Source organism: Bradyrhizobium sp. LjRoot220, assembly GCF_964252915.1.
In the GTDB taxonomy this organism is placed as follows: Bacteria; Pseudomonadota; Alphaproteobacteria; order Rhizobiales; family Xanthobacteraceae; genus Bradyrhizobium.
This window is the reverse complement of sequence record NZ_CAXUPS020000005.1, coordinates 1-112,813: the sequence shown is the minus strand read 5'-3', so window position 1 is coordinate 112,813 and position 112,813 is coordinate 1. Positions and strand designations below refer to the sequence as shown.

Here is a 112,813-nt window from a genome sequence, read left to right as displayed (position 1 = left end):
ATCACAAGCTGGCGGCCACCGAGCGCGCCATCCTCACCGCGGGCGACGATCCCGAATTGCGCAAGCGCTACGACGGCGAATTCCACCAGGCCTTGATCTCGAACTGCGGCTCGCGCGAACTGATGCAGACCCATGCCGTCGTGTTCGACAAGTACTTCCGCTACGCCCTGCAATACCGCGGCAGCGCCACGATCGCGCAGCATCAGGCCTTGCTGGATTGCGCGCTGAAGCGCGATGCCGAGGGCGCGAAATCGATCCTGACCGAGCATATCAACAGCTGCGTGGCGCATGCGCTGGCGATCGGGACGTTGAAATGAGCTATTTGGCCTGAGTGTCGTGACCGGCCGCCAGACAGAGAACCGCCGCTGGGATGCCGAGACCGATCTGCTGGTGATCGGCGCCGGTGCGGCGGGCATGACGGCGGCTCTGGTCGGCGCGCTCGAGGGCCTCAAGGTTATCATCTGCGAAAAGTCCGACATGGTCGGCGGCACCACCGCGACCTCGGCCGGCACGGTGTGGATTCCCGGCAGCCGGCAGAGTGCGGCGGCCGGCGTGCCCGACTGCGTCGAGGCTGCCAAGACCTATCTTGGGGCGATATTGGGCGACGACGCCGCCAATGATGTACGGCTCGCCGCTTTTCTCGCGACCGGGCCAACGGTGCTCGACTATCTCCAGCAGAGAACCAGTGTGGCCTTTGCGCCGCCGCCGGTTCATCCCGATTACCACGCCCAGCCGGGTGCCGCGCTTGGCGGCAGGGCGCTGGGTGTTTTGCCATTCGACGGACGAAAGCTCGGCGAGGACTTCGCGCGGGTGCGGCCGCCGCGCCGGGAATTCATGGTGCTCGGCGGCATGATGGTCGGCAAGACGGACATTCCGTCGTTGCTGCACCCGTTTCGCTCCGCGCAGAATTTTGCCAACGCGACGCGCCTGCTGGCGCGGCAGGCGCTGGATCGTATCAGGCATCCGCGCGGAACGCGCCTGATCATGGGCAACGCGCTGGTCGCGCGGCTGCTCTACAGTTTGAAGCAGCACGCCGTCGCGATTCGCTACCAGACCCAACTCAGCGAATTGATCGAAGACGATGGGAGAATCATCGGCGCGGTCTTCACGACAAACGATAGCGAGGTCAACATTCGCGCGCGGCGCGGCGTTGTGCTGGCGGCCGGCGGCATCGGCTGGAGTATCGAGCTGCGCAGCCGGCTGTTTCCGGAAGCGACTCAGCGCTATTCGCTTTCGCCCGACAGCAACACCGGTGACGGCATTCTCGCCGGCGAACGCGCGCATGGCGAACTCGCGCAAGACATCCGGAGCCCGGCGCTGTGGATGCCGAGTTCGGTGATGCCGCAAGACGACGGCCAGCTCTCGGTATTCCCGCACATCATGCTCGATCGCGCCAAGCCCGGGCTGATCGCGGTCAACAGATCAGGCGTCCGCTTCGTCAACGAGGCCAATTCGTATCATGACTTCGTCGAAGGCATGCTGCGGTCGCATCGTACGACTGCGAGCATCCCGGCGTTCCTGATCTGCGACCGCAGCTTTATCCGCGACTATGGCCTCGGCCTGATCCATCCGGGGACGCGCGATCTCACGCGCTTCAGCAAGTCGGGCTATCTGTTCCAGGGCGACAGCATCGCTGCACTGGCGCAGGCCATCGGCGTCGATGGCGACGCGCTGGCCCGCACCATCGAACGGCACAATCGATTTGCCGAGAGCGGCACCGACGAGGATTTCGGCCGGGGGATGAGCGAACTCAACCGCTTCAACGGCGATCCCACCAACAAGCCGAACCCGTGCCTGCGCAGGATCGGTCCCGCACCCTATTTCGCGGTGGCGGTCTGGCCTTCCGACCTAGCGAGCAGCGCAGGCTTGCGCACCGACGCCAACGGCCGCGTGCTGACATCCGGCGGAGCACCAATCCCCGGCCTCTATGCCGCCGGTGCCGACGCCGCCTCGATTTTCCGCGGCACCTATCCCGGGCCCGGAACCATGATCGGCCCCGCCATGGTGTTTGCCTGGCGCGCGGCGATGGACATCGCCGGCAAGTCGAACGAGCTGGGCCCTACTTGATCGGCGGGCGCGGCAGCACGGCCTCGCCGGCTTCCATCCGGTAGACGTAGTCGAGCGAATACCAGGGCGAGCCGACGTCATTGGCAGTCGGATGCGCCTCGTCATGCCGTATGAATTCGCCGATCAGCGCTTTTGTGACGCCGAACTGCACGTCGCTGTCGATATGCGGATCGGCGGGATCATAGACCTGCGAAATCAGAACCTTGAAGCCGGGCTTGAAGATCAGCGCATGCAGATGCGCCGGCCGATAGGGATGGCGGCTCTGCGCCTTCAATAGCCGCCCGACCACGCCATCCGTCGGAATCGGATATCCGACCATCATCAAGGAGCGAAACGCGAAGCGCCCGTCCGCATCGGTGGTGAATTTGCCGCGCAGGTTCATCTCGGCTTGTTCAGGATCCTGATTCTCGTAAAGCCCGACCGGCGAGGCGTGCCAGATGTCCACCTCGGCGCCCGCGATCGGATGGCCGGCATGGTCGACGACGCGCGCGGCCACGAACAGCGCCGCGCCCGGCGTATCGGACCGGACGATCGAGCCGCCGTTTTCAACGCGCGGCGAATTCAGCCGCCAGAACGGCCCGAGCAGTGATTGCGCCGTCTCGGTGTTGCCCTGATCGCCATTGTTGAGAAGGCACACCAGCGAGGACACGCCGAGCGAGCCCGCTATCAGCACAACTTCATTGTGGGTGTCGGTCGATTGCTTGCCCAGTTCGGCGAGGATGGCCGTGGCTTCGCGGAATTCAGCCTCGGTCAGCCTGACGTCGCGGACAAAGCCGTGTAGATGCTTGACCAGCGACACCATGATCTCGCGCAGCCGCGGATCGGACGTTCGCTCCATCACGGCAGACGCGGCAACCGTGACATCCTGCTCGCGCCCGATGATCATGCCACGCTCCCTCAACTCGCACTCTTTCCGTCATCCTGAGGTGCGAGCGCAGCGAGCCTCGAAGGATGAGTACGGCCCGTGGCCCATCCTTCGAGGCTCGCCAGCGGTGCAAGTGCACCGCAGGCTCGCACCTCAGGATGACGTCTGCGTGCTTGCCTAGACGTCGAAGAACACCGTCTCGTTGTCGCCCTGCAAATGGATATCCAGACGATAGACCGCCTTGCCGGGCTGGCGCGTCGCGATCAGCGTGGCGCGGCGATCGGCCGGTACCAGCGCCAGCACCGGATCATCAGCGTTGGCAGCCTCACCGTCGAAATAGATCCGCGTGTAGAGATGCAGCAGCATGCCGCGCGCGAACAGCGCGAGCACGATATGCGGCGCCTGCGGCTTGCCGTCGGGATCGGGCACGATGCCCGGCTTGATGGTGTCGAAAGCATAGCCGCCGCCGGCATCGGTGCCGCAGCGGCCAAAACCCTTGAAGGATGAATTGGGCAGCGCGCGCTTGTCCTGCGGATCGGAGAATCGGCCCTGCGCGTCGGCCTGCCAGATCTCCAGCATGCAATCCGGCATCGGCTGGCCGTCACCGTCGAACACCCGGCCCTCGACGCGGATGCGCTCGCCCGAGGTATCTGATGTCACCAAATTATTGGAGAACGCGTCGTTCCAGTCGTATTTGCCGTTCGAGGTCAGGCCATAGGCGAAATATGGGCCGACGGTTTGAGACGGGGTAACGCCTTCCGGCTTGCTCTGGGCCTTGGACACTTACTTGGTCTCCATCGGCGTGGCGTTGCGCCCGCGCAGCACAATGTTGAAGCGATAGCACAGCGCCCAATCCGGCTTGGTGTTTTCGAGGTCGAAATCGGACACCATCCGCATCCGCGCCTTCTCGTCCGTCACCGAATTGAAGATCGGATCGAACGGGAACAGCGGGTCGCCGGGGAAATACATCTGCGTGACCAGCCGCGAGACGAAGGAGTGGCCGAACACCGAGAAGTGGATATGGGCCGGGCGCCAGGCGTTGTGGTGGTTGCCCCAGGGATAGGCGCCCGGCTTGATGGTGATAAAGCGGTAATAGCCTTCGCCGTCCGACTGCGTGCGGCCCGCACCGGTGAAGTTCGGATCGAGCGGCGCCGGATGCTGATCGACGACGTGGATATAGCGGCCGCAGGCGTTGGCCTGCCACAATTCGACCAGCGCGTTGGGCACGCCGCGGCCGTCTTCATCGAGTACATGGCCGTGCACGATGATGCGCTCGCCGAGCGGCTCGCCCTTGCCCTGCAGCGTGAGGTCGTGATCGTTTTCGCGCACCGTCTCGTGGCCGTACACCGGCCCGGTCAGCTCCGACAGCGTATGCCGCATCGGGATCAGCGGCTTGGTGGGCGAACGCTTCACCGTGCTCTTGTAGCCGGGCGACAGCCGCGGCGGATGCGCAGTGAGGCTTTGCAGCGGATACGATAATGTCATGACGAATTCCTCCCTGGCCTGACCGGTGAGCCCCGCCGTCTGGATCATTATATGATATAACTAATCCGGAAAAGCGGTCTTTTGCGGTTGATAGCCGACATTCTCCCCTCATCCTGAGGAGGCCGCAGCGCGGCCGTCTCGAAGGATGTGGCCGCGCTCGGGCCTCATGGTTCGAGACGCGCGAAGACGCGCTCCTCACCATGAGGAGTAGCAGTTCAATTCAACTTCTCGATCGCCATCGCAACGCCCTGGCCGACGCCGACGCACATGGTGGCGAGTGCGCGTTTCCCGCCGCGCTTCTCCATGCCGTGCACCGCCGTCATCGCCAGCCGCGCGCCGCTCATGCCGAGGGGATGGCCGAGGGCGATGGCGCCGCCATGCGGATTGACGAAATCGGCATCGTCCTGGACGCCCAATTGCCTGAGCACAGCAATACCCTGCGAGGCAAAAGCTTCATTGAGCTCGATCAAATCGAAATCGCTGATCTTCAGCCCGAGCCGCTCCATCAGCTTGCGGGTCGCCGGCACCGGGCCGATGCCCATGATGCGCGGCGGCACCGCGGCCGAGGCGAGGCCGAGGATGCGCGCCCGCGGCGTCAGCCCGTGCTTCTTCACGGCCGCTTCGGAAGCGAGGATCATCGCGGCGGCGCCGTCATTGACACCGGACGCGTTACCCGCCGTCACCGTGCCGGGATTGCGCACGATCGGCTTCAGTTTGGTCAGGCCTTCCAGCGTGGTCTCGGGGCGCGGATGCTCGTCCTTGTCGACGGTGATCGGACCGGCCTTGCCGCCGGGCACCGAGACGGGGGTGATTTCTTCCGCAAAGTAGCCGGAGGCGATCGCGGCGCCCGCGCGCTGCTGCGAGCGGATCGCGAATGCATCCTGATCGGCACGCGACACCTGGAATTCCTCGGCGACGTTCTCGCCGGTCTCCGGCATCGCATCGACGCCATATTGCGCCTTCATCAACGGATTGATGAAGCGCCAGCCGATCGTGGTGTCATAGATATCCGCCGAGCGCGAAAACGCTTCCGGCGCCTTGCCCATCACGAACGGCGCCCGCGTCATCGATTCGACGCCGCCGGCGATGGCAAAATCGATCTCGCCGGCGCGGATCGCGCGGCCGCCGGCACCGACGGCATCGAGGCCCGACGCACAAAGACGATTGAGGGTCTGGCCGGGAACCGAATCGGGCATGCCCGCCAGCAACAACGCCATACGCGCGACGTTGCGGTTGTCCTCGCCGGCCTGGTTGGCGCAGCCGAAAAACACCTCGTCGACCTGGGTCCAGTCCAGATTGGGATGCTTCGCCATCAGGGCCTTGATCGGGATGGCGGCCAGATCGTCGGCGCGCACCTTGGCGAGCGAACCGCCAAACCGGCCGATCGGGGTCCGTACGGCATCGCAAATGAACACATCACGCATTGAATCTCTCCCTGAACGCCGCGTTTGGGCCGTTGACCCCACTGAATTGATGGCGAGTTTTAGGAGCGGCGTCGCGGCAGGTCAATTGACGTTGACAGCAACGCAGATGGTCTGTTCCCTCCCCCTGCCGGCCGGGTTCTCGCAACGCGTCGTCCCGGCCTTGAGCCGGGACCCATACTCCGCAGCAGCAGTTGTTAGCATGGTATCTGCCACCATTGGCTTACCGAGGGGCCGCGGCGTATGGATCCCCCGATGCGCAATTGCGCATCTGAGATCGCGTCCGCTGCGCTCACTTGTCCGGGACGACGGGGGAAAACGTGGATTCTCAGGGCAAAGCAATAGGACCGAGGGACAAAATTTTGTAGTTTGCGCCCCGCAATGACGATCCAGCAATCCATCTCCGCGCCCATGCCACCTGAAACCACGCCGGCCACCGAGCCGACGGCTGCCGACGCGACAGCGCGCGTCACGCCGATGATGGAACAATACCTCGAGATCAAGGCCGGCCATCCCGGGCTGCTGCTGTTCTACCGGATGGGCGATTTCTACGAGCTGTTCTTCGAGGACGCCGAGATCGCCTCCAAAACGCTCGGCATCGTGCTGACAAAACGCGGCAAGCATCAGGGCATGGATATACCGATGTGCGGCGTGCCGGTGGAGCGCTCCGAGGATTATCTGCATCGGCTGATCAATGCCGGCCACCGGGTCGCGGTGTGCGAGCAGACCGAGAATCCCGCAGCCGCCCGCGCGCGCGGCAACAAGAGCGTGGTGAGCCGCGGCGTGGTGCGCCTGGTGACGCCGGGCACGCTGACCGAAGACACCCTGCTCGATGCCAAGACCAATAATTACCTGCTGGCGATCGCGCGGGCGCGGGGATCTGCCGGCGGCGACCGCATTGGCCTGGCCTGGATCGATATCTCGACTTCCGAATTCATGGTCACGGAATGCTCGACCGCCGAACTTGCGGCGACGCTGGCGCGGATCAACCCCAACGAAGTCATCGTCACCGACGCGCTCTATGGCGATGCTGATCTCGGCCCAAGCTTGCGCGAACTGCCGGCGGTGACGCCGCTGACCCGTGACGTGTTCGACGGCGCCACCGCCGAACGGCGGCTGTGCGATTATTTTGCGGTGGCCACCATGGACGGCCTGTCCGCCATGTCGCGGCTGGAAGCAACGGCCGCGGCCGCCGCCGTCACCTATATCGATCGCACGCAGGTTGGAAAGCGCCCGCCGCTGTCGCCGCCGTCGCGCGAGGCCGCCGGCACCACGATGGCGATCGATCCGGCGACCCGCGCCAATCTCGAATTGACGCGCACCTTGGCGGGCGAGCGGCGCGGCTCGCTGCTCGACGCGATCGATTGCACCGTGACCGCGGCCGGATCGCGGCTATTGGCGCAACGTCTCGCGGCGCCGCTCACCGACAGCGCCGCGATCGCGCGGCGGCTGGATGCCATCGCCACCTTCGTCGCCGACAGCTTTGCGCGTGAGGATATCCGCGCCACCCTGCGCGCCGCGCCCGACATGTCGCGCGCCTTGGCGCGATTGTCCGTCAGCCGCGGCGGGCCGCGGGATCTTGCGGGCCTGCGCGACGGCATCCTGGCCGCCGATTCTGCGCTGGCGCGGCTCGCGCAGCTTAATGCGCCGCCAGCGGAGATCGCAGCCGTGATGGAGGCGCTGCGCCGCCCCTCGCGCGGTCTGGCGCGCGAGTTCGAACGGGCGCTGGCTGAGCAATTGCCGCTGATCAAGCGCGACGGCGGTTTTGTTCGCGAAGGCTATGAGCCCGCGCTCGATGAGAGCCGCAATCTGCGCGACGCCTCGCGCCTCGTTGTCGCCGCGATGCAGGCGCGCTATGCCGATGATACCGGCATCAAGGGTCTTAAAATCCGCCACAACAATGTGCTGGGTTATTTTGTCGAGGTGACGGCCCAGCACGGCGATAAATTGATGGCGCCGCCGCTGAACGCGACCTTCATCCATCGCCAGACCCTGGCCGGACAGGTCCGCTTCACGACGTCAGAACTCGGCGAGATCGAAGCCAAGATCGCCAATGCCGGCGACCGTGCGCTCGGGCTCGAACTGGAAATCTTCGAACGGCTGTCGGCGTTGGCACTTAACGCCAGCGACGATCTGCGCGCCGCAGCGCACGCCTTTGCGCTGCTCGATGTCGCAACCGCGCTGGCAAAACTCGCAGTCGACGACAATTATGTGCGGCCCGAAGTGGACGGCTCGCTCGGCTTTGCCGTCGAAGGCGGCCGCCATCCCGTGGTCGAGGCGGCGCTGAAGCGCGACGGCCAGCCGTTCATCGCCAACGCCTGCGATCTTTCGCCGGGACCTGCGCAAACTTCCGGCCAGATCTGGCTGATCACCGGCCCGAACATGGCGGGTAAATCGACCTTCCTGCGGCAGAACGCGCTGATCGCGCTGCTGGCACAGATCGGCAGTTACGTGCCGGCGTCACGGGCGCGGATCGGCGTCGTCGACCGGCTGTTCTCGCGCGTCGGCGCTGCCGACGATCTGGCGCGGGGACGTTCGACCTTCATGGTGGAAATGGTCGAGACCGCGGTGATCCTCAACCAGGCCAGCGAGCGCTCGCTGGTCATCCTGGATGAGATCGGCCGCGGCACCGCGACCTTCGACGGGCTGTCGATCGCCTGGGCCGCGATCGAGCATCTGCACGAGAGCAACCGCTGCCGCGCGCTGTTCGCGACGCACTATCATGAACTGACCGCGCTCTCGGCCAAGCTGCCGCGGATGTTCAACGCCACCGTGCGCGTCAAGGAATGGCAGGGCGACGTCGTATTCCTGCACGAGGTGCTGCCGGGTTCGGCCGATCGCTCCTACGGCATCCAGGTCGCCAAACTCGCCGGCCTGCCGCCGGCCGTGATCGCACGCGCCAAATCGGTGCTGGCAAAGCTCGAAGCCCAGGACCGCGGCCAGACCGCCCGCGCCTTGGCTGATGACCTGCCGCTGTTCGCGGTGCCGTCGCGCGCCGCGGCTGAAGCTGCGCCGCCGAGCGAGGCGGAGCAGTTGCTCGACGCGGTGAAAGCGCTGCATCCGGACGAGATGTCGCCGCGCGAGGCGCTGGAGGCGCTTTACGCGCTGAAAACACTGGCAAAAGAACGCAAGATTTGAAGCGCGCCGCGAAGCTGCTCGCGTGGACCGCGCTGGTGTACGGCGCGCCGCCCATGCTGCTGCTGATCTCGGGGCTGTTTGAAGGCGGCTGGCGCATCTTCGTGCTTCTCGGACTGATCGCGCTGCCGCTGCTGCCGCTGATCCTGATGCAGGATTCAAGCAGCTGGCGAACGCCCGCAGCGATCGTGCCACTGGCGGTAGCCGTGCTCTCGCTGGTGGCTTCAACGCTGCTGTATTTGCTCCTGTTCGGCTACATTCAATGGAGAGTACCGTAGGCCGTCATTCCGCACGTGCCGCCTTCCTCCGTCCGTTCCACCACAGCGCCAGATTCCAGCCGACGCAGGTCGCAAGCGCGAGGCTCAGCCCGATCGTCGAGCCGAACCGCAACGCGGCGACGTGCAACACCGCAATGGCGAGGCCCAGCCCGATCAGGCCCCAGGCGCTGTTGGCGAGCACGGCCGCGGTCGGCGGCCCGCCGATGCGCGGATGCAGGATCAGCATCATGGAAGTGAACACCACCGGAAACAGCGCGAGGATGCCGCTCACCTTGGGGCCGACCCAGCCCGACAGCGTCACAACGGTTGCCACCAGCGTTGCGACCAGGGATGCCCGCAGGGGGATGTCGTACCAGCGCCGCACGACCGGCGGCATCTTGACGTGGCGATAACGCGCGAGCAGCGGTACGCAGATCGCATAGGCGATGGCGTTGACGGTCAGGCCGCCAGTCAGCGTCCAGTGTACCGAGCGAATAATCGAGGCGAGCGCGATCCACACCGCGACCGCGGCGAGGCAACTGATGACCGCGTTGTGGCGTTGCGCCAGCACCACGTATGTGAGCCCCAGAAAGATCGTCGCGGCGTTGATCGGCAGGCTCGCCAGCGCCCCCTCGGCGATGAACGCGGCGTCATGATCGAGCGCGAGGAACAGATAAGACGGCCCCGCCGAAATCGGCAGCGTCGCGATCAGCGCGCCGATCACCGGACCTGAGCGCTCGGTGATGATGGACGCCGTCACCACGAACGCCGCGGTGATGACCATGCGCAGGACGAGCGTCAGGAGGAAGGCGTTTTCGGGGGACATTATTTGTCGTCCCTGCGGACGCAGGGACCCATAACCACATCTGTTCGTGTGGCGCGAAAGGCGTTGAACGGCGGTTGTTGAAACGAGGGGCCGCGGCGTATGGGTCCCTGCGTTCGCAGGGACGACATCTCATTTGCAGCGCTCACACCCGCTTCATCGACACCGCGACCTTCGGGCCGCTCTTGATGGTCTGATAGACCACGCAATAGCGTTCGGTGAGTTTCAGCAAGAGATCGAGCTTGTCCTGCGGCGCGTCGGTTTCAACATCGAAGCGCAGGCGGATCTCGGCGAAACCGACCGGGGCTTCCTTGTCGACGCCGAGCGTGCCGCGGAAATCCAGATCGCCCTCGGCGATGACGTGGCCGGACTTGAGCGGCACTTCGACCGCGGTCGCGACCGATTTCAGCGTCACGCCGGCGCAGGCGACCAGCGCTTCCAGCAGCATGTCGCCGGAACACAGTTCGAGTCCGGAACCGCCGGTGGCGGGGTGCAGGCCGGCCATCGCGATCGCCCGGCCGGTTTCGACCTTGCAGGCGATGCCTTCATGGTCGATCGAGCCCTTGGCTTTCAGGGTAATGACGGCGGCGGAGGGATCGGACTTGTAGCGCTCCTTGATCGGGGCCTGCATCGCTCGGAGTTCGGCGGCGTCCATTTTCTTCTCCCGGCTATTCTTTTGTAGGTCCGGATTTAAAGCGTTATCGGGCCGATGTCACCCAGTAAGGTATCGGCGTTGAAAAAATCTTGTGATAGTTCAATGTGTTATATCCGCATATCAGCTGGATTCCCGGCATGAATGTGCCGCCACTGCACAATCATCCGTGACAGCGTCGGCGCCGTCCGATATCGGGTTAGATCATGGATAGCGTTGTGACCGAGGACCGCCCTCAAGCAGATGACCGTTTCGATACCGCGCGGATCACCGCCGCGATCGACGCGCTCGCCGAGAAAAATGCCGGCCGCGAGGACGTGTTCCGCTCGGCGATGGCGCAACTGCTCAAGGCCGAGATGATCGCGGCGCGCAAGGTTGCGCAGGCGGTGCTGCTGAAGGACCGGCACGGCCGCCGCTGCGCGGAGCGATTGTGCTTCGTGCAGGACGAAATCATCCGCATCCTCTATTCCGCCGCCACGCGGCATCTCTATCGCTCGCATGTCCGATCGGGCGAAGAGCGGATGTCGGTGGTCGCCACCGGTGGCTATGGCCGCGGCCTGATGGCGCCGGAATCCGACATCGACCTGTTGTTCATCCTGCCCTACAAGCAGACCGCCTGGGGCGAGCAGGTCGCCGAGGCGATCCTCTATTGCCTGTGGGACATGGGGCTGAAGGTCGGCCACGCCACGCGTTCGGTCGATGAATCGGTCCGGCAGGCGCGCGGCGACATGACGATCCGCACCGCCATCCTCGAGACACGCTTTTTGACCGGCGACCAGCCGCTCTACGACGAATTGGTCGCGCGTTTCGACAAGAACGTCGTGCAGGGCACGGCGGCGGAATTCGTCACCGCCAAACTCGCCGAGCGCGAGGAACGCCACCGCCGCGGCGGCCAGTCGCGCTATCTGGTCGAACCCAACGTCAAGGACGGCAAGGGCGGCCTGCGCGACCTGCACACGCTGTTCTGGATCGCGAAATACGTCTATCGGGTACGCGAGACCGACGAGCTGGTTGAGCGCGGCGTGTTCGACGCGCAGGAATACCGCACCTTCCGCCGCTGCGCCGACTTCCTGTGGTCGGTGCGCTGCAACCTGCATTTCGTCTCCGGCCGCGCCGAAGAGCGGCTGTCTTTCGACATGCAGCGCGAGATCGCGGTCCGTCTCGGCTATACCTCGCATCCCGGCATGCAGGATGTCGAACGCTTCATGAAGCACTACTTCCTGGTCGCCAAGGACGTCGGCGACCTCACCGCGATCCTGTGCGCCAAGCTGGAAGACGAGCAGGCCAAGCCGGCGCCGGTGCTGAGCCGCGTGGTGGCGCGGTTCCGGCCCGGCGGCGCCAAGCGCCGGCGCGTGCCCGACAGCGACGATTTCATCATCGACAACAACCGCATCAACCTCGCCGCACCCGACATCTTCAAGCACGATCCGGTCAATCTGATCCGGATCTTCCGGCTCGCGCAGAAGAACAACCTCGCCTTCCATCCCGACGCGATGCGTACGGTGACGCGCTCGCTCAAGCTGATCAACACCGGCTTACGCGAAAATCCGGAAGCCAACCGCCTGTTCATGGAGATCCTGACGTCCGACAACGCCGAGACCGTGCTGCGGCGCATGAACGAGACCGGCGTGCTCGGCCACTTCATCCGTGCCTTCGGCAAGATCGTGTCGATGATGCAGTTCAACATGTACCACCACTACACGGTGGACGAGCATCTGATCCGCTGCGTCGGCTTCCTGCAGGATATCGAGCGCGGCGGCAATGACGAGTTCACCGTCGCCAGCGACCTGATGCGAAAAATTCGCCCCGAACACCGCGCGGTGATCTACATCACCACGCTGCTGCACGACATCGCCAAGGGCCGGCCCGAGGACCATTCGATCGCCGGCGCGAAGGTGGCGCGGCGGCTGTGTCCGCGGCTCGGCTTCAACGCCGCCGACACCGAGACGGTGGCGTGGCTGATCGAACAGCATCTGACCATGTCGACGGTGGCGCAGTCGCGCGACCTGTCGGACCGCAAGACCATCGAGAATTTCGCCGCCGTGGTGCAATCGGTCGAGCAGATGAAGCTGCTGACGATCCTGACCACCGCCGATATCCGCGGCGTCGGCCCCGGCGTCTGGAACGGCTGGAAGGCGCAGTTGCTGCGCACGCTGTATTACGAAACCGAGCCGGTGCTGACCGGCGGCTTCTCGGAAGTGAACCGCGCGCAGCGCATCGCGGTGGCGCAGTCGGAATTCCGCGCCGCCTTCACTGAGTGGCCGGAGCAGGAACTCAACGCCTATGTCGCGCGGCATTATCCGGCGTACTGGCTCAAGGTCGAGTTGCCGCGAAAGATCCGCCACGCGCGGTTTCTGCGGGCCAGCGAACAGGCCGGCCACAAGCTTGCGATCAATGTCGGCTTCGACGAAGCGCGCGGCGTCACCGAACTGACGATCCTGGCGACCGACCATCCCTGGCTGCTGTCGATCATCGCCGGCGCCTGCGCGTCCGCGGGCGCCAACATCGTCGACGCGCAGATCTACACCACCACCGACGGCCGCGCGCTCGACACCATCGCGATCTCGCGGGAATACGACCGCGACGAGGACGAGGGCCGCCGCGCCACGCGGATCGGCGAGATGATCGAGCAGGTGCTGGAAGGCAGGTTGCGGCTGCCCGAAGTGGTGGCGCGCAAGGCCGCCGCGCGCGGCAAGGCACGGCCGTTCGTGGTCGAGCCTGAAGTGACCATCAACAATCAATGGTCGGACCGCTACACCGTGATCGAGGTTTCGGGCCTCGACCGACCGGGCCTGCTGTACCAGCTGACGACGGCGATCTCGAAGCTCAACCTCAACATCGCCTCCGCCCACGTCGCGACCTTCGGCGAGCGCGCCCGCGACGTGTTCTACGTCACCGACCTGCTCGGCGCCCAGATCACCGCGCCGACGCGGCAGGCCGCGATCAAGAGCGCACTGCTGCATCTGCTCGCCAGCGAGGACGACGCCGCCAAGCCGGCGGCATAACCACCAATTCAGCCGCGCTCGCCTCTGCCGCCTGGGCGGCGCGTTCGCTCTGGTGAACAGATCGCAACTTCCCGCATGGCAATTTGATCGACTGACCGCGTTGTGGCGCTGCAAGCCCCGCGCCGCCGCAAATCGAGGCCATCGCCTTGGGGCCCAACCTCCCCGGCGGCGCAAGCATTGGTTGACCTTTGGGCCCTATATTTGGCCTGACAACCGGAACCAGCAGATGACATCCTTGGAACTGCCGACTGTGGCGCCACCGACAACGGCGTCCCTCACGTCCCGCGTTCGCTTGCTGTGCGTCCTGTTCTTCTTCTCGGGCTTTCCCGCGCTGATCTATCAGCTGACCTGGCAACGCAGCCTGTTCCGGATTTTCGGGGTCAACACCGAATCCGTGACCATCGTGGTCACGGCCTTCATGCTGGGCCTCGGATTGGGAAGCCTTGCCGGCGGCTGGATATCGAAACGGCGCAACGTCAGGGCGCTGCTGCTGCTTGGCATCATCGAGCTCCTGACCGCCGCCTTCGGCCTGGTCTCGCTGGCGATCTTCGAACAGGTCGGCCATCTCGTCGCCGATCTGCCGCTGGCCGCGCTGGCCGCGATCAACCTGCTGCTCGTGTTGATTCCCACGCTGCTGATGGGCGCGACCCTGCCGATCCTCGTCTCATACCTCGCCAGAACCTCCGGCCAGATCGGCAGCGCCGTCGGCACCCTCTATTTCGTCAATACGCTCGGCGCCGGTGCCGCCTGCCTCGCCTGCGCCACGGTCATCTTTCCCTTGTTCGGAATGCATGCGGCGGTCTGGATCGCCGCCGGCATCAATCTCGCCGTCGGCATCGGCGCGATCTCGGTGCATTACGCGCGCCCTGATGTGACGGAGACCTCGCCAGCCAATCACGCCAGATCGCCGGCACGACCGCTGCTGGCGATGCCCTTCGTGACGGTCGTCGCCATGCTCGGCGGCTTCATTTCGCTGTCTTACGAGATATTCCTGTTCCGCACGATCTCTTTTGCGACCGGATCAAGTTCGCTCGCCTTTGCCTTGACGCTCGGCGCCTTTCTCATCGGCATTGCCGTTGGCGCACGAAATGCGGCACAGGCCTGTGACGAACTCGTGCCCCGAGCGGCAATGCGAAAGGCTGCGACGGATCTGATCTGGGCCAATATTTTCGGCGCGGCCTTCCTGCCGCTGATGGCGCAGCTGGCATGGATCGGCCCCGGCGTGATCGGCATCGGCATTGTCGTCATCTATCTGATCGCGCGGCAATGGGGCGCGCTCCTGCCATACCTGTCGCAACTCGGCATTTCCGCCGACAGCCGGGCGGGCATGCAAACCGCCATTCTGTATTTCGCCAACATCCTCGGCTGCGCCAGCGGGGCGGTACTGACCGGCTTCGTTCTGAGCAACTGGCTCGGCCTGAAGGCGATGGCCGTGTTCCTGCTGGCCGGCGGCACCTCGTGCGCCGTGCTGCTGATCGCGGCCCTGCCCGCGCCCGCAACGGAACGCATGCGCCGTGGCGCTATTGCCGCGGCTATCCTGATCATTGGCGCCATCGCCAATCCCGTGATCGCGTCCCGCGTGCTGGAGAACCTCCAGAGCAAGGGCGTCTCCGACCATGGTTTCGCGCAAATCGTCGAAAATCGCAGCGGCATCATCACCGTCGATACCGACGGCACGGTCTACGGCAACGGCATGTATGACGGGCGCTTCAATACCGATCTGAAGACCGACCTCAACGGAATCATTCGTCCCTACGCCTTGAGCCTGTTCCACCCGGCGCCGCGCGACGTCCTGATGATCGGGCTGTCGTCCGGATCGTGGGCCCAGGTCATCGCCAGCAACCCGGCGGTGGCGTCGCTGACCATCGTCGAGATCAATCGCGGCTATCTCGAACTCATCAAGGCGCAGCCCGACGTGCAATCGATCCTGCGCAATCCGAAAGTCCGGATCATCGAGGATGACGGCCGCCGCTGGCTCGGCCATCACCCCGAGATGCGCTTCGATGCCATCGTCTCCAACACGACCTGGCATTTCCGCGCCAACATCACCAACCTGCTCTCGCTGGAATTTCTCGAACTCGTCAAGCAACACCTCAATCCCGGCGGCGTGTTCTTCTACAACACGACCGATTCGCGGCGCGCGCAGCGGACGGCTTGCACCGCCTTTTCGCACGGTGCCCGTTTCACCAACCACATGGTGGTTTCGCAGACGCCGATCGCGTGGGATTTTTCGCGCTGGCGGACGGTGCTGGAGAACTACAGGATCGACGGCAAGGCCGAATTCGATCTGAACGACGCCGCGGACCGTTCCTGGATCGAATCCATCATGACCAGGTACGGCCGCGGCAGCGCCAGAATTGAGGAATGTCCGGAACTGCTGGCTGCGACAACCGACCGGACACTCATCACCGACGACAATATGGGCACCGAGTGGCGTTATTATCTGAACCTCGAACCCCGTTCGTAGCCCAGGCGGCCTGCCAAAAAATCCCGCCCGGGCCGAACGTCCGTGGCGTGATCCCGCTCAGAACTGGGTGATCGGCTCCAGCTTCTCGCCCTTGCGGAAGGCGCGCAGCGGCGCGGTGTCGGTATAGACCCGCTCCTCGATGATCTTGCCGTTTTGGATGCGAAACTTGTCGACGCCGCGCCAGTCGAACCTGGCGCCGTTGACGTTGCGCGTGGTCTGCCATTCGATGATGACGACGTCGCCGCGCGAGGTCCAGTCCAGCAATTGCCAGACGAAATCCGGCGCCGCCGCGGTCTGCACTTCCATCAGGCGGTCGAGTTCATTCCCCGCCACCCGCCGGCCCACCAGCGGCGTATGCAGCGAGCCCTCGGGATGCCAGAGCTCGAGAAAGGCTTTTCCGTCCCGCGCCGCCCACGCGGCGGCAAATCGCGTCACGAATTCCTGAATTTCTGCGTCTGTCATTGGTCGTCTCCGTGGTTGGGATGTGGGGAGACGCTAGGGGTGTCGCGTGAAGCTGTCTGGCGATTTACGGACGTGACATGTGAAGGCGATCGTAGGGTGGGCAAAGCGAAGCGTGCCCACCAATCAAGACGACGAAACAAGATGGTGGGCACGGCGCAAGAGCGCCTTTGCCCACCCCACATTCTCGCAATGACGGCAGAGATCAAACGACGCGTGCTGATGCCTTCAGCACCACCCCCTCATGCTCCAGCAGCCACCGCTTCCGCTCCAGCCCACCACCGTACTTGACCAGCGCGCCGTTGGCGCCGATCAGGCGGTGGCAGGGCACGACGACGCTGATCGGGTTGGAGCCGTTGGCATGACCGACGGCGCGCATGGCTTTTGGCGCGTGCAACCTCGCTGCCAGCGCGCCGTAGCTCATCGTTGTGCCCGCGGGAATCTTCGGCAATGCGGACCAGACCTTTTGCTGGAACGGCGTACCCGCGACGCGCCACTTGATCGTGTTGAGGCGATCGAGGTCACCTCTGAAGTACGCTGTCAGCGCTGACGTCACGCCTTTCGGTGACCGCCCGGCTTCCAATACGACCGCACCATATTGCAGCCGCAGCAACGCCTTCAGGCGTGGCTCATGCTCTTCCCAATCCAGCGCGCGCAGCACGCCGCCGGAATCGGTCACCAGCAGCGCAGTTCCGATCGGCGTTTGCAGCCGGTCGAGATTGAAAGTGTCAGGCGGCTTCGCGCTCATCGATTTTCCCCGATAGCACTGGAGGCCGCACGCCCGCCGCCCACAGATGCAACGCCGCATAGGCACGCCACGGCCGCCAGCGCTCGCTACGCGTCAGCAACTCGGATGGCGATGGTCGTCGGCCTTCAACATCGGCCATCGCGCGCAGCAATCCAATGTCGGCGGCCGGGAACGCATCGGGCTCGCGCAGCTCGCGCATGGCAATGTATTGCGCAGTCCATTCGCCGATGCCCGGCAGCGCCCTCAGTTTCAGAATCGCATCTTCGAGGCTGGCGCCGCGACTGAAGATGGCGGGATCGGCGGCGATGGCCTTTGCCAGCGAGGTCACCGCCATCGCCCGCGCGCCGGGCATGCCGAGCGTGGTCAGGTCGGAGGCCGCGATCCTGGTAACGTCGGGAAACAGGTGGCTGAGGCCCTCGCTCTCTGCCATCGCCGCCGGCAGCGGCTCGCCAAAGGTTTGCACCAGTTTGCCGAGCAGTTTGGTCGCGGCAGGAACCGTGATCTGCTGGCCGAAGATCGCGCGCACCGCGAGTTCGAACCCGTCCCACGCGCCGGGCACGCGCAAACCTGGCCGCGCCGCGACCAACGGGGCCAGCACCGGGTCGAGCGCAAGGTGCGCTCCGATCGTATCGGGATCGGCGGCGAGATCGAATACCCGGCGGACCCGCGCGATGATCTGCGGCAAGACCGCCATGTCGGGGAAGCGAACGGCGACGTCGATCCGGTTCTTGTCCGCCGGCATAACGCTGATCACGCCGCGGTTTGCGCCGATTGCAATGGTGCGGCGATAGCTGTCGCCGGCGACGACCTCGACACCGGGAATGGCGCGGGCGGCGAGAAACGACAGCATCGCGTCCCAGTCATACGGCGGCCGATAGGGAAGACGAACCGACAGCGCGCCGGCTTCACGCCGGGTCTTTTCGCGGGAACGCCGCAATGCGGCCGGCGGACGCCCGAACAATTCCAAAAAGGTTTCGTTGAAGCGGCGGACGCTGTTGAAGCCGGACGCCAAGGCGACCTCGGCCATCGGCAGCGAGGTTTCGTGGATCAATTGCTTGGCAAGCAGCACCCGTCGCGTTTGCGCCACCGCAATCGGCGAAGCGCCGACATGCTGCCGGAACAGCCGCCGCAATTGCCGCCCGCCGACGCCGAGCCGACTGGCCAGACCTTCGACATCGTCCTCATCGAGCCCGCCGGATTCGATCAGCGCCAGCGCGCGCGAGACCGTGTTGGAGCTGCCGCGCCAGAACGCGAGGTCAGGCGACACTTCCGGCCGGCAGCGCAGGCAGGGACGGAAGCCGGCCTCCTGGGCCGCGGCCGCCGATGCATAGAACGACACGTTCTCGAATTTCGGGGTGCGCGCCGGACAGATCGGCCGGCAGTAGATGCCGGTGGTCTTGACGCCGACAAACAGCCGCCCGTCGAACCTGATATCCCGGGTCGAGATCGCGCGATAGCAAGCGGTACGGTCCATATCCATCAGAAAATCATCCACCGTCGTGCAAGGCATGTCCGGCGCGTTGCGCGCCGGGATGCTCAGCTCTCGAAAAATCAGGCAGGTCGTGATGCCCTGGGCGAGCGGGCGCCTTTCCCCTTGATTTCTCGCGCTGCCGTTCGATCGAAAGCATCCGATATCGCGCCCGGCATGTCTCGCGGTTTTCGGACACGGTCATTTTCGTCAGAGTTTCCCATGCCGTCGCACTTTTCACGCCGGACATGCTAGCGTCCACCCGAATTCCGCTGTCGGTTTTGGGGGCCGCCATATGATGCTGATCGCCAATTGCCTGGTCGCGGTGGTCGCCGCGCTGCATATGTATTTTCTGGCGCTGGAGATGTTTCTTTGGGAAAAGCCGCTCGGCCTGAAGACTTTCCGCAATACGCCCGAGAAGGCGAAAGAGACGGCGGTGCTGGCCGCCAATCAGGGACTCTATAATGGCTTCCTCGCGGCCGGCCTCGCCTGGGGCCTGATCCACAGCAACCCGGGCTTCGCGTTCCAAATCAAAACCTTCTTCCTGCTCTGCGTGATCGTGGCCGGCGCGTATGGCGCCGCGACCGTCAGCCGCCGGATATTGTATGTGCAGGCGGCGCCCGCGGCGCTCGCATTGATTCTGCTCTGGCTGGCGTAACGGCGCCGCTACGGCTCCATTCGTCTTCGGCATCCGTTGCGGGTTCCAATGCCCGGCGTGTCATTCCGAAATGGCAATCGTACGCGTGGATGCTTTTTGTGCAGCCGCATTAGCTGCCTGCCATTTAATCGCATTCGTGCGGAAGCCCGATCGCGCAACCTCGCCTTGCAATGCAGCATCCATTCCGCCACTATTGTCGATAGCGATGGCGTCCGTTGGCCCAAGAGGGTCCGGAACAAGACCGTCGGCTCAATCAACACATGAGGAAATGAGCAGTATGAGGAATGGTATTTTCCATTTGATCACCGGCACCGCGCTCGCGCTCGCGCTGTCGGCTTCGTCGGCCTACGCGCAGAAGAAATACGATACCGGCGCCAGCGATACCGAGATCAAGCTCGGCCAGACCAATCCATTTTCAGGACCTGCCTCGTCCTATGCCACCATCGGCAAGACCCAGGCTGCCTATATGAAGATGATCAACGACAAGGGCGGCGTGAACGGCCGCAAGATCAACCTGATCCAGTATGACGATGCCTACAGCCCGCCGAAGGCGGTCGAGCAGGTGCGCAAGCTGGTCGAGAGCGACGAAGTGCTGCTCATGTTCCAGCTGCTCGGCACGCCCTCGAACGCCGCGGTGCAGAAATATCTCAATGCCAAGAAGGTGCCGCAGCTGTTTTCCGCCACCGGCGCGTCGAGGTTCACCGACCCGAAGAACTTCCCCTGGACGATGGGCTTCAACCCGAACTACTTCGTCGAGGGCCGCATCTACGGCCAGTACATCATCAAGGAATATCCGAACGCCAAGATCGGAATCCTCTATCAGAACGATGATCTCGGCAAAGACTATTTGAACGGCATCAAGGCCGGCCTCGGCGACAAGGCGGCAAAGATGATCGTGGCGGAAGCTTCCTATGAGGTTGCCGACCCGACCGTCGATTCGCAGATCATCAAGATCAAAGACGCCGGCGCGGACCTGTTCTTCTCGGCGACGACGCCGAAGCAGGCCGCGCAGGCCATCAAGAAGATCCACGAACTCAACTGGAAACCGGTGCACATCCTCGACATCAACGCCACCTCGGTCGGCGCCGTGATGAAGCCGGCGGGACTCGAAGCCTCCAAGGGAGTCATCAGCGTCAATTACGGCAAGGATCCGCTCGATCCGACCTGGAAGGACGACGCCGGCATGAAGAAGTATTTCGAGTTCATGGCGAAGTACTATCCGGACGGCGACAAGGACTCCAGCTTCAACGCCTACGGCTACTCGACCGCGCAGCTGATGATCCACGTGCTCGAGAAGTGCGGCGACAACCTCACCCGCGAGAACGTCATGAAGCAGGCGACCAGCCTGAAGAACGTGCAGCTCGATCTGTCGCTGCCGGGCATCGTCGCCAACACCACGCCGGACGACTATCGCGTCAACAAGCAGTTGCAGATGATGCGGTTCAACGGCGAGCGCTGGGAACTGTTCGGCCCGATCCTCGAGGACGCCGGCCCGGCGGGCTAGCAGCAACCTCCATCGATACGAACGATCGGCGGCCTCTCGGGGCCGCCGATTTGTTTGAGACTCTTAGTGACCTTCGTAGGGTGGGCAAAGCGAAGCGTGCCCACCATTTACGATCATGCTCCGGATGGATGGTAGGCACGGCGCAAGTGCGCCCTTTGCCCTACGATTCCGGAATTTCCCCAAAGGTCTTTCCGACCGGCAACACCGCGTGCCGGATCAGGCGCGAATCCTCGACCGCGGCCTGGCGGTGCTTCACCGCCTCGCGATAGACGGGATCGCGGATCATCTGGGCGAAAGCGGCGACGCTATGTGCAGGCCGCGCCCGCTGCCCTCGCATTGATTCTGCTCTGGGGCGGCGTGAACGGCAGCAAGATCAATTTGATCCAGTATGGCGGCGCCTATTCGCGGTCGAGCAGTTCGGCAAGCCGGTCGAGCGCGACGAAGTGCTCCGGGTGCTTCAAGACGATGCCTGCCGCGGGCTTCTCAGCCGTCCCACGACGCCGGCCGGAAAGAAGTAGACGCTGGCGATGAACAACAGACCCAGCCACAGCAGCCAGCGGTCCGGATGCAGCAATCCCGGCAGCAGCGGCAGTCCGGCGTCGGCCGCGGCGTTGGAGGCGGCCCCCATCAGGGCCTGCAGATAATTTTGCGCCAGAATGAAGATTGCTGCCCCGACGATCGCGCCGTAGATCGTGCCCATGCCGCCGATCACCACCATCAGTAGGATGTCCAGCATGATGGAAAAACTCAGCGACGTGTCCGGTCCGGCATAGCGCAGCCACAGCGCGTTCAGCATGCCAGCGCTGGCGGCGACCAGGGCGGCGAGACAATTGGCGTAGGTCAGATGAAACACCGTGCGGAAGCCGAGCGCTTCGGCGCGGAATCGGTTCTCGCGGATCGCCTGCAGCACCCGGCCGAACGGCGAATTCACCACCCTCAGCAGCGCCAGGATCATCGCCGCGCAGCCCACAAAGATCAGGTAATAGGTGAGCACGCGGCCGTTGACGGCGAAGCCGAACCAGTCCTTCGGGATCAAGACCGTGCCTGGCCGCAACAATTCCGGCAGTTGAAAGCTACGGCCGTCCTCGCCGCCGGTCAGCCACGACAATTGCGAGGCCAGCACGAGAAAGGCTGACGCCACCGCCAGCGTAATCATGGCGAAGAAGATCGCCTCGACCCGCAGCGAGAACAGGCCGATGGCTAGCGCCAGCAGCATCGCCAGCGGCAGGCCCGTCACGACGCCGATTCCGACCGCGGCCCAGCTTGGTCCCAAGGAGTAAAGTGCAATCGCCACCGAATAGCTGCCGATGCCGTAAAACATGGTGTGGGCGAACGACACCGAGCCGGTATAGCCGAGCAGCAGGTCGTAGGACGCCACCAGCGCGGCAAAAATGCAGATCTTGGTGGCAACGTTCATCGCCTTGGCGCCGGGAAACACGAACGGCGCTACTGCCAGTGCCGCGATGATCACGACCAACAGGATGGAAAGCACGCGACTGCGCGGCGGATCGCCTGACAGGATCATCATCGGCTCGTCACCGCATAAAGCCCGCGCGGCCGCCACATCAGGATCGCGACCATCAGCAGGATGTTGGAGACCAGTGCCAGTTTCGGGACCAGGAAGCCGCCGTAGTTCGCGACCATCGCGACCAGCAGTGCGCCGATAAAGCAACCGCCGATCGAGCCGAGGCCGCCGATGATCACCACGATGAACACCAGCACGGTAAGATCGTTTCCCATCGAGGCGTGCACCTGCTCGCGGTAGAGCGCCCACATCACACCGCCAAGCCCGGCGAGGCCGGAGCCGACCATGAACACGCCGAGGAACAGCCGCCTGATGCGATAGCCTAGCGCCTCCACCATCTCGCGGTTTTCCACACCGGCGCGGATCAACAGACCGATCTTGGTCCGGTTCAGCACCAGTTGAATCCCGCAAAATACCACCAGCCCGACCAGCATCGCCAGCAACCGGTATTTTGCAATGGCGACATCGCCGACGATGAAGGAGCCGCGCAGCGAGGTCGGCAGCGGCAGCGGGATGATCTGCGGTCCCCACAGCGCATACAGCGCCTGTTCGGCCACGATCAATCCGCCCGTTGTCATCAGGATCTGCTTGAGATGCTGGCCGTAGACCGGGAGGATCAGCACGCGCTCGACCACGAGACCCAGCGCGCCGGATACCGCCATCGCGGCAAGCGCCGCCGGCGCCAGCACCGCGAGATTGAGCCAGAGCGAATCGGCCTGCACATATGCGGCCAGCGGCAGCAGCACCAGCGTCGCAATGTAGGCACCGACCGCGATAAAGGCGCCGTGGCCGAAATTGAGAACGTCCATCAGGCCGAACACCAAGGTGAGGCCGGACGCCATGATGAAGATCATCATTCCCATCGCAAGGCTCGCCACCGTCAACGTTACCCAGGAGCTTCCCGATCCGATCAAGGGCAGCATCGCGAGCGCGAGGATTCCCGGCAGCAGCACCGGCAATAGATCCCGCCTTGGCCGGGGCAGCGCTTCGGTCGCGACTAGGTCGGTCACTGATGTGTCTCCAGACTGAGCCCGAGCAGCCGCTCCTGCAGCGCCGTGTCTGCCGCTAGCGCGGCCATCGCGCCGCGGTGCACGATCCGGCCGTTGTCCATCACCAGCACGCTATCGCCGATCTCGCGCGCGGCATGGAAATTCTGCTCGACCAGCAGGATGGTGGCGCCGCGGCGTTTGATTTCAGCGAAGCATTCGATCAGCGCCACCACGATGGCGGGCGCCAGACCCTTGGTCGGCTCATCGATCAGCAGCAGCTTGCGCGGTTCGATGATGGCGCGCGCGATCGACAGCATCTGCTTCTGTCCGCCCGACAGCGCGCCTGCGCGCGACAGCCAGAACCGCTTCAGCGCCGGGAAAAATCCAAATATCCATTCCAGCCGGGCATCGTCGAGCGGCCCGTCGCGCGCCGCCAGCACCAGGTTTTCCTTCACCGTTAGGTCGGAAAACACTGCCATACTCTCCGGCACATAACCGACGCCGAGCCGCGCGATATCGGGCGTCGCACTGGCCTCGATGCGCTGCCCGTCCAGCGTTATCTCGCCGGCGGACGCCTGCCACAGGCCCATGATGGTGCGCAGCGTCGAGGTCTTGCCGGCGCCGTTACGGCCGAGCAGCATGGTGGTCTTGCCCTCAGGGACGACAAAATCGACGCCGTGCAGAATGTGGTAGCGCCCGATATGGGTATGCACGCCGGCGAGGGTCAGAAGGTCGCTCATGCCGCGCTCTTTCCGGGCGGGATACCGAGATAGGCCTCCTGGACGATCGGCGAGGCGATCACTTCGGCCGGTTTGCCGTCCGCTACCAGCTGGCCATTGTGCAATACGATGATGCGGTCGGCCAGCGAGCGCACCACATCCATCTTGTGCTCGACCAAAAGGATGATCTTGCTGGTATCCTGCTTCAGTCGGGCGATCAGATTGAGCACCACCGGTACCTCGTCGATGCTCATGCCGGCGGTGGGCTCATCGAACATGAATACCTTCGGCTCCAGCGCCATCATCAAGGCGACCTCGAGCTTGCGCTGGTCGCCGTGCGAGAGCGCGGTCGCCGCCACGCTGCGCCGGCTGCCGAGCGCGACCTCATCGAGAATGGCGTCGGCGCGCGCGATCAGGTCCTTGCGCGTCATCCACGGCCGCAGCATTTCGTAATGCACGCCGCTGGCCGATTGCACGGCGAGCCGGACATTCTCTTCCACGCTCAGATTCGGAAACAGGTTTGTCAGCTGGAAGGCGCGGCCGAGGCCCGCGCGGGTGCGCAGCGGCGCCGAAAGCTGAGTGATATCGACGCCATCGAAGTGGATGCCGCCTTCGGTTGGGCGCAGCTGGCCGGAGATCAGATTGAAATAGGTCGTTTTGCCGGCGCCGTTGGGGCCGACAATGGCGGTCAGTTCGCCCGGCCGGAACGTGCAGCTGACACGGTTCACCGCGACGTGGCCGCCGAAGCGAATGGTGAGATCGCGGGTTTCGAGCAAGGCCATATGCCACTCATGATAAAGCGCGAAACGCTCAATAATCTTGACTTCTCCCCGCAAGAACGGGCCGAGGTCGATCACGAAGGGATCGGGGGAGGGGAGCTCCAACATCGACAGGCCCGTCGTGTTGAAAGAGTCCCTCACCCCGACCTCTCCCCGCAATAGCGGGGCGAGGGAGAAGTAGAAGCCTTACTTCTTGTTCCTGATCGGGATGTTCATGTCCTCGATCTTGAGTTCACGCACCGGCTCCAACACCGCCCAGGCGACGGCCGGATCGACCTTGACCTTGAAGTGATACATGCTCTGCAGCGCCTGATGGTCTTCCTTGCGGAATATCATCTTGCCCTTGGGCGTATCGAACTCCATGCCTTCCATCGCCGTGATCAGCTTCTCGGTGTCGGTGGATTTCGCCTTGGTGACGGCGGTCACCGCGGCCATTGCGGCGGAGAATCCGCCGGCGGTGAAGAAATCCGGCGGCGCGTTGAAACGCTTCTGATGCTCGGCGACCAGCCAGTCGTTCACCGGGTTCTTCGGGATGTCGTAGTAGTAATAGGTGGCGCCTTCCATCCCGGGCAGCCGCTTATAGGCCGCCAGCGCCGGCAGGATGTTGCCGCCGGTGGAAAGCTCAATGCCGTAGCGCTTCGGGTCCATGTCCTGCAGCTTGGTCAGGGGATCGCCGCCGCCGGCCCAGATGATCCAGATGATCTTGCGGCCTGGCTTGTCCTTCAGCGCGTCGAACAGGCGCTGGCCGGCCGCGGTGAAGTCGGTAGTGGTGGTGGGCACGTATTCTTCGGCGGCGAGCGTGGCGCCGGTCTTGGCCAGCGCCTCCTTGAAGGCGGCGACGCCGTCGCGGCCGAAGGCATAGTCCTGACCCAGCGTAGCGATGGTGACGCCAGGCTTGCCGATCGCTACCGCGTTCGAGATTGCGTCCTGGGAGGAATTGCGGCCGGTGCGGAAGATGTAACGATTCCACTTCTCGCCGGTAATCTGGTCCGCAACCGCGGGTTCGACGATCAGGATTTTCTTGCTTTCCTCGGCGACGGGCAGGTCAGCGAGTGCTGCGGCCGACGACGAAGTACCGATCGCGATATCGACCTTGTCATCCTGATAGGCTTCCGCGAGCGCCGCCTTGGAGAGGTCAGGTTTGCTCTGGTCGTCCTTGGTAATGACCACGATCTTGCGGCCATCGACCATCATGGTGCCCTTGGTGGCATATTCCAGGCCCATGCGCAGCCCGGTTTCGGTTTGCTTTGCATAAGCTTCCAGTGGCCCCGTCTTGCCATAGATTAGTGCGATCTTCAGATCATCCGCTTGAGCAGCTGTTCCCAGCAACGCGATAGCAATTCCCTGGACGATAAATGACTTTCGCACGGCATTCTCCTGATAGTTTAGGGTTCGGCGATCTGCACGCAACTGGATCTGCACTCAACTGATAGTGTGAGGGCTCGCCTCAGGCAAGGCAAACGATTGCGACGAAAAAGGATGTTGTTGGTTACCACCGCAATTCGAAATGACCCGAATTGTTTCTGGCGCTCCTTACTTCGGAATTTCTCCGAACGTCTTGCCGACCGGCAACACCGCGTGCCGGATCAGGCGCGAATCCTCCACCGCGGCCTGGCGGTGCTTCACCGCCTCGCGGTAAACGGGATCGCGGATCATTTCCGCAAACGCGGCGACGCTGGGATATTCGGCGATGAAGCAATGATCCCAGCGCTCTTCCGCCGGCCCGATCAGCATCAATTCGAAGCGTCCTTGCCAGACGATCCGGCCGCCCAGCCGTTCGAACACCGGGCCGCTTTCCCGCCCATACGCCGCATAGGCTTCCGCGCCGGTCGCCTTGCGGCCGTCGGGATAGGCAGCCTGTTGCCGCAACCGGACCAGATTGAGCATGTGGATCGGGCCCGGCCGGTCGTCGGCCCGAAATTGCGCGAACACTTCCCTGGTCGGATCGATGTGGCCCATGGCGGTTTCCCTATGCTGCATGCCGTCTTTTACCACGCGCCGCCGCACCTCCTAATCCCGCGTTAACCTCTCCGTAACCGACCCTTAAACTGCGAACGTTAGCGTGCGGCGGGCGTGGTGTGAGCAGCGTTGGCGTATGGCGTGGGGACGGAAAAAGAGCGGCGGCCGCAAGGAACCGCAATTCGGGCTCGCCGCCGCGCTGAGCGAATTGCGGCTGACGCCGCAGGACCGCATCGCGGCTGCCGACGACAAACCGAAAAAGTCATCGGCGAAGCGCAAACCCGACGACGATGATGATGCGCCGCCGCGCGAACGCAAACCGCGTGCGAGCCGCAGCGGCGTCAAACGCCGGTCGAAATCACGCGGCGGATTTCGTCTCGGACGGCTGTTCTACTGGGGCGCGGTGCTCGGCCTGTGGGCCGCGATCGCGGTGGTCGGCGTCATCATCTGGGTTGGTGCGCATCTGCCGGCGATCCACTCGCTGGCGGTTCCGACACGCCCGCCGACCATCCAGATCGTCGGCCGCGACGGCAGTGTGCTGGCCTCGCGCGGCGAAATGGCCGGCGCCAATATCGCGCTGAAGGATCTGCCGCCGCATCTGCCGAAGGCGTTCATCGCCATCGAAGACCGCCGCTTCTATACGCATTACGGCATCGATCCGATCGGCATCGCGCGTGCGGCGCTCGCCAACGTCATGCACCGCGGTGTCTCGCAGGGCGGCTCGACGCTGACCCAGCAGCTGGCAAAGAACCTGTTCCTGACCCAGGAACGCACCATCGCGCGTAAGCTGCAGGAAGTGGAGCTCGCGATCTGGCTGGAGCGCAAGCATTCCAAATCGGAGATCCTCGAACTTTATCTCAACCGCGTCTATTTCGGCTCCGGCGCCTATGGCGTCGAGGCCGCGGCGCAGCGCTATTTCGGCAAGTCCGCCAGGAACGTCACGATGGCGGAAGCCGCGATGCTGGCGGGGCTGGTGAAATCGCCGTCGCGGCTGGCGCCGAACCGCAATCCGGAAGGCGCCGAACAGCGGGCCCAGATCGTGCTCGCGGCGATGGCCGACGCCAAATTCATCACCGATGCGCAGGCGCAGGCCTCGATCGGCCATCCCTCCTATAATGTGAAGCCGGTCGGCGCCGGCACCGTCAATTACGTCGCCGACTGGATCGGCGAAGTGCTCGACGATCTCGTCGGCCAGATCGACCAGAGCATCGTGGTCGAAACCACGATCGATCCCAAACTTCAAAGCGTGGCGGAAGCCTCCATCATCGACGAACTCGCCGCCAAGAGCGTGAAGTTCAACGTCACCCAGGGCGCGCTGGTGGCGATGACGCCGGATGGCGCGGTGCGCGCCATGGTTGGGGGGAGGAACTATGCCGAGAGCCAGTACAATCGCGCGGTCACCGCCAAACGGCAGCCCGGCTCGGCGTTCAAGCCGTTCGTCTATCTCAGCGCGATCGAAGCCGGATTGACGCCGGAAACGATCCGGCAGGATTCGCCGATCGATATCAAGGGCTGGAAGCCCGAGAACTACACCCACGAATATTTCGGATCGGTGACGCTGACCCAGGCGCTTTCGATGTCGCTCAACACCGTGGCGGTGCGGCTCGGCCTCGAAGTCGGCGCCAAGAGCGTGGTGCGGACCGCGCACCGGCTCGGCATTTCCTCCAAACTCGACGCCAACGCCTCGATCGCGCTGGGCACCTCGGAAGTCTCCGTGATCGAACTGGTCGGCGCCTACGCGCCATTCGCCAATGGCGGGCTCGGGGTTTCCCCGCATGTCGTGACCCGGATCCGTACCAATGAAGGCAAGGTGCTGTATGCGCGGCAGCGCGACGAGCCGAGCCAGGTGATCGAGCCGCGCCATGTCTCGATGATGAACACCATGATGCAGGAGACGCTGCTCTCGGGCACCGCGCGCAAGGCGGAGCTGCCGGGTTGGATGGCCGCCGGCAAGACCGGCACCAGCCAGGATTTCCGCGATGCCTGGTTCATCGGCTACACCGCGAACCTCGTCACCGGCGTCTGGCTCGGCAATGACGACAACTCGCCGACCAAGAAGGCCACCGGCGGCGGCTTGCCGGTCGAGGTCTGGACCCGCTTCATGCGATCGGCCCACCAGGGCGTGGCGGTCGCCAGCCTGCCGAAATCACAGGCCAGCGGCGGCGGCCTGCTCTCGGGTCTGTTCCAGTCCGCCTCGCAGGTCAGCGCGCCGCCACACCAGCCCTCGTATCAGCCATCCGCGCAGGCACCGATCCCGTCAGGCGGCGGCTATCGCGCGCCACCGACACGGCCATCAGCGCCGCCGCCGAATCCATCGGCACGCCCCGAAGCGGCCGCAGGATTGGATGGATGGCTAATGGACCGGGTATTCGGCGGCAACCGCTAGACGCGGCGCAGCGCGCTGAAAACAAAAACTGCGAAAACAACCCCATGCACAGAAAGCAAGCCCTTGCAATCAAAGGGCTCCGGGCTGACGGACTCAGTCCTGAATCCCATACCGGTGCAGATCATTGCCGTGGGTATCGAGCCAGGACTTGGCGCGCTCGACATGGCCGCAGACTTTCGCGACCACCCGCCAGAACCGCGCTGAATGGTTCATCTCGACGAGATGCGCGACTTCATGGGCGGCGAGATAGTCCAGCACATAGGGCGGTGCGAGGATCAGCCGCCAGGAAAACGACAATGATCCGGCCGAGGTGCACGAACCCCAGCGGCTCGATTGATCGCGGATCGACACCCGCTTGACCCTGACGCCGAGTTCTTCGGCATAGGCCAGCGATGCCTTGTGCAGTTCCTTGCGCGCTTCGCGCTTGAGATAATCGTGGACGCGGCGATCCATGTGTTCGGCACCGCCTGCGACGCAGAGAACTTTCTCGCCGCTGTCGCGGGTTTCGGTCCACACCGTGCCGCGCTCGCCGGCGCGATGCACGATACGGTGCGGAACACCGCGCAGCGGCACCACTGTACCAACATGAAACGGTGCCGCCTTCGGCAGACGGCCGAGACGTGCGGCGATCCAGCCGCCGTGAAGCTGCGCAAAGTCCTTTGCTTCGATCAGCGTGCCGCGCGGCGGCATCGTCAGGATGGCTTCGCGGTCGGTCGGATGAATGCGCAAGGTGTAGCGCCGCGCGCGGCGATGCCGGCGCAGCCGAATCGCGAAGAATTGCGAGCCGTGTTTGACCAAAAGAGTCGCGGGTTCGGCGGGCCGCCGATAGAGGAGGGCGCGAGTAGCCATGTCTGACAGTCCGGGGGGCAGGAGTTCGCCCGGATTCTGCCATAACCGCTGCCACTCAAGCCGCCACTGAAATCGCTCGGCGCAAAAACAAATCATTTGCCCAATATACAGGGGCTGGACTCTATTCCGCCCCTACCGGCAGGGGCTGGAACCAAAAATTTTTCGCTGAATTTCAACTCACTCTTATCCCAAAGAGTGAATTTAAAATCATTCTTTCACGGACTCGCGAATCCCGATTCTTTTAATCGATTCAGCAACTTAGTTGCGCCGCCAAATCGGTGTCGAAATCGACATTATTCTGCCGCGGCGACCAATTTCGGTTTGCTGTTGGCCGATGACAACATGAAATCGGAAATGCGCGGCACGATCTCGGAGCGGAATCGCGAACCGTTGAACACACCGTAGTGACCGACGCCCTTTTGCACGTAATGCACGCGGCGATGATCGGGAATCGACGTGCACAGCGAATGCGTTGCTTCGGTTTGACCGAGACCCGAGATGTCGTCTTTCTCGCCTTCCACCGTCATCAGCGCGACGCGGCGGATCTTGGACGGATCGACCAGCTTGCCGCGATGGATCATCTCGCCCTTCGGCAGCGCATGCTTGACGAACACGACATCGACGGTCTGCAGGTAATATTCCGCGGTCAGATCCATCACCGCGAGATATTCGTCGTAGAATTCGCGGTGCTTGTCGACCAGATCGCCGTCACCCTTCACCAGATTGCTGAACAGCGCCTTGTGCGCGTCGGTGTGGCGATCGAGATTCATCGTGATGAAGCCCGACAGTTGCAGAAAGCCCGGATAGACGTCGCGCATCACGCCGGGATGCGGGAACGGCACCTTGGTAATGACGTGATTGCGGAACCATTCGATGCCGCGCTCGGCGGCGAGATTGTTCACGGAGGTCGGATTGCAGCGGGTGTCGATCGGGCCGCCCATCAGCGTCATCGACAGCGGCACGAAGGGATCGTTGGCAGCTTCCATCACGGAAACCGCGGCCACCACCGGCACCGAGGGCTGGCATACCGCGATGACGTGCATGTTGCCGCCGAGGACGTGCAGCATCTCGATCACGTAGTCGACATAGTCGTCGAGATCGAAGCGGCCTTCCGCGAGCGGCACCATCCGCGCATCGGACCAGTCGGTGATGTAGACCTCATGCGTCGGCAGGAAGGCTTCGACGGTGCCGCGCAGCAGCGTCGCGTAGTGGCCGGACATCGGCGCCACGATCAGCACCCGCGGCTGCGGGCTGCGCAGCGGCCGCGTCAGCTTGCGGTCGAAATACAGCAAACGGCAGAACGGCTTTTCCCAGATCGAGCGAACCTCGACCGCGGTGCGGACGCCGTTCACTTCGGTCGTGTCCAGGCCCCATTCGGGCTTGCCGTAACGACGCGTGGCACGTTCGAACAACTCGCAGCCTGCGGCGATCGATTTGCCGAATTGGGTGTGCGACCACGGGTTCAGCGGGTTTTGAAACAGGATCTTCGTCGCATCGGTTACGGCACGGGCCGGATTGAGCGACGCGTGGCCCATTTCGTACATCCAGTACATCGGCGTCGTAAGCGCCGGACTGCCTTCGGCCACCAGCGGCGGTGCACCGCCAAACTCACCAATCGGCATTGAATATAAACCCCTGTTTTGCGCCGCAGCATAGTGGCGAATGCGCAATAATGCGTCAATGCACACCTCAGTATATATACGCAGCGAAATGGCCAAAAACCTCAGAAATACACGGGAATTTGTGACTTATTCACCGCCGCCGAGCAGCGAGCCGTGGTGTCTGGCGCTGCGCAAAAGGGCAAGAAAGATCGCAAATGACCCAATAAAGAGCACCGCGTTGATGGCGAGCGACCACACCATCAGATCGGTCCGAAACACGTGGTCGATCAACAGCGCGCGCATGCCCTCGAACACGTAGGTTGGCGGCAGTATCCAGGCGAGATATTGCAGCCAGTCAGGCAGCACCGACACCGGATAATAGACGCAGGCAAGCGGCATCAGGCCGAACATCAGCGTCCAGACAATGCTCTCGGCGCCCAGCCCATTGCGCAGAACCAGGCCCGACACGAAGATCCCGATCGACCAGCTGGTGAAGATCAGATTGCAGAAGAACGCGATCAGCGGCAGGCCGATGGCGAAAAAATTGAAGTCGAACCAGAACAGCGCCAACAGCGTCATCGGAATCACGCCGATCGCGAGCCGGATCAGGCTCATTGCCATCAGCGAGATCAGGAACTCGATCGGCTTCAGCGGGCTCATCATCAGGTTGCCGAGGTTGCGCGCCCACATCTCCTCGAGGAACGAAATCGAAAAGCCGAGCTGGCCGCGGAACAGGATGTCCCACAATATGACAGCCCCGATCAGCGAGCCGCCGGCTTGCGCGAAAAACCCCGAGGTCTGCGAAAGGTAGTTCTGCAGGAAGCCCCAGGTGATGATCTGCAGCGCCGGCCAGTAGATCAGCTCCAGCAGCCGCGGCCAGGACGACATCAAGAGATACCAATAGCGCAGCACCATCGCGTTGACGCGATGCACCGAAATTCCGCGATGAACGGCAATTCCGCTCACGAGGTGCCCTCCCTCACCCGCCCGCGCGCAACGTCGAGGAACACCTCTTCCAATGTTGCGCGGTTATAGCGCGCCATGATCTGGTCGGGACTGTCGTCATCCTCGATCCGGCCGCGCTTCATGATGATGACGCGGTCGCACAGCCGCTCCACTTCCAGCATGTTGTGCGATGCCAGCAATATCGTCGCGTCATGGGTCTTGCGGTAATCCAGCAGATGCTGCCGCACCCAGTCGGCGGTGTCAGGATCGAGCGAGGCCGTCGGCTCGTCGAGCAGCAACAGCTCGGGCTGATTGATCAGCGCTTTTGCCAGCGCGACGCGGGTCTTCTGGCCGGCGGAGAGTTTTCCGTTGGCGCGGTCGAGGAAATCCTCAAGATCAAGATCGGCGGCGAGCTGCGCGATGCGCTCGCGCAGATTCTCCACTGCATAGAGCCGGCCGAAGACCGTGAGATTCTGCCGTACCGTGAGCCGCATCGGCATGTCGACATAGGGGCTTTCGAAATTCATCCGGCCCAGCACCTCGGCGCTTTGCTCGGGCATCGGATGTCCGAGCACCTGGATGCGGCCCGACGTCGGCAACACCAGTCCCATGATCATCGCAATCGTCGTGGTCTTGCCGGCGCCGTTGCCGCCAAGCAGGCCGGTGATGCTGCCGCGCGCAAGGCGAAACGAGACGTCGTCCACCGCGCGGGTGGTTTTGTAAACCTTGATCAGATGCGCGACGTCGATCGCAGCAGACCCTGCCGGATCGGCTGCGGAAGACTGCATTGGCGTGGCGGCGCTATCGATCATTTCCGTCCGTTCATTGAGCCATCGGGGCTGATAGCGCAAGGGTTCGGGGTGCCTGGCGGCGGGGCGGGCCTGCATGGTTCGAGACGCGCGGCTCTGCCGCGCTCCTCACCATGAGGGTCTATCACCTCATCCCCGGATGAACGCATTCGCGTTCACTCGGGAGGAGCGGCCTTTTTTGGCCGCGTCTCGAAGGATGTGGCCAGGGTTTGTGATCGCGGCGCCACGCGGCTAAAGTTGCGGAATGACTGAAATTTCCGGCTCCGATTTTCGCCATCCGCTCCGCCATGTCCGTCTGGATACGATATTACGGCTGCGCTGGCTGGCGGCGCTCGGCCAGCTCACCGCGATCTTCATCGTGGCGCACGGGCTGGAATTCGACGTTGCCATCATTCCCTGCGTCGTCATCGTCGGCATCTCGGCGCTGGTCAATCTCGCGCTGCAGATCGCCTTCAATCCGATGCAGCGGCTGGAACCGGTCTATGCGGCCGCCTTGCTCGCGCTCAACATCGTCGAACTCGCAGCCCTGCTGTTCCTCACCGGCGGGCTGCAAAACCCGTTCTCGTTCCTGTTCCTCGCTCCCGTCCTGATCTCGGCAACCGCACTGCCGATCCGGCTGACCATCGCGCTCGGCGTGCTCGCGGTCGCCTGCGCTTCCGCGCTGGTGTTTTTCCATCTGCCGCTGCCCTGGGACAGCGACGACCCGATGGTGCTGCCGCCGATCTACCTGTTCGGCGTCTGGCTCTCGATCCTGGTCGCGATTGGCGTCACCTCGCTCTATGCGTTCCAGGTCACCGAGGAGGCCCGGAAATTGTCTGACGCGCTGGCCGCGACCGAACTGGTGCTGACCCGCGAGCAGCACCTCACCCAGATCGACGGCCTTGCCGCCGCGGCCGCGCACGAACTCGGCACGCCGCTGTCGACGATCTTCCTGATTGCGCGCGAACTCGAAAAGACGGTGGATGGCAACGAGCAGCTCGCCGGCGACCTCAAAACCCTGCGCGAGCAGGCGCAGCGCTGCCGCGATATCCTGGCCAAGATCACCCAGCTCTCCTCCTCCGGCGCACCGTTCGATCGCATGCCGCTGTCGACGCTGATCGAGGAAACGGTTGCACCGCACCGCGATTTCGGCGTCACCATCAAAGTGCGGTTAGCCGTCGCAGCGACACGCGAGCCGGTTGGCGCCCGTAACCCCGCGATCCTCTATGGCGTTGGCAACATTCTGGAAAATGCGGTCGATTTCGCCCGGACCACGGTCGAGGTTAACGCCTGGTGGAACGCGGATACGGTCGAGATCATCATTTCCGACGATGGTCCGGGCATCGCCCCCGACATGCTGAATCGCATCGGCGAGCCCTATCTGTCGCGGCGGCGCAACATGGATCAGGACCAGGGCGGGCGAAGCGGCCTCGGGCTCGGCATCTTTATCGCCCGTACCCTGCTGGAGCGCACCGGCGCCAAGGTCGCGTTTACCAACCGGACCTTTCCTGATCACGGGGCTGTGGTACACATCGCCTGGCCCCGCGAACGCTTCGAGGCGGACGAAAAGCCAGCCGAGACCGATTCCTGGAATGGTTCCAGCGATCGGGAATGACAGCCTGATCGATTATCGGAGGGCCTTGGCAGCGCCATCCGGCAACGCCATATCTTGTTGAACCGCAACCCGGGGGATACCCGACCTTGAACGCCATCGCCGAACTGAACGATCACACCGACCGCTCACTCCTGATCGTCGAGGACGACAAGCCATTTCTGGAACGCCTGTCACGCGCGATGGAAAGCCGCGGCTTCGCGGTGACGTCGTGCGATACCGTGTCGGATGGTCTTGCCCAGATCGGCCGTTCCGCGCCGGCTTTCGCCGTGGTGGATTTGCGGCTCGGCGACGGCAACGGGCTCGACGTGGTCTCGGCGCTGAAGCGCAAGCGCCCCGAGGCGCGCGCGATCGTGCTGACCGGCTACGGCAACATCGCCACCGCCGTCACGGCGGTGAAGATGGGCGCGGTCGACTATCTCTCGAAGCCTGCCGACGCCGATGACGTGGTCGCAGCCTTGCTCGCCAGCGGCACCGAGAAATCCGAACTGCCGGCCAACCCGATGTCGGCCGACCGCGTGCGCTGGGAACACATCCAGCGCATCTACGAAATGTGCAACCGCAACGTCTCGGAAACCGCGCGGCGCCTGAACATGCACCGTCGCACCTTGCAGCGGATCCTGGCGAAGCGCGCGCCGCGGTAAGTTAACGGCAGCCAGCCAATTCACACTCGGTTGTCGTCCCCCGCGCAGGCGGGGGATCCAGTACGCCGCGGCCTATCGATTCAATCACTGCCGCCTCTGGGATACTGGATCACCCGCTTTCGCGGGTGATGACAGTCGTGGTCGGGACACACACCTCCCCGATCTCGCGGCCTCACACCCTTCCGCCGTCGACCACATAATGCTGACTGGTGCACGCGCTCGCTTCTTCCGAGGCCAGGAACACCGCGACCCTGGCTATGTCGTCCGGATAGAGTTTGCGTTTGAGGCACTGCGCCTTCATCAGGTCGGCCTCGCCTTGCGGCGTCAGCCACTTTTCGAGCTGGCGCTCCGTCATGATCCAGCCGGGAGCGATCGCGTTGACGCGGATATTCCAGGCTCCGTAATCGCGCGCGAGCCCGCGCGTCAATCCAAGCACGGCTGACTTCGACGCGGTGTACACCGGCATCCCGCCCTGCCCGGTCATCCAGGAGATCGATCCGAAATTGACGATGGCGCCGTCTTTCGCGGCTTGCATGTCCGGCAGGACGGCTTGGGCGGCAAAGAACTGATGCTTCAGATTGACGGCAATTCTGTCATCCCAATATTCCGGGGTAACGCTTTCGGTCGTATGCCGGTCGTCATGCGCGGCATTATTGATCAGCACGCGAATCGGCCCAATGCCAGCCCGAAGCCGGACAATCGCGGCACGCAGCTGATCGATGTTGGTCACGTCGCAATATTCATACTGGACCGAAAATCCCTTTGAGGCGAGTTCATCGACCAAGCGCGTCGAAGGATCTCTGGCGATGTCCAGGAAGCCGACTTTGGCCTTCTGCCGCGCAAAGGCATGCACGATCGACGCGCCTATCCCCGATCCACCACCCGTGATCAGTACAGCCTTACCCTCAAGATCTGGATAAATTGCAGCCATCGAATGATCCACCGTTTCTTGATGCCGGCCCGAGCGCTTCAACAGACGCAGGCGCGTGCTGCCGGATTCTATTTCGAGTTCAAGACCCGCCGTGCAGCGACGGGTAGACCACAACTACCGGCGTTCGTCATCCCGGCGCAACTCCCCTGACGGCGGGCGCCGCCCGGTTTTGGAAACGGCTTCCTGACCCGGCTTATTGGCATGCGGCTGCAGCAGGGTTCGATGGAGAGCATGCAGGCGGCCGGAAATCGTGCCATATCTGACGATGCGGCGCCGCATCCGTCGGGAATGCGAACGATATCTTCAACTCCGGCCCATTCTCAACGGGCGCAACCAAGGAGAAAACGCATGGCAGGAATCCTCGATCGCAAGGTAGCACTGGTGACGGGCGGCGCCTCGGGCATCGGCCGAGCGACGGCGCTGGCAATGGCGCGCGAGAGCGCACGCGTTGCGGTGGCCGACCGCACCGAGGAGAGCGCGGCTACAACCGTCGCCCTGATCAACGCCGCTGGCGGCCAGGCAATCGCGATCGGCGGCGACGTCACCGCGGAAGCCGAAGTTGCTGCGATGGTTGCGCGCACCGTGGCCGTCTACGGCCGGCTCGACTGCGCGTTCAACAATGCCGGCGTTGCCGGAGGATCGGTTGGCCCCGGACGCCAGCGCCTGCACGAACTCAGCCAGGTCTCGTTCGACACCATGCTCGCGATCAATCTCACCGGCGTGTGGCTCTGCATGAAGCACGAGATCGGGCAGATGCTGGCGCAAGGCGGCGGCGGCGCCATCGTCAACACCGCGTCGATCGCCGGACTGATCGGTCTGGCGACATCCGGACACTATGTGGCAGCGAAGCACGGCGTGGTGGGACTGACGAAAACCGCGGGAATCGAATACGCGCAAGACGGCATCCGCGTAAACTGCGTCAATCCCGGCTACGTCACCACGCCCATGACCAGGGAGGTGATGGAAACGCGTCTCGATGCCGTGATGGCGAAGGTGCCGATGAACCGCATGGGCGTGCCTGAGGAGATCGCGGAAGCCGTGGTCTGGATGTGCTCGGACAAAGCGTCCTTCATGACCGGCGCGTCGCAGGTCGTCGACGGCGGGTACTACGCGGCTTAAGACGCGCTGATTCAGCACGCTCAAGTCTTGTTGATCGATACGCCGCCATCGACCAGCATCGCGCTGCCGGTAATGAAGGTTGCGGCGTCTGACGCCAGGAAGAGTGCCGCACGGGCTTGCTCGCCCGGAGCAGCGATACGCTTCAAGGCGTGCATATTGCGCACGAAGGCCTTCATGTCCTCCGTGGTGGCCATCGCGTCGGCCGCCGCGGTCTGAGTGCCGCCGGGGAGCAATGCGTTCACCCGAATGCCTTGCGGTCCGTACTCGACGGCAAGTGCCTTCATCAGACCGATCTGGCCGGCCTTGCTGGCCGCGTAAGTGGCGGCGCCCGGCATCGCGGCCGTGTAGCCGACGAATGAACTGACGAAGATCAGCGACCCGGCGCCGCGGTCCAACATCGCGGGTATCTGATACTTGGCGCCTAGAAACGCGCCGGTGAGGTTGGTCGCCATCGTCTCGTCCCACGCCTTCCGAGTCACGTCCGGCGTTGCTCCCTTCGGTCCAAGCACCCCGGCATTGTTCACCGCGATGTCGAGCCCGCCAAATCGTGATTTGGCTTCCTCCACGAGGGCGCGCGCAAAGGATTCATCGGATACGTCACCTGCGAATGCGCGAGCCGCGCCGCCTGCGGCCTCAATCTCCCGAGTTAGCTCGTCGAGCAATTCCCGGCGCCGTGCGGCGACAACGACGCGAGCCCCTTCGGCCGCAAATAGCGTAGCGATTGCGCGCCCGATCCCGGAGCTCGCTCCGGTGACGATCGCCACTTTGCCGTTCAATGCCATGCCTGTGGTGCCCATTGCGGTTCTCCAATTTGTTTGAGAACACACAATGTGTCGAAACCGCCTAACCCTATCCACCCGATATCCGACATGCCTGGCGGAGCACGGCAGGGCATCAAGCGCGCACTGGATCAACCGCTCGACCAGAGTGATTTTCCGGATTTGATTTACGCGCGTACCGCCCATCGGCAACCGATGTGCTGCGAACCGTTGCCAAGCGACAGATGCGGCTTAGTCTGCGCCCGACTTTACCCGATCGCGCTCTTCATTGGCGTAATTTGCCTTTGTCGCCTGATCGGTGAGCTGCTTCTCCGCGCGTGAGCGGCTTCTATTCCGCATGATTCCGTAGGCCAGCACGAGACCCAGAATGGCCGCGCCGATGAACCACAGTGCCACGGGGATATGGGAAGCTGTTTCGACGGGGAGTCCCTGCGCGGCGACTGTGCCTGGAAAAAAGGTCAAGGCGAGAGCGAGCAACTGCAACATACCCGCCTCGGCATTCCGCGGACGGTGCTCGCCGACATCTGCCGCGGCCAAGGCTTCGGCTTGGGCCGGTAAGCCATTCGGTTTCAAGCGCTCCTGATCAGCCATGGCGCATGTCTCCCTGGTGGATTGGGACAACCCGCCACGGTCGGTTAGGTTTCAATGGGTGCAACCAACCGGGCAATATTTCAGGCAGCATCGGTCCGGCGACTGACGCCTTTCTCCAGCATTCGAACGAAGCGATGATCGGTATGCCGGCCTTCATATTCATCGTCGATGCCCTTGATGAGCTGATCGCCTTTTTTGGGTTCGACCGCCAGCAGGATCGCATCGATCTTGGCTTCCATGCGATCGTCGCCTTCTTTCGATTGTGGTGAGCCGACGTGGAGCAGGATGGCGAGCCCTGCGACCTGCCAAAGCAGCTGCAGAAATTCGGACTGCCAGTTTTCCAGCGTGTCTCGCATCATCTCCGCGGCATAGCCGCCGAACTCGATCGGTTGCTGCAGCGCCTGTTGCTCGTTCACATAGGCAAACCAGCCAAACACCCAATGGCCGGTCAGCGTGATGACGAAAAACGATGCGGTGACCCAGGCAAAGCCGTATCGCTTCCAGATTGACCTGCGCTCCATCATTTTGTGCCCTCATCTCTTCGCCGGCGTCGCCCAGCTACGCCATGCGGGAACTCCGGAACTGTGCACGCTTGTTTCCGGACAACCGCACCGATAGGGAGGGGTTCCCGCCTACCTCGCCGCCGCCGCGCAGACAGGCATCAAGGCAACAGGAAGCGCGCTCCACATCACGCCAATCGCGGACAAGAGCGCGAGCAGCAACGTGGTCTGGCGCAAGAATGCCGCGCCGGTGTGCTCGTCCGGCGGGTCTTGCACGCGCCGCATCGGAGCTATGGCGAGCATCGCAAGGGCACCGAGCGCCGCGATCGTGGCCACGGCGCCGAGCCACACCATCGCTTGTCCCGAGCCGGCCGGCGCCGTGCAAATCAAGGCCTCCGCGCCGTACAGGAAAGCAAGGTGCAAGAACCAGACGGCCGGCCCCACGAAAAGGCGCAGCAAATCGGCGAGCGGCCGGGTGCGGGGCGCGGTCATGCGATCCTCGGAAAGCCGTGCACGAGCAGCAGGCCGAACAGGCCCTGCACGACCGTGTAGTGCCAAAGCAGCGCGAGATTGTCGAAGACGACGCGGCGCCTGCGGTTCAGCATGCCGGCGAGGCGGCGCGCGATGGCGAAGCCCGCCATGACGATGAGCGCCAGCACCAGCTGAAGCTGCAGGAACGATGCCATGTAGGCGAGTGCGCCATGGGCATCCGCCTCCGGGCGAAGCCCGGCGCGCCAGTGCGACAGGATTTCGGCGCCGAGGCTTCCGCCAAGCAACAGGGCCGCGACGGCGACCCCGCCGATGAAGGCGGCGCCGTTGCGCGATTGGAGAGAAAGAAGGCGGCCCGCAAGGACGATCAGGCCGCTGCTCGCGGCGAGCATCATCGCCGCGAGGATGGGCCACCATGACGGCGGCATTTGCTCCGGTTTCGGCCAGACCTGCGGCGAGACCGTCCAGAGGAAGAGATAGGAGAACACCAACGACAGGTAAAGCGACCCCGCCACCAGGAGGAGAACCACCATCGCCCACCACGAATGCGAGAGCGGACCGCTGACATAGGTCGGCACCTTGATGCCATGGCCGATATCGGCCCGAGGCAGTGGCCCTGGATCGCTGCTCCACATCCAGATCAGGATCATCGTGAGCGCGAGCGCGCCGGAGACAAAGGCGAGCGTCACGTATTTCACGGTGAGCAGCATGAAGAAGCCGGCGGTGAACACCGCGCCTAGCAACGGCGGCCAGCCGTCACCCGGCAGACGCTGAAGCGCCTCCGGCGTGGCCTCGATCGGCGAGGTAATGATGGTTTCGCGCCGCCCCGTCACCGTGCCCGGCAGATAGTGGCGTCCCGCTTTCGACGCTTCCGACAGTCCTGGCTGATCCCATAACGGATCGCGGCTGGTCACGAAGGGAATGCTGCGCGGCCCGTAGACGTGGTTGTGCAGCCATTCGAGCGAGGCACCCTTCCAGACGTCCCCGGCAGGATCGGACAGCGCCGGCCGCAGATGGCGAGCAAGATCGAACAGGAAGACCAGCACGCCGGCCGCGAACAGAAATGCCCCGACGGTCGAGATCATGTTGAGAACGCCCCACTCCGCGACCGCCGGATAGGTATAGACGCGGCGCGGCATGCCCATCAGCCCGGAGATGTGCATCGGAAAGAACGCGACGTTGAAGCCTGCGAACATCAGCGCGAATGTCACCTTGCCCAAGCGTTCCGAGAGCGCCCGGCGACTGAATGCAGGCGCCCAGTAGTAGAAGGCGCCGAACAGCGGAAACACCATTCCGCCGACCAGCACGTAGTGGAAGTGCGCGACCACGAAATAGCTGTCGTGAACCTGCCAGTCGAACGGCACCATCGCGACCATCACGCCGGTCAGCCCGCCGAGCGTGAAGATGAACAGAAAGCCGAGTACGAACAGTGAAGGCGCCGTCAGCTGCAGGCGGCCGGCCGCGATCGTCGCGATCCAGGCAAACACCTGGATGCCGCTCGGGATCGCGACCGCCATGCTGGCCGCCGAGAAGAAGCTCAGCGAAAGCGCCGGGATGCCCGTGGTGAACATATGATGCACCCACAGGCCGAAGGAGAAGAAGCCGGTCGCGATCAGGGCGACGACGATCATGCGGTAACCGACCAGCGGCGTCCGCGCCATCGTCGGCACGATCATAGACACCATGCCGGCGGCCGGAAGAAAGATGATGTAGACCTCCGGGTGGCCGAAGAACCAGAACAAATGCTGCCACAGCAGGGCGTCGCCACCCTTCTGCGGAATGAAGAACGGCCAGCCGAACGCGCGCTCCAGTTCGAGCAGCATTGTCGCGAGGATCACCGCCGGAAACGCGAACACGATCATCCCCGCGAAAATGAGCATGGTCCAGGCGAGCATCGGCATGCGGTCGAGCGTCATGCCGGGGGCGCGCGTGCGCAGCACGCCGACGATCAGTTCGATCGCGCCCGCGATGGCGGAGATTTCGATGAAGCCGATGCCGAGCAGCCAGAAATCAGCGCCCAGCCCGGGCGAATACTGCGCGCCGGTCAGCGGCGGATACATGAACCAGCCGCCCGAGGGCGCGACATCGTAGAACAGCGTGCCGAAGAAGATCAGCCCGCCCACGAAATAGACCCAGAACGCAAACGCACTGAGGCGCGGAAACGGCAGGTCGCGCGCGCCGAGCATTTGCGGCAGCAGCAGGATGCCCATCGCCTCGACCACCGGCACGGCGAACAGGAACATCATCACGGTGCCGTGCATCGTGAAGATCTGGTTGTAGGTCTCCGGCGACAGGAATGTATTGCTGGGTACGGCGAGTTGAAGCCGCATCAGCAGCGCAAGAATTCCCGCGAGCAGGAAGAACAGCACCGCCGTGGCAACATAGAAGTAGCCCACAGCGGTGTTGTTGACCGCGGTGACGATCCGCCAGCCCTTCGGCAGTTCCCAGGCGGCCTTGAGCGCTTCGAGTTCGCCACTGGGGCGCGGCAGCTTGTTCGGGTGGCCGGCGAGGCGCGCTTGTGAAGGCTCGCTCATCGCAGGCTCATGAGATAGCCGACCAGTGCCGTCTCATCGGCGGGCGAGAAGATGCGAAATTCCGGCATGCGGTTGCCCGGCTTGAGGTGCTGCCCGTCGCGGATAAAGCGCGCGAGATTGTCGGCCGTGAGCGGCACGGTGTCGATGCCGACGGATCCGCGCGCCGCCAGATGCGTCAGGTCCGGACCGATCGCACCCGCCGCACCGGTGCCGCGCACCGCATGGCAAGTGCCGCAACCGGCCGCCAGAAACAGCGATTGGCCGTGCCGCTCCAGCTCGGTTGCACCGGCAGCCGCCGGACCGGCCTCGCGGGCAAACCATGTATCGTATTCGTCGCGCGGCATCGCGATGACTTTAAAACTCATCAGCGCGTGCGGGCCGCCGCAATATTCGGCGCACTGTCCGCGATAGACGCCGGCACGTTCGGCGGTGAGCCGCAGGCGCGTAATCCTGCCGGGGAGCATGTCGACCTTGCCGCCGAGGCTTGGGACCCAGAAGCTGTGGATCACGTCGGCCGCCCTAAGCGTGAAATCGACCGGCTGCCCGACCGGAATTCGAATCTCGTTGGCGCTCGCGGCCGGCGCCGGACCATCGTAAACGACGCGCCACCACCATTGCTCGCCGGTCACCTCGATGCGCAGGGCATCGTCCGTAGGTCCGGTCTGGGCGCGGGTGAGCCATATACCACCGCCGAGCAGGATCGTGAGCGTGGCAACCGGCAAGGCAAGGCCGAGCCCCATGATGGTGCGCTCGCGGGCGAGCGCCTCACGGATACGCGGTGAGCCGCGCATGGCGAGCCAGATCGCGGTTATGACCAGCGCAAGGATGAGCGAACCGAATCCGAACAATATCCAGGCCAGCGTGGCGATCTGCCCGGCCTGCGGACCGTGCGGCACCAGCACGGATTGAAGGAAGCCGTTCATCGCGGGCCACCGGCACGAGGGTCGCCCGAAGCGTAATAGGCCGCGACGTCTTCGATCTGCCGCTCACTCAGCGCGCGCGCGATTGGCGCCATGATGGCTTCACCCGCCGTGCCTGGCGCGAGGCCATTCTTCCAGAGCCGCAGCCGGTTGAGCAGGTAGCCGAGGTTTTGCCCGGCAAGGCGAGGATAGGTTTTCAAGGCCTCGTTGCCATGGCAGCCGGCGCAGGCCGGGATTCGTGCAGCCGGATCGCCATTCTCCGCGAGCGTGCGGCCACGCGCGATCGCGGATGCGTCCGTTGGTCCCTCCGGAGCCGGCGGCGCCTTGAGAGCCGCATAGTAGTCAGCCACGCGCCTGAAATCGTCGCTGGCAAGGGCGCGCGCGACCGGCTGCATGATTCCGCTGGCGCGCTGCGCACTCGTGTAAGCCTGAAGCGACGCGATGATGAATTCCGCCGGCTGGCCGTGCAGGATCGGGACGAGCGAGCTGGCGGGCCTGCCGTCGCCTGCGCCGTGGCAGCGCGCGCAGGCGCCGACCGCAGGGGCCATCGTCTCGCTCGTCGCCAAGCTCTGGCCGCTCTGCGGCGGCACCGGCAGGCCGCCAAGCGCGAGGTCGCGGTATTGCGCCGCGTCGAGGCGCGGGAGGCGGCGCAGGAAGGCGGCGAGTGCCCACACCTCGTCGTCGCGCTGCTGAGCCGACCAGGCCGGCATGCCGGTGTATTTGATGCCGTGCTTGATGATCCAGAACAGCTCGCGGTCGCGCCAGGTCCGCATGTTGGTCGCAAGATCGGGCGGCGGCGGCAGCATGGCCCGCGCGACCGGGCTGATCGGGATACCCGGAGCGCCGTGACAATAGGCGCAGCCGCTGTGGAAATGCGCAGCGCCAAGCGTCACCAGATCTGCATTGCCGAGCGGCGGGACCTCGATGCCGAGCGCGTGGGTCTTGACCGAATTGCGCATCGCGAATGTCAGCACCCATTCGGTCACCGCCCAGTGCCCGCGGCTGGCCGCGACGGTGTAGAGGCCCGACCACATGAACAGGAAGCCGAGGAGCAGCGCTGCCAGCCCGGCTATCAGGATGAAGCGGATGATGCGCGCGGGCGGGGCGATGCGCATGAGCTAGCCGGCAGGTCGTTGGATCGGCGGCACCGCACGCGACGGCTGGTCGGCGCCGATCAAATGAACCGTCATGACCACGGCCGCAACGAGATAGCTCAGCGGGCACGCCGCGAGCATTAGAAGACCCGCCAGGTGCTGATCGTCGAGCCCGTGCGCGGCATGCGCTGCGGACCCGTAAAGCGCGCGTGGCGCGAACACCAGCAGAGCCGCGAGCAGGCAAAACAGTTTTGCGGTGGCCAGAAGGGCCGGAATAGCCTGCCAGCGGGAGGCACCGGACAGCGAGAACAGCGACATCCAGAACGCTGTCGCAGCCAACAACAAAGCGGCGTGGGATGCGATCATCACCCCCGGCACGTCCGCGCCGAGGCTCTGCACCACCGGCAGATGCCAGCCCCACAGCAGCGCGATCTGGGCAAAGGTCGCAAACCAGAGCAAGGATACGCCCCGCGCGGCGAGCTTCCACCGCGCAAGCCCGACCGCGGCCAGCAACGGTGCCCCGACGTTCATGACGAGGATATGCACGGCCATGTGCCGCGCATGAGGACCAAATTCCATCAGGGCAGCGAGAACAGCGCCGATCCCGAGAACGCTAGAACCGCTCGCGACCAGGGCAAGGACCTGCGGAGACCGAGATTGCATGGCCCTCACGCCTGCAAAGCAGCTGAACCCAAATGCGACGCAATTAAAGTCAACGGTTCCAGCGTGAATTGGTTTCATGCTGGATTGACGTTGGCCGGAGGCGTCGCGGCACGCCGCCGGGGGATGTCAGTTGCCCGGCCACCGGGGACGTAGTCTGGGCCCAGCTTGGCGGCGTGAAGGCGTCAAATCAGGATCGGTGCATTGCCTTTTCTTGGCTCCCGGGGTTCAAACGGCCCACCGGGGAGATGCGGAATTTAAGCTTCATGCGGCTCGCCAGGCGATTTATGGTGGGATTGTACACCCCGCTCAATCGGTCCGGAGGAAGCGCGTTGTGAGCGTCGTGGCAGCCCACCTGTATCGCAGCGGCAAGAAAGTAAAAGCCGTTTCGCTGGACGAGCCGATCGATTGCAAGAAGGGCAAATCCGAATTTGTCTGGATCGGATTGTTCGAACCTTCGGAACAAGAACTCAAACAGCTTGAGAAGAACTATGGGCTTCATCCGCTTGCGATCGAGGATGCGCTCAAAGCGAACCAAATGCCGAAGGTTGACGTGTACGGCGACCAGCTGTTCGTGACGACGCGCACCGCTCATCTCGAGCACGACCGCATCGCCTACGGCGAAACCGCAATTTTTGTCGGGACGAACTTCATCATTTCGGTTCGCCATGGCTCCGCACGGGCGCATAGCGGCCTCCGCGCTCAACTCGAAGCGGCGCCGAGCTTGCTGGGCCATGGCCCAGACTACGTTCTGCATGCCATCCTCGACTTTATCGTTGATGGCTATCTGCCGGTGGTCGAGACGATCGAGGAACGCGTTCTGAACATGGAGCAAAGCGCCCTCGACAGCTTCCTCAGCCGCGCAGAGGTCAAGCGACTCTTCGGGCTGCGCCAGGAACTGATCCGCTTCAAGCGAATCATCGGTCCCATGACGGAGGTCTGCAGCCGCCTCGTACACCTCGAGTCTCCGTGCCTCGACGCCAATGCTCGCCCCTATTTTCAGGACGTCCTGGATCACGTGCGGCGCGTCGAAGCGATGGTGAACTCGTTGCGGGACGTGTTGACGTCGGTCTTTGAGGTGAGCAATTTATTGGAGCAGCAGCGTCAGGGCGTGATCACGCGGCAGCTGGCCGCTTGGGCCGCGATACTGGCCGTACCCACCGCGATCGCCGGGATCTACGGCATGAATTTCGAAAATATGCCCGAGTTGAAGACCCAATACGGCTACTTTGTCGTCGTTGGCATTATCGCCCTGCTTTGCACCGTGCTTTACCTGCGTTTCAAACGCGCTCGATGGCTTTGAGCCGGCGGGAGAAATCGCACCTATCGCCTCAACAAACCAGCCGTGGCGCGATAGGATCGCCCGGTCCTTCGAAGGCGACGTCAATGGCAATTGCGGCTCCCACGCATATCGGTCTCCGCTTCACGGCTGGAGTGGTTTCGGCGATGCTCGCATTTCATGCCGCGCACGCGGCATCGCCCGGGCCAGACCAGGTATCGCTCAGCGAGCAGACGGTGCATTGGAGCACCGTCCAATACGCGACCTCCGAGGATAACGGACTGGTCAGCGGGTCGCCCGACAGGAACACCATCGTCGACCGCACGTTCAAAACCCGCGGGCTCGAGAACCGCTACCTGAAGGTCGTGCTGCTGCCCGAATTTGGCGGGCGCATTCTTTCCATCATCTACAAGCCGACCGGCCACGAACAGCTCTATCGTACCGAAGTGGGCGTGCCCTATGGAATCGGCGCCGGCAATTTCTATTACGACTGGCTGATGGTGTATGGCGGCATCTTCCCCACGTTTCCGGATGCCGAGCACGGCAAGACATGGCCGAAACCGTGGGATTTCAGGATCGTGAAGGAAGGTGCCGGCGAAGTGACGGTGGCGATGTCATTCACGGATAATGTCGTGTATGCGGCGGCACCGGACAAATTCAGGAAGCGTGCGAGCGGCATCGAAGCGACCTACTATGTCACGCTGAAAGCCGGTCGCGCCGCGGTCGATGCGCGACTGGTATTGAAGAACCCGCACGACAAGGCAATCCCGTACGAGTACTGGACCTGCGCGACGCTGGCGCCGGGTTCGGAGCCGAACCATCCCAGGACGACCGGCGGCGCCGAGATCATCGCGCCGATCACAGCCTACCGCACGCCCGCCTGGTCGAAACACTTGTCCGACGGCGACGAGCGTGCGGGGGCGGGCAACAGCCGCTTCGAAAAGCTGCGCTACTTCAAAAATTGGCCGACGATGGGCATCGCCTATGCCGCGCCGGATATGCAGGGCGGCAATTTCTGGGGCGTGATCAACCACGACAATGAAGAGGGGATCATCCGGATCGCCGACAATACGATCACGCGCGGCCTGAAGATGTGGACGTGGGGATTTCCCTCCTTCACGAACGAAACCGACCAACGCCGGGACCCCAACCCGGCGCGGCCCTACATCGAATTATGGGCGGGGGTTTCCGACGAGTTCTTCCACAGCGCCGAGTTTCCGGCGCGGAGCGAAGTGTCCATTGCGGAAACCTACAGTCCGACCGTCGGCATGAGCAATGTGACGCATGCGAACGAAAGCATCCTGATCAATCTTTCGGCCGAGGCGTCCGGCGTCACCCTTCAGTTGTTCAGCATCGAACCGGCGACGCCATTGCGCGTCCTCATGAAACACGGCGACGCTGTCTTGTTCGACGATGCCGTGACAGCCGACCCGAAAAACGGAAATCGCATTTTTGCGTCGTTTCCTGACGCCGGCAGCGCCGAACAGGTCCAACTGACGATCAGGACCGCGGAAGGCAAGGAACTGATCGCGGCCGAAGCGAAGATGAAATGAAGGATTGCCGGCGAGATTGCGCAATCCCAATCAAGCGAAGCCGATCGCCGCTTGCTAAATGAAAATTCATGTCACTGGCTGCAAAGACAATCTGGATGATCGAACGAAATCTCGGCAACGAGCTTTCGCTGTCCGAGATCGCCGACGGATGCGGCGTGTCGAAGTTTCACATGGCGCGCGCATTCGAAGCCCGCGTCGGCATGCCGGTGATGCAATATGTGCGGGCGCGCCGCCTCAGCAACGCGGCTGAGAGGCTGGCCGAAGGTGCTGCCGATATCCTGAGCGTGGCGCTCGACACCGGCTATGCCTCGCATGAGGCGTTCTCACGTGCGTTCAAGGCGCAATTCGATTGCACGCCTGAAGCGGTGCGACGGCACGGAACAACGGAGAATCTGAGCATGATGAAACCCGCAAGCATTCCGAATACGGCGTCAGCCAACGGAAGCATCGAGCCCCGGATCGAAAAACAGGGGCCGTTGACCGTGGTCGGGCTGTCGCGCCAGCAAAGCCTGGCGAACATGCAGGCGATCCCCGGTCAATGGCAGCAGTTCATGACCATGTACGAGGATATCGACAACAAGGCCGAACCTATACCGGTGAGCGTCACCACCGGCATGGATGGCGACGGCAATTTTTCATACCTGACGGGCGTCATCGTGTCGTCCGCAGGCAGCCCGCCAAAGGGCCTCGTTGCCGTGAGCGTGCCCGCGCAGACCTACGCGGTGTTCACACATATCGGACACGTCTCCGAAATCGCGAGAACCTACGCAGCGATCTGGGACCGGTGGGTACCGCAAAGCGGCAAGGTCGTTTCCGACGGACCGTGGCTCGAAAAGCATCTGCCGACATTCAATCCGCGAACCGGTCTCGGCGGCATCGAGATATGGATACCGGTGACGTAAACCGGGCGTTCGCCCCGCGTGATTCCTGCCTCAGCCGGTTTTGACCGGTTTTGCTCCCGGCCGCCGTCTGCTAACGGTAAGCCAGACGACGGCCGAAGCCGGTGTTCAGCAATGGAGGCACGCAAGCAATGATTGAAACGATTGGCATCATCGGGGCAGGAACGATGGGCAACGGTATCGCGCAGGTCTGCGCGGCGGCCGGGCTGCAGGTGACGATGATCGACATCTCGGATGCCGCGGTGGCGCGGGGAATGGCGACGGTCACTGGCAGCCTCGAGCGCCTCGTCAACAAGCAGAAGATGACCGATGCCGACCGCCAAGCCGCGTTGGCGCGCATCACCGCGACGACGGACAATGGCAAGCTTGCCAATTGCGACCTCGTGATCGAAGCGGCGACCGAGCGGGAGGACCTGAAGATCAAGATCCTGAAGGACCTTTGCGCGACGCTGAACCCGCGCGCGATTGTCGCGACCAACACGTCCTCGATCTCGATCACGAAACTGGCGGCCGCGACCGACCGTCCGGACCGCTTCATCGGCATGCACTTCTTCAATCCGGTGCCGCTGATGGCGCTGCTGGAACTGATCCGCGGTCTGCAGACCTCCGACGACACCCACGCCAAGGCCGCCGATTTTGCAAAACGGGTCGGCAAGGTGCCGATCACGGCGAAGAACAGCCCGGGCTTTGCGGTCAACCGCATCCTGTGCCCGATGATCAACGAGGCGATCTTCGCGCTCCAGGAGGGGATCGCGACCGCCGAAGACCTCGACGCCGGCATGAAACTCGGCTGCAACCATCCGATCGGCCCGCTCGCGCTGGCCGACATGATCGGCCTCGACACGATGCTGTCGGTCATGGAAGTCTTCTATGAAGGCTTCAACGATCCGAAATACCGGCCCGCGCCGCTGCTGAAGGAAATGGTCGCCGCCGGCCATCTCGGCCGCAAGACCGGCAAGGGATTTTACAATTACGGCAAGTCCGCTTAAGCGGTTTTCAGCCCCCTAAAAAAGCAGATGGTCCGCTCTGGCGGACCATCACGCGGGAACCGTCGCTGCCAATTCTCCCGGTTTGCGGGAATGTGCATCCCGGCCCCCGGCAATTGTTTCACGTCATGAGCGGCGCCAACTTCGAACTTGGCGCTGGGTATTCCCTTAAGAAAGGAACGCTTCATGACGACCGATCGACGCACATTTCTGGGCGCCGGCCTTGGCGCCACCGCGACAATTGCCTCTTGCACGCATGGATTGATGGGGGCGGCGCAAGCCGATCCCGATCACGCGCAGCTTGCTGGCGATATCAGTTGGGACCCAAGCGTTCGCGCCGCCGCGGCCGGCGATTTCGGCGGCATGATTCACAAACAGCCGCGCGCGGTGTTCAAACCGGCCTCGGCCGCGGATATCGCCCGGCTGATGCAATGGGCCAGGGATCGGGGATTAAAAGTGGCCGCGCGCGGGCAAGGCCATTCGATCTACGGGCGTGCCCTCGCAGAAGACGGCGTCGTGATCGACATGGGTGCGATCGACAAAATCCATCACGTCCAGCCGGACCGCATCGTCGTTGACGCCGGCGCAACCTGGAAAACCGTTTTCGAAGCAACGATGGCGCAAGGGCTCACGCCGCCCGTACTCACCAATTATCTCGGGTTGTCGGTGGGAGGCACGCTGGCGGTCGGCGGAATCGGCCCGATGTCGTCGCGACATGGGATGCAAACCGACCATGTCAGCGAATTCGATGTGGTGACCGGCGATGGACGCGAACTGACCTGCTCGGCCACCTCCAATGCCGATCTCTTCAACGCAGTTCGCGCCGGCCTGGGCCAGTGCGGCGTCGTCACGCGGGCCACGCTGGACCTGGTACGCGCCCCGGAGCGTGTTCGCCGCTATCAGCTTTTCTATCGCGATTTGGCGTCGCTCACGGCCGACCAACGCCGCGCATTGAACGAAGCACGTTTTGACCAGGTGCAAGGAGCAATACTCCCCGGCGGCAGCGGCGGCTGGCAATACCAGCTCGAAGGCGCGGTATTTTACGGCGGCGAAGCGCCTCCCGATGACCGCGCCGTGCTGTCCGCCTTGTCCGACGACCGCAAGCTGGCCATCATCACCGACGTGAGCTACCGGGACGACGCGCTGGCGTTCGCGAAGTTCGAGCAATTGCTGCGGTCCAAGGGCCAGTGGACCAACCCGCAGCCCTGGCTTCTCACCTTCCTGCGTGGCAGCAACGCCGAACAGATTGCCGGCGAGGTGCTCGACGGAATGAGCGCCGCGCATATCGGCCCGTTCGGACGGATGACCTATTATCCGCTGCGCACGAGTGCATTTCGCACCCCGCTGGTTCGCCTCCCGGACGAAGAGATCGTGTTTCCATTCAATCTCATCCGCATCCCGGCGTCCAACGATCCGCTCGCAGCCGGATTGATGGTCGCGCAAAACCGCACACTGTACGATCGCATTCGCAAGGCCGGCGGTGTGCTGTATCCGGTCAGCGCCTTTTCCATGTCGCCCGCCGACTGGCAGGATCATTTCGGCCCGCGCTGGCCGCAGCTTAGCGAAGCCAAGCGGTGCTACGATCCGGCGAACCTGCTGACACCGGGTTACAATCTATTCTGAAGGCTCTTTTGTTTGACGCGTTTTCTTCACGCGAACCGGTATCCATCCCGCATCAAGTGCGGGACAGGCTTTCGCTTGAAAACGCTCTAGAGCAAATCGGCCTTCAAGCCATTTGCCAGGAAGTCCACGAAACGCCGGGTTCGTTCCATCGGCGCCTTCGTGGGAAGCCAGACCAGCTGGATCGGCATGCCCTCGTCTTCGAACTCCGACAGCACGATTTCGAGTACGCCCTGCTCAACCGGCTCCCTGATCTGCCACAGCGGCAGCCGGGCAAGGCCAAGGCCTTCGGTTGCCGCCGCGCGCATCGCAGCCGCGCTGTTGGTGCGAAACCGACCGTTCACCTTTATCGCCTGCTCCCTGCCGCCGATGCGATACGGCCATTGATCGACCGCGTCCGTGCCGGACCGCAGAATGCAGGCGTGGGTGATGAGATCCTTCGGATGCTTCGGCCGGCCACGATCGGCCAGATACGCCGGCGCTGCAAAGGTCACGACCCGCAATGCGTGCAATCGGCGCGCAATCAGCGAATCGTCAGCGGATTCGCCGATACGCACGGCAACATCGAGGCCCTCTGCGAGGAAGTCGACTTGTTCGTCGGACGCCCGCAATTCGATCTCGACATTCGGGTAGAGCATCAAAAATCGGCTGACGATCGGCGCAACATAGCTGGATGCGAACAGCACGGGGGCGCCGACCTTGAGCCGGCCCGACACCTCGCCGCGCGCATTGGCGGCTTCGTTCCGCGCCGCAATGATCTCGGCGACCGCCGGCTTGACCCGTTCGTAGAACACCCGGCCGGGCTCCGTGGGTTCCGAGCGCCGCGTCGTGCGTTTGACGAGCTCGACGCCGACGGCGCGCTCCAGCGCGATCAGCGACCGGTTGAGGGATTGCAATGGACGTCGAAGATGGCGCGAGGCCGCCGCCTGGCTGCCCTGTTCGATGATCGCCAGAAAAGCTTCAAGATCGTCTAACCGTTCCACGTTGGCATCGCTCTTCTCCAACCGGAGAGGTAATTCGCGTTGGCGGTGTGATCGGGTGCTAAAACTCCGCGTGACCCTGCGGATCGACCAGCCGGTTGATCCGCTGCGCGGCAGCAAGCGCGAACCGCACCGTCATCAGCTTGCGGGTCGGCGCGGTCAGGCGATGCTCAGGCGCTTCGCAGTGCAGATGGGCGCCATAGGCGTCCGCGATGATCAGGCCGGTGCCTTCAGGGAAAATCTCGCACGGCAGATCCTGGGTGAAGGCAAAGAACAGCCGGTCGCAATGCATCCGGTAATCCTGCCATTTCTGGTCGGCGCGCAGATCCTCCACCGAGGACTTGATCTCGACGATCCAGATTTCGCTTCTTTCGTTCAGCGCCACCAAATCGGCCCGCCGTCCCGAGGGCAGCGGCAGTTCGCTGATGCAGGAAAAACCCAGCGTTCGCAGCATCCTGGCGGTGCCGCGTGCGATCGCCAGCGCGGTCTCCGACTGGCGGCGGTCCGGCGGCGGTGCGAGGCTGACCTGGCGGGCGGGCGATTCCATGCGCCCTAGCCTATCCGATTCCGGGGCGGTCGCCATCGGGCGGCGGTGCGGAATGCGCCGCAAATTCGTACCCAGCCCGCCTTGATTCGGACCACAGCCCACCGCGAAGCCGAGGGAACTTTGGTTCCGAGGGACGGAACATATGGAGGAGGAGAAACCATGAAGCAACGCTTCAGGTATCAACGCATCACGCTTCGCTCACTGGCATTCGCTCTCGCAACCCTGCCCCTGACCGCCGGCCTGTCACAGGCCCTCGCCAAGCCCGCCGTCGAAGTCGCGTTCGTTCTGGACACCACGGGCTCGATGGGCGGCCTGATCGAAGGCGCCAAGCGCAAGATCTGGTCGATCGCGACCGCGATCGTCGATTCCAATCCCGACGCCGAGATCCGCATGGGCCTCGTCGCCTATCGCGACATCGGCGACGACTACGTGACCAAAAAGGTCGAACTGACGCGCGACATCCAGGATCTCTACGCCAATCTCCTGGAGCTGAAAGCCCGTGGCGGCGGCGACTGGCCCGAAAGCGTCAACGAGGCGCTCGACATCGCAGTCAACAAGCTGCAATGGACCGACGGCGGCGACGTCAGGCGCATTGTGTTCCTGGTCGGCGACGCGCCGCCGCACATGGACTACGCGCAGGACACCAAATATCCGGTGACGCTGAAGGTAGCAAAACAAAAAGACATCATCGTCAACGCGGTGCTCGCCGGCACCGCCGCCGACACCGAACGGGTGTGGCGCGACATCGCCCAGAACGGCAATGGCCGCTTCATTCCGATCCCCCAGGATGGCGGACAGGTTGTCGTGATCGAAACGCCGTTCGACGAGGACATCATCATCCTGCAGCGCGAGATCAACGGCACCGTGATCCCCTACGGACCGCGCGCGATGCAGAAGCGCACCGAAGACAAGACGCAGCAATTGTCGAGGGTGGCGGCAGCCGCACCGTCGCAGGCCTCCGAAATGGCTAGCTATCTCAACAAGCGTTCCAGGGCGACATATGAAGCCGTCACCGGCGACGGCGATCTGGTCGCTGACGTCTCGGCCGGCCGCAGCAGCTTTTCCTCGATCAAGGAGGAAGACCTGCCGGACAATTTGCGCGCGATGAAGCCCGAGCAGCGCGTCGATGAAGTCAACAAGCAGATGAGCCAGCGCAAGGCGCTCAACGACAAACTCGGTGCACTGGTGGCGAAACGCGACAGATACGTCGCCGAAGCGCGCGCCAAGGCGCCAACGAAAGCGTCATCGTTCGACCGCGTCGTCGAGGATACGCTGAAGGCGCAGATCGAGCGCTGACGAAGCCGCGAATACCTGTCGTCGTCCCGGCTCAGGGTCGGGACGACGACAGGCGGCTGTTCCCCTCTAGTACGCAAATCTTTGCGAATCTTTCCCGAATCTTTCTCTTGGCGAGACGCCAAAAATCGGCAATCTGCCGCCATGACCCAGAAAAACCACGACCAAAACCACGACCAAAATCCGAACCAAGGCCAGAGTGAAACTCCGCCGAAAGCCGGCGCGATCATCGTTCCGGTGACGCTGTTCGAACAGAACTGCACCATCATCTGGCACGAGCCCTCGAAGAAAGCCGTGGTGATCGACCCCGGCGGGGACGTGCCGAAAATTCAGGCCGCGATCCAGCAGACCGGGGTTACGGTCGAGAAGATCTGGCTGACGCACGGCCATATCGACCATGTCGGCGGCGCTGCCGAACTGCGCGATGCGCTGGGTGTTAAGATCGAAGGGCCGCACATCGCCGACAAATACCTGCTCGACAATGTCGTCTCGAGCGGCGAGCGGTTCGGCATGACCGGCGTGCGTAATTTCGGGCCCGACCGCTGGCTCGACGAGGGCGATCAGGTCTCGATCGGCGATCTGACCTTCGACATCCTGCATTGCCCCGGCCATTCGCCGGGCAGCGTGGTGTTTTTCAACAAGGAATTGCGCTTCGCCCATGTCGGCGACGTGTTGTTCGCGGGCTCGGTCGGGCGCACCGATCTGCCCGGCGGCAGCCATGCCACGCTGATCAACTCGATCAAGGAAAAGCTGTTGCCGCTCGGCGACGATGTCGGCTTCGTCTGCGGCCACGGCGCCGGCTCCAGCATCGGCCAGGAACGGATGACCAACCCGTTCCTCACCGGCGAGATGTGAGTCGCAACTAGAATCAGATCGGGGTGGCGCGCTCGCTATCTCCCGTCATCCTGAGGTGCGCGCTCTTGCGCGCCTCGAAGGATGAGAAGGGCCCGTGACCCATCCTTCGAGGCTCGCTACGCTCGCACCTCAGGATGACGTCCGGTTCAACAACTTCGCTGATGTTCCGCGAACGACCGCGTGTTATTTCATCAGTCCGGCGGCGGTCAGCGCGCGGGTGATGACGCCGCCGACGTCGATGCCGCGGCGGCGCGGGGCCTGCGGCTTGGCTTGATGCGCCCGTGTGGCCCGCGGCCACAGCACGGTCGCAAGATCCGGCTCCGGCGCGGGCACCGGAACGGTCATCGCGATGGCGCGCTCGCGCGAAACTCCCGTCGGGGCCTTGGCAGGGGTCTTTTGCTCGACCTTGGGCTGGCGAATCCGCTCCGTCAGGCCGAAGAAATTCGCGATGTGGTAGGACGACGAAATTCCCGCCTCGATCAGGAACGCGCCTTCCGCGCCATACGGCTCGTCGTTGCCGGCCACGCCAAGCGGCGTGCCGTGGGCCATGTCGGTGATGGTGTAGGACTCGACGATGGTCTCGCCGTCGGCATTCCACCAGACGTCGCGGGGATGGCCGTCGACTTCGCCTGACGACATCGGCTGATGCGGCAACCCGTGCAGATCGAGCCACTGCTTGACGATCTCGTCGGCGTTGGCCGGGTTGACGGTGCGGTCGGCGCTGCCGTGCCACACCGACACTCTTGGCCACGGACCCTTGTGCGCAGAGGCGTTGCGAACGAGATCGCCAAGTTCGCTCGCGGGGCGTGACGGCGACTGCATCATGCCGCTCAACGCTTCCCGCACGTTGCTGGCAATGCCGAAAGGAAGACCGGCGATGATGGCGCCGCCTGCGAACACTTCGGGGTAGGTCGCGAGCATCACCGAGGTCATGGCGCCACCGGCGGAGAGCCCGGTCACATAGATGCGGCGTGAGTCGATATTGTGATCGCCGACCATGCGCGCGATCATCTGCCGGATCGAATCGGCTTCGCCGCCATCGCGCACAATGTCTTCCGGATTGAACCAGTTGAAACAGGTGTTGGCGTTGTTCGAAGCCTGTTGCTCGGGCATCAGCAACGCAAAGCCGTAGCGCGTCGCCAGCGTCGACCAGCCGGTGCCGAGATCGTAGCCGGCCGCGGTCTGGCCGCAGCCATGCAGCACGACAACCAGCGCCGGCGCAGGCGAGAGGTGCTCTGGTACGAACGAGAACATCCGAAGCGCGCCGGGATTCGAGCCGAAATCGTTAATTTCCACCAGCGGGCTGGGTGCACCGCCCCGGCCATACCCAGCCAAGCCATTGAAGGCGTTGAGCTTCGAAAAATGGCGCAGGAATTCGACGTTCTTGACGAGGGACAAACTGCAGCTCCTGGGGATGATCGCTCTGACAACGACACATCAACCAGATAGTTGCTGCAGTGCAAAATAAAAAGACCGTGCACTGTCATTTCGCAGAAGTGAATTTTCGTTATCGACGTTAATTTGTCATCGGGCAGTCGCGCGCCGCATCCATGTCAGGAATGCGGCACATGCCATGATCGACACTGCGAACAGCGCGCACGCGGCGAGCAGCGCCAAGCGCGACGAGGCTGCCGCCTCGATCGCAAAGAACACCGCGCCGATGACGGCGACGCCCGCGGCATTGGCGATCTGCGCTGTGGTGCCGTACATGCCGGAGCCTGCGCCGGCGCTCGCGGGCTTGACGGTTGAGAGTACCGAACTCGACAACGGCGCCATCACCAGTCCCTGGCCGTAGCCGTAGATCGTCAACACCAATGCCAGCAGGATAGCGGACGGCGCACTGGTCCATTCGATAACAGCCACCAGCGCCGCGAGACCTGCGATCTGCACGGCACAGCCTTCGATCAGCACCAGCGTACCCCGATGCTTTGCGCGCACGCCGCCGTGGCGCGAAGCGATCACGAACGTCAGTGCCAGCGGAAGGAAGACCAGTCCGGCCTGCAGCGGCGGAATATGCAGCGCCTTCTGCATGAACATCGTCATGACCAGATAAAACGACAGATTGGCAAGGAAGAAACAGAACACCGCTGACAACCCGCGCATGAACGCCTGGTCCGACAACAGCGAAAGATCGATCAGCGGCATGCCGCCGCGGCGCGCGACGGAGCGTTCCAGCCGCAGGAAGCCGGCGATGACGATCACGCCGATGGCCATCACCAGCCACACCCAGATGGACCAGTGCAGATCGTGACCGAACAGCAGCGGGCCGATCAGGCACAACAAGCCTGCGAACAGCACAATGGCGCCAGGAATATCCAGCCGCGTGCCGGCGCGCCGCGGCGCCATCGGCATCAGCTTCGCTGCAGCGGCGATGATGATGACGCCGAACGGCACGTTGACGAAAAACACCGCGCGCCAGCCCCATCCTCCAAGGTCTGATGTCACCAGGATGCCGCCGAGCAGGAAGCCGGCCGCCCCGGCCAGACCCAGCACGATTCCGTAGATGCCAAAGGCGCGGCCACGCGCGCCATCGGCAAACAGCAGATGAATGGTGGCGAGCACCTGCGGCACCATCAGCGCCGCGGTCGCGCCCTGCGCCAGCCGCGCCAGGATGAGTTCGGGGCCGGACTGCGCCAGTCCGCACCACAGCGAGGTGACGGTGAAGCCGAACACGCCTGCGATGAACACGTTGCGCGTGCCATGGATATCGCCGAGCCGGCCGCCGGTGACCACCAGCGTGGCATAGGCGATCAGATAGACCGCGATGACGGCCTCGATCTGGGCTGCGCTTGCCTGCAGCTCGGCTGCAATGGTCGGGATCGCGACGTTGACGATGAAGGCGTCGACCCCGAACATGAATTGCGCGGACACCACGATCGCCAGCACCCACCAGCGGCGCGAGGAATCGACGCGGTTTTTGACGATCTGGTGCATGTTGCGCGGCCTTGTCCGAAATCCGTTGCACGCAACCGTTACAAGTTTCGATCATCCCGGCGATTACCCCTGAGGTAAGAGTCCCGGAATTTGGCCCGATTGCTGCATGGCAATCTGGCTTCCTGCATTTTTTTCAAAGCGTTTATGCGCCCGGGGCAGCCTTGATGTACGACTATGACATGCTGGTGATCGGGTCCGGCCCTTCCGGGCGCCGCGCCGCCGTGCAATTCGCCAAGCTCGGCAAGTCGGTGCTGGTGGTCGAGAAAGGCCGCCGGGTCGGCGGCGTTTCCGTCCACACCGGCACCATCCCCTCCAAAACCCTGCGCGAAACCGTGCTCAATCTGTCCGGCTGGCGCGAGCGCGGCTTTTACGGGCGCTCCTACCGGGTCAAGCAGGACATCGCCGCCGAGGATTTGATCGTGCGGCTGCAGAAGACGCTCGATCACGAAGTCGAAGTGCTCGAACATCAGTTCAGCCGCAATCTGGTGCGCACCGCGGCCGGCGAAGGCCGCTTTGTCGGCCCGCATCAGATCGAGGTGACGGCGGCGAATGGCGAGACCCGCATCGTGTCCGCCGCCCACATCCTGATCGCCTGCGGCACGCGGCCGTTCCGCCCCGATTACGTGCCGTTCGACAGCAAGACGGTGTTCGACTCCGATGAAATCATCGACCTGCCGAAGCTGCCGCGCAGCCTCGCCGTGGTCGGCGCCGGGGTGATCGGGGTCGAATATGCCACCATCTTCTCCGCGCTCGACGTTGCCGTGACCTTGATCGAACCACGGTCGACATTTCTCGATTTCATCGACAAGGAACTGATCGAAGAATTCATGCACGAGCTGCGCGACCGCAATGTCGCGCTGCGGCTCGGCTCGGCGGTGAACTCGATCGAGCGCAGCACAGGCGGCGGTATCCAGACCAAACTCGCCGATGGCCGCGTCGTGATGTCGGAGATGCTGCTGTTCGCGGCGGGACGCGTCGGCGCCACCGACCGGCTCAACCTCGGCCTGGCCGGGATCGAGGTCGATCACCGCGGCCGCATCACGGTCGATCCGCTGACGCTGCAAACCTGCGTGCCGCATATCTACGCCGCCGGCGACGTGATCGGATTTCCGAGCCTTGCCTCGACCTCGATGGAGCAAGGCCGCGTCGCCGCCTGCCACGCGCTCGGCATGGAGCCGTTGGCGCCGCCGGAATTCTTTCCCTACGGCATCTATTCGGTACCGGAGATCTCGACCACCGGGCTGACGGAAGAAGAGGTGCGGACCCGCGGCATCCCCTATGAGGTCGGCGTCGCGCGCTTCCGCGAGACCTCGCGCGGCCACATCATGGGGCTGAACAGCGGCATGATGAAGATGATCTTCTCGACCAAGACCCGCCGCCTGCTCGGCGTGCACATCCTCGGCGAAGGCGCCACCGAACTGATCCACATCGGCCAGGCCGTGCTCAACCTCAAAGGCACGATCGACTATTTCATCCAGAACACGTTCAACTATCCGACCCTGGCGGAAGCCTACAAGATTGCCGGGCTCGATGCGTGGAACAGGATGACAAGGTAGATACGAAACAACTCCCCTCGTCATTGCCTGCGACAAACGCGAAGCGTTTGCGCAAGGGAGCCAACGGGTCGCGCGAATGCGCGCCCGATGACAGGCTCCGCGACGAAGCAATCCACTCTTTCTTTGTGCGGCGCTATGGATTGCTTCGCTGCGCTCGCAATGACGGCCTCGGCTTCCGTCATGGCCACGTTCACCTAACAGGTGAGGGCAGCATGTATCCGCCGCCCGCGCGGCAACGCGCCGCTGCGGGCGGCGAACGATCAGTATCGCGCGACGATCGGCTGAGCCGAATCGAACTTGTAGGAGACACCGGCGCGAACCACGTCGATGGTCTGCCGGCCCCGGCGCTCCGCAAAAGGCACGGCACCCGGCACCGTCGATGTGAACGTCCTGGCGTTCTCATACTTGCCGAAGTCGTAGTGCAGGTATTCGACCCGCCCGACCCAGTTCGGCCCAAACGGCATCCATTCCGCACCGGCGCCGATCACCGCCCCGAAGCGGTCCGAAGGCGAGGTTGCCGTCTCCGTTTGGGTGAGTGCTCCCGGGCCGATTTGGGCGATGATGCGGGATCGCTCCAGCCGCTCCCACGCCAAACCGCCAGTCGTATAGAGCAGGAAATTCTCTGCCGGCAGCCAGCCGAGACGCGCCCGCGCCGTGGCCAGATATTTCACATCGTCCGACAGCGTGATGGTTTGCGTGCCGCCACCAAAGATGTTGATGGTTGGCGTCGAGGTCCCCTTGATATCGCCAAGGCTGAAATCGATCTCCAGGCCGGTCACCACGCGGCCATACTGCCAGTTGTTGCCGGCATGACCGCCCGCGAGCGGGCCGCGTGACTTGATGCCGCCGGTCGGCGTGTCGCCAATAATCTGCTGGTTGAAGTCATTGTCCTTCCAGCCATAGCCGCCATGGGCGCCGAGATAGAAACCGGCCCAGGTCGACGACGGCGCGATAGCGGGCGCTTTGGCATAACGCACCGGCGCCACCGCGGCCGGTTCGCCGAACTTGTAAGACAAGCCTGCGCGCAGAACGTCGATGCCGTGGTTACCGGCCGTCGAGACGGAGCTGACACCGGCGGCGGTCTCGACCGCCGCGCCCTGAACCGTGCCGAAACCGTAATGCAGATATTCGAGCCGGCCGATCCAGTTGCCGCCCGGCAACATCGCCTCGATGCCGGCGCCGGCGACCCAGCCGAAACGGTCGACCGCCGAGGCGCCCACGCTGGTGGTCACGCCCGCTACCGGCGCTGTCGAACGGGTAAACGTTCGATCGAGCCGCTCCCAGCCGAGGCCGGCGGTGCCGTAGAGCAATAAATTGTCGGTCGGCAGCCAACCCAGCCGCGCGCGGATCGAGCCGAGCGCTTCAACCTTGTTGGCCCAAATGGTCGTCACCGTGCCCGGCACCGGCAGGAAGTAATTGACCTGCGTCGAGCCCTTGATGTCGGCGGCGCTGAAGTCGAGTTCGAAACCGGTCACGGTGCGGCCGAATTGCCAGTTGTAACCGGCATGGCCGCCATAAACCCCACCCTTCAGTTTGGGACCGCCGATTTGCACGGGCGGGACTTCGTTTTCATTCTGGGAGAAATTGTTTTCACCCCAGCCATAACCGCCGTGGGCGCCGAGATAGAAACCGGCCCAGCCTGAAGCCGCCGCGACAGCAGGAGCTTTCGCGTACCTCGCTTGAGTAGCGACGCCGGGGTCAGCGAATTTGTAGGATAGCGCCGCGCGCACCGTGTCGATGGTCTGCCGGCCGGCATGGTCGGAGAAAGATCCATTCGGCACGCTCGAGATACGGCTCGCCGTTTGCGCGACGGTGCCGAAATCGTAATGCAGATATTCAAGACGTCCGATCCAGCTCGAACCGAACAACATCGTCTCGACGCCGACGCCCGCGACCCAGCCGAACCGATCGGATGGCGCGTTGCTGAGCGCGGTGACATTGAGCGGCGGGCCGATCGACGTGTTTCGTCCCTCGTCGACGCGCTCCCATGCCGCGCCTGCGGTGCCGTAGAGTAGAAAATTTTCCGTCGGCAGCCAACCCAGCCGGCCCCGCGCGGTCCCGAGATATTTCACGCGATCGAATCGGCTGCTCGAAAGCGTTCCCAGCCCTGGAAATTCCTGCGAGGCGGTCGCCGAACTGCCGCGGATGTCGGCGGCGCTGAAGTCGATTTCGAATCCGGTCACCGCGCGGCCAAATTGCCAGTTGTAGCCGGCCTGGGCGCCATAAAGCCCGCCTTGCGACCTGAAGCCCTGAACGGCCGCGTAGGGCGGCAAAGGGAAGAGCGTCTGGCTGAAATTGTTGTCACCCCAGCCATAACCGCCGTGCACGCCGAGATAGAAACCGGCCCAGCCGGGCGCGACGACCGGCGGCATCGGGGCCGCAGCCGGCAGATCGGCCGCCGACGCGGCGGCGCCCAGCACCATCCATGATGACGTCACGAGAATCGATTTGCGGAGCATCGGGTCTGGGCCTTTCATGGCGACCCCCGATCGACCTCGGGGAACATCGGCACCATACCCGGAGCCCGGTTCCAATCTGTAAAAATTACGGACTTTTTGACCTTTTCCGGTGCACTTGTGGTTTGCATGGTACATTCCGCAAATTATACGGATGTTTGGCCGTCAAGGTCGTACTTTGCCCTTGCGCGCGGTCCGCGATCGGTCAGATTCCGGAAGACTTGCGAACCCCCGAACCCCAGCGACTTTCCGGTGAAGCCTCATGCCCAGAATTGACGACACGGATCGGCAACTGTTGATGCTTCTCCAGGAAGACGATCGGCAACCGCTGGCTGTGCTCAGCGAGAAGACCGGCATTGCCGTCTCGACCATCAACGATCGCATCAAGCGGCTGGTCCGAAGTGGAATGATCTCGGGCTTTCACGCGCGGATCGCACCCGAAGCGCTGGGCCTGAATTTGCTCGCCTTCATCATGGTGAGCTGGAGCAACCCGAAGGTCGAGGCGGAATTTCTGGAACGCGCGAAAGCCTCTGCCGACGTGCTGGAATGCCACCACATCACCGGCGCCTGGAATTATCTCTTGAAGGTTCGCGTCGGCACCACGCGCGATCTCGAACGATTTCTTACCGAAACCATCAAAGCGGTGGACGGTGTGGAGCGCACCGAAACGCTGATTACGCTGTCCACCAAGAAGGAGACCTGGAAGGTCAACCCACCGGCCGGGACGGATCTGTCTTGATGGCAGACGCCGCGCTGAGAACGCGTGTCCTGGAATGTGCGCGCCAGACCGATGTCTGACGAAGGCGTGAGAGAAGATCCCGGCTCGACCGCCACATATGCATCGAGTTTCGTAAAACGAACCTAAGTCGCCCATCGTTATCAGAGGCAGCATAACAATGGTGCGGCGGCTACTCGCACAAAAGCAGCCGATCTCATACCGGTCTGTTTAGCGAAAATAAGCCCAAACCATCGCGCAGTTCATCGAGGGTCGACTGAGTTATTGCGCGCGCTTTGGCCGTGCCGGAACGCAGCACATCGAGCACGTAACCGAGATCATGAGACACGGCGTCGCGACGTTCGCGAATCGGTCTCAGCAGCTCTTGCAATACGTCTTCCAGGCGGCGCTTGACCGTCACGTCGCCAAGCCCTCCGCGCCGATACCGTTCCTTCAATTCATTGACGGCGGCGCGGTCGGTGTCGAACGCATCAAGGTAGGTAAAGACAACATTGCCTTCAACGAGCCCGGGATCGGATGCGCGCAAATGGCTTGGATCTGTGTACATACGATTTACAAAAGCGCTGATCTCGCTCGGCGAGGCTGAAAGCGAAATCGCATTACCCTGCGATTTGCTCATTTTCGCTTTTCCATCGGTGCCAGGAAGCCGTCCCGCTGCAGGAATGAGCGCCTTTGCTTCCACCAATAGCTCACGACCGACCTGCCGATTGATCCGACGAACGATTTCGTTGGTCTGCTCGATCATCGGAGCCTGATCCAATCCCACCGGCACGACGGTTGCCCTGAATGCAGTGATGTCTGCGGCCTGCGCCACCGGATAGCACAGGAAGCCCGCGGGAATATCCCGCTCAAAGCCCCGTATCTGAATTTCATCCTTGATCGTCGGATTGCGCTCCAATCGAGCCACGGAAACAAAATTGAGATAGAGCTGTGCAAGTTCGGCGAGCGCGGGCAGTGCGGATTGCACACAAATCGTCGTTTCCATCGGATCGATGCCGACGGCCAAATAATCAAGGGCCACCTCGATCACATTGCTGCGCACCTTTTCGGGATCGCCGATATTGTCCGTCAAGGCCTGTGCGTCGGCCAGCAAGATGAACTGTTGATGCGTCCGTTGAAGCGCAACCCGATTTCTCAGGGAGCCTGCAAAGTGGCCAAGGTGAAGGGGACCCGTGGTGCGATCCCCGGTGAGGATGATTGGCCGCGCAGTCTCGGCAAGCATAGGGCTTCTCCTGGTTGGAGCCGCCGCGATTTGGAGACTTGTCGGAAGACGACCTTGGCTCACCGAATCACGGCGGCGAAGGTCGTTGAAAATAGTAACGCCATGCCGCTCCTTAAGAGGAGCGCCACCAAAGTGCTTTGAGCGGAATGCATTTGGACGTCATATTGCCGAGCATGCCATTGATGGCTACGTCCGGCAAGACGATACCTGGTCGCGCGTCGACGGCGGGCTCGACGATCAGGACCGTATCGCCGGCGACGAAGGTCAGCGCACCGTCGACGCCAACAGGCGCGATGTCGACGCCAACAGGCGCGACGTCGATCTTAACCGCCTCACCGTAAGGCAATCCCAGCGCCTCGTAGTCCCCTGCGGTGAATGGGCATAATTCCGGGCGACGGCATGTCAGCCAAACCTGCGCGACAACCATGCGCTGGTGGCGGGCTTGGAGGATTGCCTTGCCCTGCCCCACCCCGTAGTTTGCGGCCCAGCATTTCTCAAGAACAATAAATCCGGAGAGAAACCCCCATGACGCGCCTTAAATTTGGTGCCTTTCTCGCCCCGCATCATCCGATCGGCGAGAATCCGCTGCTGCAATTCCGCCGCGACCTCGATTTCGTCGAGCAGATCGACACGCTCGGCTTCGACGAGTTCTGGTGCGGCGAGCACCATTCCTCGGGCTGGGAAATGATCGCCTCGCCTGAAATGTTCCTGGCCGCCGCGGGCGAGCGCACCAAGCGCATCAAGCTCGGCACCGGCGTGGTGTCGCTGCCGTATCACCATCCCTACAATGTCGCACAACGCATGGTGCAACTCGACTGGATGACCGGCGGCCGCGCCATCTTCGGCTCCGGCCCGGGTGCGCTGGCCTCCGACGCGCACACGCTCGGCATCGATCCGATGACGCAGCGCGACCGCCAGGACGAAGCGATTGCGATCATCCGCCGGCTGTTCAAGGGCGAGCGCGTTACCGCCAAGAGCGACTGGTTCACGATGAACGACGCCGCGCTGCAATTGCTGCCGCTGCAGGAAGACATGCCGTTCGTGGTGGCGTCGCAGATTTCGCCCTCGGGCATGACGCTGGCAGGCAAATACGGCATCGGCATCATTTCGCTGGGGTCGATGTCGACGCAGGGCCTGATGGCGCTGCCGACGCAATGGGGTTTTGCGGAAGACGCCGCGAAGAAGGCCGGCACCACAGTGAGCCGGAGCGACTGGCGAGTGCTGCTCTCCTGGCACATCGCGGAAACCCGCGAACAGGCCTATCGCGAGGCCGGCGCCGGGCTGATGAAGTGGCACAACGAATATAATGTCGGCACGCTGCAGCGGCCGGGCCTCGAGCCGTTCACCTCGCCCGAAGATGCGCTCGAAAAGACCGCGGGCGGCGAGGCCGCCGCCTCCACCATCGGCACGCCCGACGACCTGATCAAGACCATCAAGAATCTGATGGCGGTTTCCGGCGGCGTCGGAACCATCGTCGGTTTCGTGCACGACTGGGCCAATCCGGAAAATACCCGCCGCAGCTGGGACATGGTGGCGCGCTATGTGATCCCGGAGATCAACGGCTATGTCAAAGGACTGCGCGAGTCGCAGAAATTCCTGGTCGAAAACCGCGCGGTGTTCGAGCGCGCAGGGCAAGCCGTGATGGCCAAGATCATGGAAAACGAAAAGGCCGCCGCGGCCCTCGCGGTCACCGGCCCCGGGCGGGTCGCGATCCCCACCATCAACGCGCCGGACCTGCAGCAGGAAGCCGCCAAGCGCAAGGCGTGAGGCGTAAGGCGAGCCGTGCGGCGCGGATGCTGTCCGCGCCGCCGCCTCAAGCGCCCGAACCGATATCGGGCGCTTCATTTCCGAATTTTCTACTCCGCGTAACTGCGATCCCATATACTGGGCCAGAGCCGAACCGGAGCACTCGCCATGTCGATGCAGCATGTGGCTTCCCCCGCGATCACCCTCACGCCGCCGAAACGTAGTTCACTCAGGCACATACCGGGCGACGAAGGCTGGCCGCTGATCGGCAAGACGCTTGAGGTGCTCGCCGACCCCAAGGGGCAGGTCGAGCGGATGCATGCCAGATATGGCCCGGTCTATCGCAGCCATGTGTTCGGCGAGACCAGCATCAATTTGCTCGGACCCGAGGCCAACGAACTGTTGCTGTTCGACCAGGCCAAGCAATTTTCTTCGACCCACGGCTGGGGCATGATCCTCGGCCGGCTGTTCCCGCGCGGCCTGATGCTGCTCGATTTCGAGGAGCATCGTTTGCACCGGCGCGCGCTGTCGGTCGCCTTCAAATCCGGTCCGATGAAATCCTACCTCACCGATCTCGACCGCGGCATTGCCGCGCGCGTCCAGCAGTGGAAGGCGCAACCCGGCGAGATGCTGGTCTATCCCGCGATGAAGCAGCTCACGCTCGATCTGGCGGCAACATCGTTTCTCGGCGCCGACATCGGTCCGGAGGTGGACGAGATCACGCGCGCCTTCGTCGACATGGTGGCGGCCGCCGTGGCACCGATCCGATACCCGCTGCCGTTCACGCAGATGGGCCGTGGCGTCGCGGGGCGCAAGCGGATCGTTGCCTACTTCTCCGAGCAAATTCCGATCCGCCGCGCGCGGGGCGGCGGCGACGATTTGTTCTCGCAGCTTTGCCAGGCCACCCATGAGGACGGCGCGCTGCTGTCGACGCAGGACGTCATCGACCATATGAGTTTCCTGATGATGGCGGCGCATGACACGCTGACATCGTCGTTAACCTCCTTCGTCGGCGAGCTTGCCGCGCATCCGGAATGGCAGGCGCGGCTGCGCGAAGAAGTCAAAGGGCTTGGCATCGAAGCCAACGATCCCTCCAGCATCGACAATCTCGAAAAAATGCCGCTGTCGGAAATGGCGTTCAAGGAGGCGTTGCGGCTGAAGCCGCCGGTGCCCTCGATGCCGCGCCGCGCGGTGCGCGATTTCACCTTCAAGGGCTATGCGATCCCGGCCGGCACCCTGGTCGGCGTCAATCCGCTGTTCACGCACCACATGGCCGAGATCTGGCCCGATCCGGATAAATTCGATCCGATGCGTTTTACCGACGAGGCGCAGCGCAACCGCCATCGCTTTGCCTGGGTGCCGTTCGGCGGCGGCGCGCATATGTGCCTCGGGCTGCATTTTGCCTACATGCAGGCGAAATGTTTTTCGCGGCATTTCCTGCAGAATCTCAGCGTCTCGCTGGAGCCCGGCTACAAGCCGGACTGGCAGATGTGGCCGATCCCGAAACCGCGGGACGGATTGAAGGTCGTGCTGAAGGCGGTCTAACCAACCGCGTAGGTGGGCAAAGCGAAGCGTGCCCACCAATTTTCCAGGCGACTTGTCGGAAAGATGGTGGGCACGGCGCGAAGTGCGCCTTTGCCCACCCTACGGTTCTGCCGCTAATCCACGAACGTGGTGAGCTGCGCGCCCTCATCGGCCACGAATACCGCTATCAATTCCGCGGGCTCGGTGTTGCTGGCATTGGCCGAGATCAGGTGCACGGCACCTGGCGGCTCGAAGAACGATTGCCCCACCTTGAACGTCTCGACCGCGCCGCCCGCGAGCTGCGAGCGGATTTCACCCTTGGTGACATAGGCGGTGACGGAGCCGCCGTGCCGGTGCGCGCGGGTAAACCCGCCGGGACCGTAGAATACGCGTACGATCGTCACCCGCTTGCCCGGCACGTTCGGCAGCGCATAGGAGCCGATCGGCTCGACGGTATCGAGCGTCGAGCCCGAAGGCGCGCTGGTCGCGCATAACGGCTCGATGATCGCCGCGATCGCGTCCATCGTGGACGGCAGCGTCTTGCCGATCACGAGGGCGCAGGCGAGGCCGGCGATCATGGCGAGATAAAACGGACGACCTTGCGGGCTAGCGGGTAACAAGCCAAGTGTTGCGGACATTCTTGTCTCTCCTTCCCAGTCTATCTGACGAATTGCGAGCCATCCGGTCTCGCAATGACGGTCGAGTTACCTATCCCTGATCGAACGCCTTGCGCAGCGCGACATAACCCTGCTGCTGCTGGGTCCAGTTGCGGCCGCCGGTGATCGCGCCGTCGACGACGAGGTCGTGGCCGTTGATGAAGGAGGATTCGTCACTGGCGAGGAACACCGCGGAGTGCGCGATGTCCTCGGGGAGGCCGGCACGCGGGATCGGCTGCGCGGTCTTGTAGACCTCTCGCATCACACTCGGGGTCTTTTCGGCGGCTTCCACCGAGAGGCCCAGCGCCTTGCCGAAGATGCCGGTCGCGATCGCGCCCGGCGAGATCGAGTTGACGCGGATGTTGGATTCGCCGAGCTCCATCGCCGTGCATTTGGTGAGATGGATGACGGCGGCCTTGGCCGCACCGTAGACCATCGACGACGAGAAGCCGGCCAGCCTGCCTGCGATACTGCCATTGTTGATGATGCTGCCGGAGCCCTGTTTGCGCATCTGGGGCGCTGCGTGCTTCATGCCGAGCATCACGCTGCGCACCAGCGTCGCCATGGCCGCATCGAAGCGATCGACCTCGAGGCCTTCAATGCCGCCGGTCTGGGCCGGGCCGCCGGCGTTGTTGAACAGACAGTCGATCCTGCCGAATTTCTCAACCGAAAGCGCGATCAGCGCTTTCATCTGCTCCTCGACCGTGACATCGGTCTGGCGAAAGATGCAGGCAGCGCCGAGCTTTTTGGCCAGCGCCTCGCCCTCCGGCGCGCGGCGCCCGGCGATGACGACCTTCGCGCCTTCTGCGACGAAAATCTCCGCGGTATGCAGCCCTATGCCGCTGGTCGCGCCTGTGATCACCGCGACCTTGCCGTTCAGCCGTCCCATTTCATGATCCCCTTTGAAACCTGTTGAAGCCTAGTTGATGATCGCGGACTGGACCATGGTCCGGAATTGATTGCGCAGCATGACGCGGACGCCGTCGTCGACCTGCACCATGTAGATCGCGATCAACTGCTCCTTGGGATCGATCCAGAACAGCGTGCCGGCGTTGCCGGCCCAGCCATATTCGCCGAGCGAGCCCGGCAAGCCGGCATCCCCGACGCTGGTACGGACCTCGAAGCCAAGGCCAAAACCCAGCCCCGGCGGCCGGCCCGGCCGTGCCAAAGTATGATCCGCCGTCATGAACTCGATAGTCTTGTTGCCGAGCAGGCGCTTGCCGGCGAATTCGCCGCTATCGGCGAGCATGATCGCAAACCGAAGGTAGTCGTCGATCGTGCTGGCGAGGCCGGCGCCGCCAGATTCGAAACGGGGCTTTTGCGCCACGTCGAAGCGCGGCGTCATCGGCGGCGCTTCCGGCATTTGCCAGGGCTGCGCGGCGCGATTGAGCTTGTCGGCCGGCACGGAGAAGCCCGTGTCGGTCATGCCGAGCGGCGTCAGAACGCGCTCGTTCAGGAATTCGCCCAGCGTCTTGCCCGAGACGACTTCGACCACGCGCCCCAGCACGTCGGTCGACACGCCATATTCCCAGCGCTCGCCCGGCGAGAATCGCAGCGGCAGCTTCGACAGCTTCGCGACCAGTTCTTCATTGCTGGTATCACGGTTGCCGATCCTGGCCTCGACATAGGCCGCATTGATCAGCGATTTGCCGCGCGTGCCGTAGATCAGCCCGGAGGTGTGCCGCAACAGGTCCTGCACCGTCATCTCGCGGGCGGGGTCGGTCAATTGCAGCGTCGGTTTGCCGTCCTCGATGGTCTCTTTGCCCACCTTCATGCGGCCCATTTCCGGCAGATATTTCGAGACGGGATCGCTGACCTGCATCTTTCCCTCCTCGACCAGCATCATGGCCGCCACCGAGACGATCGGCTTGGTCATGGAATAGATGCGGAAGATCGAGTCCGGCCGCATCGGGTCCTTTGCCGCGCGGTCGCGGAAGCCCATGGTCTTGTGCCAGGCGATCTTGCCGCGCCGCGCCACCAGCATCACGGCGCCCGGCACCAGCCCGGTTTCGACGTATTTCTGGGTCACCGCCTCGATGCGCGCGAGCTGGCTGGAGGAAAGGCCGACCTCTTCGGGCGTCATAGCCACGGGGAGCACCGGGTCCGCCCAGCTGCTGGCCGTGGCTGCAAGGACCAAGAGAGCTGATGCGCCTAACGCGTGAATGAGACGGTTCATCCAATCCTCCCGTTTTTGTTGACGGCAATATTCCCGCCCTCCGGGAACAACGCAAGCGAGCTGATCGCGCGCAGATCAGCACGGCAGGACCGACTGGTCGTCGCCGACGACCACGAAATCCCCCGATTTCCGGTATGCTCGGCCTTATTTTGGATTCGCTGATCACGTGAAGTGACATCACCGATGACGAAATTGATCGACGAGTTCAGGCGCGGCTGGCAGGGGATTTCCCAGCCCTCACCGCCATTCAGCGCCGGCTTTGCGGTCTGTTGCCTGGTTTTGGCGACCCTGGCGCGGTGGGGATTGGCCCAGATCCGCCCGGACGTGTTCTTCACGCCGTATTTTCCGGCGGTGTTCTTTGCCACCGCCCTCGGCGGTTACCGGATCGGGACCGCAACGGCGCTGGCCGGCGGCGCGCTTGGCGTCGCCATCGATTTCGGCGGCACCGCGGCCGATTCCGCGCGCCTGGCGCTGCTGCTGATTTTCTGGGCCGCCTGCGGCCTCACGATATGGGGCGTCGAGCACTACCGGACGATCGTCGTGCAACAACGGCAGATCGCCAGACGCCTGATCGAAGAGGAAGAATATCGCAAACTGATCGTCGACGAACTGCAACACCGGCTGAAGAACAAGACATCGACGATTCACGCGGTTCTGCACCAGGTCTTGCATGAAGAACCGCAGGCCTGGAACAGCATCGATCACCGGATCCGCGCGCTGTCGGCGACCGACGATCTGATCGCACGGGTCGATGGCAGCGGTTGCGATATCAAGGATTTGCTGCGCTCCGAACTTGGACCTTACGGCCATGTCCGGTTCAACCTGAACGGCGATCCGCTGTTTCTCCCGGCCAAGCTGGCGGTCAGCCTGGCGCTGATCTTCCACGAATTGGCCACCAATGCCGGGAAATACGGCGCGTTTTCCGCCGCGAACGGCATGTTGCAGGTGTCCTGGTCGGTGTCGGACGACAATCTCAACTTAGCTTGGCTCAAGATCACTTGGGACGAAACCGAAGGGCCCGCGGTTGAAAATGTCGGAGCCCCCGGCTTCGGGACCAAGCTGTTGCAATCGGCACTGCGCTCGTTCGACGGCACGACCGAAGTCAGTTTCCTGAAGACCGGCGTTCATTGCACGATGCAATGCCGTATCCCCGCCAGTTGAACGCGGGTACGCCATCCAAGCGCGCAAATCGCAATTGCCCGCGGCCGGAATTGACAATCTGTTAATGACGATTGCGGCCGTGCGGACCGAACGTGTCGACTTGTAGGAGTGTCACGGCTTTTCGCAGTTCCACTTAACCAAAACTACAAGAGACTTTGGCAAGCTTCGGCGGCCATGCACAGTCCCCATAAACATGACCTTCAGCCCGCCGCGATCGAGGCCGGTAACGAGGGCGCTTTTGATAACGAATTGAACATTCTGCGGGATGTCCTCAGATTGCTCCCGAGCGGCGTGACGGTTCAGGACGAGCAGGGCGAGTTCCTGCTGATGAACGAGGCGGCCGCGGCGTTACTTCAGATGGCCGCGGCAGCGCCTGCGCCCTCGCAATTGAGCGATCGCCAGGAGACCTGCCTCGAACTGCTCCGCGGCGGCCGCGCGGCCACGCTGGAAGAGGCCGTGACCTCCGGTCCGTCGAGGCAGGTATTTCTCACCTCACACCGGCCGATCCAGATCGCCGGACGCAATTTGCTGCTCTCGAGTTCGACCGACATTACCGAACAAAAGGCGTTCGAGGATGCGCTGTTCCGCTCGGCCTATTTCGACGAACTAACGGGCTTGCCGACGCGGCGGGTGATCGAACACCGCGTCAACACGCTGCTGGCGCGCGACGGTGTCCAACATCAAATGCAAGATCAGGTGCGAGCCAATTTGCAAGGCAAATTCCAAGGCAAATTCCAAGGCCATTTCGCGCTGGCGTTTCTCGATATCGATAATTTCAAGCACATCAACGACTATTATGGCCACGCGATCGGCGACGCCTTGCTGGTCGAAATGGCCAAGCGGCTGGGCATGGATTTGCGCGAATCCGACGTCCTGTCGCGGATCAGCGGCGACGAATTCATTCTGCTGCTCGATCCGATCCAGAGCGAAAGCGAAGTCGCCGAGTACATCCATTTCATCCTGCAACGGCTGAAGGCGCCGTTCTTCATCGACGATTCGGAGATATTCGCCTCGACCTCGATCGGCGTCAGCCTTTATCCGGAGCACGGCAAGACCTACGACGCGCTGCGCCAGAATGCCGACATCGCGATGTACCGCGTCAAGAACGGCAGCAAGGGCGGCGCAGCGTTCTTCGACTCCAGCATGGAGCGCGAGGCGCTGGCGCGGATGAAGATCGAACAATCGCTGCGGCTGGCCATCCTGGAAAAGCGCTTCTGCTGCGCATTCCAGACCAAGGTCGATATCCGCACCAAGGTCGTTATGGGCATCGAAGCGCTGGTGCGGCTCAAGGACGATGAGGGCGTGATTCAGGCCCCCGGCACCTTCATCAACCTCGCCGTCGAACTGGGGTTGATCGACGAACTGACCCATCTGGTGCTGGCGGAGATCGTCAAATCGATCGACTTGATCAACGAGACCTTCGGCGCCGATACCACGATCAGCATCAACGTCGCGGCCAAACAGGCCGGCAATCCCGAGTTCATGTTGCCATTCGCGCAGGCGCTGGAAGCGACCGGATTTGCGCAGCGCTTCATGATCGAGGTGACCGAGGACGCCTTCGTCACCAAGACCCATTTCCAGGATGAAATCCTGCCGATCTTCCGCAAGCTCGGCGTCGGCATCTCGATCGATGATTTCGGCATTGGCTATTCGTCGCTGTCGGCGCTGGCCGACATCACCGCCGACGAAATCAAGATCGATCGCTCCTTCATCACCGACATCCATCTACGACCGCGCAGCCAGGGCATCTTGCGGGCGATCGAATCGCTCAGCGAAGCGCTCGGCATGACGGTGATCGCCGAAGGCCTCGAAACCTTCGAGGAACTGGCCTATCTGCAGGCCGCGACCAAGATCCGTTACGCGCAGGGCTATTATTTCTCCAGGCCGATTTTCCTGGAGGACCTCAGGCCGGCGGCACCGCTCGCCAGCGAAGCGCGCGCCAGCCTGTCGAGCCGCCCGACCCAGGAAACCCGCCCGGCCTTTTCCCGCGCCAGCGGCTATCGCCGCTGAGGCAGCCTGCGCAGCGTCCGGGCATCGCCAGACCCCGGATGTTGCAGAAATAACAAGGCACCACCTTGTACTGCGCGTGGCGCAGTACCGCGTCAAAATGACGGCTCAGAGGGCCGATTAAGCCTTAGGTAACCGGATTTCCTAACGGCTTATGGCATGGGCGCATCGTATGAATATTCCCGGGGAGAAGGGGGAATGCGCGTTCTGTTTCACGGTCTGGAGGGCATCGTCTCCCGAGCCGCGGCGGCCAGCCGGCGTCTCGGCGCGACGATCCGTGGCCCGGTATTGTGGCTGACCGTTTGCGGGGCGCTGCTGGTTGCGGCCATTTTCGCCGGCACGATAATGATGGTGGCGGAATTCCGCGAGCGCGCGCTGGCCAACAGCGAGCGCGAGCTGGAAAACACCGTCCTGCTGCTGACCCGTCACTTCGACCAGCAATTCGAGGATTCCGACACCATCGCGAACGACGTGATCTCCCGGCTGCGCGTTTCCGGCGCTGCTTCGCCTGAAGCGTTCCGGGAGTGGATTTCAAGCCCGGAAGCCCATGAAATCCTGAGATCCAAGGCCGGGGTCCTGTCCTATCTCGGCGACATTTCCATCTATGGTCCGAATGGAGAGATGATCAGTTGGTCGCGACCATTGCCGGCGCCGACCCTCAACATCTCCGAGCGTGCCTACTTCAAGGCCTTCAAATTCGATGCCCACTCGCCTGCTGTCCGAACCGAGGCGGTCCGCAGCCTGCTTGGCAATAATCTGAACACCGTCATCGCGCATCGGCTGAACGGGGAGAACGGCGTGTTCCTCGGCGTCATGACGCGGCGCATCAACCCGTCCAATTACGAAAAATTCTTTGCTTCCGTCGCGATCGGCGGGGATGCCGCCATTTCGATGTTTCACGCCGACGGCACCTTGCTGGCGCGTTACCCGCACGTCGAGCAGCTGGTCGGACAAAACTTCAAAACGGCGCCGCTGCTGCAGCGTGTCCTGACGCATGGCGGTCAGCAGACGCTGCGCGTCAAGAGCCCGATCGACGGCCGGGACCGGCTCGGGTCCGCAGCCCAGTTGAGCCGCTTCCCGATCGTCGTCGTCGCAACCAACTCGATCACCGCCGCGCTGGCCGATTGGCGCGCCCAAACCAGGTTCCTGGTCAGCACCGCCATCTTGTCGGCATCGACGATCGCGCTGATCCTGTTCTTCATCATCCGGCAGATAACCCGGCAAAGCACAGAGGCCCAGCAGCGGCTGGAATCGGAACGGCACCGGCTCGACACCGCACTCAACAACATGATCCAGGGCCTGGTAATGTACGACGCGTCCGCGCGCATCGTCACCGTCAACCAGCGCTACATCGACATGTTCACCCTGTCGCCGGACATCGCGAAGCCCGGTTGCCATTTCCACGACCTGATCCAGCACCGCAAGGACCGGGGGGCCTTCGGTGGTGACGTCAAGGAATTCTGTTCCGGCGTCCTGGCGAATATCGCACAGGGCCACGTCGACCACAGCATGATGTTGTGCCCGGACGGGCGGACCTTTCTGGCCATCAGCCGGCCACTGCCGCATGGCTGCTGGATCGCCACGATCGAAGACATCACGGAGCGTCGCAAGCTCGAGCAGGAACGCGACCGCAACCATGCCTTCCTGAGCCAGATCATCGATCACATCCCCTCGCAGATCACCGTGAAGGGGGCCCATGACCGCCGCTGGCCAACCGCGTGGCCGAGACTCAATTCGGCATTTCCCGCGAGAACATCATCGGCAAAACCGCCTTCGACGTGTTTCCGCAAGCGTCCGCCGAGATCGTCACGGCCGACGACGACAAGGCGCTGCAATCCGCCGACGGCCTGTTCAAGGACGAGCATCTCTGGGAAACCCAGGCGATGGGTCGGCGCTGCATCACCTCCAGGCGGCTCGGAATTCGCAATCAGGCCGGCGAGCCCAGCTACATCGTCCATGTCGTCGAGGATGTTACCGAGCGCCGCCGTGCCGATGAAAAGATCGCCCATCTCGCGCATTACGACGCGCTGACCGACCTGCCGAACCGGGTGCTGTTCCGCGAGCAGATCGAGCGTGAGCTGCAGAAGGCCGCCAGCGGCGAACAATTCGCCTTGCTCTATATCGATATCGACGAATTCAAGGGCATCAACGACTCGCTCGGCCATCATGTCGGCGACGAGCTGTTGAAAGCCGTCGCTTCCCGTATCAAGGACTGTATCAAGCCGACCGACCTCATTGCGCGGCTCGGCGGCGACGAGTTTGCAGTGATCCAGACCGCGGCCGGCGACCACGACGACGTCGTCGAATTCGTGACGCGTGTCCACGAGGCAATCCGGCAGCCGCATCAATGCCTCGGCCATCAACTCTCGACCGACGCCAGCATCGGCATCGCGCTCGCGCCGCAGGACGGCACCGATCTCGATCAACTGATCAAGAACGCCGATCTGGCGATGTACGGCGCCAAGGCCGAAGGCCGCCGCACCCATCGTTTCTTCGAGCCGGTGATGGATGCCCGCGCCAAGGCGCGGCTGACCATGGAACAGGACCTGCGGCAGGCGATGGTCGATGGCGGTTTCGAAATCCACTATCAACCCGTGCTCGATCTCGGCAGCAACGAGGTGGCCGGCTGCGAGGCGCTGCTGCGCTGGCGCCATCCCGAGCGCGGCATGGTCTCGCCGGCGGAATTCATCCCGCTGGCGGAAGAGATCGGCCTGATCAACGAGCTCGGTGATTGGGTGCTACAGACGGCGTGCATCGAGGCCGCGAGCTGGCCGGTTCACATCCGGCTTGCCGTCAACGTCTCACCGGTCCAGTTGAAGTCCCCGACGCTCGCACTCCGGATCATGGGCGCACTCGTCATCTCCCGCCTGCCGCCGGACCGGCTGGAGATCGAAATCACCGAGGCGGTCCTGATCCATGACGACGAGACCGCGCTGGAGATCCTGCACCAGCTCCGCGCCATCGGCGTCCGCATCGCACTCGACGATTTCGGCACCGGGTTCTCCTCATTGAGCTATCTGAAGCGCTTCCCGTTCGACAAGATCAAGATCGACCGCTGCTTCGTCAGCGACATCGAGGTCGATGGTTCGGCGACGATCGTTCAGGCGGTGGTGAACATTGCGACGTCGCGCAACATGATCACGACCGCTGAAGGCGTCGAAACCGAACAGCAGAAAGCCCTGCTGAAAAAGCTCGGCTGCACCCAGATGCAGGGCTATCTGTTCAGCAAGCCGCGGCCCGCTGCCGAGCTGCGGCCGTTGCTCGGCATCATCGACGAAACGAAGCTGGCTTCGGCTTGAGGTCGTGGACGCGGCCTACGCCGTCCAGCGGCCCCGATTGTTCTCGGCGAGGATGGGGCGGACCAGCCGCCCGAAACGCTCGGCCTCCTCGTCGTGCAGGTAACCGGACAGGCAGAACGAATGACAGCCGGCATCGATGAACTGCTGCAGCGTATCGGCGCATTGCTCGGGGTTGCCGACCACCGCGATGCCGGCGCCGGGGCGAACCTTCGTGATGCCGGTCCATAGATGCGGCATCAGAAGGTCGCCATGTTCGCGGGCGAGCTGCTGCACGCGCTGGTTCGCTTCCGATTTGTTGTAGAGCGTTTTCATCTCCTGCTTCTGCCGTTCGGTGGCGTGGCGCACCAGCTGATCCGCGGCCTCCCATGCATCCGCCTCGTTTTCGCGACAAATCACCTGCAGCCGCATGCCGAAGCCAATGTCGCTCTCGCGGCCATGGGCGCGGGCCATCTGCCTGATCTCGGCGATATTGCTGGCGATCCGTTCCGGCAGGTCGCCCCAGAACAGATGCACGTCGGAATGTTTCGCCGACAGCTCCCAGGCCTGGCGCGAGCCGCCGCCGAGATAGAATTTTGGAAACGGCTGTTGCAGCGGACGCGGCCTGACATGCGCGCCCGACAGTTTGTGGAACTTGCCTTCGAAAGTCACGGGGCCGCGCGTGGTCCATAGCGCTTTGAGGATCGAGACCTCCTCCTCCATCAGCGCGTAGCGCTCCTCCTTGGCGTAACGCACGCCCTCGCCTTCGACCTCGCTCTCGTTCTGGCCCGCGATCAGGTTGATGCAGATGCGCCCGCCCGACATCTGGTCGAAGGTCGAGATCATTTTTGCGAGCAACACCGGGTTGATATAGCCGGGCCGTGCCGCAATCAGCGGCCTGATCGTCGACGAGCGCGCCGCCATGAAGGCGCCGGTGATCCACGCCTCCCAACACACCGCGCCCACCGGGATCAGCAGATATTCGAAGCCGGCCGCTTCCGCCGCCTGCACCACGCGATCGCAAAGCTCGGGCGAGCCCGGGATCTGCGCCTCCATCAACCCATAGGCCGTGGTGTCGCCATGCGTGGGCAGATACCAGCCGAATTCGAGCGGACGCATCGACACTTCTCCCTGAAGAAGAGGCCGGCTTATCCGGCTCGTGTTGCGCGGCAGTCTAGCGTCCAAAGCACACACCGCAAATCGGGTTCCGAACGCATCGTGATCCAAATCAATTCAGCTGATGGCTTTTTTGATACCAATGACGTTCCCGGCACGGTAGAAATGGGCCATGTCTCCGGTCTCGTTGCTTCTGAATATTCTCTGGGTCGTGCTTGGCGGCGCGTGGATGGCGTTTGGCTGGCTGGTGGCCGCAATCATCATGGCCATCACCATCATCGGCCTGCCCTGGGCACGGGCGGCGTTCAATATCGCGGCCTACACACTGTTCCCGTTTGGGTTCAGGGCGGTGTCGCGCGACCTCTATACCGGCGAGGAGGATATCGGCACCGGACCGCTCGGCGTCGTCGGCAACATCATCTGGCTGGTGCTGGCGGGATGGTGGCTGGCGCTCGGACATGTCGTCACGGCGGTCGTGCTGGCCGTGACCATCATCGGCATTCCCTTTGCCTGGGCCCATCTCAAGCTGGCCGGCATCGCGCTATGGCCGATCGGCAAGATCATCGTGCCGGCGTAGCGATCTCGTCTCCGCGACGCAGCGCCAGCGGCGGTCACGCGTGTCTTCGAGGCGTTATGGGCGGTCCGCCGGAGAAAGGTCCGCGATACATAATCGCGAAAACAACCCCATGCTAAGTTAGGCTAGACCCGGGCCGCAGCCCGCGTGCTGCCTCCTTCCGGGACACGAGAACAAGTGCTCCCGCGCCACGGTCCAACCTGATCTCATCCCGCTCCGGCTAGGCAGCCGTCTCGGCCGGCGGCTTCAGCCGCTCGAATTCATCGTCGCCGATCTCGGTCTGGGCGACCAGCACGCTGCAGCGCAGCCGCTTGACCAGATAGCTGCCGACGGAACCGAACCAGCGCGCCAGCGGCCCTTGCGGGCGATGCCCGACAACCACGAGATGCGCGCCGATTTCCTCGGCCACTTCCGCGATCTTTTGCCCGGCATCTCCCACCTCGAGCCGCGAGGTCGGCGTAAAGCCCACTGCTTTCAGCCGCTCCGTGCCCTCGGCCAGGATCGCCTTGTAGTCCTCGGTTTGCAGTTCGATCGGAATGGTAAGGCCGGCCTCCGGCGTCATGATCGAGGAAACCTCGACAACCGCCAGCAGGAAGACCTCGGCACGGCACATTTGCGCGAGCTTGGCGCCCTCCCGCAGGGCGCGCCGGCCCTCGACGGAGCCGTCATAGGCTAGAAGAACCTTCTTATACATCGGAGTCCCCCTCGATGGTTGAGAAGATCAGCAAGCGGAGACTAGCACCAATCGGGCGGGTATGGGTCGCATTTTTGATCGGGAATGAGGTCGGCCGTCCTCCCACCTTAGTCTCAGCCAACCCCAAATGTTGTTGCCGGACATTTCGGCCGAATGCGGGCCAGCTCAGTTGAAGACCATCCGGAGCACGCCCGAGATTGCCGCCCCGGAAGCACGCGCCAAGGCGCGGCTGCCGTCAGGGGCAGAGATAGCCCGGGCCGCTGGGGTTCTTGAAGCAGCCGACCGATTCCGGCAGCAGGTGCTTGGGCAGCCACAGCACGACTTCGGGGAAGAAGATGCAGAACGCGATCGCGGCGAAGAACACGATATAGATCGGCAGCGACGCGAACATCGCCTTGCCGAACCGGACGCCGACGAATTTCGACGCCATCAGCAGCGCCAATCCGTAAGGCGGCGTGATCAACCCGAACGCCAGGGTCACGATGATGACCACGCCCATATGCACCGGATTGATGTCGGTGGTCTGGGTGAGGTCGGTGATGATCGGCATGAAGATGATGATCGCCGGAATGGCGTCGATGAAGTCGCCGACGATGACGAACAGCAGCACCAGCAGCAGCATGATCATGAAGGGATCGCCGCCGGCCGCCGACGAGATCCAGCCCGACACCACCGCCGGCCCGCGCAGGTAGGCCAGCATCCAGCCGAATACCGAAGCAGCACCGATGGTGATCAGCGGTATCGAATAGAGCAATCCCGTCATCGCCATATCCCGTGGCAAATGCCTGTAATGGCGGGGATTAAGCAGCGGGATCGCGACGAAAACGATGTAGGCCACGGCGATGATGCCGGCCTCGGTTGGCGTGAACTGGCCGCCGAGGATACCGCCCATGATGATGAGCGGGATCATCAGCGGGATCGCTGCTTGTTTGGTCGCCGTGCTGAACTGCCCGAACGTGGCGCGCGGGCGCATGATGCCGACCGGTCCGAAGAAATAGCTGTAGATCATCAGCCCGATGCCGACGAGCACGCCCGGCACGACGCCGCCGAGAAACAGCCCGCCGATCGAGACGTTGCCGGTCGCACCATACACCACCGCCATGATGCTGGGCGGAATGAGGTTGGCCATGGTGGAAGCCGATGCGATCAGCGCCGCCGTGAAGGCCAGATCATAGCCTTCCCGCTTCATCTCCGGCGCCAGCGTTCGCGACAGGATGGCGACGTCGGCCGCGGAGGAGCCTGAGATGCCGGCGAAGAACATGCTGAAGATCGTCACCACCTGGGCAAGACCGCCGCGAAAGTGCCCGACCATGGTTTGCGACAGTGCGATCATGCGGACGGTGACGTTGGCCGACGTCATGAGATCGCCGACCAGCAGGAAGAACGGTATTGCCAGCAGCGCTTCGGTATCCATGCCGTTGAAGAGCTGCGCCATCATCGAGGCGAGGCTGACCGGCGTGAACGCCGTTACCACCAGCACCGATCCGATGAGCGCGAACGCCACCGGCACGCCCATATAGCCGAGAAACAGGAAGAGAAATCCCATCAGGAAGATGAGTCCGCCATTGGCCGTCACAGCGCTTTCCTCTTCTCGTCGGCGTGCGACGCGTCGCCGAAGCCATGGGTCCAGCCGTTGACCATCTGCTCGACGATGAAAATGGAAACCAGGACACCGCACAGCGGAATAGCCGCGTAGAGACTCGACAGCGGCGTCATCGACGGCATGCGCAGGCTCTTGAAGCCATCGAGAAAGTTCAAATAGCCGAAATAGATCATGCAGAAGGCGACGCCCAGCACCACCAGCCGGTTGAAGATCTCGAAGAACAGGCGCTTGTTGCCGGTCAGCGATTCCGCCAGCACGGCGAGATAAAGATGATCGTTGCGGCGGGTGGCGGCGCCGACGCCGATAAAGATGCCGTAGATGAAGAAGGTCATCGTCGCTTCCTGCAGCCACAGCCAGGGGTGCCCGATGGTGCGGGTGACGATGTCGCACATCACCAGCACGGAGAATCCGGTGATGGCGACGCCGCATAGAATCATCAAGACTTGTTCGAGCCAGTCGAGCCCGCGCCACTTCAGGTGCCGCTGCTCCTCCAGGACGAGGCTGTTGAACCCGCGCATTGTCGATTCTCGAATTGGAAATGTGCCAGCGGTGCTGCGGGAAGCGCCAAGCTTCCCGCAGCGGAACCGCGTCGATTATTGGATGTTGCGCACCAGGCCGAGGACCTTCACGGCGTGGGGCCCAAGGTCGGACGCCAGCTTGTCCTGAATCGGCTTGCTGATCTGCGCAAAGCCTGATTTGTCGACGGTCTTGACCACCTTGACGCCGATCTTCTCCAGCTTGGCCTGCGCTTCGTGTTCGAGCTTGAAGGCCGCCGCCGGCTCGTTGCGGCTGACCTCGTCGGCGGCGGCCTGCACCCATTTCTTCTGCTCGTCGGTGAGGCTGCTCCACACCTTGTCACTGACGAACAACGCGGCGTTGTTGGCTTCATGCTCGGTGAGCGAAAGCACGGGCGCGGGTTCGTAGTGCTTGTTGACGAGATAATTGTTGATGCCGTTTTCGGCCATGTCGACCACGCCGGTCTGCAGCGAGGTGTAGACCTCGCCGAACGGCATATGCACGACTTGGGCGCCGTAGGCCGGGAACAGCGTATCTTCGGTGACGGTCGCCTGCACGCGAACCTTGGCGCCCTTGATATCCGCGACCTTCTCCACCGGCTTCTTGCCGTACATGTGCCGCAGGCCCTGCGATCCCAGCCCGAGCATGTGCGCGCCCTTCATCTTGGCTGCGTAGAGTTCCTTCATCGCCGCGATCACGGTGGGATCGCCAAGCACCTTGATGGCGTGGGCTTCGTTGCGGAAGATGAAGTGGATCGAAAATACGCCGGACTCCGGCTGCGCGGTCGAGGCGTTGGCGGTCGACAGCATCACGAAGTCGATGTCGCCGGTCTGCACCTTTTGCAGGGTCTGCGCCTCGGTGCCGAGCTGGGCGCCGGGATATTGATTGATCGAGAGCGTGCCCTTGCTGAGCTCGCCGAGCTTCTTGTTGAACATTTCGGCGCCGATGCCGTAGCCGCTGTTCTTCGGCTGGTCGTAGGCGAACGAAAACTCGCGCTTCTGCGCGAGCGCCGCCGTTGAGGCCATCGCAAGTGCTGCGCCGAGCAGAATGCCGCGCGCAAGCGGCAGATACCGTGAAACGGACATTGAATTCCTCCCCTGCTGTCGTCGCCGCTTTTGTCGGCTGATCGTGCGCCGGGCACGCCGGCGAGGGTCATTATCAACTGCTTCAAGATTGTATACAAGATAGTTTTTCATATTGTATACGAACGGCGATGATGGCAAATTGGGCCATGGCGACCGCAAAGACCACCCGGAAACCGCCGTCCCGCAGGGACGACGCGAACCTCCCCGGCATTTCACCAACGATGGCTGAGCCTTCGGTGCGCGAGCTATCGATCGCCGAGCTGATTGCCAGAAAACTTCAGGAAGACATCGTGCTCGGCCGGCGGCATCCGCGCGAGCGGCTGGTCGAACAGGATCTGTGCGCGGACTTCGACACCCATCGCGGCGACGTCCGGCTCGCGCTGTTCGAACTGGAAAAGATGGGCATCGTCGAACGCATCCCGAACCGCGGCGCGATCGTGCGCGATCTCAAGCCGTTGGAGGTGCAGGGCATCTACGACGTGCGCGAGGAACTCGAGGTAATGGCGGTGCGCATCCTGCCGTTTCCGGTAGCCGCCGCGGATATCGTCAAACTCGAGACGATCCAGCGCGAGCACGGCAAGGCGGTCGATGCCGGGGACCTGCTCGCGGTGTTCCACAGCAACGTCCAATTCCACCGTGTGCTGTTCGGCCTGTGCGGCAACATCTGCCTGATCGAAACCATTGAATACCTGGCGCAAAAGGTTTCCGGCATCCGGTCATGCGCCTATGCCGACCCGGGAGCGCTGGACAGCGCGCGCCGGGATCATATCGCGATGATCGAGGCGCTGCAGAATTCGCGTCGCGACGAGCTGATCATGCTGACACGGCGCCACCTCAAGCCGGCGGCCCTGGCCTATATCCGCGTCTACCGGCAGCGGTTCGGCGATAACGCCTCCGCCAACTGAGCTTTTCCGCCCCCAAAGGCCGTTGCCGTCACCGGACCAATCGGCTAAATGAAGCCCCACTGCACCCGTAGCTCAGCTGGATAGAGCGTTGCCCTCCGAAGGCAAAGGTCACACGTTCGAATCGTGTCGGGTGCGCCATTTGCGATTTTACATGACATCGTTGCCGATCGGCGCTTAAGCGCCGCATCTAGCCGCCGATAGCCGCACGTGAAATTTGCTGCCGGTCGTCCCGGTGAGCGCTCACCGCCTTGCACTAACGTATCAAAGCCGCCATCGAAACCTGACGAGGGAGGCACGTCTTCTCTATAACACGTGACCACGCGGGACCCGGGCTGCGGATTGCCAATCGATGGATGTTCAGTTCCTCATTCTGATCGTGATCGGCTTTGTCGCGCAGATGGTCGACGGGGCTCTCGGCATGGCGTTCGGCGTGATCGCAAGCTCGAGCCTGATTGCCACAGGGGTTTCTCCCGTCATTGCGAGTGCAGCCATTCATGCCGCGGAAGTCGTCACCACCGCCATTTCGGGCGTATCGCATGTCTGGAACAGGAATGTCGACTGGAGATTATTCTTCAAGGTGGCGATCGCCGGCGTCTGCGGCGGTGTCTTCGGCGCTTATGTTCTGACCGGCCTTCCCGAAACCATCGTCAAGCCGGCTGTCACAGTTTATCTGAGCGCCATGTCAGTGATGATCCTCGCACGCGTGGCCGGATGGAGGCTGGAGCAGTGGCGGCCGCCGACACCACTCGTGGGCGCCTGCGGCGGCTTTCTGGATGCGATTGGGGGTGGCGGCTGGGGACCGCTGGTCGTCGGGACGCTGGTTGCCGCCGGCGACAATCCACGCCGCACGGTGGGTTCGGTGAATGTGGCCGAGTTTTTTGTCACTTTGAGCGTTTCAGCCGCCTTTCTGACGAAGCTGGATTTCGCGCTGTATGGCCAGCTCGTGCTCGGACTTATCATCGGCGGCGCGCTGGCTGCACCGCTTGCCGGCTATCTCTTGCGCATCCTGTCAGCGCGCGTCACATTGACCTTGGTTGGCGTCGTTCTTGCGGGACTGAGCCTCGTGAACTTGGCAGGCCTTTTCCTACAGTGACCAGGATGGCCGCGCCACCTCGATGAGACGGCCGCCATCATCCTGTGGTGTGACTTCGCTTCACTGAGCCGCAACGGTTCTTGCGTTATCTCATGACGGCGCATGCCCAAGAAGATCACGAGCTTCGCGCGCTGCTTCTTCCTGCTCCGCGACTCCGTTTGGACCGCCAAACCTGGAAGCTTGTGACGAAGAGAATGAACGGCACGAAGCCGGAGGCAAAGACAACAAGACGGCCGAGCAAGCCGAAAGTCGATCCGTTATGGAGCCAGAGCTGTTCGGTCAAATAGCGGTCGCCCAGCGACATGGAATCGGGCGTGCGGTCGTGCACGAGTGCACCCGTCCAAGGATCAAGCCAGATTGCGCCGCAGGTGCGAAGGGCTGGATCGGAGCCCGGCGGGCGCAACAGGACACGCCATGTGTTGCGGGTCTCGCTCGGCGGATTCAATTGGGCGATGTCGAAGCCGGGCTTGGCGGCGCGCGCCAGCAGAACGATCGCATCGCCGGATAATCGTGCGGCTCCGTTTGGCGGTGCGGGCTTGATGGTCGGCGACGGATAAGGAGTGGCCGTCGAGACTAGGCCGACCAAGGTCCTCAGCAGGAGAACTGAAGGCATGACGCAAGCGGTGACAGGCGCCATCCCGGGTACTGCTTGGCCTGCGATCCCCCGGTAAGCCGGCGGCTGGCAATTCCAATAAAACTTGGGTAAGCAAGGGTGAAGTACCCATCCTTGCTCCATGAAGGCAACGGTCGCGCGTTCTATTCGCGTCGGGTGCGTCAGTATAGTGCCCCCGATCTCCTGTCCCCGGGGTCACGCAGCCTAGCGATGAGTGACCCGGAATGGCCGAAGCCGATCTAGATACCGTTATCAGACAACTCGCCAAAGCACAGAACAAGAGCCTGATGGCCGCCGCCAAAAAGCGGCAAGGCCTGTTCATAGCCAAGGCCGCCTCGGCCAAGGACAAGGAAGCCAAGGCGCGGTTCAAGCTGTTGGCCCAGAGCGCGATGCTCCATGGCACGGCGGCGGCGAAACGGCTGCAGAACTCCGCCGACAATGCCGCCGACAGCTACGCGCGGGCAGTCAAAAACGCCGCGGACGAAATCGCGGCGATGAAGTTCGCCAAGAAGGCTGAGAAGAAGGCTGAGAAGCAGCCTGCAAAGGCTGCCAAGAAGGCCAAGAAGAAAGCGGCCAAGAAGTCGGGTTGAGCGCGGCTAGCTAGCCGCGCAGCATTTGCTTAAGCTTCAGCACCGCGCTGTCCGGCGTGGTGACGACCGGACGGCCGGTGGCCTCGGCAACCATGTCGGCCGCGGGCGCCATGCTGTATTGGGCGAGCGCGATCAGGTCGCAATCCCGCAGATCTTTGGACGCCTCCACCACCAGGCGATCATGGGTGGCGCGATCGCCGCGGTCGAGCGCGGCCATGGCGCCTTCCGCCAGTTTTGGCACCAACTCGATCGACGCCGGAAATTCCCGCGGCATCGACGCCAGCGTCGGTGGAAACGACGACAGCAGGCCGATTTTGCGGCCCCTGGTGACGGCCTGCTCGATCATCGCCTCGTTCGGCTTCAGCACCGGCATCGGCGCATGCGCGCGTGCAACGGCTTCGATGCAGGGACCGAACGCCGAGCAGGTGAACAGGATCGCGTCCGAACCGGTGTCCGCCGCGTAGCGCCCGAGTTTCAGGAAACGCTCGGTCATGGCGTCGGTAAGTTGGCCATCGCGCGCCAGATCGGCCGAGAGGCTGTCGTCCAGCAAATTCATCAGCCGGGCGTCGGGCCAAAGTCTTGCAAACGAGGCCTCGATCGGCACGATCGAGTGTTTCAGGGCGTGGATGAGGGTAATGCGCATGTCGGCCAGTGTGGCGGCGGCGCGATCGGTGTCAACCCGGTGCGCCGCCGCCATGCCCTACCTGAAGAGACGATACTTCACTTGAACGGCAACGCTTACTTGAAGGGGAGCGCGTACATCAGCCCGCCCTTGTTCCAGGTTGCGTTCAAGCCGCGATCGAGCTTCATCGGGCTGGCCTTGCCGACGTTGCGCTCGAAGATTTCGGCATAGTTGCCGCCCGCCTTGATCGCCAGCAGCATCCATTTGTTGTCGAGGCCGAGCCGCGATCCGAGGTCGCCGGCGCTGCCGAGCAGGCGCTGGGTCGCCGGCGCGCCCGATTTTGCCATTTCGTCGGCATTGGCGGATGTCACGCCGAGTTCTTCCGCTTCGACGAGACCATAATGAAGCCAGGTGATAATGTCCGACCACACTTCGTCGCCGTTGCGCGTGAACGGCCCGAGCGGCTCCTTGCTGATGGTCTGCGGCAGCACGACATAGTCGGCGGGATTCGGTGCCGCCGTGGTTACCGCGCCCGCCAGCGCCGAGGCATCCTGGGTCATGACATCGCAGCGGCCGCCGAAAAAGGTCTGGTACATCGTGTCGGTGCGGTCGAACACCAGCGGCTTCCAGTCGATGCCGTTGGCGCGGCCGTAATCGCCGAGCGTCACCTCATGGGTGGTGCCCTGGGCGACGCAGACCGTGGCGCCCTTCAGATCCTTCAGCTCCTTGACGCCGCTGTCGCGCTTCACCAGGAAACCCTGCCCGTCGTAGAAATTGACCGGCCCCTGCCGCAGGCCGAGCGTGGCGCCGCGCAGATAGGTCTGCGTGGAATTGCGATAGAGCACGTCGATCTCGCCCGATTGCAGGGCGGTGAACCGGTTCTGCGCGGTCAGTGCGACGTAGCGCACCTTGCTGGCGTCACCGAGCACGCCCGCGGCGAGCGCGCGGCAATAGTCGACGTCGAGGCCTTTATAATTGCCCTGGGAGTCCGGCGTGGAGAAACCGGCAAAGCCGGCGCTGACGCCGCAGACCAGCGTGCCGCGTTGCTTGACGGTGTCGAGTGTGGCCGCGGGCGCGGCCGCAAGCGAAATAGCGAGCAAACCAATCGCGATGACAATTCTCTTCATCTCTGCTCCTCCTGGTGATCAACAGACTTCAATGCGATGTCGACGGCGTGGCCCAATCGGTCGACGATCATGTCGATATCTTCCGTCGTTGCGATGTAGGGCGGCGCAAGCAGCACATGGTCACCGCGGCGACCGTCCATGGTCCCGCCCGCCGGGTAGCAGGCCAGCCCGCCTTCGAGTGCCGCGGCCTTGATCCGCTGATGGAGCTTGAGCGTGGGATCGAACGGCGTTCGCGTCGCCCGGTCGGCCACCAGCTCGATGGCCTGGAACAGGCCGCGGCCGCGGATGTCGCCGACATGCCGGTGATTGCCGAAGCGCTCGGTCAGCCGGCGCTCGAGATGCGCGCCAAGAACTTTCACATTGTCGAGCAGGTGCTCCTCGCGGATCACCTGCTGCACCCCGAGCGCCGCGGCACAGGCGATCGGGTGCGCGAGATAGGTATGGCCGTGCTGGAACGCGCCCGAGCCCTGCCGGATGGTATCGATAACAGCCCCGCTCGCGAGCATGGCGCCAATCGGCTGGTAGCCGCCGCCCAGCCCCTTGGCGATCGCCTGGATGTCGGGCGCGATGCCTTCCTGCTCCCACGCATGCAGCGTGCCGGTGCGTCCCATGCCGCACATCACCTCGTCGAGAATGAGCAGCGCGCCGTGCCGGTTGCAGATGTCGCGAATGCTGCGGAAATATCCCTCCGGCGCCGGCACGCATCCGGCGGTGGCGCCCACCACCGGTTCGGCGATAAACGCCGCCACCGTGTCGGGGCCAAGACGCTGGAATTCGGCCTCCAGCTCGGCCGCCAGCCGCGCCACAAAATCCTGATCGGATTCATTGTCGCGCTTTTCATGATAGGCAAAAGCCGGCGTCACATGACTGAAGGCCTGCGACAGCAGCGGCGCATAGGGTTCGCGCCGCCAGGCGTTGCCGCCGGCGGCGAGCGCGCCGAGCGTATTGCCGTGATAGCTCTGGCGGCGGGCGATGAAGCGCTGGCGCTGCGGCTCGCCGCGCTCGATAAAATATTGCCGCGCCAGTTTGATGCCGGCCTCGATCGCTTCCGATCCGCTGCTGACGAAATACGCATAGGCCAGACCGCCGGGCTCGTCGCCGAGCAGATGCTCGGCCAGCGCCTCGGCCGGCTCCGACGAGAAGAAGCCAGTGTGCGCATAGGCCAGCTTCGAGGCCTGCCGCGCCATCGCTTCGAGCACGCGCGGATGCTGATGACCGAGGCAGGAGACCGCAGCACCGCCAGACGCATCCAGAATCCGGCGTCCGTCCTCGGCAATCAGCCACATGCCTTCGCCGCCGACGGCCCGGGGCGGTGTTTCGCGCAAACTACGATGCAGCACGCGGCTCTTTTGACTGGCCATGGTTTTCAACCCTTCTCGGCGACATATTGCGACATCGCGGCGAGGCGTATTTCAGTTTCCTCCAGCCGACGCTTTGCAACTGATCCGCCGAGCGCGAACGTGACCGCCGCAAGCGACTGCGCGATGGCGATCGCCCCCGTCAGGCTTGGAAAGAATCCCGGCGACGCCGCCGCTTCGAACAACAGCAGATGGTCGGCCCCCTCCGCCATCGGCGCCGTCACGGTGTCGGCAATCGCGATCAGCGTGGCGCCGGATTGATGCGCCGCGCGCGCCGACAGCACGCTTACGGTGGAGTAAGGGGCAAAGCCCGTCACGACGACCGCATCGCCTTTGTGGAAAGCGCCGAGATCGAGATCCTCCGGACCTGAGCCGCCGACCAGTTGCACGTCGTTGGGCCGGAACAAACGCAGCTGATAATTGAGCAGCTCTGCCACGCTGCGGCAGCTTCGGAAGCCGGCGATCCATATCCGTCGCGCGCCGTGCAGGGCCCTCGCCGCACCGGCAATCGAACCGGCTTCGATGCGCGCGAGGCCTGCGGCTTCGGCTTCCAGTTTGGCAGCAACCAGCGCAACGTCGGAATTGGGACCACTTCGCCGCTGCTTGGTGCGGCCCGAAAACGGCGATGGCGGCGCCGGCCGGCGCGCCTCGGTCAGGGCGGCGCGCAGGCCGTCCCACCCGGAATAACCCAATGCTTTTGCAAGCCGCGTGAACGCGGCGGGATCGGCGCCCGCCTCGGCGGCCAGATCACGCATCGAACGCGTCGTGGCGTCATAATCGTTGGCGGCGACAAACCGCCCGACCTGCTGCAACCGCGCCGGCAATGACGGCAACGCGCTGCACAGCTCGTTCAGCGGGGAGGATTTCAGTTGCGGCTGAGCCATGAAACATATGTTGCACAATCTCAGTTTTGATGCAACATATGAAACATTCCGACGGATAGCCGAAGATCGCTGCTGCAATAAGGATTCTTATGCCGTGACGATATCGACCCTCGAATCCGCGCGTCGCGCGCTGTGGCGCTTTCTGCAGGACAGGCGGCGCCTGAGCGGATTGCTCTGGCAGCTATTGGTGGTGGGAATCGCGATTGCCGCCGTCGGCTGGCTGTGGTCGAACGCGTTGCACAATCTCTCGGTCCGCCGCATCTCGACCGGGTTTGCATTTCTCGGCCGCGAGGCGGGAATGCCCATTGCCGACAGCTGGATCGCCTACGGCCCGAGAGATCCCTATGCGCGCGCGTTCCTTGTCGGCATCGTCAATACGCTGCGCGTCGCCGTCATCGGCGTCGTGCTCGCGACCGTGCTCGGAACGTTGGTCGGAATTGCGCGGCTATCCTCGAACTGGCTGCTGTCGCGGCTGGCGGCGGTTTACGTCGAAGTGCTGCGCGACGTCCCGTTGTTGCTGCAATTATTGTTCTGGTACGTGCTGATGCAGGGCCTGCCCGCGGCGCGCACCGCCTGGAAACCGGTCGACGGCGTCTTTCTTTCCAACCGCGGGCTGGTGCTGCCGTCGATCCCGATCGAGGAAGCCAACCTCTGGGTGATCGGCACAGCTGTGCTTGGGTTGATCGCGTTGTACTTCATACGACGGCGGCTGATCGCGCAGCAGATGGCGGACGGCCGGACGCGCCACGTCTGGCCTCACGCGCTGGCGCTGTTGGTCGCGCTTCCGGCGCTGCTGTCATGGGCACTCGGTGCATCCTGGCGCATCACGCTGCCGGAATTGCGCGGCTTCAATTTCGTCGGCGGACTGACGCTGGCGCCGGAATATTTCGCGCTGCTGATCGCGCTCGTCACCTATACCTCGGCCTTCATTGCAGAAATCGTGCGCAGCGGCATCCAGGCCGTCCACATCGGCCAGTGGGACGCGGCGAAGGCGCTCGGGCTGCGCCGCAGCTTCATGCTGCGCCACATCGTGCTGCCGCAGGCGTTGCGCGTCATCATCCCGCCGATGACCAGCCAGTATCTGAACCTGACCAAGAATTCCTCGCTGGCGGTCGCGGTCGGTTACCAGGACATCGTGTCGATCGCGAACACGACGCTGAACCAGACCGGGCAGGCGATCGAGGCGATTGCGCTGATCATGCTGGTGTTCCTCACCATCAGCCTCGGCATCAGCCTGTTCATGAACTGGTACAACGCGCGCATCGCGCTGGTGGAGCGATGATGCCATGACGTCGATGACATCAGCCCCGGAAAATCCGCTGCCGCTCGGCCGGCCGCAATACCGCAGGACGCTGTCCGGCCGCATCATCGGATGGCTGCGCGCCAACCTGTTTCCGTCGATCCCCTCGTCCATCATCTCGCTGCTGCTGATCGCGGTGCTCGGCAAGGCGCTCCTCAGCCTCGTGCAGTGGGGCTATGTGAACGCGATCTGGATCGTCTCGGGTGACCAGACCGGCCCGTGCCGGGCGCTCCGCGGCATCGGCGCCTGCTGGGCCGTGATCCCGGAAAAATATCGCTTCATCCTGTTCGGCACCTATCCCTTCAGTGAGCAATGGCGTCCGGCGCTGGCGACGCTGGCATTCATCGCGCTGTTTTACCTTTCGACCCGCCGCAGCTTCTGGGGCCGCAACCTCGTTCTGCTGTGGATCGGCGCACTGGCGCTGATCGGCGTCCTGATGTGGGGCGGCATTTTCGATCTGACGTACGTTTCGCAGGATCGCTGGGGCGGATTGCCGGTGACGCTGATTCTGGCGACCTTCGGGCTCGCCTTTGGTTTCCCGCTCGGCATCCTCGTGGCATTGGGCCGCCGTTCGAAACTGCCCGCGATCCGCTCGCTCTGCGTGCTCTATGTCGAGCTGATCCGCGGCGTTCCCTTGATCAGCCTCTTATTCATGGCGAGCGTGATGTTTCCGCTGTTCATGCCCGACGGCGTCAATATCGACAAGCTGCTCAGGGCCCAGATCGCGTTCGTGCTGTACGCCGGCGCCTATCTCGCTGAAGTCATTCGCGGCGGCCTGCAGGCCGTGCCGCGCGGGCAATACGACGCCGCCGACGCGCTCGGGCTGTCCTACTGGAAGAAGAACGGCCTGGTCATCCTGCCGCAGGCGATCCGCCACGTGATCCCGCCACTGGTGAATACGTTCATCGCCTTCTTCAAGGACACCAGCCTGGTCCTGATCATCGGTATCTTCGATCTGTTGACGACCGCCAAGACCTCGATCATCGATCCCGCCTGGCAATCCTTCAGTGTCGAAGTCTACATCTTCGTCAGCCTGATCTATTTCGCCTTTTGCTTTGCCATGTCGCGCTATAGCCGGCACCTCGAGGCGCAGGCGAGACCGTCGTGACGACGAAATGCATGCCGGCGGCTGGCTGCGCGCGGGTTCGATGGTTGCATTCACCTGGGGCGAGCCGGGTCGATTCGCCGGCCTGCCGGGAAATCCTGCGGATTGAACCCGCAAGCTGATTGAACCTGCCGCGGACCATCTCCGACCAAGAGGCTCATTCGGAGATGACACGATGGCCCTAGCCCAATCAATCGATGCCTGCATTACCTTCGCGGCCGGAATCCTCGCGCTCTATTACGGCTGGCGTCCCGTACCGGCCGGCCCGAAGCACCTGGAATGGATCGCCTGGAAGGAAAGCTGGGGCAGGCTCTCCCGCATCGCCGGAATCAGCCTGATTGCGACGTCGCTGCTCCAGATACTATCGAAGGCATTCTGATGCGCAGGACGGCGCGCGGATTGTTCGTTGCCGCCGTGCTGGCGCTGACATGCGGCGTTTCGAACGCGGCACCGTTGTCGCTGGATTTCGCCGGCAACACGTTGCAGCGGCTTCGCGCGGGCAATGCCGGCAGCGACCGGTTCATCGAATATGGCCGGAAGAACGACGGCGTTGCGGAAACGCTGACGGTTCGCGCGATCTCGGACCCTGCGCCGTTCGAGACGCAGGTCGGCAAACTCGTCAAATCGATCAAGGCCGACAATCCCAAAGCCAAGCTTCACATCCTGCAGCGGCCGAACGGCAAGGACGTGCTCATCTCCTACCTCTCCGACCGAACGAATTCCAATGTCAGCCTGATGGCGTGGCGCATCAGTGCAACGGACGCGAAGATCGTCGCGGCGATCTACCGGATGGATTTCGACATCGAGGATGAGGACGCCAGGGAACGCGTGGTCAAGCATACCGCCGAGCGGGCGCTGGCTGCCTATGATTCCGGTAAAATTTTCGAGCTGGTTTCGACCGCGGACTGACGGTCGCGCGACATTGTCGGGACGGTCACACGTTTGAATCGTGTCGCGGACGCCGGCGCTTATCCATCTGAAGCTGGGCGGGATCACGATCCCTGCGGATCCGGTTCTTGAAACGGTGACCGACGACGATCAGCGCACCTTGGCGGCGCCCGGCGCCATCGACCTCGTGCGATGAAGGAAAATCCGTTTCAGCCGGCTGGTTATCCTGGCTCACGGCTTCGAGCGCAGCGAGAAAGTCGCGGCCTGCGGCCGTGATTTGCCAGCCCTCGTCGTCGCGCAGCACGTGGCCGGCGCCGAAGATATCGATCTCGCGGACACGGCGGGCCAGGCGTTTGATGCGCGCGTCCCAGTCCGGGCCGCTGGCGGAGAGAAGGATGATGTCTCGCCTGAGTGAAGCAAGCGTGGCCCGGCCGTTGCCGTGACTGGCCAAGACCTTCAGTATCGCAACCTGTATGCTCACGCCGACGCCTCTGACCGCGACGGTTCTTTTTGTTCTGTGCGGTCGAGGCCAAGAGTATTTGGTTGCCGGGGCCGCCGTCCAGCAGGCGCGGCCAGTTATCCGCAGCCTTGCGAGGGCTCCTGCATTCCAAAGCTATGCATTGCCTTCGACAGCAGCCGCCACCGCAATTCCGCGCAGTGGCATGCCGCCGCGACGGCCTAGACCTTCACCAGGCTCTTGAACCCGCCATAGATCATCCGCTTGGCGTCGAACGGCATCGACTTCATATCGCCCATCGACGACTTGAGCCTGGGATCCGCCATCACTTTGGCGTTGATCTTGTCGCGCTGCGCCCGTGACTTGTAGGTGATCCAGGCGAACACCACGGTCTCGCCCGGCTTCTGTTTGACGCTGCGCGGAAACGAAGTGACCTTGCCGACCGGGGCGTCGTCGGCGACCCATTCTCGGTAATCCAGCGCGCCGTATTCGCGCCAGATCTTGCCGGCCTTGGTGGACATCTTGCGATAGGCCGCGATGTTCTTCTTTGGAACTGCGACGATGAATCCGTCGACATAGGCCATGGGTCTACTTCCCTCTGATTGTTCGCGTCATTGCGAGGAACGCAAGCGACGACTTCTGTTAGGAGTGACAGCAGGATGCCTGAATCGGCGCCGGTGTGTATTGGTCACGTAGCCGCACCCAGTCCATCGGATATGGCAGTTCATCCTCGTGACGACCGAGCGGCGTCAGGTCGAGATAATGATAGGCGGCGTTCATCATGTCGAGACCGCGCGCGAAGCAGGAATAGGTATGGAAGATGGTCCCGGCCTCGTCGCGATAGAACACGCTGATGCCGGGCGCTTCCTCCGTGCCGAAGCGTGTGGTGCCGAAATTATACCGGTTGTCGCCCGACTCGAGCGCCTGCGGCGTAAACGACACTTCATAATCGTAATTGAAATCGTTGTTTCCCGACGACAGCCAATCGAAGCTCCAGCCCATCCGCGCCTTGAACGCGGCAAGTTTTTCAACCGGCGCACGCGAAATCGCGACCAGCGTGGTGTCGCGCGCGGCAAGATGCGGGATCATGCGCTCGAATCCGTCCGCCCAGAACGAGCAACTCTTGCAGCCCGCCTCCCAGTCGGGCGCGAACATGAAATGCTGCACCACGAGCTGGCTGCGCCCCCTGAACAGGTCGGCCAGCGTCACCTGGCCGCCGGGCCCGTCGAACACATAATCCTTGTCGACCTTGACCCACGGCAACGCGCGGCGTTCTTCGCTGAGGCGCTCGCGGGCCTGCGTCAGCTCCTTCTCACGCGCGAGATGGACCTTGCGCGCGGCGATCCACGCCTCGCGAGAGACGATATTGTGCGGTTGCATGGGCGACTCCGGTGTCGACGTTTCAGTGTGCAAAAAATTGTTCGAGCTGACCGAGCAATTCAGTCCAGCCCTTCTCATGACCGTCGCGCGCGGCCTGGTCGAAAAACTGCTCATGATGCAGCGTCAGCAGCGTGCCGGCGCCGTCGGGCTTGAGCGAAATCGTCAGCAGCGATTCGCGTTCCGGCGTCGAATGCCAGGCCCAGCTCATCACCAACAGCTCGTCCGGCACGATGTCGCGATAGATACCGCCGACCTGGAAGTGCTCGCCGTCGATGCCGGTGAAGCTGATCCGGTAGCGGCCGCCAATGCGCGGATCCGTCTCCGCCCGCAGCGACCCTTCCTGCATCTTCGCAGGCATTCCGAACCATGCAGCTAGTTTTTCCGGGTCGGTCCACGCGGCGTAGACTTTCGCGGGCGCCGCATTGATACGACGTTTGAGGGTGAGGCTTGGTTTGGTCGCGAAACCGGCGTCGCGGGCAGGGCTTGACTGGATGCTTGACTGGGTGGCCATGGGTCTTCCTCCACAAAAGCTGCAAGGCGGTCGAGATTGTCGGACCAGAAGCGCTGGTAACGGTTCAACCATTCCATCGCCTGCTCCATAGGCCTGGCGGTCAATCGGCACGCGACGGTGCGGCCGGTCTTCTCGCGCTCGATCAGGCCGGCATCCGACAACACGTCGAGATGCTTCATGATCGCCGGCAGCGACATCGCAAAGGGCTGCGCGAGCTCGCTCACCGAAAGGCTTTGGCGCTCGCCGAGCCGCGCCACCAGTGCGCGCCTCGTGGGATCGGCGAGCGCGGCAAAGGTGCGGTCCAGGACGCTTTCTTGATACTTAACCATTAGGTTTAGTATAGGCGCAAACGAACAGCCGTCAAGCGCCTGACCGTCATTTTTCTGGATCAGTAATCCCGATAGACCCGGCCGCGCCGCGGCTGCTGGTTCAATGCCGCGCGCGGATTGATATTGCAATAAACCCCGCGGCCGGAGGCCGAGGCCATGCATTGCTGATAGGTCTGGTAAGAACAGTCGCCGGGAACGCCGACGCCCCGGCCCTGAACACAATAGGGGTAATCGTAAGCGGCGGCAGGCGTCGCGCTGGCCATCGAGCCGGCGATGGCCGCCGACAAAGCAAATATCGCTACCGTTGCATTGCGCATGATCAATCTCCTTCACCGCGATCATACCGCATCGCCGGGTCGCATCAGGTCAAAACCTCGCGACCCGGAGCAGGTTCCGCGCGGCGCCTTACTGCACCTTCTCGATATTGGCGCTGTCGATTACTTTCTTCCACTTCTCGGTTTCGGCCACGATCATCTTGCCGAAATCCTCCGGCGTGCCGATCAGCGGCTCACCGCCGAGGTCGATCAGCCTCGCCTTGATCGCAGGCTCTGCCAGCACCGCGTTCATCTCCTTGTTCAGCTTCTCGATGATTTCCTTTGGCGTGTTCTTCGGGGCACCCGCGCCGAACAGCGCGCTCGCCTCGTAACCCGGGATGGTGTCGGCGAGGACCGGCACGTCGGGCAGCAGCGAGGACCGTACCGTCGAGGTCACCGCCAGCGCCCGCACCGACCCGGCGCGGACATGCTGGAGGATCGAGGGCATGTTGTCGAAGATCAGCTGAACCTGACCGCCGAGCAGATCGGTGATCGCGGGCGCAGCACCCCGATAGGGAACGTGCTGCATCTTGGCGCCCGACATCATCATGAACATTTCACCGGACAGATGCACCGAGGTGCCGTTGCCCGATGACGCCAGGTTCACCTTGCCCGGATTGGCCTTCACATAGGCGATGAACTCGGCAGCCGTCTTCGCCGGCACGTTATTGTTGACCGTCATCACGTTCGGCACGCGATTGAACGCCGCGATCGGCGCGATGTCGCGAACCACGTTGAATTTCAGGTTGGCGTAGAGCGAGGCGTTGATGTAGTTGGCCGGGTTGACGAACAGCAGCGTGTAGCCGTCAGGTTCGGCATTGATCACCGATTCGGTCGCGATGTTGTTGCCGGCGCCGGGCTTGTTTTCGATCACGAATTGCTGGCCGAGCCGCTCCGAAAGCCGCTGGCCGAGCAGCCGCGCGATGATGTCGGTGGCGCCGCCGGGCGGATATCCGACCACCCACTTGACCGGCCGCGTCGGATAATCCGCCGCCAGGGCGCTGCCGATCGAAGCGGTCATCGAAAGGCCGATTGCCGTGAGGCAGATCGCGGTACGGCGTGAAATCATGAGTTCTTCTCCTTGGGGGCCGGGTTCACCCGGTCCGTTTCTATTGAACTGAAGACGGGGCGCGTTGTAACAAACAATCCCCGATGCGGCCAGTGCGACGCAACGCCCTCCGGTCGCTACATAAGGATGAGACATGTCCGTCAAGGTGAACGCGCTCGATCATCTCGTGATCAATGTCTCCGACGTGGCGCGTTCCGCCGAGTGGTACCGGAACATCCTCGGCATGGAGATCAAGGTGTTCGATCCGGGCCCGGGCAAAACGCCGCGGACGTCGCTGCTGTTCGGCACTCAGAAGATCAACGTGCGGCCGCGCGACGCCGACAAGGTCGAGTGGTTCACGGCGGATCATGAAGCCGCCGGGAGCGACGATCTGTGCTTCCTGACCGCGAGCACACCCGAGCAGGTGGTCGCGCATCTCAAGGCGAACGGCGTCGCGATCGAGGAAGGCCCGGTCGCCAGGCAAGGCGCCCGCGGCACGCTGCGTTCGGTGTATTGCCGGGATCCGGACGGGAGTTTGATTGAGATTTCGTCGTATGAGGGGGATGTGGTCTGACACGCGAACCGTCGTCATCCTGAGGTGCGCGCTCTTGCGCGCCTCGAAGGATGGCCGCAGGCACCGAGCCAGTCATCCTTCGAGGCTCGCCGAAGAGGCTCGCACCTCAGGATGACGCTACCGTTCGTGCAGAATGAGGCCATCTACGATTTGCGCACCGCCCTATCCAATGGCAGAACTGCTCCCAAGCAATACCAAGGCGGCGAAGCCGCACCGGGAGGAATCATGGCTAGTACACAGGCAGCGCCAGGCGTCGTCGGGCCCTTTGCAGGGCTCGATGTACCGTGGCTGCTGCGGATGCGCGCGGAGAGCCGCCGCGACCATCCGTTCCTGATCTGGGCGCCGTTCGAGGCTCCGGCGCGGACATGGACGTACGGCGAGTTTCACGAACGCGTCGGGGCGCTGGCGGCGGGCCTGATCAAGCGCGGCATCAAGCCCGGCGAATACGTGCTGATCCATCTCGACAATTGCATCGAGGCCATGCTGGCATGGTTCGCCTGCGTCGAACTCGGCGCCATCGCCGTCACCACCAATACCCGGTCGGCGGCCGCCGAAATGGAATACTTTGCGAGCCATTGCGGCGCAGTCGCCGCGATCACCCAGCCGGCCTATGCCGAGTTGATTTCGGCCCATTGCCGCGACCTGCGCTGGATCGCGGTGATCGCCCACGACGCCGGCGCCGTGCCCGCGCAGGGTGCCGCGCGCGGCGACAGCTTTGAGGCACTGTTCGCCGACAGCGCCGACCGGCCGCGCCGTCCCACCGACCCGCTCGCGCCCTGCAGCGTGCAATATACCTCGGGCACCACGTCGCGCCCGAAGGCGGTGCTGTGGACCCACGCCAACGCGCTGTGGGGCGGCAAGATCAACGCCGCCCATGAGGACCTGCACCAGGGCGACGTGCATCAGACCTATCTGCCGCTGTTTCACACCAACGCGCTGGCCTATTCGATGCTGGCAACGCTGTGGGTCGGCGCGTCCTGCGTGATCCAGCCGCGGTTTTCCGCCAGCCGGTTCTGGAACGTCGCGCTGGAACATGGCTGCACCTGGACCTCGACGATCCCGTTCTGCATGAAGGCGCTGCTGGAGCACGAGATCCCGAAGGGTCACAAATTCCGGCTCTGGGGCACGGCGGTGAACGATCCCCCGCCATTCGCCGCCTTCGGCATCAAGACCATCGGCTGGTGGGGCATGACCGAGACCATCACCCACGGCATCGTCGGCGAGGTCGATCAACCCAACACGCCGATGTCGATCGGACGCGCCGCGCCGGAATACGAGATCCGCATCACCAATGACGACGGCCGGCCTACCGAAGTCGGCGACACCGGCAATCTCCTGATCAAGGGCATTGCCGGCCTGTCGCTGTTTGCGGAGTATCTGCACAACGAGAAGGCGACGCGCGAGAGCTTTGACGAGCACGGCTATTTCATCACCGGCGACCGCGTCACGCTGCTCGAAGACGGCTTCATCAGGTTCGGCGACCGCGCCAAGGACATGCTGAAGGTCGGCGGCGAGAACGTCGCGGCGTCCGAGATCGAACAGGTGATCGCGCTGGTGCCCGGCGTGCGCGAGGCCGCTGTCGTGGCGAAGCCGCATCCGATGCTGGACGAGGTGCCGGTCGTCTTCATCATTCCGCTGGCCGGGGTCGCGGCCGCGCCGGCCGATCTGCACGATGCTGTGATGGCCACCTGCCGGAAGTCGCTGGCCGATTTCAAGGTGCCGCGCGAGGTCATTTTCGTCGACGAGATGCCGCGCTCGACGCTGGAGAAGGTGGCGAAGGCGGAATTGCGCAAGATGCTGGGGTGAGGCGTTCATCTACCTGTCATTCCGGGGCGATGCGAAGCATCGAACCTGGAATCTCGAGATTCCGGGTCTGGTGCTTACGCACCATCCCGGAATGACGGAAGGCCCTCACCCATACCCGAACGCGATCGGGCGGAACGCCTGCAGCAGGTGCTGGTCGAGCTTGTCGCCCATTTCTTCCATCACCCCGAACGCCTTGACGTGGGTGAACTGCAGCCGGTAGGCGCGCTTCTCGACCAGGGCCGCATAGATGTCCACGATCGTGGTCAGGCGCACGATGTCGCTGATCTCCTTGCCGCTGAGGCCGTCGGGATAGCCGGTGCCGTCGAGGAATTCATGGTGGTGCAGCACCACATCGAGCATTTCCGGCGGAAAGCCGCCCTGCGCCGATAGCGCGTCATAGCCGCGCCGCGGATGCTGGCGCATCTCGTGCATTTCGTCGGGCGTCAGCGGATCCGGCTTGTCGAGGATCGCGACCGGGATGAACGCCTTGCCGACATCGTGGAGCAGCGCCGCGCGGGCGAGCCGGCGCTGGTCGTCCTCGCGCATGTTGAGATGCTGCGCGAACGCAACCGCAAAGCCGGTCACGAACAGGCAGTGCCGATAGCTGTCGGTGTGGTGGCAACCGACGGTCGTCAGCCATTCCCGCAGCGAGGTGTGCTTGATCGCTTTCAGGATCTTGTTCTCGGCCTGCACGATGTCGCTGTATTTCAGCGGCTCGCCGGCCCGCATGCCGTTGAAAATCTTGAGCATGACGCCGTGCGCGGCTTCGACGCCGCGGTTCAGCGCCTTGCCGCGGTCGGTCTCGTTATAGGAACTGTCGTCCGGAAAGGCCGCCCGGATGCGCTGCAGGATGCCCTGCGCGTCGAATGGCCGCGCAATCGTGTCGGTGGCGCCGAGCGCCCAGGCCTGCATCGATCCGTGATGCAGCGCATCCGCCAGCACGAACAGCCGCGGCATTTCGCGATAGGCCTCGGTCCGCAGCTTGTTGCGCACCACCTGCACGCTTTCCGACGAGCGCAGGTTGATATCGACCACGATGCCGGAGAGATCGCGCGCCGGCGCATCGGGGATATCCGTGGTCGAGATCATGTCGACCTGGCCGACGGACTGCAGAATGCTGGCCAATTCGGTGCTCTTGTCGCTCCGATCCGACGCCAGCAGCAGCCGGCGCTTGGACGGAGTCTTGTTGGTTAATGCTGTCATGGAACCCCAGGGGCCTTGCGGTGATGACCGTCCGCAGAGCTTAACGATAAGGAGTTTTCTGTGGCTTAAGACGTATCGTGAATGTTGGTTAAGGGGATTCGTTAGAATTTTAGGATTCTCATCGCGAGTGAGATGCGGGTAATTGACTTCATCCCTCTCCACGGGTCGTCCCTGCGAACGCAGGGACCCATACGCCGCGGCAGTCATTGTTTGCAGAAGGCCTCTAACGCCAGCGCCTTCATCGATGGGCCGCGGAGTATGGATCCCTGCGTGCGCAGGGACGACGGCGGTGTTTGGTGTTGCACCATCATTCAAACGAAGTTTCGCGATCTCGCTGCATGATCTGCCCGAGCTATGCCAGAAATTTCCTTGCCCTCTTCAAACTGGCCTATTGTCTGGGCGAGGAATGGGGGTTGCGATCGATGCCGCCGCATGGGCGGCGTCGGTGGGGCTTGTCGATATTTCCAACCCGAAGCTCTGCTGTATCGCTTGCGTCGAAAGTGCGGAGATTGGCTCGCGATGCTGGTGGGTCATGCGCTTGCTAACGCCGCCCGCAAGCCAGCCCGCGGCCGCTTGATCCGTATTATCGACGCCACTTCGGTGCCGAAGAAGGGACCGGGCGCCAGGAAGAAGAACGAGGTGGCGGATTCACAGCGCGTTCGACCTTCCGCAGGAGCGGTTTGGCCACTTCGAATTGACCGATCAGCAGGCTGGCGAGACGCTGGATCGGATACCGGCGGCGGGACGAGATCCGCGCTGCCGATCGCGCCTGGCCTTGCAACCGGACCGCATGGCGACGCTGCTCGCATGCGGCGCAGACTTCGATCCGAGGCCGGTTGGAAGAGCGCGTTGGCTCGATCGCGAAGGCAATGAGTTCGATCTTGTCGCCGAGTTGCGCAAGGCATCGGCCCGCGGCCTGATCGATCGGCTGATCTGGATCTGGCGCAAGGGCGGCGCACCTCTCGCCCTGCGTTTGGTCGGCCATTCGGCGCAAGCTGCGTATCGCAAAAGCGCGCCGAGATGCACAGCGAGGAAGGCCACCAGATCTCGAAGCAAACGCTTGACGCTGCAGATTGGGTGATCTTGGTAACCTCACTCAAGCAGAAGGACTTCGCAACTGCGGATGTTCTTGCCCTCTATCGTCTGCGATGGCGGATCGAACTCGGGTTCAAGCGGTTGAAGAGCTTGATCGGACTGAAGGGACCACCCGGAACCGACGAGCAGCTCCGCCAGACCTCATGTTCTGGCCCATTTGCTGACTATTCTACTGCTTGAGCCGCTCATCGACGAACTTGAGGCCTCTCCCCGCTTGGCAGAAGCCGCCTGACAACGCCTGGAGTACCAGCGATTGCTCCAGCATCTCGTCGCCTCGCTGCTCCAAGCCGTGATGATCCTAACCCGATATGGGCTGTCTGCGCCGATCAATCGCCGCTCTCCAACGCCATCTTCGCGAGCCGCCAAGGAGAAACGCCGGTATCAAACTATGCTCCGTCTATCTTAGCGCCTATGTGCGCACGCAGGGACCCATACGCCGCGGCAGTCATTGTTTGCAGAAGGCCTCTAACGCCAGCGCCTTCATCGATGGGCCGCGGAGTATGGGTCCCTGCGTTCGCAGGGACGACGGCGGTGTTTGTTGTTGCACCATCATTCAAAACGCAGTTTCGCATTCTCGCGGCATGATCTGCCCGAGCTATGCCAGAAATTTCCTTGCCCTCTCATAAGAGGGCGCAGGGAAGACCGGGTGCGCGCTGCACCCGCGGTCCCGTGTGCGGATTGTAGATAGAAAGCTGCACACGAGCATACAGGGCAGCGGTGAACACCCGGCCTTCCCTGCGCAATGGCTTTACGGCTTATAACGAGCTCTCCCCGGAGAACGGCTCTTTTGCCTCCGTTGCGCCCCGAGAAGCTATTGCCTCCAGGTGCATCGACGCCAGCACCGCGGCGTCAGGACCACACGTCTTTGCCGTACGCTTTTGTCACGACCGTCAATCGCAACATCGGCGTCCACCGCAACCCGTCCAACGTCCGTGACGACGGCCGACGCCCTTCTGAGTAGGACGGGATGGCCAATATATGCCCCTGAGTCGGCCTTCCGGAAAAGCGAAATATTTTTTATTTCGGGGCTTGACATTGATTCTGTAAATCCGAAGTGATTTGCCCGTCGGGTTGTTTTGTCGCAGCAAGTTCGCGAGATTGCGCTTGCGTGCAGGGCGGCGCAGTCCGTAGGGCGGGTTCGCTTTAACCCGCCGATCCATACGAGATGGCGGATTAAAGGGAATCCGCCCTACGACACTTCTTCGCCCACGCCGGATACGGCTTGGATCAAGAGCAATCTGCTCTAGACTGCCGCGACCAGGGAAATGTCAAACGAGGATTGCAGTGACGATTGTTGGGCGGCTTGAAAGCGTTTGGCGTTACCCGGTCAAGAGCATGCCGGGAGAATCCCTGCCCGAGGCCTATGTCGACTTTGCCGGCGTGCTCGGCGACCGGCTCTGCGCGGTCCATCACGCCGGCGCGCCGAAGTCGTTCCCATTCCTCACCGCGCGCAGCCGGAAGGAAATGCTGCGATTTCGCCCGAAATTTCGCCATCCCGAGCGGACGCTTGCCCCTGACAATTTGACCGAGGCGGAAACCCGCGGTCCCGGCGTGACGCCACTGTTTCCCACAAGCGAAGACCTGGCGCTCGAGATCGAAGCGCCGAACGGAAAAATTTTGTCGGCATCCGATCCGGTGCTGCCGGCTCTGATCGGCGGCGATCAGTTCAACGCGTCCGAGCTAACCATGATCCGCTCGGACCGCGCCATCACGGACTGTCGGCCGCTGTCGTTGCTTGCGATCCAGACGATAGACAGCATCGGCCGCGCTGCGGGTGTCACGCTTGACAAGCGCCGCTTTCGCGAAAACCTCTATCTCGATCTCAATTCCGGTGAAAGCTTCGCCGAAGACGCCTTCGTCGGCCGCAGGCTGCGGATCGGCCCGAGACTGACGGTCCACATTCTGGAACGCGATATCCGCTGTCGCATGATCAACATCGATCCGGAATCGCTCGACGAGAATCCTGAGATCTTGCAGCATGTCGCCAGGAACCATGACAACAGAGCCGGCGTCTACGCCGCGGTGCTGGTGGCGGGCATGGTTCGCCCGGGTGACGAGGTCGTGCTGGAGGATTAGAATTGGGTGGGGCGGGTTCTATTCAATCCCGCCGATCCATACGAGATGGCGGATTAGAGAGAATCCGCCTACGGCCTTTAGCTCTGGTTATGGGCACAAAGCAGACATGCAACGACGCATCCCGAGAAGTTGAGAGGAGACCGGTTACAATGAGCATTGCCGATCCCAACAAGACGATCCTGACGGGCGAGAACCCATTTATCCGCTTGAGCCCGAAGGACGGCGAACCGAACTCGACCGAGGCGAGCTATTGGCGGATCATCTTTTCGCCAGCTGGTCCCGGCCACGTTCTCTATTTGAAGAGTGAACTGACGGAACAGCGCTGGCGCATCTACTCCGACAACATCGCGATGGCGCGATGGCTGCAGTCAACCGTGCAAGGCATGCTCAATGCCGAACTTTCCGACACAACGATCCCCTGTGCGGACGCGCAATTCTCCAAAGCGGGAGATCCGCGCTACTTCTGGACTGAACACGTCAAGTCGCACGGCGAAGAAATCTCACTTACCTGGTTCGATATCGGCGAGCCGCTACTCATCCACACGCAGCCGAACCAGATTCCCGACCGGCGCTACGGCGTGTGCACCGTGCTGATCCCGGCGCTCGGCACTCGTGTCGTCCGCAACGGCATCGAGGCGCAGGGGCGATCGTGGCCGCGGGAGCGTGAGAGGCGGCCATTCTCGACGTCGGCACTGGCATTCTCGGAAAGCTGGACGGAAGCGGTCTGAGGCGGAACTGCCAATCAGTGTCCGCCTTCTCCGAGTCTTGCATCAGGCTGCTTGGCCTGCGCCAGGATCAAAAAGGCACGCCGCCGGGATCGAAATGGGTCGCCCGGCGGCGCTTATTCCTGAACTGGGACACTAAAATTCCCAGCACTGCATAGACTGCAGGCATCGTGCCACAGGGGGCATGACACCCGGTTGTTGCTCATGCGCGCCAGTAGCCGGGTCGTTGGCGTGCCGTTTCCCACTCGCCGTCGCGCTACAGTGTTAGCTCGCGTAGGGCGGGTTCTCTTTAGCCCGCCATCTCGCAATCGAACGGCGGGTTAAAGAGAACCCGCCCTACGGACTACGGACCTCGGCTCGCTCGCGAAGGCGATCTATCCATTCGCCTTCGAAGCCAACCAATGCACTTTCAACCGGCCAACCGGGCGCTGTCTCGATCAGATGCAACAGGGTCCACACAAGTCCGAAGCAACCGTCTGGACCGAAGAGTTTCACCAGCGCGCAAGCCTCTTCATCCGTGACAGGCGTTTGAACCTTCGACATCTGCTCCTCAAATGCCTGCATCGTTGGAACGATAGCAACCGCAGAGCTCGGAAGTGGTCCAAGTTCGAGAAGCGCGCTGATCGCTTGCTACATTTTTCTCTCCACTACTTACCTATCGGATCGCGTAGGGCTCCCACCGTCGTCATTGCGAGCCACCGGGTCGCGCGCATGCGCGCCCCGGTGGCTCGCAATGACGGCTGCCTGCGCCAAAGCCCAGCCTAAAAAATCCGCCGGAGAAAATCCCCGGCGGATCGTTGATGCTGCGTAATCCGAACGCCTTACGCCTTCATGCTCGCCTTGACCGCTTCCGCCGTGATCGGCAGCGCGCGGATGCGGGCGCCGCAGGCGTTGAAGATGGCGTTGCCGAGGGCGGGTGCGATCACGGTCACCGCCGGCTCGCCGACGCCGGTCGGCTTTTCGCCGTTGGCGATGACGTTGATGGCGACTTCGGGCACCTGGCTCATGCGCAAGGGTGTGTAGGTATCGAAATTGGTTTGTTCGATACCGCCGTCCTTCAGCGTCGCCTTCTCATACATCGCGAGCGAAAGGCCCCACAGCGCCGCGCCCTCGACCTGGGCGCGGATGTTGTCGGGATGCACCTGCATGCCGACGTCGGTGGCCACGGTCAGCTTCTTGACCTTGACCTCGCCGCTCGGCGCCACCGCGACATGGGCGACGCAGGCGGTCCAGCTTGCGGTTGCGCGTTCCTGCGACGACACGCAGGCCACGCCCATGCCTTCACCTTTCGGCAATTTGCCGGTGCCGTAGCCGGCCATGCCCATCGCCGCGAGCAGGGTGCTCCGCAGACGCTGCGCACCACCATCGTTCTTGCCCTTGCCGTCGAGCAGCGCGATGCGGAACTCGGCGGGATCCTTGCCGGCGGCATGGGCGAGTTCGTCGATCATGCTTTCGACCGCCCAGAAGGTCCAGCCCGGTGCGACCGACCGCAGCTGTCCCGACGGGGTGGCGTTGTGCGCCATCTCGTTCTTGATGGCGCGGACGTTGTGATTGGGCACGGAATAGAAGAAATCCGCGCCGTTCACGGTGAACGCATCCAGCGGTCCCTTTTTGTCGACCGAGGGCGACAGGAAATCGGGGATGCCCCAACGCTGCGTCGGCCACGCGCTGACCACGTCGTGATTGAGCGCAATCAGCTTGCCATCGCCGTCGAGACCCGCCTTGACCTTCTGGAAGGTCAGCGGGCGCGAATAGTCCATCGTCATGTCGTTTTCGCGGGTGTAGATCACCTTGACCGGCTTGCCGACGGCTTTCGCCGCCTGCACCGCGGGCACCATCATGTCGGCGTCGAGACGCCGGCCGAAGCCGCCGCCCAGCCACATCTGATGCATCACGACGAACTTGGGATCGATCCCGGCGGCGCCGGCCGCGATGGCGCCGGAGCGCGTCGCGAACTGGTTGCCGGAATAGATGTGCAGGATGTCGCCCTTGAACTCCGCGGTGGCGTTCATCGGCTCGAGCGGCGCGTGGATGTTGATGCTGGTGGTGTATTCCGCCTCCAGCACTTTCGCCGCCGTCCCGAAGGCGGCCGCGGTATCGCCGTCCTTGACGAAGAACTGCCCGGAATCATCCAGCTTCTGGAGCCGCTTCGCCTCCTCCAGCAGCGACTCGCTCGACAGCTTGGCGTTCGGACCGCCGTCATAGGCGATCTTCAGCGCTGCCGCCGCTTTCTTCGCATTGGCATAGGTATTGGCGACCGCCACCACCCAGCCGGACGTGCTGCCGGTCTTGTCGTCGAGCGTCACCGCCTTGATGAAGCCTGGCACTTTCTTGGCCGCGGAATCATCGACCGATTTCACCGTGGCGCCAAAACGCACCGGCGGGGTCACCACGGCGCCGTGGGCCATGCCCGGCACCATCACGTCGATGCCGTACTTGGCCGTGCCGTTGACCTTCGGCGGGATGTCGAGCTGCGGAACGGAAACGCCGACCATGGTGTATTGATCCGGCGTCTTGAGCTTGATCGCCTTCAGCTCATCGGGCGTGAAGGTTTTTGTGATTTTGCCGCTCTTGACGATGTCGGCAAAGCTCATCGACTTCTTCGACTTTGGATGCGTGACCACGGAATCGCGCACCACCAGTTCGCCGGCCGGCACGCCCAGGATAGTGGCGGCGGCTTCCGTCAGCGCGATCCGCCCCGCGGCGCCCGCGCGGCTCATCGCGTCGAAGTTCATCATCGTCGACCAGCTGCCGCCGGTGATCTGCGCGCCCAGTACCGGATCGTTGAACTTCGGATCGTTGGAGGCCAGCTGAACCCGCATGTCCTTCCAGCTCGAGCCGAGCTCTTCGGAAACGATCTGCGCCATGGTCGAGGCGATGTGCTGGCCCATATCGGCCTTGCCGCACGTCACCGTGACCAAGCCATCCGGTCCGATCGAGTACCAGACGCTGGGATCGAATTTGGCGGGGGCGGCCAGCGCCTGATCGGCGCCGAACAGGCCGGGAACCGCGGAGTAGCCGAGCGCAAGGCCTGCGGCGGCGGTGCCGACCAGGAAGGAGCGGCGGCTGAGGTCGGCGGGTTCGCTTGAAGCGATTTTCACGTGCGTGTTCATGTGGGCCTCCGCTCGGTGCCGGCGTTGGACGCGGTGCGCATGTCGGCGGCGGCGCGCATGATGGCCTTTTGAATCCGGGAATAGGTCATGCAGCGGCACAGATTGCCGTCCATGTGCGCAACCACTTCTTCCTTGGTCGGATTGGAATTCTTCGACAGCAGCGACGCCGCCTGCATGATCTGGCCGGACTGGCAGTAGCCGCATTGCGGGACCTGCTCGAGGATCCAGGCCTTCTGCAGCGGATGATCGCCCTTGGCGCTGAGACCTTCGATGGTGGTGATCTTCTTGCCGACGGCGTCGCTGACCGGGGTCTGGCAGGACCTGACGGCTTCGCCGTTGACGTGAACCGTGCAGGCGCCGCACAGGCCGGCGCCGCATCCGAATTTCGTGCCGGTCATCTGCAATTGTTCGCGGATGACCCAAAGCAGCGGCGTATCGTTCGCCGCCTCGACGGACATATTCCGCCCGTTGATGTTCAGATTAGGCATTTTGCGTTTCCCCTTCCGGTGCAGGATGCCGCTTACGGCGGCAACTCACTGTTGGGCCAACTCACTGTTGGGCATGGCTGAGTTGGACATGGCTGACACCCACCGGCTCGGCGTCAGTCGGCGCGCAGAATGATACCGATCCCATTTAGAGGCAATGCAATTTGGAATCGTTCGAAGGGAATAAAATTTTGAAATGAGGGGTTGTGCGCTGCGGCAGATTTCGCCTTGCGAAATGCACCAGCGTGGGCACCCGCCTACACATTTCCGCATTTCCCAACCGCGAAGGGATCGCGTTAGGATGCTGGCAGGTCGAAATTGCACATTATCTTCGCCGGGAAATCGAGAATGCCGAAGATCAACCGCGACGGCGTCAATATCCATTACGAGGTGCATGGCAGCGGCCCACCGCTGCTGCTGACCCACGGTTACTCTTCGACCTCGGGAATGTGGCAGGGCCAGATCGCGGCGCTGTCAAAGCATCACAAACTCGTGTTGTGGGACATGCGCGGCCACGGCCAGTCGGATTATCCCGATGATCCCGCGGCCTACAGCGAAGCCTTGACGGTGGCCGATATGGCCGCCCTGCTCGACGAGATCGGCGCCGACAAAGCCATCGTCGGCGGGCTGTCGCTGGGCGGCTACATGTCGCTGGCGTTCTACCGCAATCATCCGGATCGGGTGCGCGCGCTTCTGATCATCGACACCGGACCCGGCTTCAAGAAGGACGATGCGCGCGCGGCCTGGAACAAGCGCGCCCACGACACCGGCGACCGTTTTGAGCGCGAGGGACTGCAGGTTTTGAAATCCGCCAGCCGCGAGCGCTCCGGCGTCAGCCATCGTGACGCGTCGGGACTGGCGCGGGCCGCGCGCGGCATGCTGACCCAGCGCGATGCCCGCGTGATTGAATCGCTGCCCGACATCAAGGTGCCGTCGCTGGTCGTGGTCGGCGCCGACGACACGCCGTTCCTGGCCGCATCCGATTACATGGCGGCCAGGATTCCCGGCGCGCAGAAGGTGGTGGTGCCGGCCGCCGGCCACGCCGTCAACATCGATCAGCCCGAGGCTTTTATCGAAGCGGTGCTGCCGTTCCTTGCTCGCCTCGACGTAAAGACAGAAGCGAGGGCCGCATCATGAGGGCGTTTGCCGCAGCGGTTTTATTCCTGATCGCCGGTGCTGCCGTGCCGGTGCAGGCGCAAAAACTGCCACCGTTCGGCGGCCCCACCCCGCCCCCGTTCACGGAAACCCTGTCGAACACCACGCCACTGGTGTTCGGCATGGATGCGGTGGAAGCCGAACGCGCGCTCGGCACGCCACTCAATTATATCAAGGGACGCCCGGGCGATGAGGTCTTCCTCAGCTTCCGCAATCTCGGCGGCAGCGGATTGTTTCCGAGCAAACACCGGCTCTATCTGCAATTCCGCAAAGGCCGGCTGGCGGGCTGGAAAGGCGACTGGGGTCACAACTGGATGTGGCAGTAACCGCGTCTGCCCTGCAGCGAGCTTCGTGCAACGCTTCAAGAAAAGCAACCCTGCACAGAAAAGGATGACCCATGGGACAGGACATTACACTGACGGCTTCGGACGGTTTCAAGCTCGGCGGCTATCGCGCCGATCCCGCAAGCACGCCCAAGGCGGCGATCGTGGTGATCCAGGAGATTTTTGGCGTCAATCACCACATTCGTTCGGTGTGCGATCGGCTGGCGGGCGCCGGCTATGTCGCGATCGCGCCGTCGATCTTCGACCGCACCAGCCCGAACTTCCAGTGCGGCTATACGCCGGATGAGGTCGCGAACGCGCGCAAATTCATCGCCAATCCGGATTGGCCGGCGATGCTGCTCGACACCCAGGCTGCGATCGACGCGGTGAAGAGCGTCGGCCCGGTCGGCATCATCGGTTTCTGCCTCGGCGGCAGCGTCGCTTTCGCGGCCGCGACCAAGCTATCGGGCCTGTCGGCCGCGGTCGGCTATTACGGCGGCGCCGTGGTCCGCTTCGCCGACGACAAACCGAAAGTGCCGACGCAGCTACACTTCGGTGAAAAGGACGCCGGCATTCCGCTGACCGATGTCGAGACCATCAAGGCCAAACGGCCCGATGTCGAGGTCTACGTCTACCCCGGCGCGCAGCACGGCTTTCACTGCGACGAGCGGGCGAGCTACGACAAGCCCAGCGCCGACATCGCCTGGCCGCGCAGCCTCGACTTCTTCGCGCGGCATTTGAGGTGACGGCGAAGCCGTCATTCCTCGCTGTGACGACGTAGTCGTCATTCCTCGCTGTCGTCCCTGCGAACGCAGGGACCCATACTCCGCGGCGCCCGTTGTTGCATGAGGTCTCTAACGCCGGCGATCTCACCGATAGGCCGCGGCGTATGGGTCCCTGCGTTCGCAGGGACGACGAATAAATTGCAGTTGCGCATTCGCTTCGCGACCTCGCCGCCTTACTCGCCCTTGACGCCCGTGGCTTTCACGACATCGGCCCAGCGCGCGGTGTCGCGGCGGAGCGCGGCTTCGAACGCTTCCGCCGAGCCGCCGACCGGCATCAGACTGACCGTCTCGAGCCCTGCGACGCCTTCGGGAGAAGCGATGATGCGCGACAGTTCCGCGGAAAGTTTCGCGACGATGTCCTTGGGCGTCGCTGCCGGTACGAAGATGCCGATCCAGCCCTCGGCCTCAAAGCCGGGGAAGCCAAGTTCGGCCATCGTCGGCACGTTCGGCAGCTGGGTCCTGCGCTTTTCGCCGCCGACCGCCAGCGCCCTGATCTTGCCGGCCTGGATTTGCGGGTTGGCGGTGGTCAGATCGACGAAGGCCGCGGTCACGGTGTTGTTGAGCAGATCGTTCACCAGCGGCGCCGCGCCGCGATAGGGAACATGGGTCATGTCGATGCCCGCGTTCTTCTTGAGCAGTTCGCCGTACAGATGCGACGTCGTGGCGTTGCCGAACGAGCCGTACGGCACCTTGCCGGGATTCGCCTTGGCGTGGTCGATCAGTTCCTTGACCGACTTGATCGGCTGCGCGTCGGGGACGGTCAGCACGATGGTCGACAACCCGACCTGGGTGACCGGCGCGAGATCCTTGAAGACGTCGTAGGGCAGCTTCGAAATGAGGCTCGGCGCCTGGATGATCTGGGTGATGGCGACCAGCACGGTGTAACCATCGGGCGCCGCCTTGGCGACGAAATCATTGCCGACCACGCCGCCGCCGCCCGACTTGTTTTCGACGACGACGGTTTGCTTCCACGCTTCCGACAGCTTGTTGGCCAAAAGACGCGCCGAGACGTCGGTGGCGCCGCCCGCGGGATACGGCACCACAAAGGTTATGCGCCGGTCCGGATAGGACTGCGCCGCCGCCCGGTCTGCCGACGCGCATATGGCCGTCATGGCGATGCCTGCGATCAGTGCAGCTGAAATGGCGGTGCGCGCGCGCGTGATTGGCAAACGGATGCTCATCTTTTCCCCTGATTGATTTTGATGGATTTCGTTGACGGCGGCATAGGCTGCCGGCTGGAATGACGCAAGTTCCTATCCGGGGCCACCGCGGCGAATGCGCTGATTCACCACAGCCGCGGTAATGCCGCTGCGCGGAATGACCGGAGCGGCATCGCGCCAACACGCGTCATTCCGGGATGGTCCGAAGGACCAGACCTCAGGTGCGCAATTGCGCACCGGGGAATCTCGAGATCCCCCGATGCGCAATTGCGCATCTGAGGTTCGCTCGTTTCACTCGCGCCCCGGGATGACGAAGTACTCCGTACTTCGTCAGAACCAGCGCTCGCCGACCAGCACCGTGTCGCCCGGGCTGATGGAAGTGCCGGGCGGCACCACGTAGCGCGCCGTTCCCGAACCATCGGTATGCGTGACCGTGACCTTGTCGCGCCGCGCGCGCGGCGAGAAGCCGCCGGCGATCGCAACCGCACTCTCAACGGTCATGTTGGGCACGTAGGGATATTGGCCGGGCGCGGCTACCTCGCCGAGGATGAAGAACGGCCGGTAGGCTTCGACCTCGACCGCGACGGAGGGATCGCGGATGAAGCCGGCGCGCAGTTTGGCCGCGATCTCGGCGGCGAGACCTGCGGGCGTGCGACCGCGCGCCGGCACCGAGCCGATCAGCGGCATCGTGATCGCGCCGGCAGCATCGATCGCGTAGGTGTTGGTGAGGCCTTCCTGGCCGTAGACCACGACGCGCAGCCTGTCGCCGGCATCGAGATGATAGGCGGAATCGTATCGAACCGGCTCGGCATAGGCGACGGGCGCTGCGACAACCGCGGGCGGAGGCGCGTAAACGGGAGCCGGCGTTCTGGCAAAGGACGCGCGCATCGCGCTGATGGCGCCGCCGCCGCCATTGTCCACGACGGCGACCGGCGCCGGCGCCGCGCCATAGGTGATGGCGTCGAGATCGGCTTGCGGCGCGACCGCGACGGGTCCGGCCGTGCGCATGCATCCCGACAGAGCGAGCGCGGCCATCATCGCAGTGATCGAAAATCGAAACGCGCGCGCAACCCGCACCGGAACCATCCCTCAAAGCGAGACAGCTCTAGTCTTGCACCGGTTATGGTTAACAAAACGTTTTTTGGGTGCGGTGCGGGCGAGGTGAGAGACTCCCTCGCCCCGTTCTTACGGGGTCGAGACGAGCGAAGCTCGCTCTTGGAGGGTTGGGGTGAGGGGCTCTATCAACGCACGCTGATGCAAGTTGAGAGACCTGTGCCCCCTCACCCGCCGCGCGAAGCGCGCGGCGACCTCTC

At 63.2% G+C, this 112,813-nt stretch carries 102 protein-coding genes, 1 tRNA gene and 2 pseudogenes (1 of these 105 cut by a window edge); 43 read left to right on the top strand and 62 right to left on the bottom strand.

What is annotated here, in order from left to right; translation table 11 throughout:
• Together ACSQ84_RS21785 and ACSQ84_RS21780 are read left to right on the top strand one after the other, a co-directional pair.
• On the top strand, positions 1 to 317 hold the 3' end of the coding sequence (locus ACSQ84_RS21785; RefSeq protein WP_436214083.1) for a GntR family transcriptional regulator. 319 nt of this gene lie to the left of the window's left edge; 317 of the gene's 636 nt are visible here — the last part of the coding sequence; its start codon lies beyond the left edge, outside the window; its stop codon occupies positions 315 to 317.
• Between the two features lie 19 nt (positions 318 to 336).
• Positions 337 to 2,067 carry an FAD-dependent oxidoreductase gene (locus ACSQ84_RS21780; RefSeq protein ID WP_436213762.1) on the top strand — a complete coding sequence of 577 codons (1,731 nt, stop codon included), beginning with the start codon at positions 337 to 339 and terminating at the stop codon, positions 2,065 to 2,067.
• Here the strand turns inward: ACSQ84_RS21780 and ACSQ84_RS21775 are convergent.
• The 4 genes from ACSQ84_RS21775 to pcaF form a co-directional block, all read right to left on the bottom strand.
• The gene (locus tag ACSQ84_RS21775) at positions 2,060 to 2,953 is read right to left on the bottom strand and encodes a dioxygenase (protein ID WP_436213761.1); all 894 of its coding nucleotides are present in this window, start codon (positions 2,951 to 2,953) and stop codon (positions 2,060 to 2,062) included. The two genes, ACSQ84_RS21780 and ACSQ84_RS21775, sit on opposite strands and share 8 nt — an antisense overlap.
• Before the next feature lie 156 nt (positions 2,954 to 3,109).
• Positions 3,110 to 3,715 carry a protocatechuate 3,4-dioxygenase subunit alpha gene (gene pcaG, locus ACSQ84_RS21770; protein WP_436213760.1) on the bottom strand — a complete coding sequence of 202 codons (606 nt, stop codon included), beginning with the start codon at positions 3,713 to 3,715 and terminating at the stop codon, positions 3,110 to 3,112.
• The gene (pcaH, locus tag ACSQ84_RS21765; RefSeq protein WP_436213759.1) at positions 3,716 to 4,417 is read right to left on the bottom strand and encodes a protocatechuate 3,4-dioxygenase subunit beta; all 702 of its coding nucleotides are present in this window, start codon (positions 4,415 to 4,417) and stop codon (positions 3,716 to 3,718) included.
• A gap of 215 nt (positions 4,418 to 4,632) precedes the next feature.
• Positions 4,633 to 5,841: a 3-oxoadipyl-CoA thiolase gene (gene pcaF / locus ACSQ84_RS21760; RefSeq protein ID WP_436213758.1), complete on the bottom strand. Its 1,209-nt coding sequence runs from the start codon at positions 5,839 to 5,841 to the stop codon at positions 4,633 to 4,635.
• Between the two features lie 378 nt (positions 5,842 to 6,219).
• Between pcaF and mutS the strand changes: the two genes are divergently transcribed.
• Complete coding sequence (gene mutS, locus ACSQ84_RS21755; protein WP_436213757.1) at positions 6,220 to 8,976, top strand: DNA mismatch repair protein MutS; 2,757 nt, start codon at positions 6,220 to 6,222, stop codon at positions 8,974 to 8,976.
• Positions 8,973 to 9,251, top strand: a complete 279-nt coding sequence (locus tag ACSQ84_RS21750; RefSeq protein ID WP_436213756.1) for a hypothetical protein — start codon at positions 8,973 to 8,975, stop codon at positions 9,249 to 9,251. The genes mutS and ACSQ84_RS21750 overlap by 4 nt, the downstream gene beginning before the upstream one ends.
• A gap of 4 nt (positions 9,252 to 9,255) precedes the next feature.
• On the opposite strand, the gene ACSQ84_RS21745 is transcribed toward ACSQ84_RS21750, so the two are convergent.
• Positions 9,256 to 10,056, bottom strand: a complete 801-nt coding sequence (locus ACSQ84_RS21745; protein WP_436213755.1) for a hypothetical protein — start codon at positions 10,054 to 10,056, stop codon at positions 9,256 to 9,258.
• 142 nt (positions 10,057 to 10,198) lie between these two features.
• The gene (locus tag ACSQ84_RS21740; RefSeq protein ID WP_436213754.1) at positions 10,199 to 10,708 is read right to left on the bottom strand and encodes an OsmC family protein; all 510 of its coding nucleotides are present in this window, start codon (positions 10,706 to 10,708) and stop codon (positions 10,199 to 10,201) included.
• 203 nt (positions 10,709 to 10,911) lie between these two features.
• On the opposite strand from ACSQ84_RS21740, the gene ACSQ84_RS21735 reads away from it, so the two are divergent.
• Complete coding sequence (locus tag ACSQ84_RS21735) at positions 10,912 to 13,710, top strand: [protein-PII] uridylyltransferase (protein ID WP_436213753.1); 2,799 nt, start codon at positions 10,912 to 10,914, stop codon at positions 13,708 to 13,710.
• A gap of 226 nt (positions 13,711 to 13,936) precedes the next feature.
• Entirely contained in the window at positions 13,937 to 16,177 is a 2,241-nt protein-coding gene (locus ACSQ84_RS21730; protein WP_436213752.1) for a fused MFS/spermidine synthase, read from the top strand.
• 57 nt (positions 16,178 to 16,234) lie between these two features.
• Here ACSQ84_RS21730 and ACSQ84_RS21725 read toward each other — a convergent pair whose 3' ends face one another.
• The 3 genes from ACSQ84_RS21725 to ACSQ84_RS21715 form a co-directional block, all read right to left on the bottom strand.
• Positions 16,235 to 16,639, bottom strand: a complete 405-nt coding sequence (locus ACSQ84_RS21725) for a nuclear transport factor 2 family protein (protein WP_436213751.1) — start codon at positions 16,637 to 16,639, stop codon at positions 16,235 to 16,237.
• A 202-nt stretch (positions 16,640 to 16,841) separates the two neighbouring features.
• Positions 16,842 to 17,384 (bottom strand): methylated-DNA--[protein]-cysteine S-methyltransferase, encoded by a 543-nt coding sequence (locus tag ACSQ84_RS21720; protein ID WP_436213750.1) that lies wholly within the window; start codon positions 17,382 to 17,384, stop codon positions 16,842 to 16,844.
• Positions 17,365 to 18,864: an AlkA N-terminal domain-containing protein gene (locus tag ACSQ84_RS21715; protein WP_436213749.1), complete on the bottom strand. Its 1,500-nt coding sequence runs from the start codon at positions 18,862 to 18,864 to the stop codon at positions 17,365 to 17,367. The genes ACSQ84_RS21720 and ACSQ84_RS21715 overlap by 20 nt, the downstream gene beginning before the upstream one ends.
• A 283-nt stretch (positions 18,865 to 19,147) precedes the next feature.
• Here ACSQ84_RS21715 and ACSQ84_RS21710 point away from each other — a divergent pair, with 283 nt between their 5' ends.
• Both ACSQ84_RS21710 and ACSQ84_RS21705 read left to right on the top strand, forming a co-directional pair.
• Positions 19,148 to 19,510: a DUF1304 domain-containing protein gene (locus ACSQ84_RS21710; RefSeq protein ID WP_436213748.1), complete on the top strand. Its 363-nt coding sequence runs from the start codon at positions 19,148 to 19,150 to the stop codon at positions 19,508 to 19,510.
• A 277-nt stretch (positions 19,511 to 19,787) separates the two neighbouring features.
• A complete protein-coding gene (locus ACSQ84_RS21705; protein ID WP_436213747.1) occupies positions 19,788 to 21,014 on the top strand; it encodes an ABC transporter substrate-binding protein in 1,227 nt (408 codons plus the stop codon).
• Positions 21,015 to 21,174: 160 nt separating this feature from the next.
• On the opposite strand, the pseudogene ACSQ84_RS21700 reads toward ACSQ84_RS21705, so the two are convergent.
• The 7 genes and pseudogenes from ACSQ84_RS21700 to ACSQ84_RS21670 form a co-directional block, all read right to left on the bottom strand.
• A pseudogene (locus tag ACSQ84_RS21700) lies at positions 21,175 to 21,321 on the bottom strand (DUF1330 domain-containing protein); the annotation flags it as partial.
• Between the two features lie 150 nt (positions 21,322 to 21,471).
• Positions 21,472 to 22,542 (bottom strand): branched-chain amino acid ABC transporter permease, encoded by a 1,071-nt coding sequence (locus ACSQ84_RS21695; protein ID WP_436213746.1) that lies wholly within the window; start codon positions 22,540 to 22,542, stop codon positions 21,472 to 21,474.
• The gene (locus ACSQ84_RS21690; protein ID WP_436213745.1) at positions 22,539 to 23,549 is read right to left on the bottom strand and encodes a branched-chain amino acid ABC transporter permease; all 1,011 of its coding nucleotides are present in this window, start codon (positions 23,547 to 23,549) and stop codon (positions 22,539 to 22,541) included. Before ACSQ84_RS21690 ends, ACSQ84_RS21695 begins: the two co-directional genes overlap by 4 nt.
• A complete protein-coding gene (locus ACSQ84_RS21685) occupies positions 23,546 to 24,268 on the bottom strand; it encodes a branched-chain amino acid ABC transporter ATP-binding protein (protein WP_436213744.1) in 723 nt (240 codons plus the stop codon). Before ACSQ84_RS21685 ends, ACSQ84_RS21690 begins: the two co-directional genes overlap by 4 nt.
• Entirely contained in the window at positions 24,265 to 25,029 is a 765-nt protein-coding gene (locus tag ACSQ84_RS21680; protein WP_436214082.1) for an ABC transporter ATP-binding protein, read from the bottom strand. Before ACSQ84_RS21680 ends, ACSQ84_RS21685 begins: the two co-directional genes overlap by 4 nt.
• Positions 25,030 to 25,212: 183 nt before the next feature.
• Positions 25,213 to 26,394 (bottom strand): substrate-binding domain-containing protein, encoded by a 1,182-nt coding sequence (locus tag ACSQ84_RS21675; protein ID WP_436213743.1) that lies wholly within the window; start codon positions 26,392 to 26,394, stop codon positions 25,213 to 25,215.
• 165 nt (positions 26,395 to 26,559) lie between these two features.
• Positions 26,560 to 26,985, bottom strand: a complete 426-nt coding sequence (locus ACSQ84_RS21670) for a DUF1330 domain-containing protein (RefSeq protein WP_436213742.1) — start codon at positions 26,983 to 26,985, stop codon at positions 26,560 to 26,562.
• A 136-nt stretch (positions 26,986 to 27,121) separates the two neighbouring features.
• Between ACSQ84_RS21670 and ACSQ84_RS21665 the strand changes: the two genes are divergently transcribed.
• Positions 27,122 to 29,371: a PBP1A family penicillin-binding protein gene (locus tag ACSQ84_RS21665; protein WP_436213741.1), complete on the top strand. Its 2,250-nt coding sequence runs from the start codon at positions 27,122 to 27,124 to the stop codon at positions 29,369 to 29,371.
• A gap of 93 nt (positions 29,372 to 29,464) precedes the next feature.
• Here ACSQ84_RS21665 and ACSQ84_RS21660 read toward each other — a convergent pair whose 3' ends face one another.
• The 4 genes from ACSQ84_RS21660 to ACSQ84_RS21645 form a co-directional block, all read right to left on the bottom strand.
• Positions 29,465 to 30,316: a M48 family metallopeptidase gene (locus ACSQ84_RS21660; protein WP_436213740.1), complete on the bottom strand. Its 852-nt coding sequence runs from the start codon at positions 30,314 to 30,316 to the stop codon at positions 29,465 to 29,467.
• A 197-nt stretch (positions 30,317 to 30,513) separates the two neighbouring features.
• Positions 30,514 to 31,842, bottom strand: coding sequence for a polyhydroxyalkanoate depolymerase (locus ACSQ84_RS21655; RefSeq protein WP_436213739.1), 1,329 nt, complete (start codon positions 31,840 to 31,842; stop codon positions 30,514 to 30,516).
• A gap of 126 nt (positions 31,843 to 31,968) precedes the next feature.
• The gene (locus tag ACSQ84_RS21650; RefSeq protein ID WP_436214081.1) at positions 31,969 to 32,736 is read right to left on the bottom strand and encodes an ABC transporter permease; all 768 of its coding nucleotides are present in this window, start codon (positions 32,734 to 32,736) and stop codon (positions 31,969 to 31,971) included.
• A gap of 47 nt (positions 32,737 to 32,783) precedes the next feature.
• Positions 32,784 to 33,578, bottom strand: coding sequence for an ABC transporter ATP-binding protein (locus ACSQ84_RS21645; protein WP_436213738.1), 795 nt, complete (start codon positions 33,576 to 33,578; stop codon positions 32,784 to 32,786).
• A gap of 241 nt (positions 33,579 to 33,819) precedes the next feature.
• Here ACSQ84_RS21645 and ACSQ84_RS21640 point away from each other — a divergent pair, with 241 nt between their 5' ends.
• Together ACSQ84_RS21640 and ACSQ84_RS21635 are read left to right on the top strand one after the other, a co-directional pair.
• Positions 33,820 to 35,169 (top strand): ActS/PrrB/RegB family redox-sensitive histidine kinase, encoded by a 1,350-nt coding sequence (locus ACSQ84_RS21640; RefSeq protein ID WP_436213737.1) that lies wholly within the window; start codon positions 33,820 to 33,822, stop codon positions 35,167 to 35,169.
• Positions 35,170 to 35,255: 86 nt separating this feature from the next.
• Entirely contained in the window at positions 35,256 to 35,810 is a 555-nt protein-coding gene (locus tag ACSQ84_RS21635) for an ActR/PrrA/RegA family redox response regulator transcription factor (protein ID WP_436213736.1), read from the top strand.
• Between the two features lie 172 nt (positions 35,811 to 35,982).
• Here ACSQ84_RS21635 and ACSQ84_RS21630 read toward each other — a convergent pair whose 3' ends face one another.
• Positions 35,983 to 36,741, bottom strand: a complete 759-nt coding sequence (locus tag ACSQ84_RS21630) for an SDR family NAD(P)-dependent oxidoreductase (RefSeq protein WP_436213735.1) — start codon at positions 36,739 to 36,741, stop codon at positions 35,983 to 35,985.
• A gap of 348 nt (positions 36,742 to 37,089) precedes the next feature.
• Between ACSQ84_RS21630 and ACSQ84_RS21625 the strand changes: the two genes are divergently transcribed.
• Positions 37,090 to 37,860, top strand: a complete 771-nt coding sequence (locus ACSQ84_RS21625; RefSeq protein WP_436213734.1) for an SDR family oxidoreductase — start codon at positions 37,090 to 37,092, stop codon at positions 37,858 to 37,860.
• A gap of 20 nt (positions 37,861 to 37,880) precedes the next feature.
• Here the strand turns inward: ACSQ84_RS21625 and ACSQ84_RS21620 are convergent, their stop codons facing one another.
• The 8 genes from ACSQ84_RS21620 to ACSQ84_RS21585 form a co-directional block, all read right to left on the bottom strand.
• Positions 37,881 to 38,657, bottom strand: coding sequence for an SDR family oxidoreductase (locus tag ACSQ84_RS21620; protein ID WP_436213733.1), 777 nt, complete (start codon positions 38,655 to 38,657; stop codon positions 37,881 to 37,883).
• 213 nt (positions 38,658 to 38,870) lie between these two features.
• On the bottom strand, positions 38,871 to 39,230 hold the full coding sequence (locus ACSQ84_RS21615) for a hypothetical protein (RefSeq protein WP_436213732.1): 360 nt from the start codon (positions 39,228 to 39,230) through the stop codon (positions 38,871 to 38,873).
• 80 nt (positions 39,231 to 39,310) lie between these two features.
• Entirely contained in the window at positions 39,311 to 39,754 is a 444-nt protein-coding gene (locus ACSQ84_RS21610) for a DUF6766 family protein (protein ID WP_436213731.1), read from the bottom strand.
• A 108-nt stretch (positions 39,755 to 39,862) separates the two neighbouring features.
• Complete coding sequence (locus tag ACSQ84_RS21605; RefSeq protein WP_436213730.1) at positions 39,863 to 40,222, bottom strand: hypothetical protein; 360 nt, start codon at positions 40,220 to 40,222, stop codon at positions 39,863 to 39,865.
• Complete coding sequence (gene ctaD / locus ACSQ84_RS21600; protein WP_436213729.1) at positions 40,219 to 42,753, bottom strand: cytochrome c oxidase subunit I; 2,535 nt, start codon at positions 42,751 to 42,753, stop codon at positions 40,219 to 40,221. Before ctaD ends, ACSQ84_RS21605 begins: the two co-directional genes overlap by 4 nt.
• Positions 42,750 to 43,676, bottom strand: a complete 927-nt coding sequence (gene coxB / locus ACSQ84_RS21595; protein ID WP_436213728.1) for a cytochrome c oxidase subunit II — start codon at positions 43,674 to 43,676, stop codon at positions 42,750 to 42,752. The genes ctaD and coxB overlap by 4 nt, the downstream gene beginning before the upstream one ends.
• The gene (locus ACSQ84_RS21590; protein ID WP_436213727.1) at positions 43,673 to 44,788 is read right to left on the bottom strand and encodes a c-type cytochrome; all 1,116 of its coding nucleotides are present in this window, start codon (positions 44,786 to 44,788) and stop codon (positions 43,673 to 43,675) included. The genes coxB and ACSQ84_RS21590 overlap by 4 nt, the downstream gene beginning before the upstream one ends.
• A gap of 3 nt (positions 44,789 to 44,791) precedes the next feature.
• Positions 44,792 to 45,319: a cytochrome c oxidase assembly protein gene (locus ACSQ84_RS21585; RefSeq protein WP_436213726.1), complete on the bottom strand. Its 528-nt coding sequence runs from the start codon at positions 45,317 to 45,319 to the stop codon at positions 44,792 to 44,794.
• A 442-nt stretch (positions 45,320 to 45,761) separates the two neighbouring features.
• Between ACSQ84_RS21585 and ACSQ84_RS21580 the strand changes: the two genes are divergently transcribed.
• The 5 genes from ACSQ84_RS21580 to ACSQ84_RS21560 all read left to right on the top strand — a co-directional run bounded on the left by ACSQ84_RS21580 (position 45,762) and on the right by ACSQ84_RS21560 (position 51,767).
• Positions 45,762 to 46,730, top strand: a complete 969-nt coding sequence (locus ACSQ84_RS21580; RefSeq protein WP_436213725.1) for a magnesium and cobalt transport protein CorA — start codon at positions 45,762 to 45,764, stop codon at positions 46,728 to 46,730.
• Positions 46,731 to 46,813: 83 nt separating this feature from the next.
• The gene (locus ACSQ84_RS21575) at positions 46,814 to 48,259 is read left to right on the top strand and encodes a DUF5107 domain-containing protein (protein WP_436213724.1); all 1,446 of its coding nucleotides are present in this window, start codon (positions 46,814 to 46,816) and stop codon (positions 48,257 to 48,259) included.
• Positions 48,260 to 48,327: 68 nt separating this feature from the next.
• Positions 48,328 to 49,161, top strand: a complete 834-nt coding sequence (locus ACSQ84_RS21570; protein WP_436213723.1) for an AraC family transcriptional regulator — start codon at positions 48,328 to 48,330, stop codon at positions 49,159 to 49,161.
• Between the two features lie 128 nt (positions 49,162 to 49,289).
• The gene (locus ACSQ84_RS21565) at positions 49,290 to 50,147 is read left to right on the top strand and encodes a 3-hydroxybutyryl-CoA dehydrogenase (RefSeq protein WP_436213722.1); all 858 of its coding nucleotides are present in this window, start codon (positions 49,290 to 49,292) and stop codon (positions 50,145 to 50,147) included.
• A gap of 183 nt (positions 50,148 to 50,330) precedes the next feature.
• A complete protein-coding gene (locus ACSQ84_RS21560; RefSeq protein ID WP_436213721.1) occupies positions 50,331 to 51,767 on the top strand; it encodes an FAD-binding protein in 1,437 nt (478 codons plus the stop codon).
• An 86-nt stretch (positions 51,768 to 51,853) separates the two neighbouring features.
• Here ACSQ84_RS21560 and ACSQ84_RS21555 read toward each other — a convergent pair whose 3' ends face one another.
• Positions 51,854 to 52,747: a LysR family transcriptional regulator gene (locus tag ACSQ84_RS21555; RefSeq protein ID WP_436213720.1), complete on the bottom strand. Its 894-nt coding sequence runs from the start codon at positions 52,745 to 52,747 to the stop codon at positions 51,854 to 51,856.
• A gap of 58 nt (positions 52,748 to 52,805) precedes the next feature.
• Positions 52,806 to 53,291 (bottom strand): MmcB family DNA repair protein, encoded by a 486-nt coding sequence (locus tag ACSQ84_RS21550; RefSeq protein WP_436213719.1) that lies wholly within the window; start codon positions 53,289 to 53,291, stop codon positions 52,806 to 52,808.
• Between the two features lie 159 nt (positions 53,292 to 53,450).
• On the opposite strand from ACSQ84_RS21550, the gene ACSQ84_RS21545 reads away from it, so the two are divergent.
• Together ACSQ84_RS21545 and ACSQ84_RS21540 are read left to right on the top strand one after the other, a co-directional pair.
• Positions 53,451 to 54,587, top strand: a complete 1,137-nt coding sequence (locus ACSQ84_RS21545) for a vWA domain-containing protein (protein WP_436213718.1) — start codon at positions 53,451 to 53,453, stop codon at positions 54,585 to 54,587.
• Positions 54,588 to 54,728: 141 nt separating this feature from the next.
• Complete coding sequence (locus ACSQ84_RS21540) at positions 54,729 to 55,439, top strand: MBL fold metallo-hydrolase (protein ID WP_436213717.1); 711 nt, start codon at positions 54,729 to 54,731, stop codon at positions 55,437 to 55,439.
• A gap of 183 nt (positions 55,440 to 55,622) precedes the next feature.
• Here the strand turns inward: ACSQ84_RS21540 and ACSQ84_RS21535 are convergent, their stop codons facing one another.
• Positions 55,623 to 56,837, bottom strand: a complete 1,215-nt coding sequence (locus ACSQ84_RS21535; protein ID WP_436213716.1) for an extracellular catalytic domain type 1 short-chain-length polyhydroxyalkanoate depolymerase — start codon at positions 56,835 to 56,837, stop codon at positions 55,623 to 55,625.
• 126 nt (positions 56,838 to 56,963) lie between these two features.
• On the bottom strand, positions 56,964 to 58,373 hold the full coding sequence (locus ACSQ84_RS21530; RefSeq protein WP_436213715.1) for an MFS transporter: 1,410 nt from the start codon (positions 58,371 to 58,373) through the stop codon (positions 56,964 to 56,966).
• Between the two features lie 164 nt (positions 58,374 to 58,537).
• On the opposite strand from ACSQ84_RS21530, the gene sthA reads away from it, so the two are divergent.
• A complete protein-coding gene (gene sthA / locus ACSQ84_RS21525; protein WP_436213714.1) occupies positions 58,538 to 59,929 on the top strand; it encodes a Si-specific NAD(P)(+) transhydrogenase in 1,392 nt (463 codons plus the stop codon).
• A gap of 260 nt (positions 59,930 to 60,189) precedes the next feature.
• On the opposite strand, the gene ACSQ84_RS21520 is transcribed toward sthA, so the two are convergent.
• Complete coding sequence (locus ACSQ84_RS21520) at positions 60,190 to 62,406, bottom strand: outer membrane protein (RefSeq protein ID WP_436213713.1); 2,217 nt, start codon at positions 62,404 to 62,406, stop codon at positions 60,190 to 60,192.
• 241 nt (positions 62,407 to 62,647) lie between these two features.
• Between ACSQ84_RS21520 and ACSQ84_RS21515 the strand changes: the two genes are divergently transcribed.
• Positions 62,648 to 63,124 (top strand): Lrp/AsnC family transcriptional regulator, encoded by a 477-nt coding sequence (locus ACSQ84_RS21515; RefSeq protein WP_436213712.1) that lies wholly within the window; start codon positions 62,648 to 62,650, stop codon positions 63,122 to 63,124.
• 193 nt (positions 63,125 to 63,317) lie between these two features.
• Here ACSQ84_RS21515 and trpS read toward each other — a convergent pair whose 3' ends face one another.
• Both trpS and ACSQ84_RS21505 read right to left on the bottom strand, forming a co-directional pair.
• Entirely contained in the window at positions 63,318 to 64,343 is a 1,026-nt protein-coding gene (trpS, locus tag ACSQ84_RS21510; protein WP_436213711.1) for a tryptophan--tRNA ligase, read from the bottom strand.
• A 112-nt stretch (positions 64,344 to 64,455) separates the two neighbouring features.
• Positions 64,456 to 64,812, bottom strand: a complete 357-nt coding sequence (locus tag ACSQ84_RS21505; RefSeq protein WP_436213710.1) for a hypothetical protein — start codon at positions 64,810 to 64,812, stop codon at positions 64,456 to 64,458.
• 56 nt (positions 64,813 to 64,868) lie between these two features.
• Between ACSQ84_RS21505 and ACSQ84_RS21500 the strand changes: the two genes are divergently transcribed.
• Positions 64,869 to 66,110 carry an LLM class flavin-dependent oxidoreductase gene (locus ACSQ84_RS21500; RefSeq protein WP_436213709.1) on the top strand — a complete coding sequence of 414 codons (1,242 nt, stop codon included), beginning with the start codon at positions 64,869 to 64,871 and terminating at the stop codon, positions 66,108 to 66,110.
• A 147-nt stretch (positions 66,111 to 66,257) separates the two neighbouring features.
• Positions 66,258 to 67,634, top strand: a complete 1,377-nt coding sequence (locus ACSQ84_RS21495) for a cytochrome P450 (protein WP_436213708.1) — start codon at positions 66,258 to 66,260, stop codon at positions 67,632 to 67,634.
• Positions 67,635 to 67,747: 113 nt separating this feature from the next.
• On the opposite strand, the gene ACSQ84_RS21490 is transcribed toward ACSQ84_RS21495, so the two are convergent.
• The 3 genes from ACSQ84_RS21490 to ACSQ84_RS21480 all read right to left on the bottom strand — a co-directional run bounded on the left by ACSQ84_RS21490 (position 67,748) and on the right by ACSQ84_RS21480 (position 70,352).
• Positions 67,748 to 68,251 (bottom strand): cupin domain-containing protein, encoded by a 504-nt coding sequence (locus ACSQ84_RS21490; protein ID WP_436213707.1) that lies wholly within the window; start codon positions 68,249 to 68,251, stop codon positions 67,748 to 67,750.
• Positions 68,252 to 68,321: 70 nt separating this feature from the next.
• Positions 68,322 to 69,158 carry an SDR family NAD(P)-dependent oxidoreductase gene (locus ACSQ84_RS21485; RefSeq protein ID WP_436213706.1) on the bottom strand — a complete coding sequence of 279 codons (837 nt, stop codon included), beginning with the start codon at positions 69,156 to 69,158 and terminating at the stop codon, positions 68,322 to 68,324.
• A 30-nt stretch (positions 69,159 to 69,188) separates the two neighbouring features.
• Positions 69,189 to 70,352, bottom strand: coding sequence for a serine hydrolase domain-containing protein (locus ACSQ84_RS21480; protein ID WP_436214080.1), 1,164 nt, complete (start codon positions 70,350 to 70,352; stop codon positions 69,189 to 69,191).
• 276 nt (positions 70,353 to 70,628) lie between these two features.
• Between ACSQ84_RS21480 and ACSQ84_RS21475 the strand changes: the two genes are divergently transcribed.
• The 3 genes and pseudogenes from ACSQ84_RS21475 (at position 70,629) to ACSQ84_RS21465 (ending at position 76,912) form a co-directional block, all read left to right on the top strand.
• Positions 70,629 to 71,606: a sensor histidine kinase gene (locus tag ACSQ84_RS21475; RefSeq protein ID WP_436213705.1), complete on the top strand. Its 978-nt coding sequence runs from the start codon at positions 70,629 to 70,631 to the stop codon at positions 71,604 to 71,606.
• 174 nt (positions 71,607 to 71,780) lie between these two features.
• A complete protein-coding gene (locus ACSQ84_RS21470) occupies positions 71,781 to 73,616 on the top strand; it encodes a putative bifunctional diguanylate cyclase/phosphodiesterase (protein ID WP_436213704.1) in 1,836 nt (611 codons plus the stop codon).
• Positions 73,617 to 73,811: 195 nt separating this feature from the next.
• A pseudogene (locus tag ACSQ84_RS21465) lies at positions 73,812 to 76,912 on the top strand (bifunctional diguanylate cyclase/phosphodiesterase).
• Between the two features lie 15 nt (positions 76,913 to 76,927).
• Here the strand turns inward: ACSQ84_RS21465 and ACSQ84_RS21460 are convergent.
• Entirely contained in the window at positions 76,928 to 78,007 is a 1,080-nt protein-coding gene (locus ACSQ84_RS21460) for an LLM class flavin-dependent oxidoreductase (protein ID WP_436213703.1), read from the bottom strand.
• Between the two features lie 169 nt (positions 78,008 to 78,176).
• Here ACSQ84_RS21460 and ACSQ84_RS21455 point away from each other — a divergent pair, with 169 nt between their 5' ends.
• On the top strand, positions 78,177 to 78,581 hold the full coding sequence (locus ACSQ84_RS21455; RefSeq protein ID WP_436213702.1) for a YccF domain-containing protein: 405 nt from the start codon (positions 78,177 to 78,179) through the stop codon (positions 78,579 to 78,581).
• A 217-nt stretch (positions 78,582 to 78,798) separates the two neighbouring features.
• On the opposite strand, the gene ACSQ84_RS21450 is transcribed toward ACSQ84_RS21455, so the two are convergent.
• The 4 genes from ACSQ84_RS21450 to ACSQ84_RS21435 all read right to left on the bottom strand — a co-directional run bounded on the left by ACSQ84_RS21450 (position 78,799) and on the right by ACSQ84_RS21435 (position 82,476).
• Positions 78,799 to 79,272, bottom strand: a complete 474-nt coding sequence (locus ACSQ84_RS21450) for a universal stress protein (protein ID WP_436213701.1) — start codon at positions 79,270 to 79,272, stop codon at positions 78,799 to 78,801.
• A gap of 235 nt (positions 79,273 to 79,507) precedes the next feature.
• The gene (locus ACSQ84_RS21445; protein ID WP_436214079.1) at positions 79,508 to 80,818 is read right to left on the bottom strand and encodes a TRAP transporter large permease; all 1,311 of its coding nucleotides are present in this window, start codon (positions 80,816 to 80,818) and stop codon (positions 79,508 to 79,510) included.
• A 26-nt stretch (positions 80,819 to 80,844) separates the two neighbouring features.
• A complete protein-coding gene (locus ACSQ84_RS21440) occupies positions 80,845 to 81,393 on the bottom strand; it encodes a TRAP transporter small permease (protein ID WP_436213700.1) in 549 nt (182 codons plus the stop codon).
• A 75-nt stretch (positions 81,394 to 81,468) separates the two neighbouring features.
• The gene (locus ACSQ84_RS21435; RefSeq protein WP_436213699.1) at positions 81,469 to 82,476 is read right to left on the bottom strand and encodes a TRAP transporter substrate-binding protein; all 1,008 of its coding nucleotides are present in this window, start codon (positions 82,474 to 82,476) and stop codon (positions 81,469 to 81,471) included.
• A gap of 221 nt (positions 82,477 to 82,697) precedes the next feature.
• Between ACSQ84_RS21435 and ACSQ84_RS21430 the strand changes: the two genes are divergently transcribed.
• The 3 genes from ACSQ84_RS21430 to ACSQ84_RS21420 all read left to right on the top strand — a co-directional run bounded on the left by ACSQ84_RS21430 (position 82,698) and on the right by ACSQ84_RS21420 (position 84,474).
• Positions 82,698 to 83,381 carry a GntR family transcriptional regulator gene (locus ACSQ84_RS21430; protein WP_436213698.1) on the top strand — a complete coding sequence of 228 codons (684 nt, stop codon included), beginning with the start codon at positions 82,698 to 82,700 and terminating at the stop codon, positions 83,379 to 83,381.
• Between the two features lie 61 nt (positions 83,382 to 83,442).
• Positions 83,443 to 83,519 (top strand) — tRNA-Arg (locus tag ACSQ84_RS21425).
• 211 nt (positions 83,520 to 83,730) lie between these two features.
• The gene (locus tag ACSQ84_RS21420; RefSeq protein WP_436213697.1) at positions 83,731 to 84,474 is read left to right on the top strand and encodes a sulfite exporter TauE/SafE family protein; all 744 of its coding nucleotides are present in this window, start codon (positions 83,731 to 83,733) and stop codon (positions 84,472 to 84,474) included.
• Between the two features lie 115 nt (positions 84,475 to 84,589).
• Here ACSQ84_RS21420 and ACSQ84_RS21415 read toward each other — a convergent pair whose 3' ends face one another.
• A complete protein-coding gene (locus ACSQ84_RS21415) occupies positions 84,590 to 85,087 on the bottom strand; it encodes a PepSY domain-containing protein (protein WP_436213696.1) in 498 nt (165 codons plus the stop codon).
• Between the two features lie 224 nt (positions 85,088 to 85,311).
• On the opposite strand from ACSQ84_RS21415, the gene ACSQ84_RS21410 reads away from it, so the two are divergent.
• Entirely contained in the window at positions 85,312 to 85,677 is a 366-nt protein-coding gene (locus ACSQ84_RS21410) for a hypothetical protein (RefSeq protein ID WP_436213695.1), read from the top strand.
• Positions 85,678 to 85,687: 10 nt separating this feature from the next.
• On the opposite strand, the gene ACSQ84_RS21405 is transcribed toward ACSQ84_RS21410, so the two are convergent.
• The 4 genes from ACSQ84_RS21405 to ACSQ84_RS21390 all read right to left on the bottom strand — a co-directional run bounded on the left by ACSQ84_RS21405 (position 85,688) and on the right by ACSQ84_RS21390 (position 89,668).
• Positions 85,688 to 86,320 carry an aspartate/glutamate racemase family protein gene (locus ACSQ84_RS21405; RefSeq protein WP_436214078.1) on the bottom strand — a complete coding sequence of 211 codons (633 nt, stop codon included), beginning with the start codon at positions 86,318 to 86,320 and terminating at the stop codon, positions 85,688 to 85,690.
• Positions 86,321 to 86,415: 95 nt separating this feature from the next.
• Positions 86,416 to 87,426, bottom strand: coding sequence for an amino acid ABC transporter substrate-binding protein (locus tag ACSQ84_RS21400; RefSeq protein ID WP_436213694.1), 1,011 nt, complete (start codon positions 87,424 to 87,426; stop codon positions 86,416 to 86,418).
• On the bottom strand, positions 87,423 to 88,787 hold the full coding sequence (locus ACSQ84_RS21395; RefSeq protein ID WP_436213693.1) for an aspartate aminotransferase family protein: 1,365 nt from the start codon (positions 88,785 to 88,787) through the stop codon (positions 87,423 to 87,425). The genes ACSQ84_RS21400 and ACSQ84_RS21395 overlap by 4 nt, the downstream gene beginning before the upstream one ends.
• 5 nt (positions 88,788 to 88,792) lie before the next feature.
• On the bottom strand, positions 88,793 to 89,668 hold the full coding sequence (locus ACSQ84_RS21390) for a MurR/RpiR family transcriptional regulator (RefSeq protein WP_436213692.1): 876 nt from the start codon (positions 89,666 to 89,668) through the stop codon (positions 88,793 to 88,795).
• A 100-nt stretch (positions 89,669 to 89,768) separates the two neighbouring features.
• Between ACSQ84_RS21390 and ACSQ84_RS21385 the strand changes: the two genes are divergently transcribed.
• The 4 genes from ACSQ84_RS21385 to ACSQ84_RS21370 all read left to right on the top strand — a co-directional run bounded on the left by ACSQ84_RS21385 (position 89,769) and on the right by ACSQ84_RS21370 (position 92,982).
• Positions 89,769 to 90,950 carry an amino acid ABC transporter permease gene (locus ACSQ84_RS21385; RefSeq protein WP_436214077.1) on the top strand — a complete coding sequence of 394 codons (1,182 nt, stop codon included), beginning with the start codon at positions 89,769 to 89,771 and terminating at the stop codon, positions 90,948 to 90,950.
• Positions 90,951 to 90,954: 4 nt separating this feature from the next.
• Positions 90,955 to 92,076, top strand: a complete 1,122-nt coding sequence (locus ACSQ84_RS21380; protein ID WP_436213691.1) for an amino acid ABC transporter permease — start codon at positions 90,955 to 90,957, stop codon at positions 92,074 to 92,076.
• A 172-nt stretch (positions 92,077 to 92,248) separates the two neighbouring features.
• Positions 92,249 to 92,452 carry a hypothetical protein gene (locus tag ACSQ84_RS21375; protein WP_436213690.1) on the top strand — a complete coding sequence of 68 codons (204 nt, stop codon included), beginning with the start codon at positions 92,249 to 92,251 and terminating at the stop codon, positions 92,450 to 92,452.
• A complete protein-coding gene (locus ACSQ84_RS21370) occupies positions 92,452 to 92,982 on the top strand; it encodes a hypothetical protein (protein WP_436213689.1) in 531 nt (176 codons plus the stop codon). The genes ACSQ84_RS21375 and ACSQ84_RS21370 overlap by 1 nt, the downstream gene beginning before the upstream one ends.
• A 25-nt stretch (positions 92,983 to 93,007) precedes the next feature.
• Here ACSQ84_RS21370 and ACSQ84_RS21365 read toward each other — a convergent pair whose 3' ends face one another.
• From ACSQ84_RS21365 to ACSQ84_RS21335, 7 genes are all read right to left on the bottom strand, one after another.
• Positions 93,008 to 93,442 (bottom strand): aminoacyl-tRNA deacylase, encoded by a 435-nt coding sequence (locus tag ACSQ84_RS21365; protein WP_436213688.1) that lies wholly within the window; start codon positions 93,440 to 93,442, stop codon positions 93,008 to 93,010.
• A gap of 197 nt (positions 93,443 to 93,639) precedes the next feature.
• Positions 93,640 to 94,002, bottom strand: coding sequence for a DUF1428 domain-containing protein (locus ACSQ84_RS21360; protein ID WP_436213687.1), 363 nt, complete (start codon positions 94,000 to 94,002; stop codon positions 93,640 to 93,642).
• A 58-nt stretch (positions 94,003 to 94,060) separates the two neighbouring features.
• Positions 94,061 to 94,798 (bottom strand): DUF899 domain-containing protein, encoded by a 738-nt coding sequence (locus ACSQ84_RS21355; protein WP_436213686.1) that lies wholly within the window; start codon positions 94,796 to 94,798, stop codon positions 94,061 to 94,063.
• Positions 94,799 to 94,820: 22 nt separating this feature from the next.
• Entirely contained in the window at positions 94,821 to 95,225 is a 405-nt protein-coding gene (locus ACSQ84_RS21350; protein ID WP_436214076.1) for an SRPBCC family protein, read from the bottom strand.
• Positions 95,171 to 95,638, bottom strand: coding sequence for an ArsR/SmtB family transcription factor (locus ACSQ84_RS21345; RefSeq protein WP_436214075.1), 468 nt, complete (start codon positions 95,636 to 95,638; stop codon positions 95,171 to 95,173). The genes ACSQ84_RS21350 and ACSQ84_RS21345 overlap by 55 nt, the downstream gene beginning before the upstream one ends.
• 59 nt (positions 95,639 to 95,697) lie before the next feature.
• Positions 95,698 to 95,955 (bottom strand): DUF3551 domain-containing protein, encoded by a 258-nt coding sequence (locus tag ACSQ84_RS21340; RefSeq protein ID WP_436213685.1) that lies wholly within the window; start codon positions 95,953 to 95,955, stop codon positions 95,698 to 95,700.
• 88 nt (positions 95,956 to 96,043) lie between these two features.
• Positions 96,044 to 97,021, bottom strand: coding sequence for a Bug family tripartite tricarboxylate transporter substrate binding protein (locus tag ACSQ84_RS21335; protein ID WP_436213684.1), 978 nt, complete (start codon positions 97,019 to 97,021; stop codon positions 96,044 to 96,046).
• Between the two features lie 133 nt (positions 97,022 to 97,154).
• Between ACSQ84_RS21335 and ACSQ84_RS21330 the strand changes: the two genes are divergently transcribed.
• Positions 97,155 to 97,574, top strand: coding sequence for a VOC family protein (locus tag ACSQ84_RS21330; protein WP_436213683.1), 420 nt, complete (start codon positions 97,155 to 97,157; stop codon positions 97,572 to 97,574).
• A gap of 225 nt (positions 97,575 to 97,799) precedes the next feature.
• The gene (locus ACSQ84_RS21325) at positions 97,800 to 99,380 is read left to right on the top strand and encodes an AMP-binding protein (RefSeq protein WP_436213682.1); all 1,581 of its coding nucleotides are present in this window, start codon (positions 97,800 to 97,802) and stop codon (positions 99,378 to 99,380) included.
• 105 nt (positions 99,381 to 99,485) lie between these two features.
• On the opposite strand, the gene ACSQ84_RS21320 is transcribed toward ACSQ84_RS21325, so the two are convergent.
• Both ACSQ84_RS21320 and ACSQ84_RS21315 read right to left on the bottom strand, forming a co-directional pair.
• Complete coding sequence (locus ACSQ84_RS21320; RefSeq protein ID WP_436213681.1) at positions 99,486 to 100,583, bottom strand: HD-GYP domain-containing protein; 1,098 nt, start codon at positions 100,581 to 100,583, stop codon at positions 99,486 to 99,488.
• Positions 100,584 to 101,166: 583 nt separating this feature from the next.
• On the bottom strand, positions 101,167 to 101,568 hold the full coding sequence (locus ACSQ84_RS21315) for a hypothetical protein (RefSeq protein ID WP_436213680.1): 402 nt from the start codon (positions 101,566 to 101,568) through the stop codon (positions 101,167 to 101,169).
• A gap of 35 nt (positions 101,569 to 101,603) precedes the next feature.
• Here ACSQ84_RS21315 and ACSQ84_RS21310 point away from each other — a divergent pair, with 35 nt between their 5' ends.
• The 3 genes from ACSQ84_RS21310 to ACSQ84_RS21300 all read left to right on the top strand — a co-directional run bounded on the left by ACSQ84_RS21310 (position 101,604) and on the right by ACSQ84_RS21300 (position 104,482).
• Positions 101,604 to 101,858 carry a transposase gene (locus tag ACSQ84_RS21310; RefSeq protein ID WP_436213679.1) on the top strand — a complete coding sequence of 85 codons (255 nt, stop codon included), beginning with the start codon at positions 101,604 to 101,606 and terminating at the stop codon, positions 101,856 to 101,858.
• Positions 101,859 to 102,962: 1,104 nt separating this feature from the next.
• Positions 102,963 to 103,754, top strand: coding sequence for an MOSC domain-containing protein (locus ACSQ84_RS21305; protein ID WP_436213678.1), 792 nt, complete (start codon positions 102,963 to 102,965; stop codon positions 103,752 to 103,754).
• A gap of 149 nt (positions 103,755 to 103,903) precedes the next feature.
• Positions 103,904 to 104,482, top strand: a complete 579-nt coding sequence (locus tag ACSQ84_RS21300) for a hypothetical protein (RefSeq protein ID WP_436213677.1) — start codon at positions 103,904 to 103,906, stop codon at positions 104,480 to 104,482.
• An 818-nt stretch (positions 104,483 to 105,300) separates the two neighbouring features.
• Here ACSQ84_RS21300 and ACSQ84_RS21295 read toward each other — a convergent pair.
• Positions 105,301 to 107,592 carry a molybdopterin cofactor-binding domain-containing protein gene (locus tag ACSQ84_RS21295; protein WP_436213676.1) on the bottom strand — a complete coding sequence of 764 codons (2,292 nt, stop codon included), beginning with the start codon at positions 107,590 to 107,592 and terminating at the stop codon, positions 105,301 to 105,303.
• A complete protein-coding gene (locus ACSQ84_RS21290) occupies positions 107,589 to 108,080 on the bottom strand; it encodes a (2Fe-2S)-binding protein (RefSeq protein WP_436213675.1) in 492 nt (163 codons plus the stop codon). The genes ACSQ84_RS21295 and ACSQ84_RS21290 overlap by 4 nt, the downstream gene beginning before the upstream one ends.
• A gap of 345 nt (positions 108,081 to 108,425) precedes the next feature.
• Here ACSQ84_RS21290 and ACSQ84_RS21285 point away from each other — a divergent pair, with 345 nt between their 5' ends.
• The 3 genes from ACSQ84_RS21285 (at position 108,426) to ACSQ84_RS21275 (ending at position 110,301) form a co-directional block, all read left to right on the top strand.
• Positions 108,426 to 109,214, top strand: a complete 789-nt coding sequence (locus tag ACSQ84_RS21285; protein WP_436213674.1) for an alpha/beta fold hydrolase — start codon at positions 108,426 to 108,428, stop codon at positions 109,212 to 109,214.
• The gene (locus tag ACSQ84_RS21280) at positions 109,211 to 109,558 is read left to right on the top strand and encodes a hypothetical protein (protein WP_436213673.1); all 348 of its coding nucleotides are present in this window, start codon (positions 109,211 to 109,213) and stop codon (positions 109,556 to 109,558) included. Before ACSQ84_RS21285 ends, ACSQ84_RS21280 begins: the two co-directional genes overlap by 4 nt.
• Before the next feature lie 71 nt (positions 109,559 to 109,629).
• A complete protein-coding gene (locus ACSQ84_RS21275; RefSeq protein WP_436213672.1) occupies positions 109,630 to 110,301 on the top strand; it encodes a dienelactone hydrolase family protein in 672 nt (223 codons plus the stop codon).
• 212 nt (positions 110,302 to 110,513) lie between these two features.
• On the opposite strand, the gene ACSQ84_RS21270 is transcribed toward ACSQ84_RS21275, so the two are convergent.
• Together ACSQ84_RS21270 and ACSQ84_RS21265 are read right to left on the bottom strand one after the other, a co-directional pair.
• Entirely contained in the window at positions 110,514 to 111,521 is a 1,008-nt protein-coding gene (locus ACSQ84_RS21270; RefSeq protein ID WP_436213671.1) for a Bug family tripartite tricarboxylate transporter substrate binding protein, read from the bottom strand.
• A gap of 309 nt (positions 111,522 to 111,830) precedes the next feature.
• Positions 111,831 to 112,577, bottom strand: coding sequence for a polysaccharide biosynthesis/export family protein (locus tag ACSQ84_RS21265; RefSeq protein WP_436213670.1), 747 nt, complete (start codon positions 112,575 to 112,577; stop codon positions 111,831 to 111,833).
• Positions 112,578 to 112,813 lie beyond the last annotated feature (236 nt).

Excerpts from the sequence above, each read along its gene's own strand:
- ACSQ84_RS21335 (WP_436213684.1), bottom strand. The coding sequence starts at position 97,021 with ATGATTTCACGCCGTACCGCGATCTGCCTCACGGCAATCGGCCTTTCG.
- ACSQ84_RS21485 (WP_436213706.1), bottom strand. The coding sequence starts at position 69,158 with ATGGGACGGCTGAACGGCAAGGTCGCGGTGATCACAGGCGCGACCAGC.
- ACSQ84_RS21710 (WP_436213748.1), top strand. The coding sequence starts at position 19,148 with ATGATGCTGATCGCCAATTGCCTGGTCGCGGTGGTCGCCGCGCTGCAT.
- ACSQ84_RS21530 (WP_436213715.1), bottom strand. The coding sequence starts at position 58,373 with ATGCACCAGATCGTCAAAAACCGCGTCGATTCCTCGCGCCGCTGGTGG.
- ctaD (WP_436213729.1), bottom strand. The coding sequence starts at position 42,753 with ATGAGCGAGCCTTCACAAGCGCGCCTCGCCGGCCACCCGAACAAGCTG.
- ACSQ84_RS21490 (WP_436213707.1), bottom strand. The coding sequence starts at position 68,251 with ATGTCCGCAACACTTGGCTTGTTACCCGCTAGCCCGCAAGGTCGTCCG.
- ACSQ84_RS21560 (WP_436213721.1), top strand. The coding sequence starts at position 50,331 with ATGACGACCGATCGACGCACATTTCTGGGCGCCGGCCTTGGCGCCACC.
- ACSQ84_RS21340 (WP_436213685.1), bottom strand. The coding sequence starts at position 95,955 with ATGCGCAATGCAACGGTAGCGATATTTGCTTTGTCGGCGGCCATCGCC.
- ACSQ84_RS21570 (WP_436213723.1), top strand. The coding sequence starts at position 48,328 with ATGTCACTGGCTGCAAAGACAATCTGGATGATCGAACGAAATCTCGGC.
- pcaF (WP_436213758.1), bottom strand. The coding sequence starts at position 5,841 with ATGCGTGATGTGTTCATTTGCGATGCCGTACGGACCCCGATCGGCCGG.
- ACSQ84_RS21325 (WP_436213682.1), top strand. The coding sequence starts at position 97,800 with ATGGCTAGTACACAGGCAGCGCCAGGCGTCGTCGGGCCCTTTGCAGGG.
- coxB (WP_436213728.1), bottom strand. The coding sequence starts at position 43,676 with ATGAACGGCTTCCTTCAATCCGTGCTGGTGCCGCACGGTCCGCAGGCC.
- ACSQ84_RS21315 (WP_436213680.1), bottom strand. The coding sequence starts at position 101,568 with ATGGCCGACCAAACGCAGGGCGAGAGGTGCGCCGCCCTTGCGCCAGAT.
- ACSQ84_RS21630 (WP_436213735.1), bottom strand. The coding sequence starts at position 36,741 with ATGGCTGCAATTTATCCAGATCTTGAGGGTAAGGCTGTACTGATCACG.
- ACSQ84_RS21345 (WP_436214075.1), bottom strand. The coding sequence starts at position 95,638 with ATGGTTAAGTATCAAGAAAGCGTCCTGGACCGCACCTTTGCCGCGCTC.
- ACSQ84_RS21300 (WP_436213677.1), top strand. The coding sequence starts at position 103,904 with ATGAGCATTGCCGATCCCAACAAGACGATCCTGACGGGCGAGAACCCA.
- ACSQ84_RS21295 (WP_436213676.1), bottom strand. The coding sequence starts at position 107,592 with ATGAACACGCACGTGAAAATCGCTTCAAGCGAACCCGCCGACCTCAGC.
- ACSQ84_RS21740 (WP_436213754.1), bottom strand. The coding sequence starts at position 10,708 with ATGGACGCCGCCGAACTCCGAGCGATGCAGGCCCCGATCAAGGAGCGC.
- ACSQ84_RS21500 (WP_436213709.1), top strand. The coding sequence starts at position 64,869 with ATGACGCGCCTTAAATTTGGTGCCTTTCTCGCCCCGCATCATCCGATC.
- ACSQ84_RS21320 (WP_436213681.1), bottom strand. The coding sequence starts at position 100,583 with ATGACAGCATTAACCAACAAGACTCCGTCCAAGCGCCGGCTGCTGCTG.
- ACSQ84_RS21395 (WP_436213693.1), bottom strand. The coding sequence starts at position 88,787 with ATGGCCAGTCAAAAGAGCCGCGTGCTGCATCGTAGTTTGCGCGAAACA.
- ACSQ84_RS21470 (WP_436213704.1), top strand. The coding sequence starts at position 71,781 with ATGCACAGTCCCCATAAACATGACCTTCAGCCCGCCGCGATCGAGGCC.
- ACSQ84_RS21360 (WP_436213687.1), bottom strand. The coding sequence starts at position 94,002 with ATGGCCTATGTCGACGGATTCATCGTCGCAGTTCCAAAGAAGAACATC.
- ACSQ84_RS21680 (WP_436214082.1), bottom strand. The coding sequence starts at position 25,029 with ATGGCCTTGCTCGAAACCCGCGATCTCACCATTCGCTTCGGCGGCCAC.
- ACSQ84_RS21310 (WP_436213679.1), top strand. The coding sequence starts at position 101,604 with ATGCACAGCGAGGAAGGCCACCAGATCTCGAAGCAAACGCTTGACGCT.
- ACSQ84_RS21715 (WP_436213749.1), bottom strand. The coding sequence starts at position 18,864 with ATGGATATGGACCGTACCGCTTGCTATCGCGCGATCTCGACCCGGGAT.
- ACSQ84_RS21420 (WP_436213697.1), top strand. The coding sequence starts at position 83,731 with ATGGATGTTCAGTTCCTCATTCTGATCGTGATCGGCTTTGTCGCGCAG.
- ACSQ84_RS21660 (WP_436213740.1), bottom strand. The coding sequence starts at position 30,316 with ATGATTTGTTTTTGCGCCGAGCGATTTCAGTGGCGGCTTGAGTGGCAG.
- ACSQ84_RS21330 (WP_436213683.1), top strand. The coding sequence starts at position 97,155 with ATGTCCGTCAAGGTGAACGCGCTCGATCATCTCGTGATCAATGTCTCC.
- ACSQ84_RS21695 (WP_436213746.1), bottom strand. The coding sequence starts at position 22,542 with ATGATGATCCTGTCAGGCGATCCGCCGCGCAGTCGCGTGCTTTCCATC.
- ACSQ84_RS21400 (WP_436213694.1), bottom strand. The coding sequence starts at position 87,426 with ATGAAGAGAATTGTCATCGCGATTGGTTTGCTCGCTATTTCGCTTGCG.
- ACSQ84_RS21495 (WP_436213708.1), top strand. The coding sequence starts at position 66,258 with ATGTCGATGCAGCATGTGGCTTCCCCCGCGATCACCCTCACGCCGCCG.
- ACSQ84_RS21565 (WP_436213722.1), top strand. The coding sequence starts at position 49,290 with ATGATTGAAACGATTGGCATCATCGGGGCAGGAACGATGGGCAACGGT.
- ACSQ84_RS21735 (WP_436213753.1), top strand. The coding sequence starts at position 10,912 with ATGGATAGCGTTGTGACCGAGGACCGCCCTCAAGCAGATGACCGTTTC.
- ACSQ84_RS21650 (WP_436214081.1), bottom strand. The coding sequence starts at position 32,736 with ATGGTGCTGCGCTATTGGTATCTCTTGATGTCGTCCTGGCCGCGGCTG.
- ACSQ84_RS21405 (WP_436214078.1), bottom strand. The coding sequence starts at position 86,320 with ATGCGCATTACCCTCATCCACGCCCTGAAACACTCGATCGTGCCGATC.
- ACSQ84_RS21645 (WP_436213738.1), bottom strand. The coding sequence starts at position 33,578 with ATGATCGATAGCGCCGCCACGCCAATGCAGTCTTCCGCAGCCGATCCG.
- pcaH (WP_436213759.1), bottom strand. The coding sequence starts at position 4,417 with ATGACATTATCGTATCCGCTGCAAAGCCTCACTGCGCATCCGCCGCGG.
- ACSQ84_RS21520 (WP_436213713.1), bottom strand. The coding sequence starts at position 62,406 with ATGAAAGGCCCAGACCCGATGCTCCGCAAATCGATTCTCGTGACGTCA.
- ACSQ84_RS21745 (WP_436213755.1), bottom strand. The coding sequence starts at position 10,056 with ATGTCCCCCGAAAACGCCTTCCTCCTGACGCTCGTCCTGCGCATGGTC.
- ACSQ84_RS21515 (WP_436213712.1), top strand. The coding sequence starts at position 62,648 with ATGCCCAGAATTGACGACACGGATCGGCAACTGTTGATGCTTCTCCAG.
- ACSQ84_RS21685 (WP_436213744.1), bottom strand. The coding sequence starts at position 24,268 with ATGAGCGACCTTCTGACCCTCGCCGGCGTGCATACCCATATCGGGCGC.
- ACSQ84_RS21585 (WP_436213726.1), bottom strand. The coding sequence starts at position 45,319 with ATGGCCGTGCATATCCTCGTCATGAACGTCGGGGCACCGTTGCTGGCC.
- ACSQ84_RS21390 (WP_436213692.1), bottom strand. The coding sequence starts at position 89,668 with ATGGCTCAGCCGCAACTGAAATCCTCCCCGCTGAACGAGCTGTGCAGC.
- ACSQ84_RS21435 (WP_436213699.1), bottom strand. The coding sequence starts at position 82,476 with ATGTCCGTTTCACGGTATCTGCCGCTTGCGCGCGGCATTCTGCTCGGC.
- sthA (WP_436213714.1), top strand. The coding sequence starts at position 58,538 with ATGTACGACTATGACATGCTGGTGATCGGGTCCGGCCCTTCCGGGCGC.
- ACSQ84_RS21270 (WP_436213671.1), bottom strand. The coding sequence starts at position 111,521 with ATGAGCATCCGTTTGCCAATCACGCGCGCGCGCACCGCCATTTCAGCT.
- ACSQ84_RS21375 (WP_436213690.1), top strand. The coding sequence starts at position 92,249 with ATGGCCCTAGCCCAATCAATCGATGCCTGCATTACCTTCGCGGCCGGA.
- ACSQ84_RS21450 (WP_436213701.1), bottom strand. The coding sequence starts at position 79,272 with ATGTATAAGAAGGTTCTTCTAGCCTATGACGGCTCCGTCGAGGGCCGG.
- ACSQ84_RS21640 (WP_436213737.1), top strand. The coding sequence starts at position 33,820 with ATGACTGAAATTTCCGGCTCCGATTTTCGCCATCCGCTCCGCCATGTC.
- ACSQ84_RS21480 (WP_436214080.1), bottom strand. The coding sequence starts at position 70,352 with ATGACGCCCGAAGAGGTCGGCCTTTCCTCCAGCCAGCTCGCGCGCATC.
- ACSQ84_RS21725 (WP_436213751.1), bottom strand. The coding sequence starts at position 16,639 with ATGACAGACGCAGAAATTCAGGAATTCGTGACGCGATTTGCCGCCGCG.
- ACSQ84_RS21410 (WP_436213695.1), top strand. The coding sequence starts at position 85,312 with ATGGCCGAAGCCGATCTAGATACCGTTATCAGACAACTCGCCAAAGCA.
- ACSQ84_RS21575 (WP_436213724.1), top strand. The coding sequence starts at position 46,814 with ATGGCAATTGCGGCTCCCACGCATATCGGTCTCCGCTTCACGGCTGGA.
- ACSQ84_RS21415 (WP_436213696.1), bottom strand. The coding sequence starts at position 85,087 with ATGCCTTCAGTTCTCCTGCTGAGGACCTTGGTCGGCCTAGTCTCGACG.
- ACSQ84_RS21655 (WP_436213739.1), bottom strand. The coding sequence starts at position 31,842 with ATGCCGATTGGTGAGTTTGGCGGTGCACCGCCGCTGGTGGCCGAAGGC.
- ACSQ84_RS21285 (WP_436213674.1), top strand. The coding sequence starts at position 108,426 with ATGCCGAAGATCAACCGCGACGGCGTCAATATCCATTACGAGGTGCAT.
- ACSQ84_RS21455 (WP_436213702.1), top strand. The coding sequence starts at position 78,177 with ATGTCTCCGGTCTCGTTGCTTCTGAATATTCTCTGGGTCGTGCTTGGC.
- ACSQ84_RS21625 (WP_436213734.1), top strand. The coding sequence starts at position 37,090 with ATGGCAGGAATCCTCGATCGCAAGGTAGCACTGGTGACGGGCGGCGCC.
- ACSQ84_RS21670 (WP_436213742.1), bottom strand. The coding sequence starts at position 26,985 with ATGGGCCACATCGATCCGACCAGGGAAGTGTTCGCGCAATTTCGGGCC.
- mutS (WP_436213757.1), top strand. The coding sequence starts at position 6,220 with ATGACGATCCAGCAATCCATCTCCGCGCCCATGCCACCTGAAACCACG.
- ACSQ84_RS21475 (WP_436213705.1), top strand. The coding sequence starts at position 70,629 with ATGACGAAATTGATCGACGAGTTCAGGCGCGGCTGGCAGGGGATTTCC.
- ACSQ84_RS21445 (WP_436214079.1), bottom strand. The coding sequence starts at position 80,818 with ATGGGATTTCTCTTCCTGTTTCTCGGCTATATGGGCGTGCCGGTGGCG.
- ACSQ84_RS21380 (WP_436213691.1), top strand. The coding sequence starts at position 90,955 with ATGACGTCGATGACATCAGCCCCGGAAAATCCGCTGCCGCTCGGCCGG.
- ACSQ84_RS21605 (WP_436213730.1), bottom strand. The coding sequence starts at position 40,222 with ATGACCGCGCCCCGCACCCGGCCGCTCGCCGATTTGCTGCGCCTTTTC.
- trpS (WP_436213711.1), bottom strand. The coding sequence starts at position 64,343 with ATGCTTGCCGAGACTGCGCGGCCAATCATCCTCACCGGGGATCGCACC.
- ACSQ84_RS21290 (WP_436213675.1), bottom strand. The coding sequence starts at position 108,080 with ATGCCTAATCTGAACATCAACGGGCGGAATATGTCCGTCGAGGCGGCG.
- ACSQ84_RS21545 (WP_436213718.1), top strand. The coding sequence starts at position 53,451 with ATGAAGCAACGCTTCAGGTATCAACGCATCACGCTTCGCTCACTGGCA.
- ACSQ84_RS21705 (WP_436213747.1), top strand. The coding sequence starts at position 19,788 with ATGAGGAATGGTATTTTCCATTTGATCACCGGCACCGCGCTCGCGCTC.
- ACSQ84_RS21275 (WP_436213672.1), top strand. The coding sequence starts at position 109,630 with ATGGGACAGGACATTACACTGACGGCTTCGGACGGTTTCAAGCTCGGC.
- ACSQ84_RS21720 (WP_436213750.1), bottom strand. The coding sequence starts at position 17,384 with ATGAGCGCGAAGCCGCCTGACACTTTCAATCTCGACCGGCTGCAAACG.
- ACSQ84_RS21590 (WP_436213727.1), bottom strand. The coding sequence starts at position 44,788 with ATGCGCATCGCCCCGCCCGCGCGCATCATCCGCTTCATCCTGATAGCC.
- ACSQ84_RS21540 (WP_436213717.1), top strand. The coding sequence starts at position 54,729 with ATGACCCAGAAAAACCACGACCAAAACCACGACCAAAATCCGAACCAA.
- ACSQ84_RS21280 (WP_436213673.1), top strand. The coding sequence starts at position 109,211 with ATGAGGGCGTTTGCCGCAGCGGTTTTATTCCTGATCGCCGGTGCTGCC.
- ACSQ84_RS21370 (WP_436213689.1), top strand. The coding sequence starts at position 92,452 with ATGCGCAGGACGGCGCGCGGATTGTTCGTTGCCGCCGTGCTGGCGCTG.
- ACSQ84_RS21775 (WP_436213761.1), bottom strand. The coding sequence starts at position 2,953 with ATGATCATCGGGCGCGAGCAGGATGTCACGGTTGCCGCGTCTGCCGTG.
- ACSQ84_RS21355 (WP_436213686.1), bottom strand. The coding sequence starts at position 94,798 with ATGCAACCGCACAATATCGTCTCTCGCGAGGCGTGGATCGCCGCGCGC.
- ACSQ84_RS21440 (WP_436213700.1), bottom strand. The coding sequence starts at position 81,393 with ATGCGCGGGTTCAACAGCCTCGTCCTGGAGGAGCAGCGGCACCTGAAG.
- ACSQ84_RS21665 (WP_436213741.1), top strand. The coding sequence starts at position 27,122 with ATGGCGTGGGGACGGAAAAAGAGCGGCGGCCGCAAGGAACCGCAATTC.
- ACSQ84_RS21430 (WP_436213698.1), top strand. The coding sequence starts at position 82,698 with ATGGCTGAGCCTTCGGTGCGCGAGCTATCGATCGCCGAGCTGATTGCC.
- ACSQ84_RS21730 (WP_436213752.1), top strand. The coding sequence starts at position 13,937 with ATGACATCCTTGGAACTGCCGACTGTGGCGCCACCGACAACGGCGTCC.
- ACSQ84_RS21620 (WP_436213733.1), bottom strand. The coding sequence starts at position 38,657 with ATGGGCACCACAGGCATGGCATTGAACGGCAAAGTGGCGATCGTCACC.
- ACSQ84_RS21460 (WP_436213703.1), bottom strand. The coding sequence starts at position 78,007 with ATGCGTCCGCTCGAATTCGGCTGGTATCTGCCCACGCATGGCGACACC.
- ACSQ84_RS21610 (WP_436213731.1), bottom strand. The coding sequence starts at position 39,754 with ATGATGGAGCGCAGGTCAATCTGGAAGCGATACGGCTTTGCCTGGGTC.
- ACSQ84_RS21550 (WP_436213719.1), bottom strand. The coding sequence starts at position 53,291 with ATGGAATCGCCCGCCCGCCAGGTCAGCCTCGCACCGCCGCCGGACCGC.
- ACSQ84_RS21615 (WP_436213732.1), bottom strand. The coding sequence starts at position 39,230 with ATGGCTGATCAGGAGCGCTTGAAACCGAATGGCTTACCGGCCCAAGCC.